General features: G+C 72.4%; 111 protein-coding genes, 1 tRNA gene, 3 rRNA genes and 1 pseudogene (1 of these 116 cut by a window edge). 90 read left to right on the top strand and 26 right to left on the bottom strand.

What is annotated here, in order from left to right; genetic code table 11:
• The 27 genes from argC to Q6348_RS09815 form a co-directional block, all read left to right on the top strand.
• The coding region (gene argC / locus Q6348_RS09685) for an N-acetyl-gamma-glutamyl-phosphate reductase (RefSeq protein WP_304601088.1) at positions 1-905 on the top strand (905 nt) is incomplete at its 5' end.
• Positions 902-2065, top strand: a complete 1164-nt coding sequence (gene argJ, locus Q6348_RS09690; protein WP_304601089.1) for a bifunctional glutamate N-acetyltransferase/amino-acid acetyltransferase ArgJ — start codon at positions 902-904, stop codon at positions 2063-2065. The genes argC and argJ, both read left to right, overlap by 4 nt.
• Before the next feature lie 11 nt (positions 2066-2076).
• Positions 2077-3054 (top strand): acetylglutamate kinase, encoded by a 978-nt coding sequence (argB, locus tag Q6348_RS09695; protein ID WP_304601090.1) that lies wholly within the window; start codon positions 2077-2079, stop codon positions 3052-3054.
• The gene (locus tag Q6348_RS09700) at positions 3051-4289 is read left to right on the top strand and encodes an acetylornithine transaminase (protein WP_304601091.1); all 1239 of its coding nucleotides are present in this window, start codon (positions 3051-3053) and stop codon (positions 4287-4289) included. The genes argB and Q6348_RS09700 overlap by 4 nt, the downstream gene beginning before the upstream one ends.
• Positions 4286-5230: an ornithine carbamoyltransferase gene (gene argF / locus Q6348_RS09705; RefSeq protein ID WP_304601954.1), complete on the top strand. Its 945-nt coding sequence runs from the start codon at positions 4286-4288 to the stop codon at positions 5228-5230. Before Q6348_RS09700 ends, argF begins: the two co-directional genes overlap by 4 nt.
• Positions 5227-5766 carry an arginine repressor gene (locus tag Q6348_RS09710; protein WP_304601092.1) on the top strand — a complete coding sequence of 180 codons (540 nt, stop codon included), beginning with the start codon at positions 5227-5229 and terminating at the stop codon, positions 5764-5766. Before argF ends, Q6348_RS09710 begins: the two co-directional genes overlap by 4 nt.
• On the top strand, positions 5763-7193 hold the full coding sequence (gene argG, locus Q6348_RS09715; RefSeq protein ID WP_304601093.1) for an argininosuccinate synthase: 1431 nt from the start codon (positions 5763-5765) through the stop codon (positions 7191-7193). The genes Q6348_RS09710 and argG overlap by 4 nt, the downstream gene beginning before the upstream one ends.
• Position 7194: 1 nt before the next feature.
• Complete coding sequence (gene argH, locus Q6348_RS09720; protein WP_304601094.1) at positions 7195-8610, top strand: argininosuccinate lyase; 1416 nt, start codon at positions 7195-7197, stop codon at positions 8608-8610.
• A gap of 29 nt (positions 8611-8639) precedes the next feature.
• On the top strand, positions 8640-9209 hold the full coding sequence (locus Q6348_RS09725; RefSeq protein WP_304601095.1) for a uridine kinase family protein: 570 nt from the start codon (positions 8640-8642) through the stop codon (positions 9207-9209).
• Positions 9206-9835 carry a DNA-3-methyladenine glycosylase gene (locus Q6348_RS09730; RefSeq protein WP_304601096.1) on the top strand — a complete coding sequence of 210 codons (630 nt, stop codon included), beginning with the start codon at positions 9206-9208 and terminating at the stop codon, positions 9833-9835. Before Q6348_RS09725 ends, Q6348_RS09730 begins: the two co-directional genes overlap by 4 nt.
• Before the next feature lie 85 nt (positions 9836-9920).
• Positions 9921-11189 carry a tyrosine--tRNA ligase gene (gene tyrS / locus Q6348_RS09735; protein ID WP_304601097.1) on the top strand — a complete coding sequence of 423 codons (1269 nt, stop codon included), beginning with the start codon at positions 9921-9923 and terminating at the stop codon, positions 11187-11189.
• A 596-nt stretch (positions 11190-11785) separates the two neighbouring features.
• Positions 11786-13306: ribosomal RNA gene (locus Q6348_RS09740) — 16S ribosomal RNA — on the top strand.
• Between the two features lie 342 nt (positions 13307-13648).
• Positions 13649-16756 (top strand): 23S ribosomal RNA (locus tag Q6348_RS09745).
• Between the two features lie 73 nt (positions 16757-16829).
• Positions 16830-16946: ribosomal RNA gene (gene rrf, locus Q6348_RS09750) — 5S ribosomal RNA — on the top strand.
• Together the 16S, 23S and 5S rRNA genes form the textbook arrangement of a ribosomal RNA operon.
• A gap of 399 nt (positions 16947-17345) precedes the next feature.
• Entirely contained in the window at positions 17346-17969 is a 624-nt protein-coding gene (locus tag Q6348_RS09755; protein WP_304601098.1) for a tetratricopeptide repeat protein, read from the top strand.
• Positions 17938-18984, top strand: a complete 1047-nt coding sequence (locus tag Q6348_RS09760) for an HAD-IIA family hydrolase (protein ID WP_434062051.1) — start codon at positions 17938-17940, stop codon at positions 18982-18984. Before Q6348_RS09755 ends, Q6348_RS09760 begins: the two co-directional genes overlap by 32 nt.
• A gap of 50 nt (positions 18985-19034) precedes the next feature.
• A complete protein-coding gene (locus tag Q6348_RS09765) occupies positions 19035-19217 on the top strand; it encodes a hypothetical protein (protein WP_304601100.1) in 183 nt (60 codons plus the stop codon).
• Positions 19214-20059 (top strand): TlyA family RNA methyltransferase, encoded by an 846-nt coding sequence (locus Q6348_RS09770; RefSeq protein ID WP_304601101.1) that lies wholly within the window; start codon positions 19214-19216, stop codon positions 20057-20059. Before Q6348_RS09765 ends, Q6348_RS09770 begins: the two co-directional genes overlap by 4 nt.
• Positions 20056-20916 (top strand): NAD kinase, encoded by an 861-nt coding sequence (locus Q6348_RS09775; protein WP_304601102.1) that lies wholly within the window; start codon positions 20056-20058, stop codon positions 20914-20916. The genes Q6348_RS09770 and Q6348_RS09775 overlap by 4 nt, the downstream gene beginning before the upstream one ends.
• Entirely contained in the window at positions 20913-22616 is a 1704-nt protein-coding gene (recN, locus tag Q6348_RS09780; protein WP_304601103.1) for a DNA repair protein RecN, read from the top strand. The genes Q6348_RS09775 and recN overlap by 4 nt, the downstream gene beginning before the upstream one ends.
• 6 nt (positions 22617-22622) lie before the next feature.
• Complete coding sequence (gene steA, locus Q6348_RS09785; RefSeq protein ID WP_304601104.1) at positions 22623-23810, top strand: putative cytokinetic ring protein SteA; 1188 nt, start codon at positions 22623-22625, stop codon at positions 23808-23810.
• Positions 23811-23838: 28 nt separating this feature from the next.
• Positions 23839-24960 (top strand): copper transporter, encoded by a 1122-nt coding sequence (locus Q6348_RS09790; protein ID WP_304601105.1) that lies wholly within the window; start codon positions 23839-23841, stop codon positions 24958-24960.
• Positions 24961-25001: 41 nt separating this feature from the next.
• Positions 25002-25787, top strand: a complete 786-nt coding sequence (locus Q6348_RS09795; RefSeq protein ID WP_350339659.1) for a hypothetical protein — start codon at positions 25002-25004, stop codon at positions 25785-25787.
• Complete coding sequence (murJ, locus tag Q6348_RS09800; RefSeq protein ID WP_304601107.1) at positions 25784-27382, top strand: murein biosynthesis integral membrane protein MurJ; 1599 nt, start codon at positions 25784-25786, stop codon at positions 27380-27382. Before Q6348_RS09795 ends, murJ begins: the two co-directional genes overlap by 4 nt.
• Positions 27383-27451: 69 nt before the next feature.
• Positions 27452-29113 carry a CTP synthase gene (gene pyrG / locus Q6348_RS09805; RefSeq protein ID WP_304601108.1) on the top strand — a complete coding sequence of 554 codons (1662 nt, stop codon included), beginning with the start codon at positions 27452-27454 and terminating at the stop codon, positions 29111-29113.
• Positions 29110-29715 (top strand): NUDIX domain-containing protein, encoded by a 606-nt coding sequence (locus Q6348_RS09810; RefSeq protein WP_304601109.1) that lies wholly within the window; start codon positions 29110-29112, stop codon positions 29713-29715. Before pyrG ends, Q6348_RS09810 begins: the two co-directional genes overlap by 4 nt.
• A gap of 60 nt (positions 29716-29775) precedes the next feature.
• Positions 29776-30717: a GGDEF domain-containing protein gene (locus tag Q6348_RS09815; protein WP_304601110.1), complete on the top strand. Its 942-nt coding sequence runs from the start codon at positions 29776-29778 to the stop codon at positions 30715-30717.
• 8 nt (positions 30718-30725) lie between these two features.
• On the opposite strand, the gene Q6348_RS09820 is transcribed toward Q6348_RS09815, so the two are convergent.
• From Q6348_RS09820 to Q6348_RS09830, 3 genes are read right to left on the bottom strand one after another with little or no spacing between them, the layout of a single operon-like run.
• Entirely contained in the window at positions 30726-31703 is a 978-nt protein-coding gene (locus tag Q6348_RS09820) for a COX15/CtaA family protein (RefSeq protein WP_304601111.1), read from the bottom strand.
• A gap of 15 nt (positions 31704-31718) precedes the next feature.
• Positions 31719-32465: an ABC transporter permease gene (locus tag Q6348_RS09825; RefSeq protein WP_304601112.1), complete on the bottom strand. Its 747-nt coding sequence runs from the start codon at positions 32463-32465 to the stop codon at positions 31719-31721.
• Complete coding sequence (locus Q6348_RS09830; protein ID WP_304601113.1) at positions 32462-33358, bottom strand: ABC transporter ATP-binding protein; 897 nt, start codon at positions 33356-33358, stop codon at positions 32462-32464. The genes Q6348_RS09825 and Q6348_RS09830 overlap by 4 nt, the downstream gene beginning before the upstream one ends.
• 150 nt (positions 33359-33508) lie before the next feature.
• Here Q6348_RS09830 and Q6348_RS09835 point away from each other — a divergent pair, with 150 nt between their 5' ends.
• The 10 genes and pseudogenes from Q6348_RS09835 (at position 33509) to Q6348_RS09875 (ending at position 40882) form a co-directional block, all read left to right on the top strand.
• On the top strand, positions 33509-34252 hold the full coding sequence (locus tag Q6348_RS09835; RefSeq protein WP_304601114.1) for a helix-turn-helix transcriptional regulator: 744 nt from the start codon (positions 33509-33511) through the stop codon (positions 34250-34252).
• Positions 34249-35694: a Fe-S cluster assembly protein SufB gene (sufB, locus tag Q6348_RS09840; RefSeq protein ID WP_304601115.1), complete on the top strand. Its 1446-nt coding sequence runs from the start codon at positions 34249-34251 to the stop codon at positions 35692-35694. Before Q6348_RS09835 ends, sufB begins: the two co-directional genes overlap by 4 nt.
• Before the next feature lie 47 nt (positions 35695-35741).
• Entirely contained in the window at positions 35742-36968 is a 1227-nt protein-coding gene (sufD, locus tag Q6348_RS09845; protein ID WP_304601116.1) for a Fe-S cluster assembly protein SufD, read from the top strand.
• Positions 36965-37288 (top strand): non-heme iron oxygenase ferredoxin subunit, encoded by a 324-nt coding sequence (locus Q6348_RS09850; protein ID WP_304601117.1) that lies wholly within the window; start codon positions 36965-36967, stop codon positions 37286-37288. Before sufD ends, Q6348_RS09850 begins: the two co-directional genes overlap by 4 nt.
• A gap of 29 nt (positions 37289-37317) precedes the next feature.
• Positions 37318-38073, top strand: a complete 756-nt coding sequence (gene sufC, locus Q6348_RS09855; protein WP_304601118.1) for a Fe-S cluster assembly ATPase SufC — start codon at positions 37318-37320, stop codon at positions 38071-38073.
• 33 nt (positions 38074-38106) lie between these two features.
• The gene (locus Q6348_RS09860; RefSeq protein ID WP_304601119.1) at positions 38107-39402 is read left to right on the top strand and encodes a cysteine desulfurase; all 1296 of its coding nucleotides are present in this window, start codon (positions 38107-38109) and stop codon (positions 39400-39402) included.
• Positions 39399-39866, top strand: a complete 468-nt coding sequence (sufU, locus tag Q6348_RS09865; protein WP_304601120.1) for a Fe-S cluster assembly sulfur transfer protein SufU — start codon at positions 39399-39401, stop codon at positions 39864-39866. Before Q6348_RS09860 ends, sufU begins: the two co-directional genes overlap by 4 nt.
• Complete coding sequence (locus Q6348_RS09870) at positions 39863-40177, top strand: metal-sulfur cluster assembly factor (RefSeq protein WP_304601121.1); 315 nt, start codon at positions 39863-39865, stop codon at positions 40175-40177. The genes sufU and Q6348_RS09870 overlap by 4 nt, the downstream gene beginning before the upstream one ends.
• Before the next feature lie 64 nt (positions 40178-40241).
• A pseudogene (locus Q6348_RS15740) lies at positions 40242-40514 on the top strand (type IV toxin-antitoxin system AbiEi family antitoxin); the annotation flags it as partial.
• Positions 40515-40561: 47 nt separating this feature from the next.
• Positions 40562-40882 carry a PDDEXK family nuclease gene (locus Q6348_RS09875; protein WP_304601122.1) on the top strand — a complete coding sequence of 107 codons (321 nt, stop codon included), beginning with the start codon at positions 40562-40564 and terminating at the stop codon, positions 40880-40882.
• A gap of 112 nt (positions 40883-40994) precedes the next feature.
• Here the strand turns inward: Q6348_RS09875 and Q6348_RS09880 are convergent, their stop codons facing one another.
• Genes Q6348_RS09880 through Q6348_RS09890 form a run of 3 tightly spaced genes read right to left on the bottom strand, consistent with a single transcriptional unit; the run spans position 40995 to position 42920 of the window.
• On the bottom strand, positions 40995-41618 hold the full coding sequence (locus tag Q6348_RS09880) for an energy-coupling factor transporter transmembrane component T family protein (RefSeq protein WP_304601123.1): 624 nt from the start codon (positions 41616-41618) through the stop codon (positions 40995-40997).
• On the bottom strand, positions 41615-42310 hold the full coding sequence (locus tag Q6348_RS09885; RefSeq protein WP_304601124.1) for an energy-coupling factor ABC transporter ATP-binding protein: 696 nt from the start codon (positions 42308-42310) through the stop codon (positions 41615-41617). The genes Q6348_RS09880 and Q6348_RS09885 overlap by 4 nt, the downstream gene beginning before the upstream one ends.
• Positions 42311-42341: 31 nt before the next feature.
• Complete coding sequence (locus Q6348_RS09890; RefSeq protein WP_304601125.1) at positions 42342-42920, bottom strand: biotin transporter BioY; 579 nt, start codon at positions 42918-42920, stop codon at positions 42342-42344.
• Between the two features lie 145 nt (positions 42921-43065).
• On the opposite strand from Q6348_RS09890, the gene Q6348_RS09895 reads away from it, so the two are divergent.
• Positions 43066-44664: an ABC-F family ATP-binding cassette domain-containing protein gene (locus tag Q6348_RS09895; RefSeq protein WP_304601126.1), complete on the top strand. Its 1599-nt coding sequence runs from the start codon at positions 43066-43068 to the stop codon at positions 44662-44664.
• A 56-nt stretch (positions 44665-44720) separates the two neighbouring features.
• Positions 44721-44966 carry a helix-turn-helix domain-containing protein gene (locus tag Q6348_RS09900; RefSeq protein WP_304601127.1) on the top strand — a complete coding sequence of 82 codons (246 nt, stop codon included), beginning with the start codon at positions 44721-44723 and terminating at the stop codon, positions 44964-44966.
• A gap of 41 nt (positions 44967-45007) precedes the next feature.
• On the opposite strand, the gene Q6348_RS09905 is transcribed toward Q6348_RS09900, so the two are convergent.
• From Q6348_RS09905 to Q6348_RS09915, 3 genes are read right to left on the bottom strand one after another with little or no spacing between them, the layout of a single operon-like run.
• The gene (locus Q6348_RS09905) at positions 45008-45865 is read right to left on the bottom strand and encodes an SURF1 family cytochrome oxidase biogenesis protein (RefSeq protein ID WP_304601128.1); all 858 of its coding nucleotides are present in this window, start codon (positions 45863-45865) and stop codon (positions 45008-45010) included.
• On the bottom strand, positions 45862-46092 hold the full coding sequence (locus Q6348_RS09910) for a hypothetical protein (RefSeq protein ID WP_304601129.1): 231 nt from the start codon (positions 46090-46092) through the stop codon (positions 45862-45864). The genes Q6348_RS09905 and Q6348_RS09910 overlap by 4 nt, the downstream gene beginning before the upstream one ends.
• Positions 46082-46402, bottom strand: coding sequence for a DUF3099 domain-containing protein (locus Q6348_RS09915; RefSeq protein ID WP_304601130.1), 321 nt, complete (start codon positions 46400-46402; stop codon positions 46082-46084). The genes Q6348_RS09910 and Q6348_RS09915 overlap by 11 nt, the downstream gene beginning before the upstream one ends.
• Positions 46403-46540: 138 nt before the next feature.
• Here Q6348_RS09915 and fabG point away from each other — a divergent pair, with 138 nt between their 5' ends.
• From fabG to Q6348_RS09940, 5 genes are all read left to right on the top strand, one after another.
• On the top strand, positions 46541-47257 hold the full coding sequence (gene fabG, locus Q6348_RS09920) for a 3-oxoacyl-ACP reductase FabG (RefSeq protein ID WP_304601131.1): 717 nt from the start codon (positions 46541-46543) through the stop codon (positions 47255-47257).
• A gap of 75 nt (positions 47258-47332) precedes the next feature.
• Positions 47333-48100 (top strand): enoyl-ACP reductase FabI, encoded by a 768-nt coding sequence (gene fabI, locus Q6348_RS09925; protein WP_304601132.1) that lies wholly within the window; start codon positions 47333-47335, stop codon positions 48098-48100.
• Between the two features lie 7 nt (positions 48101-48107).
• Positions 48108-48638, top strand: coding sequence for a SixA phosphatase family protein (locus Q6348_RS09930; protein ID WP_304601133.1), 531 nt, complete (start codon positions 48108-48110; stop codon positions 48636-48638).
• A gap of 68 nt (positions 48639-48706) precedes the next feature.
• Positions 48707-49948 (top strand): DUF1015 domain-containing protein, encoded by a 1242-nt coding sequence (locus tag Q6348_RS09935; RefSeq protein ID WP_304601134.1) that lies wholly within the window; start codon positions 48707-48709, stop codon positions 49946-49948.
• Between the two features lie 188 nt (positions 49949-50136).
• Positions 50137-50313 (top strand): hypothetical protein, encoded by a 177-nt coding sequence (locus Q6348_RS09940; protein WP_304601135.1) that lies wholly within the window; start codon positions 50137-50139, stop codon positions 50311-50313.
• A gap of 352 nt (positions 50314-50665) precedes the next feature.
• On the opposite strand, the gene glgC is transcribed toward Q6348_RS09940, so the two are convergent.
• Positions 50666-51907: a glucose-1-phosphate adenylyltransferase gene (glgC, locus tag Q6348_RS09945; RefSeq protein ID WP_304601136.1), complete on the bottom strand. Its 1242-nt coding sequence runs from the start codon at positions 51905-51907 to the stop codon at positions 50666-50668.
• 98 nt (positions 51908-52005) lie between these two features.
• Here glgC and glgA point away from each other — a divergent pair, with 98 nt between their 5' ends.
• Positions 52006-53211: a glycogen synthase gene (glgA, locus tag Q6348_RS09950; protein WP_304601137.1), complete on the top strand. Its 1206-nt coding sequence runs from the start codon at positions 52006-52008 to the stop codon at positions 53209-53211.
• On the opposite strand, the gene Q6348_RS09955 is transcribed toward glgA, so the two are convergent.
• Positions 53190-53963 carry an Rv1486c family protein gene (locus Q6348_RS09955; RefSeq protein WP_304601138.1) on the bottom strand — a complete coding sequence of 258 codons (774 nt, stop codon included), beginning with the start codon at positions 53961-53963 and terminating at the stop codon, positions 53190-53192. The genes glgA and Q6348_RS09955 overlap by 22 nt on opposite strands.
• A 61-nt stretch (positions 53964-54024) precedes the next feature.
• On the opposite strand from Q6348_RS09955, the gene Q6348_RS09960 reads away from it, so the two are divergent.
• The 3 genes from Q6348_RS09960 to Q6348_RS09970 all read left to right on the top strand — a co-directional run bounded on the left by Q6348_RS09960 (position 54025) and on the right by Q6348_RS09970 (position 56595).
• Positions 54025-54834, top strand: coding sequence for an ABC transporter ATP-binding protein (locus tag Q6348_RS09960; RefSeq protein ID WP_304601139.1), 810 nt, complete (start codon positions 54025-54027; stop codon positions 54832-54834).
• Positions 54835-54958: 124 nt separating this feature from the next.
• A complete protein-coding gene (locus Q6348_RS09965) occupies positions 54959-55471 on the top strand; it encodes an NfeD family protein (protein WP_304601140.1) in 513 nt (170 codons plus the stop codon).
• Positions 55468-56595: an SPFH domain-containing protein gene (locus Q6348_RS09970; protein WP_304601141.1), complete on the top strand. Its 1128-nt coding sequence runs from the start codon at positions 55468-55470 to the stop codon at positions 56593-56595. Before Q6348_RS09965 ends, Q6348_RS09970 begins: the two co-directional genes overlap by 4 nt.
• An 80-nt stretch (positions 56596-56675) precedes the next feature.
• Here the strand turns inward: Q6348_RS09970 and Q6348_RS09975 are convergent, their stop codons facing one another.
• On the bottom strand, positions 56676-57530 hold the full coding sequence (locus Q6348_RS09975) for an aldo/keto reductase (RefSeq protein ID WP_304601142.1): 855 nt from the start codon (positions 57528-57530) through the stop codon (positions 56676-56678).
• 127 nt (positions 57531-57657) lie between these two features.
• Between Q6348_RS09975 and Q6348_RS09980 the strand changes: the two genes are divergently transcribed.
• The 5 genes from Q6348_RS09980 to Q6348_RS10000 are packed head-to-tail and all read left to right on the top strand — an operon-like array spanning position 57658 to position 63462.
• A complete protein-coding gene (locus Q6348_RS09980) occupies positions 57658-58392 on the top strand; it encodes a TetR/AcrR family transcriptional regulator (RefSeq protein WP_304601143.1) in 735 nt (244 codons plus the stop codon).
• A complete protein-coding gene (locus Q6348_RS09985) occupies positions 58386-60116 on the top strand; it encodes an ABC transporter ATP-binding protein (protein ID WP_304601144.1) in 1731 nt (576 codons plus the stop codon). Before Q6348_RS09980 ends, Q6348_RS09985 begins: the two co-directional genes overlap by 7 nt.
• Complete coding sequence (locus tag Q6348_RS09990; protein WP_304601145.1) at positions 60113-62101, top strand: ABC transporter ATP-binding protein; 1989 nt, start codon at positions 60113-60115, stop codon at positions 62099-62101. Before Q6348_RS09985 ends, Q6348_RS09990 begins: the two co-directional genes overlap by 4 nt.
• A gap of 31 nt (positions 62102-62132) precedes the next feature.
• The gene (locus tag Q6348_RS09995) at positions 62133-62969 is read left to right on the top strand and encodes a TrmH family RNA methyltransferase (protein WP_304601146.1); all 837 of its coding nucleotides are present in this window, start codon (positions 62133-62135) and stop codon (positions 62967-62969) included.
• A gap of 46 nt (positions 62970-63015) precedes the next feature.
• On the top strand, positions 63016-63462 hold the full coding sequence (locus Q6348_RS10000) for a GNAT family N-acetyltransferase (RefSeq protein WP_304601147.1): 447 nt from the start codon (positions 63016-63018) through the stop codon (positions 63460-63462).
• A 13-nt stretch (positions 63463-63475) separates the two neighbouring features.
• Here the strand turns inward: Q6348_RS10000 and Q6348_RS10005 are convergent, their stop codons facing one another.
• Both Q6348_RS10005 and Q6348_RS10010 read right to left on the bottom strand, forming a co-directional pair.
• The gene (locus tag Q6348_RS10005; protein ID WP_304601148.1) at positions 63476-64015 is read right to left on the bottom strand and encodes a YbaK/EbsC family protein; all 540 of its coding nucleotides are present in this window, start codon (positions 64013-64015) and stop codon (positions 63476-63478) included.
• A gap of 57 nt (positions 64016-64072) precedes the next feature.
• Positions 64073-64603 carry a YbhB/YbcL family Raf kinase inhibitor-like protein gene (locus tag Q6348_RS10010; RefSeq protein WP_304601149.1) on the bottom strand — a complete coding sequence of 177 codons (531 nt, stop codon included), beginning with the start codon at positions 64601-64603 and terminating at the stop codon, positions 64073-64075.
• A gap of 193 nt (positions 64604-64796) precedes the next feature.
• On the opposite strand from Q6348_RS10010, the gene imuA' reads away from it, so the two are divergent.
• The 3 genes from imuA' to Q6348_RS10025 are packed head-to-tail and all read left to right on the top strand — an operon-like array spanning position 64797 to position 70679.
• Complete coding sequence (gene imuA' / locus Q6348_RS10015) at positions 64797-65564, top strand: DnaE2-dependent mutagenesis accessory factor ImuA' (protein WP_304601150.1); 768 nt, start codon at positions 64797-64799, stop codon at positions 65562-65564.
• Positions 65561-67183, top strand: a complete 1623-nt coding sequence (locus Q6348_RS10020) for a DNA polymerase Y family protein (RefSeq protein WP_304601151.1) — start codon at positions 65561-65563, stop codon at positions 67181-67183. The genes imuA' and Q6348_RS10020 overlap by 4 nt, the downstream gene beginning before the upstream one ends.
• Positions 67176-70679, top strand: a complete 3504-nt coding sequence (locus tag Q6348_RS10025; protein ID WP_304601152.1) for an error-prone DNA polymerase — start codon at positions 67176-67178, stop codon at positions 70677-70679. The genes Q6348_RS10020 and Q6348_RS10025 overlap by 8 nt, the downstream gene beginning before the upstream one ends.
• 42 nt (positions 70680-70721) lie before the next feature.
• Here Q6348_RS10025 and Q6348_RS10030 read toward each other — a convergent pair whose 3' ends face one another.
• Positions 70722-71963 (bottom strand): AI-2E family transporter, encoded by a 1242-nt coding sequence (locus Q6348_RS10030; protein ID WP_304601153.1) that lies wholly within the window; start codon positions 71961-71963, stop codon positions 70722-70724.
• Between the two features lie 140 nt (positions 71964-72103).
• Between Q6348_RS10030 and Q6348_RS10035 the strand changes: the two genes are divergently transcribed.
• The 6 genes from Q6348_RS10035 to Q6348_RS10060 all read left to right on the top strand — a co-directional run bounded on the left by Q6348_RS10035 (position 72104) and on the right by Q6348_RS10060 (position 76035).
• A tRNA-Leu gene (locus Q6348_RS10035) sits at positions 72104-72187 on the top strand.
• 184 nt (positions 72188-72371) lie between these two features.
• The gene (locus Q6348_RS10040; protein ID WP_304601154.1) at positions 72372-72836 is read left to right on the top strand and encodes a cupin domain-containing protein; all 465 of its coding nucleotides are present in this window, start codon (positions 72372-72374) and stop codon (positions 72834-72836) included.
• A 162-nt stretch (positions 72837-72998) separates the two neighbouring features.
• Positions 72999-73325, top strand: a complete 327-nt coding sequence (locus Q6348_RS10045; protein WP_304601155.1) for a hypothetical protein — start codon at positions 72999-73001, stop codon at positions 73323-73325.
• Between the two features lie 58 nt (positions 73326-73383).
• Complete coding sequence (locus Q6348_RS10050) at positions 73384-74031, top strand: cation efflux transmembrane domain-containing protein (RefSeq protein ID WP_304601156.1); 648 nt, start codon at positions 73384-73386, stop codon at positions 74029-74031.
• Between the two features lie 83 nt (positions 74032-74114).
• Positions 74115-74948 (top strand): undecaprenyl-diphosphate phosphatase, encoded by an 834-nt coding sequence (locus Q6348_RS10055; protein ID WP_304601157.1) that lies wholly within the window; start codon positions 74115-74117, stop codon positions 74946-74948.
• A 583-nt stretch (positions 74949-75531) separates the two neighbouring features.
• Positions 75532-76035 (top strand): FBP domain-containing protein, encoded by a 504-nt coding sequence (locus Q6348_RS10060; RefSeq protein ID WP_304601158.1) that lies wholly within the window; start codon positions 75532-75534, stop codon positions 76033-76035.
• Positions 76036-76076: 41 nt separating this feature from the next.
• Here Q6348_RS10060 and Q6348_RS10065 read toward each other — a convergent pair whose 3' ends face one another.
• Positions 76077-76766 (bottom strand): dienelactone hydrolase family protein, encoded by a 690-nt coding sequence (locus Q6348_RS10065; protein WP_304601159.1) that lies wholly within the window; start codon positions 76764-76766, stop codon positions 76077-76079.
• 268 nt (positions 76767-77034) lie between these two features.
• Here Q6348_RS10065 and Q6348_RS10070 point away from each other — a divergent pair, with 268 nt between their 5' ends.
• From Q6348_RS10070 to Q6348_RS10080, 3 genes are all read left to right on the top strand, one after another.
• Positions 77035-77682 (top strand): alpha/beta fold hydrolase, encoded by a 648-nt coding sequence (locus tag Q6348_RS10070; protein WP_304601955.1) that lies wholly within the window; start codon positions 77035-77037, stop codon positions 77680-77682.
• A gap of 95 nt (positions 77683-77777) precedes the next feature.
• Positions 77778-79907 (top strand): phage holin family protein, encoded by a 2130-nt coding sequence (locus tag Q6348_RS10075; protein ID WP_304601160.1) that lies wholly within the window; start codon positions 77778-77780, stop codon positions 79905-79907.
• Positions 79904-80662 carry an MBL fold metallo-hydrolase gene (locus tag Q6348_RS10080; RefSeq protein WP_304601161.1) on the top strand — a complete coding sequence of 253 codons (759 nt, stop codon included), beginning with the start codon at positions 79904-79906 and terminating at the stop codon, positions 80660-80662. The genes Q6348_RS10075 and Q6348_RS10080 overlap by 4 nt, the downstream gene beginning before the upstream one ends.
• A 14-nt stretch (positions 80663-80676) precedes the next feature.
• On the opposite strand, the gene Q6348_RS10085 is transcribed toward Q6348_RS10080, so the two are convergent.
• Together Q6348_RS10085 and Q6348_RS10090 are read right to left on the bottom strand one after the other, a co-directional pair.
• On the bottom strand, positions 80677-81933 hold the full coding sequence (locus Q6348_RS10085) for a DUF2254 domain-containing protein (RefSeq protein ID WP_304601162.1): 1257 nt from the start codon (positions 81931-81933) through the stop codon (positions 80677-80679).
• A complete protein-coding gene (locus tag Q6348_RS10090) occupies positions 81930-82487 on the bottom strand; it encodes an Lrp/AsnC family transcriptional regulator (protein WP_304601163.1) in 558 nt (185 codons plus the stop codon). Before Q6348_RS10090 ends, Q6348_RS10085 begins: the two co-directional genes overlap by 4 nt.
• Positions 82488-82584: 97 nt before the next feature.
• Here Q6348_RS10090 and ald point away from each other — a divergent pair, with 97 nt between their 5' ends.
• Both ald and Q6348_RS10100 read left to right on the top strand, forming a co-directional pair.
• A complete protein-coding gene (gene ald, locus Q6348_RS10095) occupies positions 82585-83700 on the top strand; it encodes an alanine dehydrogenase (RefSeq protein WP_304601164.1) in 1116 nt (371 codons plus the stop codon).
• 51 nt (positions 83701-83751) lie between these two features.
• A complete protein-coding gene (locus tag Q6348_RS10100) occupies positions 83752-84375 on the top strand; it encodes a GNAT family N-acetyltransferase (protein ID WP_304601165.1) in 624 nt (207 codons plus the stop codon).
• Between the two features lie 2 nt (positions 84376-84377).
• Here the strand turns inward: Q6348_RS10100 and Q6348_RS10105 are convergent, their stop codons facing one another.
• Positions 84378-85148: a fructosamine kinase family protein gene (locus tag Q6348_RS10105; RefSeq protein WP_304601166.1), complete on the bottom strand. Its 771-nt coding sequence runs from the start codon at positions 85146-85148 to the stop codon at positions 84378-84380.
• Positions 85149-85229: 81 nt separating this feature from the next.
• On the opposite strand from Q6348_RS10105, the gene Q6348_RS10110 reads away from it, so the two are divergent.
• Positions 85230-87308: a M3 family metallopeptidase gene (locus Q6348_RS10110; RefSeq protein WP_304601167.1), complete on the top strand. Its 2079-nt coding sequence runs from the start codon at positions 85230-85232 to the stop codon at positions 87306-87308.
• Here Q6348_RS10110 and Q6348_RS10115 read toward each other — a convergent pair.
• Positions 87305-87529: a DUF5703 family protein gene (locus tag Q6348_RS10115; protein ID WP_304601168.1), complete on the bottom strand. Its 225-nt coding sequence runs from the start codon at positions 87527-87529 to the stop codon at positions 87305-87307. The two genes, Q6348_RS10110 and Q6348_RS10115, sit on opposite strands and share 4 nt — an antisense overlap.
• Before the next feature lie 62 nt (positions 87530-87591).
• On the opposite strand from Q6348_RS10115, the gene Q6348_RS10120 reads away from it, so the two are divergent.
• Positions 87592-87888: a primosomal protein gene (locus Q6348_RS10120; protein ID WP_304601169.1), complete on the top strand. Its 297-nt coding sequence runs from the start codon at positions 87592-87594 to the stop codon at positions 87886-87888.
• Between the two features lie 6 nt (positions 87889-87894).
• Here the strand turns inward: Q6348_RS10120 and Q6348_RS10125 are convergent, their stop codons facing one another.
• On the bottom strand, positions 87895-88848 hold the full coding sequence (locus Q6348_RS10125; protein ID WP_304601170.1) for an aldo/keto reductase: 954 nt from the start codon (positions 88846-88848) through the stop codon (positions 87895-87897).
• 80 nt (positions 88849-88928) lie between these two features.
• On the opposite strand from Q6348_RS10125, the gene mshC reads away from it, so the two are divergent.
• Positions 88929-90182 carry a cysteine--1-D-myo-inosityl 2-amino-2-deoxy-alpha-D-glucopyranoside ligase gene (gene mshC / locus Q6348_RS10130; protein WP_304601171.1) on the top strand — a complete coding sequence of 418 codons (1254 nt, stop codon included), beginning with the start codon at positions 88929-88931 and terminating at the stop codon, positions 90180-90182.
• A 40-nt stretch (positions 90183-90222) separates the two neighbouring features.
• Here the strand turns inward: mshC and Q6348_RS10135 are convergent, their stop codons facing one another.
• Positions 90223-91074 (bottom strand): PAC2 family protein, encoded by an 852-nt coding sequence (locus Q6348_RS10135; RefSeq protein WP_304601172.1) that lies wholly within the window; start codon positions 91072-91074, stop codon positions 90223-90225.
• Positions 91075-91146: 72 nt separating this feature from the next.
• On the opposite strand from Q6348_RS10135, the gene Q6348_RS10140 reads away from it, so the two are divergent.
• Positions 91147-91830, top strand: coding sequence for an HAD family hydrolase (locus Q6348_RS10140; RefSeq protein ID WP_304601173.1), 684 nt, complete (start codon positions 91147-91149; stop codon positions 91828-91830).
• Positions 91831-91837: 7 nt separating this feature from the next.
• Here Q6348_RS10140 and Q6348_RS10145 read toward each other — a convergent pair whose 3' ends face one another.
• Positions 91838-92746 carry a RecB family exonuclease gene (locus tag Q6348_RS10145; protein ID WP_304601174.1) on the bottom strand — a complete coding sequence of 303 codons (909 nt, stop codon included), beginning with the start codon at positions 92744-92746 and terminating at the stop codon, positions 91838-91840.
• 48 nt (positions 92747-92794) lie between these two features.
• On the opposite strand from Q6348_RS10145, the gene Q6348_RS10150 reads away from it, so the two are divergent.
• The 11 genes from Q6348_RS10150 (at position 92795) to hisF (ending at position 104017) form a co-directional block, all read left to right on the top strand.
• Positions 92795-93934 carry a site-2 protease family protein gene (locus Q6348_RS10150; protein WP_304601175.1) on the top strand — a complete coding sequence of 380 codons (1140 nt, stop codon included), beginning with the start codon at positions 92795-92797 and terminating at the stop codon, positions 93932-93934.
• Between the two features lie 38 nt (positions 93935-93972).
• Positions 93973-94953 (top strand): tRNA (adenine-N1)-methyltransferase, encoded by a 981-nt coding sequence (locus Q6348_RS10155; RefSeq protein WP_304601176.1) that lies wholly within the window; start codon positions 93973-93975, stop codon positions 94951-94953.
• 83 nt (positions 94954-95036) lie between these two features.
• Complete coding sequence (gene arc, locus Q6348_RS10160) at positions 95037-96731, top strand: proteasome ATPase (RefSeq protein ID WP_304601177.1); 1695 nt, start codon at positions 95037-95039, stop codon at positions 96729-96731.
• A gap of 71 nt (positions 96732-96802) precedes the next feature.
• Positions 96803-98386, top strand: a complete 1584-nt coding sequence (dop, locus tag Q6348_RS10165; RefSeq protein ID WP_304601178.1) for a depupylase/deamidase Dop — start codon at positions 96803-96805, stop codon at positions 98384-98386.
• Between the two features lie 45 nt (positions 98387-98431).
• The gene (locus Q6348_RS10170) at positions 98432-99106 is read left to right on the top strand and encodes a DUF6629 family protein (protein WP_304601179.1); all 675 of its coding nucleotides are present in this window, start codon (positions 98432-98434) and stop codon (positions 99104-99106) included.
• A 70-nt stretch (positions 99107-99176) separates the two neighbouring features.
• On the top strand, positions 99177-99365 hold the full coding sequence (locus Q6348_RS10175; RefSeq protein ID WP_304601180.1) for a ubiquitin-like protein Pup: 189 nt from the start codon (positions 99177-99179) through the stop codon (positions 99363-99365).
• Positions 99366-100181: a proteasome subunit beta gene (prcB, locus tag Q6348_RS10180; protein ID WP_304601181.1), complete on the top strand. Its 816-nt coding sequence runs from the start codon at positions 99366-99368 to the stop codon at positions 100179-100181. It begins immediately after the preceding gene.
• A complete protein-coding gene (gene prcA / locus Q6348_RS10185; protein WP_304601182.1) occupies positions 100178-100876 on the top strand; it encodes a proteasome subunit alpha in 699 nt (232 codons plus the stop codon). Before prcB ends, prcA begins: the two co-directional genes overlap by 4 nt.
• A 2-nt stretch (positions 100877-100878) precedes the next feature.
• Positions 100879-102240 carry a Pup--protein ligase gene (gene pafA / locus Q6348_RS10190; protein ID WP_304601183.1) on the top strand — a complete coding sequence of 454 codons (1362 nt, stop codon included), beginning with the start codon at positions 100879-100881 and terminating at the stop codon, positions 102238-102240.
• Between the two features lie 125 nt (positions 102241-102365).
• Positions 102366-103250 carry an FKBP-type peptidyl-prolyl cis-trans isomerase gene (locus Q6348_RS10195; RefSeq protein WP_304601184.1) on the top strand — a complete coding sequence of 295 codons (885 nt, stop codon included), beginning with the start codon at positions 102366-102368 and terminating at the stop codon, positions 103248-103250.
• Complete coding sequence (gene hisF, locus Q6348_RS10200; protein ID WP_304601185.1) at positions 103247-104017, top strand: imidazole glycerol phosphate synthase subunit HisF; 771 nt, start codon at positions 103247-103249, stop codon at positions 104015-104017. The genes Q6348_RS10195 and hisF overlap by 4 nt, the downstream gene beginning before the upstream one ends.
• A 12-nt stretch (positions 104018-104029) precedes the next feature.
• Here the strand turns inward: hisF and Q6348_RS10205 are convergent, their stop codons facing one another.
• Positions 104030-104683, bottom strand: a complete 654-nt coding sequence (locus Q6348_RS10205; protein ID WP_304601186.1) for a TIGR03085 family metal-binding protein — start codon at positions 104681-104683, stop codon at positions 104030-104032.
• Between the two features lie 193 nt (positions 104684-104876).
• On the opposite strand from Q6348_RS10205, the gene Q6348_RS10210 reads away from it, so the two are divergent.
• Both Q6348_RS10210 and Q6348_RS10215 read left to right on the top strand, forming a co-directional pair.
• A complete protein-coding gene (locus tag Q6348_RS10210; protein WP_304601956.1) occupies positions 104877-106661 on the top strand; it encodes an ABC transporter ATP-binding protein in 1785 nt (594 codons plus the stop codon).
• Positions 106658-108436, top strand: coding sequence for an ABC transporter ATP-binding protein (locus Q6348_RS10215; protein WP_304601187.1), 1779 nt, complete (start codon positions 106658-106660; stop codon positions 108434-108436). Before Q6348_RS10210 ends, Q6348_RS10215 begins: the two co-directional genes overlap by 4 nt.
• A 57-nt stretch (positions 108437-108493) precedes the next feature.
• Here the strand turns inward: Q6348_RS10215 and Q6348_RS10220 are convergent, their stop codons facing one another.
• Both Q6348_RS10220 and Q6348_RS10225 read right to left on the bottom strand, forming a co-directional pair.
• Entirely contained in the window at positions 108494-108952 is a 459-nt protein-coding gene (locus Q6348_RS10220) for an SRPBCC family protein (protein WP_304601188.1), read from the bottom strand.
• Entirely contained in the window at positions 108949-109368 is a 420-nt protein-coding gene (locus Q6348_RS10225; protein WP_304601189.1) for an ArsR/SmtB family transcription factor, read from the bottom strand. The genes Q6348_RS10220 and Q6348_RS10225 overlap by 4 nt, the downstream gene beginning before the upstream one ends.
• Positions 109369-109447: 79 nt before the next feature.
• Here Q6348_RS10225 and hisI point away from each other — a divergent pair, with 79 nt between their 5' ends.
• From hisI to trpB, 6 genes are all read left to right on the top strand, one after another.
• Positions 109448-109801 carry a phosphoribosyl-AMP cyclohydrolase gene (gene hisI / locus Q6348_RS10230; RefSeq protein ID WP_304601190.1) on the top strand — a complete coding sequence of 118 codons (354 nt, stop codon included), beginning with the start codon at positions 109448-109450 and terminating at the stop codon, positions 109799-109801.
• Entirely contained in the window at positions 109798-111339 is a 1542-nt protein-coding gene (locus Q6348_RS10235; protein ID WP_304601191.1) for an anthranilate synthase component I, read from the top strand. Before hisI ends, Q6348_RS10235 begins: the two co-directional genes overlap by 4 nt.
• On the top strand, positions 111336-111911 hold the full coding sequence (locus Q6348_RS10240; RefSeq protein ID WP_304601192.1) for a Trp biosynthesis-associated membrane protein: 576 nt from the start codon (positions 111336-111338) through the stop codon (positions 111909-111911). Before Q6348_RS10235 ends, Q6348_RS10240 begins: the two co-directional genes overlap by 4 nt.
• A gap of 39 nt (positions 111912-111950) precedes the next feature.
• The gene (locus Q6348_RS10245; protein ID WP_304601193.1) at positions 111951-112217 is read left to right on the top strand and encodes an HGxxPAAW family protein; all 267 of its coding nucleotides are present in this window, start codon (positions 111951-111953) and stop codon (positions 112215-112217) included.
• 84 nt (positions 112218-112301) lie between these two features.
• Positions 112302-113114 (top strand): indole-3-glycerol phosphate synthase TrpC, encoded by an 813-nt coding sequence (gene trpC / locus Q6348_RS10250; protein WP_304601194.1) that lies wholly within the window; start codon positions 112302-112304, stop codon positions 113112-113114.
• Between the two features lie 95 nt (positions 113115-113209).
• A protein-coding gene (trpB, locus tag Q6348_RS10255; RefSeq protein WP_304601957.1) for a tryptophan synthase subunit beta crosses the window boundary here: on the top strand, positions 113210-113509 show its start. 903 nt of this gene lie beyond the right edge of the window; 300 of the gene's 1203 nt are visible here — the first part of the coding sequence; the start codon lies at positions 113210-113212; the stop codon falls past the right edge of the window.

Genomic DNA, 113509 nt, shown 5'->3' on the forward strand with positions numbered 1-113509 from the left:
CGCACCTTCGCAGCCTCGCCGACCGCGTGCTGGAGCCGACCGACGCAGCAGTCCTCGCAGGCCACGACGTCGTGGTCCTCGCGCTTCCGCACGGCGCCTCGGGCGGGGTGGCGGCGGCGTTGGGTCCCGACGTCCTGGTGCTGGACTGCGGTGCCGACCACCGGCTGGCCGACGCCGACGCGTGGCGCGCGTACTACGGCTCGGACCATGCGGGGACCTGGCCCTACGGCCTGCCGGAGCTCCTGCTCGCGTCCGGCGGCCGGCAGCGTGATCACCTCGCCCGAGCCACACGCGTCGCGGTGCCCGGCTGCAACGTCACCGCGGTGACGCTGGCGGCCCAGCCCGGCGTGGCCGCCGGGCTCGTCGACCCGACCGCGCTGACCGCGACGCTCGCCGTCGGGTACTCCGGGGCGGGCAAGTCGCTCAAGCCCCACCTCCTGGCCTCCGAGGCGTTCGGGAGCGCGGCTCCGTACGCGGTGGGCGGTAGCCACCGGCACATCCCGGAGATCGAGCAGAACCTGCGCGCGACCGGCGCGGACCAGGTCCGGGTGACTTTCACCCCGGTCCTCGTCCCGATGTCACGTGGCATCCTCGCGACGGTCACCGCGCCGCTGCGCCCGGGGGTCGACGCCGACGCGGTGCGCGCCGCCTGGCGGGACGCCTACGCCGACGAGACGTTCGTCGAGGTGCTGCCGACGGGGCAGTGGCCCACCACCGCGGCCACCGCGGGCGCGAACACGGCCCTGGTCCAGGTGGCCGTCGACGACCGGGCCGGAACAGTGGTCGCGATCGCGGCCCTGGACAACCTGGTCAAGGGCACGGCGGGCGCGGCCGTGCAGTCGATGAACCTCGCCCTGGGCCTGCCAGAGGCCACCGGGCTCGTGACCGAGGGGGTCGCTCCATGAGCGTGACGGCACCGCGCGGCTTCCGCGCCGCTGGCGTGACGGCCGGCCTGAAGGCGTCCGGCCGGCCCGACCTTGCGCTGGTCGTCAACGACGGGCCGGACCACGTCGGCGCGGCCGTGTTCACCAGCAACCGGGTCGTCGGCCATCCGGTCACCTGGTCGCGGCAGGTGGTGACCGACCACGTCGTCCACGCGGTCGTGCTCAACTCCGGTGGCGCGAACGTCTGCACGGGTCCCGAGGGCTTCCTGGACACGCACCGCACGGCCGAGCGGGTCGCAGCGGCCCTGGACGTCTCGGCCGGGGACGTGGTCGTCTGCTCGACCGGGCTGATCGGCGAACGGCTGCCCATCGACAGGCTGCTCGCCGGCGTGGATGTCGCGGCGCGTGCGCTGCGCCCCGACGGCGGCCCCGACGCAGCGACGGCGATCATGACCACCGACACCGTGGCGAAACAGGCGGCCGCGACCCGGGAGGGCTGGAGCGTCGGTGGCATGGCCAAGGGCGCCGGCATGCTCGCGCCCGCGCTGGCGACCATGCTCGTCGTCCTCACCACCGACGCGGTCGTCGACCCCGTCGACGCCGATGCCGCACTGCGGGTCGCGACTCGGGCGACGTTCGACCGGATCGACTCCGACGGGTGCATGTCCACCTCCGACACGGTTGTCCTGCTCGCGTCCGGCGCCTCGGGGATCGCCGCCCCGCGGGCCGCGCTGGCCGACGCGCTGACGCAGACGTGCGCGTCGCTGGCGCGCCAGCTCGTCGCGGACGCCGAGGGGGCCAGCCACGACATCGCCGTGCGGGTGCGCGGTGCGCAGTCCGAGGGCGCCGCGGTCGCGGTGGCGCGCGCGGTGACGCGCTCGAACCTGCTCAAGGCGGCGATCTTCGGCAACGACCCGAACTGGGGTCGGGTGCTGGCCCAGGTGGGTACGGTCCCCGTGGAGGTGGCGGCGTTCGACGCCGACGCGGTGGACGTCACGATCAACGGCGTGATGGTGTGTCGGGCGGGTGGCGTGGGTGAGCCGCGCGAGCTCGTGGACCTCGCCTCGGATCGCGAGGTCCACATCGACGTCGACCTGCACGCGGGGCCCGCCGAGGCCACGGTGTGGACCAACGACCTCACGCACGCGTATGTGCACGAGAACAGCGCGTACTCGACATGACGGACGGACCCATGACAGCTCCCACGCCGACGCCCGACGACGCGCTGTTCAACACCCGCACCGACCTGCGCCCGGAGCAGAAGGCCGAAGTACTCATCGAGGCTCTGCCCTGGCTCCAGGAGTTCGCCGGTGCGCTGCTCGTCGTCAAGTACGGCGGCAACGCGATGGTCGACGACGCGCTCAAGCGGGCCTTCGCCGAGGACATGGTCTTCCTGCGACAGGTCGGCCTGCGGCCTGTGGTGGTGCACGGCGGCGGCCCGCAGATCTCGGCGATGCTCGGTCGCCTGGGCATCGAGTCGGAGTTCCGCGGCGGCCTTCGTGTCACTACCGCGGAGTCGATGGACGTGGTCCGGATGGTGCTGACGGGGCAGGTCTCCCGGGAGCTGGTCGGCCTGCTCAACGCCCACGGCCCCTACGCCGTCGGGTTGTCCGGCGAGGACGGTGGCCTGCTCAAGGCCGAGCGGCGGACCGCGGTCGTGGACGGGCGCCCGGTCGACGTGGGCCACGTGGGGGACGTGGTGGACGTCGACCCCCGCGCCGTGAAGGACCTGCTGGACGCCGGACGCATCCCGGTGGTCTCCACCGTCGCGCCGGACGTCGAGGACCCCACGCAGGTGCTCAACGTCAACGCGGACACCGCGGCCGCGGCGCTCGCCGTCGCCCTGCGGGCCCGCAAGCTCATCATGCTCACCGACGTCGAGGGCCTGTACGGCAGCTGGCCGGACCGTGGCTCGCTGCTGCAGCGGATCCACACCACGGCGCTGGAGCGCATGCTGCCCACGCTGGAGTCCGGGATGGTGCCCAAGATGGAGGCGTGCCTGCGCGCGGTGCGCGGAGGCGTGCCGGCCGCGCACATCGTGGACGGGCGCCAGGCGCACTCGGTCCTGGTCGAGGTCTTCACCACCGAGGGGGTGGGCACGATGGTGCTGCCCGACGACCTCACCGGCTCGATGCCCGTGGTGCGACGGGTGGCGGGGGCGTCGGCGTGAGCGCAGGGGAGCTTGGGGCGGTCACCGCGGGACCGCCCGCGACGTCGGAGCAGTGGACGCGGCGCTACGGCGACGCCCTGATGAACACCTTCGGCACGCCGCGCGGGGTCCTGGTGCGAGGCGAAGGGCCCTACGTCTGGGACGCCGACGGCCGGCGCTATCTCGACCTGCTGGGCGGGATCGCGGTGACGGTCCTCGGGCACGCCCACCCGACCCTGACGGCGGCGGTCTCGGCCCAGCTCGGGACCCTCGGGCACGTGTCGAACTTCTTCGCCACCCCGAACCAGGTCGCTCTGGCGGAGCGCCTGCTCGCGCTCGCCCGCGCGCCGCAGGGCTCACGGGTGTTCTTCACCAACTCCGGCACCGAGGCGGTCGAGGGTCTGGTGAAGATGACCCGGATGACCGGCCGGACCCGGATCCTGGCCCAGGAGGGCGCGTTCCACGGCCGGACGATGGGCGCTCTTGCGCTCACTCACAAACGGGCGTACCGGGAGCCGTTCGAGCCGCTGCCGCCGGGGGTGGAGTTCCTCCCGTTCGGCGACGCCGCCGCCCTCGAGGCCGCGATGGACGACGACGTGGCGGCGATCGTGCTCGAGCTCGTGCAGGGCGAGGCAGGCGTCCGTCCGCTGCCCCCGGGGTTCTGGGCCCTGGCTCGTCGGCTGGCGGACCGGCACGGTGCGCTGCTCGCGCTCGACGAGGTGCAGACCGGGATCGGGCGGACCGGGGAGTGGTTCGCGTTCCAGCACCCCGACCTGGGCGCCGGTGTGCAGCCGGACGTCATGACCCTGGCCAAGGGACTCGGGGCGGGTTTCCCGATCGGTGCCGTGATCGGCTTCGGCGCTGCCGGCTCCTTGCTCGGACCGGGCCAGCACGGCACCACCTTCGGCGGCAACCCGGTCGCGGCGGCCGCCGGTCTGGCCACGCTGGGCGTGATCGAGCGCGACGGTCTTCTGGCACAGGCGCGCGATCTGGGCACCCGGCTCACCCGGGCGCTCGCGCAGCTCCCGGTGGTCTCCGACGTCCGTGGCCGCGGCCTGCTGCTCGGCGCGCAGCTCCGTGCACCGGCCGCCGCGCGGGTCGCCGACCTCGCGATGGAGGCCGGCTACATCGTCAACCCCGTGACTGCGGACACCCTGCGACTGGCCCCGCCGCTGATCCTCACGTGGGACCAGGTGGCCGGGTTCGTCGACCTGCTCGCGGGCCTGACCCCCGCCGACCTCGAGGAGGCACGCTGATGCGCCACCTGCTGCGCGACGACGACCTGAACCCCGACGAGCAGCGCCAGGTGCTCGAGCTCGCCTGGCGGATGAAGGAGGACCGGTTCGGGCGGCACCCGCTGGCCGGGCCCCGCTCGGTCGCGGTGATCTTCGACAAGCCGACCCTGCGGACGCAGCTCTCCTTCACCCTCGGCGTCGTGGAGCTCGGCGGCTACCCGATGGTCGTCGACGGCAACCTGGCGCAGATCGGGGTGCGTGAGTCGATCGCCGACACGGCGCGCGTGCTCGGCCGCCAGGTGGCGGCGATCGTGTGGCGCACGTACGACCAGTCGCGCATCCAGGAGATGGCCGACCGCGCGGGTGTGCCGGTGGTCAACGCCCTGACCGATCAGTTCCACCCCTGCCAGGTACTGGCGGACCTGCTCACCGTGGCCGAGCAGCACGACGGTGTCGACGCGTTGCCGGGCCTCACCCTCGGGTACCTGGGGGACGGCGCCAACAACATGGCGCACTCCTACCTGCTCGGGGCCGCGACCGCCGGCATGCACGTGCGCATCGGCACGCCCGCGGACCGCCAGCCCGATCCGGGGATCCTGGCGGACGCGCGCCGGATCGCCGCGGCCACCGGCGGCTCGGTGCTCGTGACCGATGACCCCGCGGCAGCTGTGGCCGGCGCGGACGTCGTCGCGACCGACACCTGGGTCTCGATGGGGGACAGCCGGGCCGCCGAGGAGGCCGAGGCGCTCTTCGGTCGCTTCCGGCTGGACGCCGCGCGGCTGGCCGGGGCTGCGGAGCACGCGGTCGTGCTGCACTGCCTGCCGGCGTACCGCGGCAAGGAGATCACCGACGAGGTCATCGAAGGTCCGCGCTCCGTCGTCTTCGCCGAGGCGGAGAACAGGCTGCACGCCCAGAAGGCGGTCCTGACCTGGTTGCTGGAGCGCGCGGGGGAGCCGGTATGAGCACGGTCGGTGTCCCCGCCACCAAGGCGGCGCGGCACGCCGCGATCGCCCGGCTGCTCAGCCGCTCGGCGATCCGCTCCCAGGGTGAGCTCGCCGCCGCGCTGGCCGGAGAAGGGCTCAGCGTCACACAGGCGACCCTCTCGCGGGACCTCGTGGAGCTGAGGGCGGTACGAATCCGTGCCTCGGATGGCAGCCTCACGTACGCGGTCCCGGGCGAGGGAGGGGACACCACGCCGCAGGCGGCCGCCGCGCAGGAACAGCTGGTGGCACGGTTGGCGCGCCTGTGCGCGGAGCTCCTCGTGACGGCGGAGGCCTCTGCCAACCTGGTCGTGCTGCGCACCCCGCCGGGGGCGGCGCAGTTCCTCGCCTCGGCGATCGACCACTCGGTGCTCCCCGGCGTGATGGGCACGATCGCGGGCGACGACACCGTGCTCGTGATCAGCGCCGACCCGGACGGCGGCTCGGCGGTGGCCCAACGATTTCTCGATCTCGCGGGAGGCCGCGAGTACGGACGCGACACGAAGGACGAGACGTGAGCAAGGTTCTGACGGAGCTTCCGGTCGGCGAGCGGGTGGGTATCGCGTTCTCGGGCGGGCTGGACACCTCGGTCGCTGTGGCCTGGATGCGGGCCAAGGGCGCCATCCCGTGCACCTACACCGCCGACATCGGCCAGTACGACGAGCCCGAGATCGACGAGGTGCCGGGCCGTGCGATGGAGTACGGCGCGGAGCTGTCGCGAGCCGTCGACTGCAAGGCCGCGCTCGTCGAGGAGGGGCTCGCGGCGCTCGTGTGCGGGGCGTTCCACATCCGCAGCGGTGGGCGCTCGTACTTCAACACCACGCCGCTCGGTCGCGCCGTCACCGGGACCCTCCTGGTCCGTGCGATGCAGGCCGACGGCGTCGACATCTGGGGTGACGGCTCGACGTTCAAGGGCAACGACATCGAACGGTTCTACCGCTACGGACTGCTCGCCAACCCCTCGTTGCGGATCTACAAGCCGTGGCTGGACCGGGAGTTCGTCGCCGAGCTGGGCGGCCGGGCGGAGATGAGCCAGTTCCTGGCCGACCACGGGCTGCCGTACCGGGACTCCGCCGAGAAGGCGTACTCGACCGACGCGAACATCTGGGGCGCGACCCACGAGGCGAAGACGCTCGAGCACCTCGACGTGTCGCTCGAGACGGTCGAGCCGATCATGGGTGTGCGGTTCTGGGACCCGGCGGTCGCCATCGAGACCGAGGACGTGACGATCGCCTTCGAAGCCGGCCGGCCCGTGGCGATCAACGGGGTGCGGTACGGCGACCCGGTGGCGCTCGTGCACGAGGCGAACGCGATCGGGGGCCGGCACGGCCTGGGCATGTCGGACCAGATCGAGAACCGGATCATCGAGGCCAAGTCGCGCGGCATCTACGAGGCGCCCGGCATGGCGCTGCTGTTCGTCGCCTACGAGCGGCTGGTCAACGCGATCCACAACGAGGACACGATCGCCAACTACCACGCCGAGGGGCGCCGGCTCGGCCGCCTGCTCTACGAGGGTCGGTGGCTCGACCCGCAGGCGCTCATGATGCGTGAGTCGATCCAGCGGTGGATCGCCTCGGTCGTCACCGGGGAGGTGACGCTGCGCCTGCGTCGCGGCGAGGACTACACGATCCTGCGCACAGCCGGACCGGCGTTCTCCTACCACCCGGAGAAGCTGTCCATGGAGCGCACGGAGGGGGCGGCCTTCGGTCCGACCGACCGCATCGGCCAGCTCACGATGCGCAACCTCGACATCGCGGACTCGCGCGACAAGCTCGAGATGTACGCGAAGCAGCCGGTGGACCAGGGTCAGGTGCTCGTCGAGCACGGCACCCTCTTCGGTGCGTTGCCCGCAGGGGGCGCGAACGTCATCACGGACAACCCGTCGGTCATCGGCGACGAGGAGAGCGCGTTGGAGAACGCCGCGATGGAAGGTGGGACGGACTGACGTGGCCGGAACACCGTCGGGAGCGCTGTGGGGCGGCCGGTTCGCCGGTGGCCCCGCCGACGCGCTGGCCGAGCTGTCCCGATCGACGCACTTCGACTGGCGTCTGGCCCGCCACGACCTGGCGGGGTCACGGGCGCACGCCCGGGTGCTGCACTCCGCGGGGCTGCTCGACGACGACCAGCTCGCCGGCATGCTCGCGGCGCTCGACGCGCTGGATGCGGACGTCGCCTCGGGTGCCTTCGTGCCCGGGCCCGCGGACGAGGACGTGCACTCCGCGCTCGAACGTGGCCTGATCGAGCGTGCCGGGGCCGACCTCGGGGGACGGCTGCGGGCCGGGCGGTCGCGCAACGACCAGATCGCGACGTTGATCCGGATGTACCTGCGCGACCAGGCCCGGCACCTGGCGGGACGGGTGCTGGACGTCGCCGACGCGCTGGTCGCCCAGGCGGACGCCGCGGGGACGGCGGCGATGCCCGGGCGCACGCACCTGCAGCACGCCCAGCCCGTCCTGCTCGCGCACCACCTGCTCGCGCACGTGTGGCCGTTGCTCCGCGACGTCCGGCGCTGGCGGGACTGGGATCGTCGGGCCGCGGTCTCGCCGTACGGCTCGGGCGCCCTCGCCGGGTCCTCGCTCGGGCTGGACCCGGCCGCCGTGGCCGCCGAGCTCGGCTTCGACGCGCCCGTCGAGAACTCGATCGACGGCACCGCCGCACGCGACGTGGTCGCGGAGTTCGCGTTCGTCGCGGCGATGGTCGGCGTGGACCTGTCTCGGCTCGCCGAGGAGGTGATCCTGTGGGCCACCAAGGAGCTCGGCTTCGTCCGTCTCGACGACGCGTACTCGACCGGCTCGAGCATCATGCCGCAGAAGAAGAACCCGGACGTCGCGGAGCTCGCGCGTGGCAAGGCGGGCCGGATGATCGGGGACCTGACCGGGCTCCTCGCCACGCTCAAGGGGTTGCCGCTGGCCTACAACCGTGACCTCCAGGAGGACAAGGAGCCGGTGTTCGACCAGGTCGACACCCTCGACGTGCTCCTGCCCGCGGTGGCCGGGATGGTCGCCACGCTGAGGTTCGACACGGAACGGATGGCTGACCTGGCCCCCCAGGGCTTCGCCCTGGCCACGGACGTGGCCGAGTGGCTGGTGCGCCAGGGGGTGCCGTTCCGGGTGGCCCACGAGGTCGCCGGGGCCTGCGTCACGGTGTGCGAGCAGCGCGGCATCGAGCTGTGGGACCTGTCTGACGCGGATCTCGCCGCGATCTCGCCGGCGCTCACGCCGCAGGTGCGCGAGGTGCTGAGCGTCGGTGGATCGCTGGCCTCGCGATCGGCGGTGGGGGGGACCGCGCCGGACAGGGTCGCCGAGCAGCTGCGCGCGGCGCGCACGGAGGTCGACCGGCTTCGTGCATGGGCCGGGAGGTGACCTGCAACGGGAGCCGCGGGTCCACGTCCGTGAGTGTGGCGGCCCTCGTGGCCCGGGTGTCGTCCGCGGCACCGATGCTCGGCCCGGTGCGCCTGGTGTGCGTCGACGGCCCTGCGGGCTCCGGCAAGACCACCCTGGCCGCACGGCTCGCGGACGCCCTGAGCGCCCCCGGCTCGCTGCAGGTGGCCGTCGTGCACCTGGACGACCTGTACGAAGGCTGGTCCGGGCTGATCGGGGTCTGGGGCCGGGTCGAGAACCAGCTCCTCGAGCCGCTCGGCCGCGGCGAGCCGGCGCGGTGGCAGCGCTACGACTGGATCGAGGGCAGGTTCGCCGACTGGCACGACCTGCCCGTACCGGACGTCCTGGTGCTTGAGGGCTGCGGTGCCGCGCCGCAGGCAGTCGACGGGCGTGCGGTGCTGCGGCTGTACGTCGAGGCCCCACCGCGGCTCCGGCTCCGCCGCGGTCTCGAGCGGGACGGCGAGGCCATGCGGTCCGAGTGGGTGCACTGGCAGGTGCTCGAGGCCGCCCAGTTCGCCACCGAACGTACGCGCGAGCGCGCCGATGTCGTCGTGGACGGCACGGCGCCGCTGCTGCCGTGAGCGGCACGGGGCCTGCCGGGTCCACACCACCGCGCGCCTGGTTCGCCCGTCCGGCGCTCGACGTCGCGCGCGACCTGCTCGACGCCCGGCTGACGGTCCGCCGGGCCGACGGCACGGTCACCGTACGGCTGACCGAGGTCGAGGCCTATGGCGGTGCCGACGACCCCGGGTCGCACGCCTACCGCGGCCGGACGGCCCGCAACGCCGTGATGTTCGGGCCACCCGGCCACCTGTACGTCTACCGCCATCTCGGACTGCACCACTGCGCCAACGTCGTCACCGGTCCGGTGGGTCGACCGTCAGCCGTGCTGCTCCGGGCCGGAGAGGTGGTCGACGGCGATGCGGCGGCGCGCGCCCGTCGGGTGTCGTCCGGGGTCGTACGACGCGACGTGGACCTGGCCCGGGGGCCCGCTCGCCTCGTCGTCGCGCTCGGCCTCACTGGCGCCGACGACGGGCTCGACCTGCTGGGCGCCGACGTCGGCATCGCGCCGGCCGCGGACCCGCCGGCCGATGTCGCGGTGGGTGGACGGGTCGGCGTCTCCGGGCCCGGAGGCGACCCGGCCCGATTCCCGTGGCGGCTCTGGCTCGCCGGAGACCCCGCGGTGTCCGCCTACCGCCGCGGCTGACGGGACGCGGAGCTCGCGCCACGGACGGTGCAGCGGCGCTCCGGGCCCGCACGGCACACTAGGGCTACCGACGACGAGGGAGCATGTGGTGCACATCCTGGACGAGCTGCGCTGGCGAGGCCTGCTGGCGCAGTCCACCGACGAGGAGGCCCTGCGCGACGCGCTGTCCGCTGGTCCGGTGACCGTCTACTGCGGGTTCGACCCGACCGCTCCGAGCCTTCACCACGGTCACCTCGTGCAGCTGGTGCTCCTGCGGCACCTCCAGCTCGCCGGCCACCGCGTCCTCGGGCTGGTGGGTGGTGCGACCGGGATGATCGGCGACCCGCGGATGTCGGGTGAACGTGTGCTCAACACGAAGGAGACCGTCGGGGAGTGGGTCGAGCGCCTGCGCGCCCAGATCTCCCGCTTCCTGGACTTCGAGGGCGAAAACCCGGCGCGCCTCGTCAACAACCTCGACTGGACCGCGCAGCTGTCGGCGATCGACTTCCTGCGCGACATCGGCAAGCACTACCGGCTCGGCACGATGCTCGCCAAGGACACCGTTGCCCGGCGGCTGGCCAGCGAGGAGGGCATCAGCTTCACGGAGTTCAGCTACCAGATCCTGCAGGGCCTGGACTTCCTGGAGCTCAACCGGCGCTACGGCTGCACGCTCCAGACCGGCGGGAACGACCAGTGGGGCAACCTGCTGTCCGGGGTCGAGCTGATCCGCAAGGCCGAGGGGAGGACCGCTCACGCGCTGACCACGCCCCTGATCACCAAGGCTGACGGCACCAAGTTCGGCAAGACGGAGGGTGGGGCGGTCTGGCTTGCGCCGGACATGATGACGCCATACGCCTTCTACCAGTTCTGGATCAACACCGACGACGCGGACGTGATCGGGTACCTGCGGACCTTCACCTTCCGCTCCCGGGAGCAGATCGCGGAGCTCGAGGAGGCGGTCGCCGACCGGCCCTTCACGCGCGAGGCGCAACGCGCGCTGGCGCACGATGTCACGACGCTCGTGCACGGGCAGGCTGCGACGGACGCCGTCGTCGCGGCAAGCCAGGCACTGTTCGGCAGGGGAGAGCTGGCCGAGCTCGACGCCGGCACGCTCGAGGCGGCGGTCGACGAGCTGCCCAAGGCGGTCGTCGGAACCGACGCACCAGCCGTGGTGGACCTGCTCGCGGAAGCGGGTCTGGTCGCGGGTCGGGGTGCGGGTCGGCGAGCGATCTCGGAGGGCGGTGTGTCGATCAACAACGTGCGGGTCACGGACCCCGACGCCGTGCTCTCGGTGGACCAGCTCCTGCACGGCAGGTGGGCGGTGCTTCGGCGCGGCAAACGGACCCTCGCGGTGGCCGAGCGCCCTAACGGCTGATGGCCCGGGCCTGCTGGCCGGCGTCCGGCTCCTGGAGCCTGGCGCTGCGGACGTCTGCGCAGGTCATGGCCCAGATCTGCTGGTGCGACACGCCCGGGCGTCAGGCGATTTGACGGCCCCCGAGGGCCTGCGTAATGTATCTCCTCGTCGCCCGGACGGGAGGAACGGACAGCAGAGCGGAGCACCGCTCGCCGGCCGGTCCCGGAAGGCGAAAACCCCGGTAGTATCTAGGACGGCGCTGAGGCGCCGCCTAGGTCGCGCCGGAGCCCGGAAGGGCGCTGGAGGATCGCGAAAGCGATTTGACAGGGCAGGACCGGACAGATAAGTTAGAGAGGTTGCCTCGGGAAGGGCCTAGCGGCCCGGATCGATGCGCGTCCGCTCCTTGAGAACTCAACAGCGTGCCAAAGTCGATGCCAATCGTCGACGCAAAGGCGAGTGGCGGGTCATTGACCCGTGACAGACCGGAGCGTCGACTTGGTGGAGACGAAATGACGAACGTCAGTTCAAATCATTTTGATCAACGCCAGATCAACGGCCCTCAGGGGCCATTCTCCAGTCGGTTATCCCCGCGCTTCGGCGAGGGGGACCAACAGACATTCACGGAGAGTTTGATCCTGGCTCAGGACGAACGCTGGCGGCGTGCTTAACACATGCAAGTCGAACGGTGACCTCGGAGCTTGCTCCGGGTGATCAGTGGCGAACGGGTGAGTAACACGTGAGCAACCTGCCCCCGACTCTGGGATAACCCCGAGAAATCGGAGCTAATACCGGATATGAGACGTACAGGCATCTGTTGCGTCTGGAAAGAATTTCGGTTGGGGATGGGCTCGCGGCCTATCAGCTAGTTGGTGGGGTAACGGCCCACCAAGGCGACGACGGGTAGCCGGCCTGAGAGGGCGACCGGCCACACTGGGACTGAGACACGGCCCAGACTCCTACGGGAGGCAGCAGTGGGGAATATTGCACAATGGGCGCAAGCCTGATGCAGCGACGCCGCGTGAGGGATGACGGCCTTCGGGTTGTAAACCTCTTTCAGCAGGGAAGAAGCGAAAGTGACGGTACCTGCAGAAGAAGCGCCGGCTAACTACGTGCCAGCAGCCGCGGTAATACGTAGGGCGCAAGCGTTGTCCGGAATTATTGGGCGTAAAGAGCTCGTAGGCGGTCTGTCGCGTCTGCTGTGAAAACCCGAGGCTCAACCTCGGGCCTGCAGTGGGTACGGGCAGACTAGAGTGCGGTAGGGGAGACTGGAATTCCTGGTGTAGCGGTGGAATGCGCAGATATCAGGAGGAACACCGATGGCGAAGGCAGGTCTCTGGGCCGCAACTGACGCTGAGGAGCGAAAGCGTGGGGAGCGAACAGGATTAGATACCCTGGTAGTCCACGCCGTAAACGTTGGGCACTAGGTGTGGGGCTCATTCCACGAGTTCCGTGCCGCAGCAAACGCATTAAGTGCCCCGCCTGGGGAGTACGGCCGCAAGGCTAAAACTCAAAGGAATTGACGGGGGCCCGCACAAGCGGCGGAGCATGCGGATTAATTCGATGCAACGCGAAGAACCTTACCAAGGCTTGACATATACCGAAAACTCATGGAGACATGGGGTCCTTACGGGCGGTATACAGGTGGTGCATGGTTGTCGTCAGCTCGTGTCGTGAGATGTTGGGTTAAGTCCCGCAACGAGCGCAACCCTCGTCCTATGTTGCCAGCACATCATGGTGGGGACTCATAGGAGACTGCCGGGGTCAACTCGGAGGAAGGTGGGGATGACGTCAAATCATCATGCCCCTTATGTCTTGGGCTTCACGCATGCTACAATGGCCGGTACAAAGGGCTGCGATACCGCAAGGTGGAGCGAATCCCAAAAAGCCGGTCTCAGTTCGGATTGGGGTCTGCAACTCGACCCCATGAAGTCGGAGTCGCTAGTAATCGCAGATCAGCAACGCTGCGGTGAATACGTTCCCGGGCCTTGTACACACCGCCCGTCAAGTCACGAAAGTCGGTAACACCCGAAGCCGGTGGCCCAACCCTTGGGAGGGAGCCGTCGAAGGTGGGACCAGCGATTGGGACTAAGTCGTAACAAGGTAGCCGTACCGGAAGGTGCGGCTGGATCACCTCCTTTCTAAGGAGCATTCTGGCGCCCTCGGGCGTCCAGGGCCTACTACTCGAGCGATCGTCTCGAGGTGGGTAGCTCATGGGTGGAACATCGACCAGTGGCATCACGGGACAGCGTCCCCAGTACCTCCTTCGGGAGCGGAACCTGGACGATGCCCGTGGTGCCGGCACGCTGTTGGGTCCTGAGGGAACGGGCGCTAGCTCACCTCAGGCCGGCCAGAGGCTGGCACGTCGGACCGCCACGAACGGATGAACCGCCTCGTCTTCGAGGTAGGCGCCGGGAGTCGGCGGGACCGCCCGTAGCTTGAGAACTGCACAGTGGACGCGAGCATCTTTTAGTAAGTCTTTGTGGCAAGTTTTGAAGGGCAATCGGTGGATGCCTTGGCACTAGGAGCCGAAGAAGGACGTAGCAGCCTGCGATAAGCCTCGGGGAGTTGGCAAGCGAACCGTGATCCGAGGATGTCCGAATGGGGAAACCCAGCTGGAGTCATGTCCAGTTACCCGCGCCTGAATATATAGGGCGTGTGGAGGGAACGTGGGGAAGTGAAACATCTCAGTACCCACAGGAAGAGATATTCCGCGAGTAGTGGCGAGCGAAAGCGGAAGAGGCCAAACCGTTGATGTGTGATAGCCGGCAGGCGTTGCATCGACGGGGTTGAGGGACCTCTTGGGGAGTTCTGCCGAACTTCCAGGGAGTCAGAAAGTCGCGTCATAGCCGAAGGACATTGAAAGGTCCGGCACAGAGGGTGCCACCCCCGTAGGCGAAATGACACGACCTCCCGAGAGTCATCCCAAGTAGCACGGGGCCCGAGAAATCCCGTGTGAATCTGCAGAGACCACTCTGTAAGCCTAAATACTCCCTAGTGACCGATAGCGGACAAGTACCGTGAGGGAAAGGTGAAAAGTACCCCGGGAGGGGAGTGAAATAGTACCTGAAACCGTTTGCCTACAACCCGTCGGAGCCTCCTTAGCAGGGGTGACGGCGTGCCTTTTGAAGAATGAGCCTGCGAGTTAGTGGTACGTGGCGAGGTTAACCCGTGAGGGGCAGCCGTAGCGAAAGCGAGTCCGAATAGGGCGATACAGTCGCGTGCTCTAGACCCGAAGCGAAGTGATCTAGCCATGGGCAGGTTGAAGCGCGGGTAAGACCGCGTGGAGGACCGCACCCACCTGGGTTGAAAACCGGGGGGATGACCTGTGGTTAGGGGTGAAAGGCCAATCAAACTTCGTGATAGCTGGTTCTCCCCGAAATGCATTTAGGTGCAGCGTCACGTGTTTCTTGCCGGAGGTAGAGCTACTGGATGGCCAATGGGCCCCACAAGGTTACTGACGTCAGCCAAACTCCGAATGCCGGCAAGTGAGAACGTGGCAGTGAGACTGCGGGGGATAAGCTCCGTAGTCGAGAGGGAAACAGCCCAGACCACCAGCTAAGGCCCCTAAGCGTGTGCTAAGTGGAAAAGGATGTGGAGTTGCACAGACAACCAGGAGGTTGGCTTAGAAGCAGCCACCCTTGAAAGAGTGCGTAATAGCTCACTGGTCAAGTGATTCCGCGCCGACAATGTAGCGGGGCTCAAGCACACCGCCGAAGCTGTGGCATTCACACATCAGCCAGGTCTTCGTGATCCAGGCGTGTGGATGGGTAGGGGAGCGTCGTGTGGCGAGTGAAGTCGCGGGGTAACCCAGCGGTGGACGCCACACGAGTGAGAATGCAGGCATGAGTAGCGAAAGACGGGTGAGAAACCCGTCCGCCGAATGACCAAGGGTTCCAGGGCCAGGCTAATCCGCCCTGGGTAAGTCGGGACCTAAGGCGAGGCCGACAGGCGTAGTCGATGGACAACGGGTTGATATTCCCGTACCGGCGAAGAACCGCCCATACCGAATCCGGTGATGCTAAGCGCCCAAAGCTGCGTAGATCCCTTCGGGGACGTCGCAGTGGAGCGCGCGACCCGAACCGGTAGTAGGTAAGCGTATTAACAGGGGTGACGCAGGAAGGTAGTCCAACCGTCGCGATGGTTGACGACGGGCAAGGCTGTAGGGCGAGGTGTAGGTAAATCCGCACCTCATAGAGCCTGAGAGCTGACGCGGACCGCGTATGCGGATAGTGGATGATCCTAAGCTGCCTAGAAAAGCCTCGACGCGAGGTTCAAGCCGCCCGTACCCTAAACCGACTCAGGTGGTCAGGTAGAGAATACCAAGGCGATCGAGAGAATCGTGGTTAAGGAACTCGGCAAAATGCCCCCGTAACTTCGGGAGAAGGGGGGCCTGAGGCGTGAAGGCACTTGCTGCCCGAGCGTTTGAGGGCCGCAGAGACCAGGGAGAAGCGACTGTTTACTAAAAACACAGGTCCGTGCGAAGTTGCAAGACGATGTATACGGACTGACGCCTGCCCGGTGCTGGAAGGTTAAGAGGACGGGTTAGCCCTTACGGGCGAAGCTCAGAATTTAAGCCCCAGTAAACGGCGGTGGTAACTATAACCATCCTAAGGTAGCGAAATTCCTTGTCGGGTAAGTTCCGACCTGCACGAATGGCGTAACGACTTCTCCGCTGTCTCAACCGCGAACTCGGCGAAATTGCATTACGAGTAAAGATGCTCGTTACGCGCAGCAGGACGGAAAGACCCCGGGACCTTTACTATAGCTTGGTATTGGTGTTCGGTACGGTTTGTGTAGGATAGGTGGGAGACTGTGAAGCCGGCACGCCAGTGTCGGTGGAGTCAACGTTGAAATACCACTCTGGTCGTTCTGGATATCTAACCTCGGTCCGTGATCCGGATCAGGGACAGTGCCTGGTGGGTAGTTTAACTGGGGCGGTTGCCTCCCAAAATGTAACGGAGGCGCTCAAAGGTTCCCTCAGCCTGGTTGGCAATCAGGTGGCGAGTGCAAGTGTACAAGGGAGCTTGACTGTGAGACTGACAGGTCGAGCAGGGACGAAAGTCGGAACTAGTGATCCGGCGGTGGCTTGTGGAAGCGCCGTCGCTCAACGGATAAAAGGTACCCCGGGGATAACAGGCTGATCTTGCCCAAGAGTCCATATCGACGGCATGGTTTGGCACCTCGATGTCGGCTCGTCGCATCCTGGGGCTGGAGTAGGTCCCAAGGGTTGGGCTGTTCGCCCATTAAAGCGGTACGCGAGCTGGGTTTAGAACGTCGTGAGACAGTTCGGTCCCTATCCGCTGCGCGCGCAGGAGACTTGAGAAGGGCTGTCCCTAGTACGAGAGGACCGGGACGGACGAACCTCTGGTGTGCCAGTTGTTCCGCCAGGAGCACGGCTGGTTGGCTACGTTCGGGAAGGATAACCGCTGAAAGCATCTAAGCGGGAAGCCTGCTTCAAGATGAGGTCTCCATGGGGCTTGACCCCGAGAGGCTCCCAGCTAGAACACTGGGTTGATAGGCCGGATGTGGAAGTGTGGACCAAAGACACATGAAGCTGACCGGTACTAATAAGCCGATGACTTGACACATACTTACTGTGCTACGCGTCCACTGTGCGGTTCCCGAGATACGGTCGGATACCGATTGACATCTCCATAGAGTTTCGGCGGTCATAGCGAAGGGGAAACGCCCGGCTCCATTCCGAACCCGGAAGCTAAGCCCTTCTGCGCCGATGGTACTGCACTGGGGACGGTGTGGGAGAGTAGGTCGCCGCCGAACATTTTTTCAGAAAGGGCCACCCGTGCGCGGGTGGCCCTTTCTGTTGTCGCAACCGGGCATGGAGGACCGAGCCATGTCGGGGCGCGGCGTCACTGCCGAGCATGAGACGATGACCCGCCGACGGAGAGGTGAGTGGACGTGGCTGCGCACGAGCATCGGTCGAGCGACGGCGGAGGGCAAGAGCGCCGAGGTGGTCGGACGGCGCGCGGATCTGCCGCGCGCGCGGGCGGTAGTGGCCACGGCGCGCCTCGGGGGCAGGATGCGGGTGGATCCCGCGACCCGGGTCCGCGTCGGGACAGTCCGCGCGCCCCGATGATCCCGGACGACGTCGTGCCCCAGGACTTGGATCGTGCTGCCCGGAGTCGGCTGCGAACGTTGTCGCGGGAGAACGCGGACGGCGTGGCACGGCATCTGGTGATGGCGGGGAGGCTGCTGGACAGCGATCCGGAGCTCGCCTATCAGCACGCGCAGGCGGCGGTCCGGCGCGCCGGTCGGGTGGACGTGGTTCGTGAAGCGGCCGGCTTGGCGGCCTACCACACGGGCCGGTATGCAGAGGCGTTACGAGAACTGCGGACGGTGCGGCGGCTGAACGGGTCGAGCGAGCACCTGCCGGTGATGGCGGACTGTGAGCGAGGACTCGGGCGTCCGGATCGCGCGATCGCCCTCGGACGCGACCCCGAGGTCGCCTCGCTCGAGCCGGAGGCGGTCCTGGAGCTGGCCTTGGTCGTCGCCGGCGCGCGGCTCGACCTCGGGGAACCGGAAGGCGCGCTCGTAGCGCTCGACTCGGTGACGCCGACGACGCCCGAGGCGCGCGAGCGACTCCTCGGCGTGCGCGCGGATGCCTTGGAGGCGGCGGGACGCGGCGCGGAGGCGCAGGTCCTGCGAGCTTCCCTTCCCGCGGCCGAGGAGGAGCTCGTGGTCTTCGACGTCGAGGACGACTCCGATGGGGCTGACGTGACACGGGCGCGTCGGGACGGGTCGGAGGGCGGTGATGCCGGTGGGGCCCGGACTTCTGAGCTGTGAGGTCCCGCTCGCGGAGCGCTACGACCTCGCTCTGGTGGACCTCGACGGCGTGGCGTACCGGGGCAGGAAGCCCATCCCGCACGCGGCCGAGGGGCTGAGCGATGCACGTCTGGCCGGCATGGACGTGGTGTTCGTCACGAACAACGCGTCGCGCGAGCCCGAATCGGTGGCGCACCAGCTGACGGAGCTGGAGATCCCCTGCAGCCCACGGGACGTCATGACGGCGGCGCAGGCAGCCGCCACACTGCTGGCTGAGCGGCTCGACCCGGGTTCGCGGGTCCTGGTCGTCGGAGGGCCCGGTCTGCGTACCGCGGTGGGCGCGGTGGGCCTCGTGGTGGTCGACTCCGCCGAGGAGTTGCCGGCCGCTGTCGTGCAGGGCTACTCCGCCGACGTGGGTTGGCGTCAGCTGGCGGAGGCGGCCTACGCCGTCGAGGCGGGGGCGTGGTTCGTGGCGAGCAACCTCGATCGCACGCTTCCCACGGAGCGCGGGTTCGCGCCCGGGAACGGCGCTCTCGTCAGTGCCGTGCAGACCGCCACAGGTGTGGAGCCGGTCAGCGCGGGAAAGCCCGAACCGACCCTGTACCAGCTGGCGGCCAGGCGTCGAGGAGCCAGCAACCCCTTGGTCGTCGGCGACCGCCTGGACACCGACCTCGCGGGAGCTCGAGCGGCCGGCTGGGCGGGCCTGCACGTGCTCACCGGGGTGAGCACTGCCCGTGATGCGGTCCTGGCTCGGCCGGCGGAGCGCCCGTCCTACCTCGGGGCCGACCTGCGGAGCCTGCTCGTCCCTCACGTCGCGCCACACGAGGACGCAGGCTGGTGGGTGTGCGGGGGTGCCGCGGCCCGGGTGGTCGGCGCGCGGCTCGAGCTCGACGAACGATCGGGGTCGTCGCCGGGCGAGCGGCGGGACGAGGTGGACCGGGTTCGGGCAGCGTGCGCGGCCGCCTGGGATGCCAGCGATCATGGTGAGACGCTCGATCCGGACAGCGTGGGCGCCCTGGGCCCTCGGGCGGGTTGAACGTGGGGCTCGACGGGTAGCGTGGGACCGGCACGACCTGGGAGGGGCGCGTGGAGGACGAGGGGCTCGCCGAGCGGACGGCGGACGCAGACGTGGCGCCCGGGCACGGGCTGCTGCCGGAGGTCGCGGACCTCGTCGCAGAGGCTGACCGTGCCCCGCTCCCTGAGCGGGTCGACGTCTTCGAGGCGGTGCACGAAGTGCTGACCCGACGGTTGAGCGAGAAGGACGCGTGACGCGCCTCGACACCGAGCTGGTCCGGCGGGGCCTGGCTCGCTCGCGGCGCCGGGCAGCGGAGCTCGTCGCGGGTGGCCACGTGCGGGTGGCCGGACGGCCGGTGCGCAAACCCGCACACCCCGTAGGTGCCCATGAGCCGCTGAGCGTCGACCAGGACCGGTCGTGGGTGTCGCGCGGCGGCGAGAAGCTCGCCGGCGCGCTGGCCGACCTCACCGCGCTCGGAGAGCCGCTGCCGGTGGCAGGGGCGTGGTGCCTGGACGCGGGAGCGTCGACCGGGGGTTTCACCCAGGTCCTGCTGGCCGAGGGGGCGGCGCACGTCGCCGCGGTGGACGTCGGCCACGGGCAGCTGTCCCCGGACGTCGCGGACGACCCCCGGGTCACCGTGCGCGAGGGAGTGAACGTGCGCGATCTGCGCGCCGAGGACCTCGACGCGACCCCCGCGCTGGTGGTGGCCGACCTCTCGTTCATCTCGCTGCGCCTCGTCCTGCCGGCGCTCGCCGCGGTCACGGCGCGGGGCGGGGAGATGCTCGTGCTGGTCAAGCCGCAGTTCGAGGTCGGTAGGGAGCGACTCGGGGCGGATGGTGTGGTGAGCGACGACGCCCTCCGCGCCGAGGCGGTGCTCGGCGTGGCCCGGGCCGTGCCGGAGCCCTTCGAGGTGACAGCCCTCGTACCGTCCCGGTTGGCGGGACCCTCCGGGAACCGCGAGGTGTTCTGCCGCCTGACCGACCGGGCTGCCGGGGCGTCAGAGGCCGCACTCGACCACGCCGTGGCCGAGGCTGTGGCGGGGCGCCCGGCTCTCGTGGGACGCGACCGACGCAGCACTCCGAGGAGGCTCGCATGACCAGGACGGTTCTCGTCGTGGCGCACCTGCGCCACCCGGACGCGGCGGCCGCGACCGAGATCGCGGCACGGACCCTGTCCGAGGTCGGGATGCGGGCCGTGATGGAGGACGACTTCGAGTACGGCACCGAGCTCGAGGCGGTCCTGGTGCTGGGCGGCGACGGGACGATCCTGCGGGCCGCTGAGCTCGCCCGTGGCACCGGCGCGCCGTTGCTGGGCGTGAACTTCGGGCATGTCGGCTTCCTCGCCGAGACGGGGCGCGAGCAGGTCGACGAGGTCGTGCGGCGAATCGCAGAGCGCGACTACACCGTCGAGGAGCGCGGCACGATCGAGATCACCGTGCACCGCCCGGGGGCGCCGCCCGTGACGGACTGGGCGCTCAACGAGGTCGCCGTCGAGAAGTCCGACCGGACACGGATGGTCGCCGTCGTCGTGGAGGTAGACGGCCGGCCGTTGTCGTCCTTCGGGTGCGACGGGATCGTGATGTCCACCTCCACCGGCTCCACCGCACACGCGTTCTCCGCCGGCGGTCCGGTGGTGTGGCCGGACCTCGACGCGATGGTCCTGGTGCCGATCTCCGCGCACGCACTGTTCGCGCGGCCGCTCGTGGTGGGCCCGCGCTCGGTGCTCGCCGTGGAGATCGTGCGGCGGTCCACCAGCTCGGGCTTGATGTGCTGCGACGGTCAGCGCCGGACGGACCTGCCCGTCGGCAGCAGGGTCGAGGTGCGGCGCGGTCCGGAGCCCGTGCTTCTGGCCCGGCTCAGCCCCGCACCCTTCACCGACCGGTTGGTCTCCCGGTTCTCCCTGCCCGTGGCCGGCTGGAAGGGCTGGTCGGACGAGCCGGGGTCCGTGACGTGATCGAGGAGCTCCGGATCGCCGATCTCGGCGTCATCGAGCAGGCCGAGGTGTCGCTGGCCCCAGGGCTGACGGCGATCACGGGCGAGACCGGTGCCGGCAAGACGATGGTCCTCACCGGCCTGTCCCTCATCCTGGGCGGACGCGCGGACAGCGGCGCCGTGCGCGTGGGCGCCGAACGCGCCCAGGCCGAGGGGCGGTTCCTGGTGGATCCGCACTCGTCCGTGGCCGATCGAGCGCGCGACGCGGGCGCCGAGCTCGACGAGGACGGCGGTCTGGTGGCCGCACGCACTGTCGCCGCTGCCGGCCGCTCCCGCGCCTACCTGGGCGGGCGCGGTGTTCCCGTGACGGTGCTCACCGAGCTCGCCGACGCGTTGGTCACCGTGCACGGCCAGGCCGACCAGGCCAGGCTTCGCTCACCACGGCACCAGCGCGGTGCGCTCGACGCGTTCGCCGGGGCGGACCACGCCGGTGCCGTGGCCCGGTACCGCGAGCTGTGGGCCCAGCGTCAGGCGACGGGCGCCGAGCTCGCCGCGCTCGAGGCCACCGCGGTGGAGCGCGCCAGGGAGGCCGAGCTGCTCCGACTGGGACTGGCCGAGGTGGAGCGGGTCGATCCGCAGCCGGACGAGGACCTCGAGCTGGCGGCCGAGGCCGAACGGCTCGGGCACCTGGAGGACCTTCGGGCTGCCGCGGCGCTGGCCCACGGCGCCCTGGACGAGGTCGGCGACGAACCCGGCGGTGCGTCGGCGATCGCGCTCGTCGAGTCGGCGCGGCGCGCCCTGGACCAGGTCGCTGTGCACGACGAGCAGCTGCGCCGACTCGCCGAGCGCGTGGCCGAGGTGGGCTACCTCGCCGCGGACGTCGCGGCGGACATCGCCGGGTACGCCGACAGCCTGGAGGCGGACCCCGGACGGCTGGACCTGGTCCAGTCGCGCCGCGCGGAGCTGTCCGCGCTCGCCAGGGCGCACGGCGGCACGGTCGCCGACGTGCTGGCCTGGGCGAGCGACGCCGGCCCACGGCTGGTCGAGCTGGACGGCGGGGACGACAGGCGTGCCGAGCTCCTGGCCGCGCTGTCGCGTCTCGACGCCGCGCTGAGCGAGGCGGCGCGACGGCTGACCGAGGACAGGACCGCCGCCGCGGAGCAGCTCTCCGCGGCCGTCACGGCTGAGCTCGCCGGGCTCGCGATGGCCGACGCGTCCTTCACGGTGCTCCTGCACCCGCTCGACGAGCTCGGGCCATGGGGGGGCGAGGACGTCGAGATGCTGCTCGCCGGCCACCCGGGCGCGCCAGCCCGCCCCCTGGGGCAGGGCGCGTCGGGCGGCGAGCTCTCCCGAGTCATGCTGGCCATCGAGGTCGCCCTGGCGACGGCGGAGGATCTCGACCGACCGGCCACCTTCGTGTTCGACGAGGTCGACGCGGGAGTGGGTGGACGGGCGGCCGTGGAGGTCGGCCGTCGGCTCGCCGAGCTGGCGCAGCACGCCCAGGTCGTGGTGGTCACCCACCTCGCCCAGGTCGCGGCGTACGCGGACCACCACGTCGTGGTGACCAAGCCGACCGGGGAGGTCGTCACCGCCTCGGACGTGCACGCCGTGACGGGCCAGGACAGGGTGGCCGAGCTGGCGCGGATGCTGTCCGGGACGGCCTCCTCCACGGCTCTCGAGCACGCCGCTGAGCTCCTTCAGCGCTCTGTCGTGGGACGATGACGGGCAATGAGACGACGTCTGAGAGCGCACGGTCCCGCACCCGAGACCTCCGGCACGGCCGGAGCCGTCCGGGTGGATCCGCGCACCAAGAACCTCACCAAGCGACTGCGCCCTGGTGAGATCGCCGTCATCGACCACCTGGACATCGACCGCGTCTCCGCTGAGGCCCTGGTCGCCTGTCGGCCGTTGGCGGTGCTCAATGCCCAGCGGTCGACGTCGGGTCGTTATCCCAACCTCGGTCCCGGGATCCTGGTCGAGGCCGGGATCACTCTCGTCGACGACCTCGGCCCGGACGTGCTGACGCTCGTCGAGGGTCGGACCGTGCGGGTCGTCGACGGTGCCGTCTACGACGGCGACACCCTGGTCGCCGAGGGCGTGGTGCAGGACACCGAGTCCGTGGCCGCGGCGATGGAGGAGGCCCGGGCCGGCCTCGCCGTGCAGCTGGAGTCCTTCGCCGCCAACACGATGGACTACCTGCGGCGCGAACGTGAGCTGTTGCTCGACGGGGTGGGTGTGCCGGAGGTGCACACCGCGATCGACGGCCGCCAGGTGCTCATCGTGGTCCGCGGCTACCACTACAAGGAGGACCTGGTGGTCCTGCGGCCGTACATCAAGGAGTACCGCCCGGTGCTCATCGGTGTCGACGGTGGCGCGGACGCGATCCTCGAAGCCGGGTGGACCCCGGACATGATCGTCGGGGACATGGACTCGGTGTCCGACCGTGCTCTGACGTGCGGGGCGGAGGTCGTCGTGCACGCGTACCGGGACGGGCGGGCTCCGGGGGTCGAGCGCGTCGAGAAGCTGGGTATCGACCCTGTCGTGTTCCCGGCCACCGGCACCAGCGAGGACGTCGCGATGCTGCTCGCGGACGACAAGGGCGCGGAGCTCATCGTCGCGGTGGGCACGCACGCCACGCTCGTGGAGTTCCTGGACAAGGGACGCGCGGGCATGGCCAGCACCTTCCTCACCCGGCTGCGGGTGGGTGGCAAGCTGATCGACGCCAAGGGTGTCTCACGGCTGTATCGTCAGCGCATCTCGAGCTGGCAGCTGGCATGGCTGGTGGTCGCCGGCCTGCTCGCGCTCGGGGTCGCGCTGGCCTCGACCACCGCCGGACAGACGATGTTCGGCCTCGTCGGTGCCTCGTTCGACGACTTCTGGTCATCGCTCGGCACCCTGTTCGGAGGCGGGGGCTGAGCCCCGTCGTGGATCCGGAGAGCACTGCATGATCGACTTTCGCTACCACCTCGTCTCGCTGATCTCGGTGTTCCTGGCGCTCGCCGTCGGGATCGCCCTGGGTGCCGGGCCGCTGAAGGAGTCCATCGGCAACACGCTGACCGGACAGGTCGACCAGCTGCGCACCGAGAAGGACCAGCTGCGTGCCGAGGCGGACCACCTGTCCAGCAACCTCGCGGACTCGCGGGACGCGATCTCGGCGCTCACCCCGAGCGTGCTGGAGGGGGTCCTGGGGGGCCGCCGGGTGGCCGTCGTCACCCTCGGCGAGGTGGACTCCGCCGTGGTGGACTCCGTCGGCGCGGCTATCCAGCAGGCGGGCGGGGCCGTGACCGCCGTCGCGGACGTCACCGCAGCGTGGACGGACCCGACCCGGACCGCGTTCCGGCAGTCGCTGGCCGGGACGATGATCACCTACCTCGACCCGGCGCCCGCCCAGGATGCCGGCGCGGACGTCGAGCTCGCCGAGGCGCTCGCCCAGGGGCTGAGCAGCACGTCGCCCACCGATCCGAACGCCCTGTCGGAGAACGCCGGCGTGCTGCTCGACCTGCTCACCGGCGACTCGGGGCTGGTCACCGTCACGAGCCCCGTGACCCAGCCGGCAGATGCCGTCGTCGTGCTCGCCGGGCCGATCACGCCGGTCGACGAGGCCGTCCCCACGTTGGCGCCCACCGCGACCCCGAGCGGCTCGGCCTCGCCGCGGCCTACGCCGACCGAGACCGCCTCGCCGACCGACAGCGCCTCGCGCAAGGCCCGGCTGGATGCCTGGGCGGCGATCTCCCAGGCCGTCCAGCGCCGATCCGCGGGAGCGGTGGTCGTGACGGGCGAGGTCGCCGACGACAGCCTGGTACGCACCATCCGCACTGATGACGCGCTGTCGAAGCTCCTGACGACCGTGGACGGGGTGCGCACCCCCCAGGGTCTGCTCGCCGTGCCGCTCGGCCTGGCCGACCGGATCGCGGGCGTCGTCGGCCAGTACGGTGCAGGCCCGCAGGCCACCGCGGCCATGCCGGACCGCACGGCGCTCCCGCCGATCGAGCGCGTGGCTGCCCAGCCCCCGGCCGAGCCCTCCCCGAGCCCGACGGAGAGCGCGGCGTCCACCGGGCAGGGCTGATGGGGCGGCCACGCGTAGCCCCGGCTGCGGTCCTCGCTTGCGTGGCCAGCGCCGGGGTCCGCGCCGGTCTGGAGGCCGCGTGGGGCGGCACGCCGCGGTGGACGAGGACGAACCACCGCGGCGCGCCCATCAGCCTGCTCGAGGGTCCGGCGGTGGGGCTCGGGGTGCTGGCCGGGACGGCTGCGCTGCCCGCGCCGTGGCGCGGTGCCGCCGCTATCGCCGGGGCCGGAGGGTTGGCCTTCGGCCTCGTGGACGACCTCGCCGAGGACTCCGGGCGCGCCCGCAAGGGACTGCGCGGTCACCTGGGTGCGCTCGCGCACGGTGAGCTGACGACCGGCGGCCTGAAGCTGCTCGGCATCGGAGCGGTCAGCACCGTGGCGGCCGCGCTCGCCGTCGGCCGCCCCACCGGCTCGCGCGCGGTGTGGCTCGGCGACGTGCTGACCGGTGGCGCACTCGTGGCGGTCACGGCGAACCTGGTGAACCTGCTCGACCTGCGTCCGGGGCGTGCCCTCAAGGCGGTCTGGCTGGCATCGCTCGCGACGCTGCCGGGGGAGGGAGGCCCGGCGGGCGCCGTCGTCCTGGGCGCCGCGTCGGCCGCGTTGCCCGCGGACCTCGCAGAACGGGACATGCTCGGCGACGGCGGCGCGAACGCCCTGGGCGCCGTGCTGGGCGTGGCCGCCCTGGCGGGGACCGGTCGCGTCGGTCGCGTGGGCCTCCTGGCCGGTGCCGTCGGCCTCACCCTGGCCAGCGAGCGGATCAGCTTCTCCGACGTGATCGCGCGCACCTCCGGGCTGCGGGAGCTGGACGCCTGGGGTCGGCGCGCGTGACGGCGCCCAGGGTCGCCGCGGGCGGGCTTGCCGGCGCCGCCGTCCTGATCGCGGTGGTCACCGTGGCGAGTCGTCTCACGGGCTTCGCGCGATCGCTCGTGCTCGCGGCCGCGGTGGGACCCAACGAGCTCGGCTCGGCCTACACCTCGGCCAACGTCGTGCCGAACGTGCTGTTCGAGGTGGCCGCGGGGGGTGCGCTCGCTGGCGCCGTCGTGCCCCTGCTCGCGGCGCCGCTCGCCCAGGGGATTCGGCGCGACGTCGACCACATCACCTCCGCGCTGCTGGGCTGGACGCTCGTGGTCCTGGTGCCGCTCGGTGGTCTCATGGCTCTCCTGGCCCGGCCCTTGGCCGCCTTCCTCGTGGGGGGTGAGCGCGACTCCATCCTGGTGGCCGCATCGTTCCTGCGGGTCTTCGCGGTCCAGGTGCCGCTCTACGGCATCGCCGTGGTGCTGTTCGGCGTGCTCCAGGCGCACCGTCGCTTCGCCTGGCCGGCCCTGGCGCCCCTGGTGAACAACCTGGTCGTGATCGGCGTCCTCGTGGTCTTCGGGCACATGGTGCCCGGACCCAAGGACGATCCGGCGGCGGTGGCGTCCTCCGCGCTCGACCTGCTGGCGTGGGGCACCACCGCAGGTGTCGCGGCGCTGGCGGCATGCGTCGTGGTTCCGGCCTGGCGCACCGGCCTGCGCGTCCGCCCCACCCTCCGGTTCGGGGGCGTCGGGGCGAGGGCCAGGGTGCTGATGCTCGCGGGCCTCGGGGCTGTGGTGGCCCAGCAGCTCACCGTGCTGGTCACCGTGCTGGTCTCCAACCGGTGGGGTGGGTCCGGGACGTTCCTCATCTGGCAGTTCCTCCAGCAGGTGTATCTCCTGCCCTACGCCGTGCTCGCCTTCCCGCTGATCACGGCGGCATTCCCGAGGCTCGCGGAGCGCGTCGCGGCCGACGACGGCCCGGGCTTCGCGCGACTGGCGTCCGGCACGACCCGCGGCGTCGCCCTCGTCTCGGTGGCCGGTGCCGCCGTCCTGGTGGCCGCCGCTCCCGCTGTGGAGTCCGTGTACGCCGCGATCGCCGACGGTCCCGTCCAGGGCGCCGGCGCCGGGCTGGCCTGGATGGCGCCCGGCCTGATCGGCTTCGCGGTGTCGTTCCACCTCTCACGCACGCTGTACGCGCTGCACCGGGGGCGGTCCGCCGGGATCGCCGTGGGTTCGGGATGGGCGGCGGTCGGCCTGCTCGCGCTGCTGTCAGCCGCCGTGCTGGTCGGGGCTGTGCAGGATCAGGCGCGGACGCTGAGCGTGGTCGGTGCCGCGACCACCGCCGGGATGACGCTCGGTGCCCTGGTCGCCGTGGCCGCGCTGCGTCGCGCGGCCGGCGCGGAGGCGCTCGTCGGCCTGGCACGCACCGCCGGGGTCTCGCTCGCGGGCGGCGCGCTCGGCGCGTGGCTCGGGCGCGTCGTGGCAGCACACGTGCTGGGGGCAGGGGGAGTCCTGCCGGGGGTGCTCGCGGCGATCGCGGGCGGCCTGGTCGCCGTCGGTGTGCTCGCCGTCGGCGTGCTCCTCGCCGATCGCGGCGCGCTCGCCGGGCTGCGATCCGTGCGCGGCTGATCCCGACACGCCGGGAGAGCGGACCCCCGGCACCGGGGCACCGTCCGTCGTCCGGTAGGGTGGAAGCCCGTGGCAGAACGCGCGACTTTCGGCCGGTCGGAGTTCACGACGCGGCACATCTTCGTCACGGGGGGCGTCGCCTCCTCGCTCGGCAAGGGGCTCACGGCCTCGAGCCTCGGGCGGCTCCTGCGATCCCGTGGCCTACGGGTCACGATGCAGAAGCTGGACCCCTACCTCAACGTCGACCCCGGGACGATGAACCCGTTCCAGCACGGCGAGGTCTTCGTCACCGACGACGGTGCCGAGACGGACCTGGACATCGGTCACTACGAGCGGTTCCTCGACGTGCCGCTGACCGCGCAGGCGAACGTGACGACCGGGCAGATCTACTCCTCCGTGATCGCCAAGGAACGGCGCGGGGAGTACCTGGGCGACACCGTGCAGGTCATCCCGCACATCACCGACGAGATCATGACCCGGATGCGCGCCCAGGCAGGCCCGGACGTGGACGTGATCATCACCGAGATCGGCGGGACCGTCGGGGACATCGAGTCCCAGCCGTTCCTCGAGGCGGCCCGCCAGGTGCGCCACGCCGTGGGCCGCGACAACGTGTTCTTCCTGCACGTGTCGCTCGTGCCGTACATCGGCCCGAGCGGCGAGCTGAAGACCAAGCCCACCCAGCACTCGGTCGCGGCGTTGCGCTCGATCGGTATCCAGCCGGACGCGCTCGTGCTGCGCTGCGACCGTGAGGTCCCGGACTCGACGAAGCGCAAGATCGCGCTGTTCACCGACGTCGAGGAGGAGGCCGTGGTCACCGCGGCCGACGCGCCGAGCATCTACGACATCCCGCGGGTGCTGCACCGCGAGGGGCTGGACGCCTACGTCGTGCGTCGCCTCGACCTGCCCTTCCGGGACGTGGACTGGTCGGCGTGGAACAAGGTGACCGACGCGGTGCACCGGCCCAGCCACCAGGTGACCATCGCCCTGGTCGGCAAGTACGTCGACCTGCCCGACGCGTACCTGTCGGTCACCGAAGCCCTGCGTGCAGGAGGCTTCGCCAATGACGCCAAGGTCCAGCTGCGATGGGTGCCGTCCGACACGTGCGCCACCCCGGAGGGTGCCGACCGGGCCCTGTCCGGCGTGGACGGCGTGTGCATCCCCGGCGGCTTCGGGGTGCGAGGCATCGAGGGCAAGATCGGCGCGGCTCGCTGGGCGCGCACCCACCAGGTGCCCACCCTGGGCCTGTGCCTGGGCCTGCAGGTCATGGTGATGGAGTACGCGCGCTCGGTGCTGGGGCTGGCGGGAGCGTCCTCGTCGGAGTTCGACACCGACCCGGAGCACCCCGTGATCGCGACCATGGCCGAGCAGCGCGCCATCGTCGACGGCGCGGGCGACATGGGCGGGACGATGCGGCTCGGGTCGTACGAGGCCGTGCTGACGCCCGGCTCGGTGACGGCCAAGACGTACGGCACCGAGCGGGTCAGTGAGCGCCACCGGCACCGGTACGAGGTCAACAACGCCTACCGGGCGCAGCTCGAGGAGGCCGGCCTGGTGGTGTCCGGCGTGTCGCCGGACTCCTCGCTCGTGGAGTTCGTGGAGCTGCCGCCGGACGTCCACCCGTACTACGTCGGCACGCAGGCGCACCCCGAGTTCCAGAGCCGTCCGACGCGGGCGCACCCGCTGTTCGCCGGCCTGATCGCGGCGGCGTTGGCACGGCAGGCCGAAGCGTGACGTCGCCGCTGGCCGACCGTGCCGCGCGCTACCCCGTCCTCGAGTCGCGGACGCTGGGTTCGGGTCACAAGTTCGGGTTGGACCAGGACGTCGTCGACCTCGGTCCGGGCGGTCGGGTCTCGCGGGAGTACCTCACACATCCCGGATCGGTCGCGGTGCTCGTCCTCGACGAGGACGAGCGGGTGCTCCTCATTCGTCAGTACCGCCATCCGGTGCGCGGCGAGCTGTGGGAGCTGCCCGCCGGGCTTCGCGACGAGCCGGGTGAGCCCGCCGTCCGCACGGCGGCGCGCGAGCTGGCCGAGGAGACCGATCTGAGTGCCGCGCGCTGGTGGCGCCTGGTCGACTTCTACGCCAGTCCGGGATGCTCCGACGAGCAGGTGGAGGTCTTCCTGGCGCGCGACCTGCGCCGCGTTCCCGACGGCGAGCGTCACGAGCGCCGCGCCGAGGAGCTGGGCATCGAGCCGATCTGGGTCCCCCTGGCGGAGGCGGTCACGGCGGTGCGGGAACGCCGGGTCCGCAACCCGGCCGCCGTCGCGGGAATCCTGGCGGTGGCCATGGCCTCGGCGGACGGGTGGCAGGGGCTGGATCCGGTCGAGCCCTGAGCCGGCCGGGCGCTGTGGACGGATGATCTTGCGCCCGCCTCGTCGTCCTACCATGACGGCGTGCATCCGCCAGGCGTCGTCACGGGGGCTCTGCTGCGCGCCGAGACCCGCGGCTGGGCGTTGTCGGGGCTCCTGACCGCGTCCGCTGCGGTCGTGGCGACGCTCGCCGTCACCCCGCTGACGACCGGTTCCCGGACCGACCGGCTGCCCGTCGTCGTCGCCGCGCTCGCGCTCCTGGCCGTTGCGGCAGCTCTCGGGCGACGCTCGACGGCCGCGTTGTGGGGCGTCGTGATGCTCGCGGTCGGGGTGGACGTCTGGATGCTCGCCGGTGCCGCTACCCTGACCGGCGCGATCCTGACGATGAGTGCGTTCACCTACCCCGTGCTCTACGCCGCCTACGCGTTCGAGGGCGCGTGGCTCACGGCCGCGCTCGGGGTCACGGCGGGTGGTTCGGCGGTAGGCCTGGCGCTCTCCGGCGCCGGATGGCACTGGATTCCGTGGTCGGTGGTCGTGGCGGGTTCGGTGGTCGCCGGGTACCTCGTGGGCCGGGTGCTGACCGTGCTGCGGTGGTACGGCACCGTCGACGCGCTCACCGGGGTGCTCACGCGGACGGCCTTCGCGGCGATGGCCGCCTCGGCGATCGCCGGGAGCCGGCGTCGTGGCGCCCCGGCCGTTCTCGTCCTCGTGGACCTTGACGGGTTCAAGGAGGTGAACGACACGCACGGCCACGCGGAAGGCGACCGCGTCCTGGTCGAGGCCGTCGACTCGTGGCGTGCCCGGCTGCGCGGGCAGGACCTGCTCGGTCGCGCCGGTGGCGACGAGTTCCTCATCCTGTTGCCGGACACTGACCTCGACGGGGCGCGGGAGGTCGCCGCCGGCCTGGCCGACGTGAGCCCCATCGCCTTCTCCACCGGGGTCGCGTTGGTCGGCCCGCACGACACCGTCGCGACGTTGCTGCGTCGCGCGGACGCGGCGATGTACGCGGTGAAGCGACGGCGCTGAGGGAGCGCTCAGGCTGCGGCCGCGGCGGGGGCCCCGGGGCGGTCGGGTGCGCCGCTCGGCGCGGGCGTCCGGGGGCGGAGCGCGAGGAGCTGGGCGGTCTGGGCGACCACCATGAGCGAGGCCCCCAGCATGTGCAGGCCGACCAGGGCACCGGGGAGTCCCGTGAGGTACTGCAGGTACCCGATCGCGCCCTGGACCACCGAGATCACCAGCAGGTCCCCGGTGCGGCGCAGGGCCCCGCCCAGCGCCGGATCGCTGCCACCCCGGCGGCGGAGGCGGCGCAGCACGAGCGCGAGGGTCACGAGCACGGCCACGTAGGCCCAGACCGAGAGCGAGTGCACTCGGGCCACGGTGACCGGGTCGAGGGCGTAGCGGGAGGGCCGTGTCGCATCCCCGGAGTGCGGACCGGCGCCGGTGACGACCGTGCCGAGCACGAGCACGGCCGCTGCCAGCGGCACGAGCGCCACGGCGAGGGCTCGCGTGCGCCCCCCCACCGCCCACCGGGGTGGGGTGTCGGGACGTCCGGCGCGCAGGGCCAGAGCGGTGGAGGCGGACACCAGCACCATCGAGATGAGGAAGTGCGAGCCGACCAGGGCGGGGTTGAGCTTGACCAGGACCGTCAGCCCACCGATCACCGCTTGTGCGAGGACGCCGACGAGCGGCACGGTCGCGAGTGCGCGCATCCCGCGGCTGCGCCGCGGGCCTCGCCAGACCACCCACAGTGCGGCGACGGCGAGGACGACGAGTACCCCGGTGATGGTCCGGTTCCCGAACTCGATGTACGGGTGGATCGATGTGGCGGCGTGCGGGATCGGCGTGAACTGACCCGGCTCGCACTCCGGCCAGGTCGAGCAGCCGAGCCCCGATCCGGTGAGACGGACGGCGCCGCCGGTCACGACGATCGTCACCTGACCCACGAGGTTCGCCCACAGCACACGACGGGTCCAGGTCGGCGACGGGTGGAGGATCGAGTGCTGCGCGTTCACGGGGGCCAACCTACGTCACGACCAGCGGAAGGTGCGGGCGACCCCGCTGGTGAGCACCGCCGCCCAGAGCACCAGCACCACGAGCGGGGCCAGCGGGAGGCCGTGGCCCGCGAGGGTTGACCGCAGGGCATCGCCCAGGGCCCCCGACGGGAGCAGCGGAGCGAGCTCGGTGAGCGGTCCGGGCAGGCGGCTCGGTGGGACGACCACGCCACCGCCGACCAGGAGCAGCACCCAGAGCAGGTTGGCAGCTCCCAGGACGGCCTCGGCGCGCATCGTCCCGGCCAGCAGCAGCCCGAGCGCGACGAACGCCCAGGTGCCCAGCGCCAGGGCGAGCACGGCGCCGGGGATGCCGGACGGGCGCCAGCCGAGCAGCATCGCCACCCCGCCGAGCACCACCACCTGCCCGGCCTCGACGACCAGCACTGCGACAACCTTGCCCGCGACGAGCCCGTTGCGCCCCAGCGGCGTCGTGGCGAGCAAGCGCAGCACACCTGCTCGTCGATCGAACGCGGTTGCGATGGCCTGAGACGTCAGCCCGGTGGACATCACCGCCAGCGCGAGCACCCCGGGAGCCACGACCGCCAGGTCGTCTCCGAGGCCGAGTGCGGTGGTCCGGCCGAGGAGGATCAGGACGAGGACCGGGAGCACGAGCGTGATCAGCAGCTGTTCGCCGTTGCGCAGCACGGCGCGCACCTCGAACCATGCCTGGGCACCCACGCGTCGCCACGCGGGTGCGGGCGCGTTGCGTTGGCCGGCGGTCATCGCAGCTCCCGTCCGGTCAGGGCGAGCACCACGTCTTCGAGGCTACGGTGCCCGGCCGCGAGCTCGAGGATCCGGACGTCGCGGTCCCTGGCCCAGCCCGTGACCTGGTGGAGCACGGCAGGGGTCGGGGTTCCCTGCACCTCGAGCAGGCGCGGCGAGGCGACCACCGGCACCCGCAGCAGCGTCTCGAGCTCCGCGCGGAACGGTGTCGGGTCGGTGTCGAGCAGGATCCGAAGCCCGCGGTCGGTCCCGACGAGCTCCTGGGGGGTGCCCGAGGCTCGGACGCGTCCGGCGTCGAGCACCACGACGTGATCGGCGAGCTCGGCGGCCTCGTGCGTGAGATGCGTGGTCAGCAGGATGGTGGCCCCGTCGGCGCGCAGCTCGCGCACGAGGTCGTGCACGGCGAGCCGCGCCTGCGGGTCGAGCCCTGCGGTGGGCTCGTCCAGCAGGACGAGCTCCGGGCGCCCGACCAGTGCCGTCGCCAGGGCGAAGCGCTGTCGCTCACCGCCGGAGAGCCGGCGCACCGGGCGGCGCCACAGGGGGCCGAGCCCGAGGCGGTCGGAGAGCTCGCGCAGATCGCGCGGGTTGGCGTGCATGGCCGCGACGTGGCGGAGCACGTAGCCGGCCGGGGCGGCCAGGGGGAGACCACCGTCCTGGAGCATGACCCCGACCCGGGTGCGCAGCGCCCGGTCCGTCGGCGCGCGACCGAGGACCTCCAGGGTTCCGGAGGTGGGCTGCCGAAGGCCGACGGTGCACTCCACCAAGGTGGTCTTGCCCGCGCCGTTCGGGCCGAGCAGGGCGGTGAGCCGTCCCGTGGGTGCGGTCAGGTTCACGCCGGCGAGCGCCTCGTGCCGCCCGTAGCGCACCACCAGCTTCGAGGCGACCAGGCTCACGGGCCGAGAGTCTAGGCGCCCGGCGCGAGTCCGCGAGTCCGCGAGGCGCGAGACCCCGTGGTGAGGGTGCCCTTCGTTGCGGGGAAGGATTTCAGCAACGAAGATGTTGTCGAATTAGCGAACGGGGTCTGCCCGCCGGACGGAGGTGACATGGATACGCCCGAGATCGACAGCTCGACCCGCGCGCGAATCCTGCACCTCGTGGTCGAGGCAGGTCCCGTCTCCGTGCTCGAGCTGGCGCACGACCTCGACCTGACCCCGGCCGGCGTCCGGCGTCACATCGCGGCCCTCGAGGACGCCGGCCAGGTCGCGGTGCACTCAGGCCGGCCCGCCGGCTCGCAGGGTCGCGGGCGTCCGGCCCGCCGCTACGTCGCGACGCTCTCCGCGCAGGCAGCGCTGGACTGCACCTATGCCGAGCTGGCCGAGCAGGCCCTGGGCTATCTCGCCCAGGTCGCCGGCGAGCAGGCGGTCGAGGAGTTCGCCGAGCGCCGCGCCGCGGACCTGGAGGCGTCCCTGGAGCCCGCCGTGGACGGCGCACCGGGCCTGCGCGACCGCACCGAGCGGCTCGCGTCGGCGCTGTCGACCGAGGGCTACGCCGCCTCCGTGCGGTCGGTTCCCGGCGGGATGGCCGTGCAGCTGTGCCAGGGGCACTGCCCGGTGCGCGACGTCGCCGCCCGGTACCCCGCGCTGTGCGAGGCCGAGACCCGTGCCCTGTCCCGGCTGCTGGGAGTGCACGTCCAGCGGCTGTCCACGCTCGCCTCCGGCGGGCACGTGTGCACCACCCACGTCCCGGTCGCCGCCCTCGGCGTCGGGACATCGCCCAGTCGCGGCGGATCCGCGACTGCCCACCGACCGACAGGTCGCCGCACGGCGGCCGTGGAGGGAGACCGATGAGCGCACCGACCGAGCCGGTGACCACCGCCCAGCCCGCCTCCGACCAGGAGATCATCGCGTCCATCGGCGCGTACGAGTACGGGTGGCACGACTCCGACACCGCGGGCGCCTCGGCGCGGCGCGGACTGGACGAGGAGGTCGTGCGACACATCTCGGCGATGAAGAACGAGCCGGAGTGGATGCTCAAGACGCGTCTGAAGTCCCTCCGGCTGTTCGAGAAGAAGCCCATGCCGCACTGGGGTGCGGACCTGTCCGGGATCGACTTCGACACGATCAAGTACTTCGTGCGCTCGACCGAGAAGCAGGCCGCCACCTGGGACGACCTGCCCGAGGACATCAAGCGCACGTACGACAAGCTCGGCATCCCCGAGGCGGAGAAGCAGCGTCTGGTCGCCGGAGTCGCGGCCCAGTACGAGTCCGAGGTCGTCTACCACCAGATCCGCGAGGACCTGGAGGAGCAGGGCGTCATCTTCCTGGACACCGACACCGGTCTGCGCGAGCACCCCGAGCTGTTCCGGGAGTACTTCGGCACCGTCATCCCGCCGGGCGACAACAAGTTCGCCGCCCTGAACACCTCCGTGTGGTCGGGTGGCTCCTTCATCTACGTTCCGCCAGGTGTGCACGTCGACATCCCGCTGCAGGCCTACTTCCGGATCAACACCGAGAACATGGGCCAGTTCGAGCGGACGCTGATCATCGCCGACGAGGGCTCCTACGTGCACTACGTGGAGGGCTGCACCGCGCCCATCTACTCGAGTGACTCGCTGCACTCGGCGGTCGTGGAGATCATCGTCAAGAAGAACGCCCGCGTCCGGTACACCACCATCCAGAACTGGTCGACCAACGTGTACAACCTGGTCACCAAGCGGGCCACGGCCGCCGAGGGCGCGACGATGGAGTGGGTCGACGGGAACATCGGCTCGAAGGTCACCATGAAGTACCCGGCGATCTACCTCATGGGCGAGCACGCCAAGGGCGAGACCCTGTCGATCGCGTTCTCCGGCGAGGGTCAGCACCAGGACGCCGGCGCGAAGATGGTGCACGCCGCGCCGCACACCTCGAGCTCGATCATCTCCAAGTCGGTCGCGCGTGGCGGGGGCCGGACCTCGTACCGCGGACTGGTCCAGGTCCTCGAGGGTGCCGAGCACTCGGCCTCGAACGTGCTGTGCGACGCCCTCCTGGTGGACCAGATCTCTCGCTCGGACACGTATCCCTACGTGGACGTGCGCGAGGACGACGTGTCCATGGGCCACGAGGCGACGGTCTCGAAGGTCAGCGAGGACCAGCTCTTCTACCTGATGTCCCGCGGCATGCCCGAGACCGAGGCGATGGCGATGATCGTGCGCGGTTTCGTCGAGCCGATCGCGCGCGAGCTGCCGATGGAGTACGCCCTCGAGCTCAACCGCCTCATCGAGCTCCAGATGGAAGGCTCGGTGGGCTGACGCCCGCCCGCCTCGGCCCGACCGACGAGAGAGATCACGAGCAGCAGATGACCACCGAGCTCAGCACGAGCCTGCCGACCGACCACTCCCGAGCCGTCGCGGACGGCGCGCACAGCCACGGCCTGGTGCCGGAGGCGTCCCGCGCCGCACGCCTGACGTCCTTCGACCCCGCCGACTTCCCGGTCCCGACGGGGCGCGAGGAGGAGTGGCGGTTCAGCCCGATGGACCGGCTCGCCCCCCTGTTCGACGCTGCAGGAGAAGGGTTGCGGGAGGGCGGCGTCCAGGTGACCGTCGTCAATCCCCCCGAGGTCGGCGTCGAGATCGTCGGCCGGGACGACCCCCGGCTGGGCTCGGTCGGCCGACCGGGCGACCGGACCGCTGTCACCGCGTGGCACGGCTTCACCGACGCGACCATCGTGACCGTCCCGCCGCAGACCGTGGCGTCGTCCGCGACCAGCGTCCGGGTCGAGGGCCTGGACCGCACGGGCGAGCCCACCGCGGCACACCTCATGGTGCACGCGGGTGAGCTCAGCGAGGCGGTCGTGGTGATCGACCACGTGGGCGCGGCGACACTGACCGAGACGGTCGAGATCCAGGCGGACGACGGCGCGCACCTCACCGTGGTCTCCATCCAGGACTGGGAGCCGGGGTCGGTGCACGCCGCCGCCCACCGGCTCAGCGTGGGCCGGGACGCCACCGTCAAGCACGTCGTGGTGACGTTGGGCGGGGACGTCGTGCGGATCACGCCGGACGCCGGCTTCACCGGCGAGGGCGGCGACGTCCAGGCACTCGGCCTGTACTTCGCGGACGCGGACCAGCACCAGGAGCACCGGCTCTTCATCGACCACAACCAGCCCTCGTGCCGCTCCCGCGTGACCTACAAGGGAGCGCTGCAGGGTGACGGCGCGCGCACCGTGTGGGTCGGGGACGTGCTCATCCAGGCACACGCGGAGGGCACCGACACCTACGAGCTCAACCGCAACCTCGTGCTCACCGACGGTGCCCGGGCCGACTCGGTGCCGAACCTGGAGATCGAGACCGGTGAGATCGAGGGCGCCGGCCACGCGAGCGCGACCGGCCGGTTCGACGACGAGCAGCTCTTCTACCTGATGTCCCGCGGCGTGCACGAGATCGATGCCCGGCGCCTCGTGGTTCGCGGCTTCTTCGCCGAGCTGATCGGCCAGGTGGGTGTGCCCGAGGTCGAGGAGCGTCTGCTGGCCGCGATCGAGGACGAGCTGGCCGCGAGCATGGCAGCCCTGGAGGGCGAGCGATGAGCGCCCAGGAAGCGTGCCGCCTGAGTGACCTGGCGCCCGGAAGTGCACTCCGCGTCGAGCTCCCGGGTGCCGCCGGCACGGTCGAGGTGGCCGTGGTGCGCACCGAGGAGGGCGCTGTGCACGCGGTGTCGGACGTGTGCTCGCACGGCCAGGTCTCGTTGTCCGACGGCGAGGTCGAGGGTGCCACCGTGGAGTGCTGGTTGCACGGGTCGCGGTTCGACCTGCGCACCGGCGAGCCGCTCGCGCTGCCCGCGACCAAGCCTGTCCCCGTCTACCCCGTGACCGTCGACGGCGAGCGTGTGCTCGTCGACGTCGGCTGACCCCGCGACTTCCGCACGAGAGGAACCCGATGTCCACCCTGGAGATCCGCGACCTGCACGTCAGTGTCGAGACCAAGGAGGGCGCCAAGCCCATCCTGCGCGGTGTCGACCTCACCATCGCCTCGGGTCAGACCCACGCGATCATGGGGCCGAACGGCTCCGGCAAGTCCACGCTGGCGTACTCGCTGGCGGGGCACCCCAAGTACCAGATCACTGGCGGCGAGGTCCGGCTGGACGGGCAGGACGTGCTCGCGATGAGCGTCGACGAGCGGGCCCGCGCCGGCATGTTCCTCGCCATGCAGTACCCGGTCGAGGTGCCGGGCGTGAGCGTGTCGAACTTCCTGCGCACCGCCAAGACCGCCCTGGACGGTGAGGCTCCTGCGCTGCGGCACTGGGTCAAGGACGTCAAGACCGCCATGGAGCGGCTGCGCATGGACCCGGCGTTCGCCGACCGGAGCGTGAACGAGGGGTTCTCCGGTGGCGAGAAGAAGCGGCACGAGATCCTGCAGATGGAGCTCCTCAAGCCGAAGATCGCGATCCTCGACGAGACGGACTCCGGCTTGGACGTCGACGCGCTGCGGATCGTCTCCGAGGGCATCAACCGGGTCCGCGAGGGCGGCGAGGTGGGCGTCATGCTCATCACGCACTACACGCGGATCCTGCGCTACGTGCAGCCCGACTTCGTGCACGTGTTCGTCGACGGCCGCATCGCGGAGGAGGGCGGCCCGGAGCTTGCCGAGCAGCTCGAGGCCGAGGGCTACGACCGGTTCCTGGCACCTGCCTGAGCAGCCATCCATCACCACCCACTCGGAGGACACATGACGACGGCGGCCTTGAGCGCCGGTGAGCTCGCGGCGGTCCGTGCGGACTTCCCGCTGCTCGGACGGACGCTGCGTGCCGGCCGCCCCCTGGTCTACCTGGACTCGGCGGCGACCTCGCAGAAGCCCGAGGTGGTCATCGACGCGGAGCTCGAGTTCTACACCCAGCGCAACGCCGCGGTGCACCGAGGCGCGCACCAGCTCGCCGAGGAGGCCACCGAGGCCTACGAGCAGGCCCGCGACGAGGTGGCGACACTGGTCGGGGCAGCCACGGGCGAGATCGTGTGGACGTCGGGGGCGACAGCGGGCCTGAACCTGCTGGCGTACGCGATGTCGAACGCGTCGGCCGGACGTGGCGGGCAGGCCGCCCGCGCCCTGGCGCTCGGGCCCGGTGACGAGGTCGTGGTGACCGAGGCGGAGCACCACGCGAACCTCGTGCCGTGGCAGGAGCTGTGTGCCCGCACGGGCGCGACCCTGCGCTGGATCGGGGTGGGCGACGACGGTCGGCTCCAGCTGGAGCAGCTGGCCGACGTCGTCGGCGCGCGCACCAAGGTGGTCGCCGTCTCCCATGTGTCCAACGTCACCGGGGCGGTCACCGACGTGCCCGCCGTGGTCGCGGTGGCCAGGTCCGTCGGTGCCCTGGTGGTGCTGGACGCATGCCAGAGCGTGCCTCACCTGCCCGTGGACCTGCCGAGCCTGGGCGTCGACGCGGCGGCATTCTCCGGGCACAAGATGCTCGGACCGACCGGGGTCGGGGCGCTGTGGGCCAGGCGCGAGCTGCTCGAGGCCATGCCGCCGGTCACCACCGGCGGATCGATGGTCGAGGTCGTGACCATGGAGAGTGCGACGTACGCCCCGCCGCCGCAGAAGTTCGAGGCCGGCACGCAGATGGTCGCCCAGGCCGTGGGCATGGGAGCCGCCGCGCGCTACCTGCGTGAGCTGGGCATGCCCGCTGTGGCCGAGCACGAGGCAGCGCTGACGCGCGCGCTGCTGGACGTCGTGTCCCGCGTGCCGGGGGTGCGGGTGATCGGTCCCACCGATCCGGCCGACCGACTTGCCGTGGTCTCCTTCGTGGTGGACGGCGTGCACGCGCACGACGTGGGTCAGGTGCTCGACGACCAAGGCGTCGCCGTGCGCGTGGGTCACCACTGCGCACAGCCGCTGCACCGGCGGTTCGGAGTCGCGGCGACCGCACGTGCGTCGGCGTCGGTGTACACCACGCTGGCCGACGTCGAGGCCTTCGGCGAGGCGCTGGCCACCGTGCGGCCGTTCTTCGGATTGGGAGGTGCGGCATGAGCTCCGCGATGGAGCAGCTCTACCAGCAGCTGATCCTCGACCACGCCAAGCATCCGCACGGCAAGGGCCTGGCCGGACCCGGCACCGGGGAGTCCCACCAGGTCAACCCGACGTGCGGCGACGAGGTGACCCTGCGGGTGCATCTCGACGACGGCACCCTCGACGCGGTCTCCTGGGACGGCCAGGGCTGCTCGATCTCGCAGGCGTCCCTGTCGGTCATGGCCGAGCTGGTCGAGGGCAAGCAGGTCGAGCAGGTCGAGCAGCTGGGCGAGACGTTCCGCGCGCTGATGCGTGCCCGGGGCGCCGGGCTGAGCGAGGACCTCGAGGACGAGCTGGGGGACGCGACCGCCTTCACCGGCGTCGCGCAGTACCCGGCCAGGATCAAGTGCGCGCTGCTCGGCTGGGCGGCGCTGCGTGACGCGCTGGCACAGGCCGGCGTGGCGACGAAGGGAGAGCAGGGATGAGCCCCGTCTCGGTGGCCGACGTCGAGGAGGCGATGCGCGACGTCATCGACCCCGAGCTCGGCATCAACGTGGTCGACCTCGGGCTGGTGTACGGCGTCGTGGTCGACCAGAACAACCACGCCGTGATCGACATGACGCTGACCTCGGCGGCGTGTCCGCTGACGGACGTGATCGAGGACCAGTCCGCCGCGGTGCTGGACGGCATCGTGGACGGTTTCCGCATCAACTGGGTGTGGATGCCCCCGTGGGGTCCGGACAAGATCACCGACGACGGCCGCGAACAGCTCCGAGCCCTGGGCTTCAACGTCTAGCCCCCACCCACCCCCCTGGTGGTGATCAAGGAATTCCTGCCCACCCAGAGGTGGTGATCAAGGAATTCGTGCTCGGCCTCGGGTTCCACGGGTCGGGTCGCGGCTACGTGCTTCTCGGCGGCCCTCGTCGGCACGAGCCGGGCTTTGCGCGCCACCGTGGCACGGTGTCACGGCGACCACACCGACGCGCACCGCCACGGATCTCCTGCGCTGGGCGCCGTCCTACATCGGGCTCGCCGTCCTGGACGAATGGGCCCATCGGGGCGTGGTCTCGCCCGACGACGTCCGGAACCTCCTCGCACGCCTGCGTGGTCAGCGCTTCGTCGCCAAGGCCCGCAAACTCGCCGAGCTGTGCGAGCCCGCGACCGAGTCGCACGGCGAGTCGTGGATGCGCCTGCGGATCGTGGACGCCGGGCTCCCGAGGCCAGAGGTCCAGATTCCTGTGGTCCCGGCGGGAGGGAGCTCTACCGGCTCGACGCCGGCTACCCGGAGCTTCGCCTCGGCTTCGAGTACGACGGCGAGGAGTGGCACCGCGGAGCGCAGATCGCCGCCGACGAGGCCCGGCGGGACGATCTGCTGCACCGGTTCGGGTGGACCGTGGTCGCGGCTACCCGGGAGAAGGTGCTCGGCGCGCGCCCGGCCATCGAGCGCGTGGTGGCGGACCTGATCGGGTGGGCGGGCCCCGTCGCGCGGCGCGAGTGGTGACCGCAGACAGCGCACCGGCGGGCTCGAATTCCTTGATCACGGCCTTCGGGTGGGCACGAGTTCCTTGATCAGCCCCTGGGGTGGGCAGGAATTCCTTGATCACCACCAGGGGTTACCGGGGCTGCGGTGGGGGGAGGTTGCGGGCCGTGAGGGCTTCGGCGGTGGTCTGGGCGCGACCCACCGCGCGGATGGCCAGGGGGACCAGGAGGGCTCGGGGGCTGCGGTCCAGGCCGCGCGCGCGGGCGGCGTCGCGGGTCTCGCCGGCCATGGTGACCAGGGCGGGCATCGTGCGCAGCATGAGCGAGATGGCCAGCGCGACGGCCTCCGGGTCGACCCCGACGCGGCGCAGCGGTCGCAGCGCGCGCACGGCCGCGTCCAGCAGCGCGTCGGCCCGGGTGGTCACCGTGACGACCGTCGCGGCGAGCACCAGGCTCACGAGGTCCGCCGCGAGCTCGACGCCCACCGGCCAGCCGCGGCGCCAGGTCTGGTAGCCGCCCACCAGCGCGGCCGTGACCAGGACCGGCGCCAGCCCGCGCAGGGTGGACCGCCACGGCAGTCGCGCGACCACCGCGAGGACGACGGTGACGACGAGCACGCCGAGGGCGGACCACGGCCCGCGCAGCACCACGAGACCGACCCCGAGCAGGGCCAGCCCACCGAGCCGCACCCCCAGCGGGGAGCGGTGCACGATGGTCGCCCCCGGCCGGTAGAGGCCTGCCGGATCGAGCCAGCTCACCGGACCGCCATCAGTGCGACGTAGGCGTCGACGGTCGAGCCGGCCGGCCCGTCGTGCAGGACCCGGCCCTCGTGCACGAGGAGGACGCGGTCGGCCCGACGGGCGGCGTCCAGGTCGTGGGTCACCAGGAGGACCTGCGCGTCGACCTCGTCGAGCAGGGCATCCACGACGCGCCGCCAGCGCAGGTCCAGGAGGGTGGTCGGTTCATCGCACACCAGCACCCGGGGTTCGGTGGCGAGGACCCCGGCGAGCGCCAGCAGCTGCTTCTGGCCGCCGGAGAGGGCGTGCACCGGCGTCGTCGCCCGGTCGCCCAGGCCGATGCGCTCCAGCCACGCCCGCGCGGCGTCCTCACGCTCACGCCGCCTCGGGATGCTGCGCCGCAGGGACAGGGCCACGTCCTCCACCGCGGTCGGCATCACGAGCTGCGCGTCCGGGTCGGTGAAGACGAACCCGACCCGGGCCCTGACCTCGGGCCCGTGCTCGGCGACGTCGAGCCCGAGTGTGCGCACGCGCCCCGTGGTGGGTGGGCGCAGGCCGTTGACCAGCCGGGCGAGGGTGGACTTGCCGGAGCCGTTGGCGCCGATCACGGCGACCCGGCGCTCGGAGAGCGTCACGGTGGTCGGGTGCAGCAGCACCCGGGTGGTGCCGTCCGCAGCCGACACCGTGACGCCCGCACGCTCGAGCTCGATCACGCGTGCCCCGACCGTCTGCCCACCGCCGGCCTCAGGACCGTACGAGGTCCGGGTAGGCGCGGTGCACCGCGCCGGCGACGATCACGACGACGACGGCCTTGATGGCATCGAACGGCACGTAGGCGGCGTTGATCGCGAGCGCCTCCGGCAGGCCGACCCCGATGCGCAGCGCGAGCACCGGCACGCCGATCGCGTACACCACCAGGGTCGCGGCGGTCACCGCGAGCACCAGGCGGACCAGGTGTGCCGTCCATCGCCGGGACCCGCGGTGGGTGACCGCGCCGGCGACCCACGCCGCGATCGGGAAGGCGAGGAGGTAGCCGATCGACGGCCGGCCGAAGGTTGCCAGACCGCCGACGCCCTCGGCGAAGACGGGAAGCCCCGCGAAGCCGACGAGAAGGTAGAGCAGCACCGCGAACGCGCCTCGCCGAGCGCCCAGGACGGCACCCACGAGAAGCACCCCGAAGGTCTGCAGCGTGATGGGCACCCCGGCGCTGCCCACCGGGATCGCCAGCAGGGAGCACACCGCCACGAGAGCGGCGCCGGTGCCCACCAGGGCGATGTCGGTCGCGGCCGCGTGGCGGGCGGCAGGTGTCGCGTCGTCGGTCACAGGTCCTCCGGGGCGGGAATCGGCTGGCCGGGTGGGGCCCGGGCATGGCAGCCTCGTCGGGTCCCCGTGAGGCTAGCCGGTCGTAGGATGAGCGTCGCCTGTGCCGGGCGACAGTACGCCAGCGCGCCGCTCGGAGGAAACCTCAGTGATCAGTGCCCACGACGTGGAGCTGCGGGTCGGGGCCCGTGTCCTGCTGCAGCCCACCAGCTTCCGGGTCGCCCCGGGCGACCGGATCGGTCTAGTGGGACGCAACGGCGCGGGCAAGACGACGCTGACCAAGGCTCTGGCAGGCGAGGGCCAGCTCACCGCCGGTCGCATCACCCGGTCCGGCGACGTCGGGTACCTGCCGCAGGACCCGCGCACGGGCGACCTGTCCCAGCGGGCGCTGGACCGGATCTTCTCGGTGCGCGGTCTGGACGACCTGGTGCGCCGGATGCGTGACACCGAAGGCCAGATGGCGTCCGCGGACGACGCGACGCGGGACCAGGCGCTGGAGCGCTACCCCAAGCTCGAGGCCCGCTTCACCGCGGCGGGCGGCTATGCCGCGGAGAGCGAGGCCGCCCGGATCGCCGCGAACCTCGGGCTTCCCGAGCGTGTCCTGGAGCAGCCGCTCGCCACGCTGTCCGGGGGGCAGCGTCGCCGGGTGGAGCTGGCCCGCATCCTGTTCTCGGGAGCGCAGACCCTCCTGCTGGACGAGCCGACGAACCACCTGGACGCCGACTCGATCGTCTGGCTGAGGGACTTCCTGTCGGTCTACCCCGGTGGCCTGCTGGTGATCAGCCACGACGTCGACCTCGTGCGCACCGTGGTCAACAAGGTGTTCCACCTGGACGCCAACCGTTCCGAGCTGGACCAGTACAACCTGGGCTGGGACGCCTACCTCGCTCAGCGGGAGGCCGACGAGCGCCGGCGCAAGCGCGAGCGCGCGAACGCGGAGAAGAAGGCGGCGGCCCTGCTCGCCCAGGCCGACCGGATGCGCGCCAAGGCGACCAAGGCCGTCGCTGCGCAGAACATGGCCCGGCGCGCCGAGCGACTGCTCTCGGGCCTGGAGGACCAGCGCGCCGCGGACAAGGTCGCCCACCTTCGCTTCCCCGAGCCGGCGCCGTGCGGGCGCACGCCCCTGACCGCGACCGGCCTGAGCAAGTCCTACGGCTCGCTCGAGGTCTTCACCGACGTGGACCTCGCGGTGGACCGTGGTTCGCGGGTCGTCGTGCTGGGGCTGAACGGTGCGGGCAAGACCACCCTGCTGCGGCTGCTCGCCGGTGTCGAGGAACCCGACACCGGGACCGTGCAGCCCGGTCACGGCCTCAAGCTCGGCTACTACGCCCAGGAGCACGAGACGCTGGACACGACGATGACGGTGGTGGAGAACCTGCGCCACGCCGCCCCCGACCTGACCGACACGCAGGTGCGTTCCGTGCTGGGCTCGTTCCTGTTCTCCGGTGACGACGCGGACAAGCCCACGGCTGTGCTGTCCGGTGGGGAGAAGACCCGCCTGGCGCTCGCGGTGCTCGTGGTCTCGGCGGCGAACGTGCTGCTGCTCGACGAGCCCACCAACAACCTGGACCCGGCGAGCCGTGCCGAGGTTCTCGGCGCCCTGCACCGCTACACGGGGGCCGTGGTCATGGTCACCCACGACGAGGGCGCGGTCGAGGCGCTCGCACCGCAACGAGTGGTGCTCCTGCCTGATGGGGACGAAGATCTATGGAACGACGACTACGCGGATCTCGTCTCCCTGGCGTGACCCGCGTGGTCTCCAGGGTCGTGGCCCTGGGACACCTCAGGCCAGGAGGAAACCAGATGAGCTCGAAGCTCCCGAAGGGATCCCGCATCACCGGCGAGAATCGCAGTGACCTGGCGGGCACGTTGATCGAGCGGTACCGGCGCGGGGAGTCGATCCGGTCGATCGCCGACGACATCGGCCGGTCCTACGGGTTCGTGCACGGCCTCCTCGCGGAGTCGGGCGTCGCGATGCGCAGCCGTGGGGGCGCCACGCGGGGGAAGGCAGCTGAGGAGCGGCGCGCGGCGCTGCGCAACCAGGGCTGAGGTCGCGGCCCCGCCTACTCGGCCCGGACGCGGGGGACAGGTCAGGGCAGGTCGCGCCGCGGGGTCGACGTCGCCCTGCGCATCGCCGCCTCCTGGGCGTCCAGCAGGGCGTCCTCCTCCTGCTCGGCCGTGGGGTGGCGCCGACGCGGCGGTCGGCGGGGTCCGGACGCCGAGCCCTCCCGCCTGATCAGGACGACGGCGCCGACGAGCGCGCCGCTCGCGAACACCCACCACTGGAACGCGTAGGACAGGTGCGGGCCGAGGTCGGTGCTCGGCAGGGCGAGAGAGCCCAGCCCTGCGGGCGGCGCCCCGTCCTCGGTCACGGCCTGCGCATACCCGTGCACGGCGGGCCCGCTCCACGGCTGTGCGGCCGTGGAGCGGGCCGCTGCGACGTCGATCGCCTGGACCTGGCCGGCGGGCGCCTGGCGTTCCGTCGGCTGCTCCGCCACCCTGAGCCGTGCCACGAGGTCGACCTGGCCCGTGGGTGGCTGGGGTACGGAGGGAACGCGCGCGGCGTCCCCGGTCGCCGGCAGGAAGCCGCGGTCGACCAGCACGACGGTGCCCGCCAGAGCGCCGTCCTGCACCAGGAACGGTGCGAGGACGTGGTAGCCACTCGTCCCGTTCACCGGTCGGTTGCGCAGGAGCACCGTGGCGTGGGGGAGATAGTGGCCCGTTGCCGCCACGGGGTGCCACTCCTCGGGGGCCGAGACCGTCGCGTCGCCGCCGACCCCCTGCCCGATCGGCACGGGTGCGGCGTCGTAGTTGGCCTGGACCACCGCCACCGCGGCACTGCGCGCCACGTACCGGTGCCACTGCCACAGCCCGAGCAGGACGCAGGCCGCGGAGACCAGGGTGGCCACCGCGAACGTGGCGATCGCCCGTCGGGCGCGTTCACTCACCCGTCCGCCTCGGTCAGCTCGCCCACGGTGACGGTGTCCCGCCAGAACTGCCGCGTCTCGAGGTGGCGTTCGAGGTGCGGGCGGTGGTCGTCGCACGCGAGCCACACCTTGCGGCGCTCGGGGGCGTGGATGCGCGGGTTGTTCCACCGCACGGCCCACACGGCCGGGGCCCGGCAGCCCTTGGCGCTGCAGACCAGTCCCTCGGCGTGCTGGGAATCAGTGCTCACCGTCGTCCTCGTCCTTCCCCGCCTCGATGTGTCGCGGTTCGACGAAGGTACCTGCCTCCTCCCCGCGCGTGCGCCCGGCGTTGGCGAGCACCACCGCGACGTAGGGCAGGACGACCGCGCCGGCCACCAGGACCCACCGGAACCACCCGTCTACCAGGACGGCGCCGATGAAGCACACCACCCGGATCCCCATCTGGATGAGGTAGCGCCGGGTGCGCCGGCTCAGGTCGTCGCTGAGCGGCTCGCGCGCACTCGTGATCCGGGGGACGTCTGACGTCCCCCGGCCGCGGGCCCGTCCCGGTCGTCGCACCGCGTCAGGCTAGCTCCGGCGCCGCTGCGCCGCCGGTCCGAGGAACCGGGGGCGCTTCCCGTCCGCCGTCCGCCGTGGGCCTCGGGGTACGGTGCGGCGGTGCCCGGCGAGTGCCGGGCCGGAGAGGAAGGCGCCGCCATGGAACCGACGAGCCAGCGCAGCGTGCTGATCACCGGGGGAAGCCGGGGCATCGGCCGCGCGATCGCGGAGCGCTTCGTCGCTGCGGGCGACCGGGTGGTCGCACTGCACCGTACGGGCGATGTCCCCGACGGGGTGGTCTCGGTCATCGGGGACGTCACGGACGCCGCCTCGGTCGATGCCGCGTTCAGCGCTGCCGAGGAGCTGCACGGGCCGGTCGAGGTGCTCGTCGCGAACGCCGGGATCACGCGCGACCAGCTGGTGATGAGGATGACGGACGAGGACTTCGACGCTGTCGTCGACGTCAACCTCACCGGTGCGTTCCGGTGTGCGCGCCGTGCCGTGACACCGATGCTGCGGATGCGCCGTGGCCGGATCGTCCTGATCTCCTCGGTCGTCGGGTTGTTCGGCGGTCAGGGCCAGGTGAACTATGCGGCCTCCAAGGCGGGGCTCGTCGGGATGGCCCGGTCCCTCGCGCGCGAGCTGGGCGCCCGCGGGATCACGGCGAACGTCGTGGCACCGGGCTTCATCGAGACCGACATGACGGCAGCGCTACCACCCGAACGCGTGGCCGCCTACCGGGCCCAGGTGCCGGCCGGACGCTTCGGCAGCCCCGAGGAGGTCGCGGAGGCGGTGGCCTTCCTCGCGTCGCCCGGCGCGGGTTACGTGAACGGTGCCGTGATCCCCGTCGACGGTGGGCTGGGCATGGGGCACTGAGACGGGGCTCGGCTCGCGCGGCGTACGCGGGTACCGTCTCAGGTGCGACCCCTGAACCAGGCGAAAGGACACGACGTGGCTCTGCTCGACGGGAAGAGGGTGCTGGTGACCGGCGTCCTCACGGAGGGCTCGATCGCCTTCCACGTGGCCCGGCTCGCCCAGCTCGAGGGCGCCGAGGTGGTGCTGTCCTCGTTCGGGCGGCAGGCCCGGCTCACCGCCGCGATCGCCAAGCGGCTTCCCCGGCAGGCCCCCGTGGTCCAGCTGGACGTGACGGACGAGGCCGACCTGGCGGCGCTGACCGAGCGGCTGGGTGAGCACGTCGACCACCTCGACGGGGTGGTGCACTCGATCGGCTTCGCCCCGCAGTCCGTGATGGGAGGCAACTTCCTGGCCGGTGGGTGGGACGACGTGGCGACGGCCCTGCACGTGTCGGCCTACTCGTTGAAGTCCCTCGCGGTGGCGGCCCGCCCGATGCTGGGCGCGGGCGGCTCGGTGGTGGGCCTGACGTTCGATGCGTCGTTCGCCTGGCCGGTGTACGACTGGATGGGGGTGGCCAAGGCCGCGTTCGAGTCCACCGCGCGGTACCTGGCGCGCGACCTGGGACCCGAGGGGATCCGCGTGAACCTCGTGTCGGCCGGCCCGATCCGGACGACGGCGGCCAAGTCGATCCCCGGGTTCGAGGCGATGGAGGGGGCCTGGCCGCACCGCGCTCCGCTCGGCTGGGACGTCTCCGACCCGGTACCCACGGCACGTGCTGTGGTGGCCCTGCTGTCCGACTGGTTCCCGGCGACGACCGCCGAGATCGTGCACGTCGACGGCGGCGTGCACGCGATGGGTCAGTGAGCCGCTGATGACCACGCCCCGTCCCGGCGGCCGCCGACTGGTGCTCCTGCGGCACGCCAAGGCCGAGCCGGCCGGAGGGGTCTCGGACGAGCTGCGGCCGCTCGCGGTGACCGGACGGCGCCAGTGCGTCGGCGTCGGCCAGCGACTGGCCACCTCGGGGCTGGTGCCCGAGCAGGTCCTGGTCTCGTCTGCGGTCCGGACCCGCCAGACCTGGGACCTGGTCCGCCAGGCCCTGGGCGACATACCCGAGCCGGAGCTCGTGGTGACCGACGAGCTCTACGACGCGGGCCCGCGCGACGTCATGGCGCTGGTGCGGCGGACCGACGAGCGGGTCGCGACAGTGCTGGTCGTCGGGCACGAACCCACCATGTCGGTCGCCGCCACGCTGCTGGCCGACCCGACTCCACCGGTGGGGGACCTCCGAGAGCTGCACGCGGGCCTGCCCACGGCGGGTTTCGCCGTGCTGGAGGTGCAGGAGTGGGTGGGGGTCGACCGGTCGGCGCTGCGGCTGCTCGAGGTGGTCCGGTCGCCGCACTGATCGCAGCGCCCCTTTCGAGGACCGGGACACCGGTACCCGGTGGTGCGGGGCCGTGGCAGAGTGCCGCCGTGGCAACCCTGCGACCCTTCCGTGCCCTGCGCCCGCCCCGTGAGCTGGTCGAGGCGGTGGCGGCCCCGCCCTACGACGTCGTCGACACCGCCGAGGCCGCCGCGCTGGCGGCCGGCAACCCGGACAGCTTCCTGCACGTCTCCCGTCCGGAGATCGACCTGCCGGACGGCGACCCGCACTCGGACGCCGCCTACGCGCAGGCGCGAGCCGCGCTCACGGACGCGGCGCGGCGGGGCGTGCTGGTCGAGCGGCCGGACGCTCTGTTGGTGTATCGCCAGGAGATGACCATCGAGCTCGGTGGCCGGTCGGTGGTCGCCGCGCAGACCGGCGTGGTCGGTTGTGTGTCCGCTGCGGACTACCGTGCGGGCCGGATCGCCACCCACGAGTTCACGCGGCCGGACAAGGAGGACGATCGCACGCGCCACATCGCCGTGCTGGGTGCGCACGACGAACCGGTCATGCTGATGTACCGGTCCGACCAGGCCGGGGCGGCGGCGGTCGCCGAGGTGATCCAGGGTGTCACCCGCGCGGAGCCGGAGTACGCGTTCTCCGCGGACGGGGTCCGGCACACCCTGTGGGAGGTGACCGACGCGGAGGTCGTGGCACGCGTCGTGGACGCGGTCGCGTCCATCGACACGCTGTACGTCGCCGACGGGCACCACCGGTGTGCGGCAGCGGCACGGGTCGCCGAGGAGTCCGAGGCGCCCGAGGCGGCGTTCTTCCCGGCAACCGTCCTGGCCGCCGACCAGCTCACCGTGCTCGCCTACCACCGGGTGGTCGCGGACCGGGCCGGCCTGAGCGTGCCGGAGCTGCTCGGTGCCCTCGAAGAGGCGTTCACGGTGGAGGCCGTCGACACGGCTCCCGACCCGGCCCGGCACCAGGTCGGTGTCTACACCGACGGGCACTGGTTCCTGCTCACGGCCCGCGACGGCGTCGTGGACGAGTCGGACCCGATCGCGAGGCTGGACGTCGCGGTGCTCGCCGAGCGTGTCCTCGGGCCGGTGCTGGGAATCACGGACCAGCGGACCGACGCCCGCATCACGTTCGTCGGCGGCATCCGCGGGACGGGAGAGCTCGAGCGTCGCGTCGACGCGCTGGCCGACGGCGTGGCCTTCGCCCTGCCGGCGACGTCGACGGCCGACGTCATGGACGTCGCGGACCTCGGCGAGGTCATGCCTCCCAAGTCCACGTGGTTCGAGCCGAAGCTGCGTTCGGGTCTGTTCGTCCACCCGTTCGCCTGAGAGGGCGTCGGCTGTCGACCAGTCCGGCAGCGCGGTGCGAGCTCGGTAGCGGGGCGTGATCCTGTGATCCGCTGAGTCGCAGCCGGGCGGCCCTCGACGAGGAGCGCGCCCCGCGCCGCCGCATCCGTTGCCGATGAGCCGGGCCTCCACAGACCAACGTGGAACATCCGGCGCGAATGCCGTGCCGGATGTTCCACGGTCTCGTCCGCGCGAGATCGGCCTGGTCCATCTGGACAAGAGCCGCCCATCACCCGTCCCGACCCACCTGTTCGGCCGCCGTCGGCTACCTCAGTGCCGCCCAGGAGCTCGAGCTGGCGCGAGCCGTGGTTCTGGCCTACGACCTCGAGCTCCCCCTGCTCGACTGAGATCCACCGCCGCCCGGGACGCATGCCCCGGCATCTCCCGGTGAGCCACTGACCGGGCCGCCATGCCATCGGGGCCGTGAGCTGGCGGGCGACGTCGGCGATGGTGGGACGGCGGCTGACGCGGCGAAGGGGGTCGGCGGCCCGGCTCGGCTCCACGCTGCGGACGCCTCCGCACGGGTCGGGGTCTGAGCACCGCTTCGCCGCATGGGCCGCCGAGCACCGTCGGGGGAGCGCGTCCGACCGCGCATCGGCTACCGGATGTCGCGCCGCACCGCCGAGCCTCGATCGCGTCGAGGGCCGCCCGGAGGCCTGGCTCAGCGGATCGCCGTGCCGCGGTCCTCAGCTGTCGAACTCAGCTGTCGATCACGGTGCCCTTCGGGACTACCGTGACGCCGGCGTCGGTGACCGTGAACCCGCGGGCCAGGTCGTGCTCGTGGTCCAGCCCGACGCGTGCGCGCTCGCGCACGACGACGTTCTTGTCGAGGATCGCGCGGTGCACCTGGGCGTGCCTGCCCACCTCGGTGCTGTCCAGCAGCACCGAGTCGCTCACCGAGGACCAGGAGTGCAGGTACACGTGCGGGGACAGCACCGACCCGGTCACCGTGGCTCCCGAGACCAGCACGCCGGGAGACACCACGGAGTCTGCCGCGTGGCCCAGCCGGCCAGGGCCGGCGTGCACGAACTTCGCCGGCGGCAGGTTCTGGTAGCCGCTGAACAGCGGCCAGGCGGAGTTGTACAGGTTGAACACCGGGTTGACCGAGATGAGGTCCATGTTCGCCTCGTAGTAGGCGTCCAGGGTCCCGACGTCACGCCAGTAGTCTCGATCCCGGTCGGCCGAGCCTGCGACGTCGTTCTGCACGAAGTCGTAGACGCCCGCCTCGCCGCGCTCGACGAACCACGGGACGATGTCGCCGCCCATGTCGTGGCGTGACGTGGGGTTGTCGGCGTCCTTGGTGACGGCCTCGATGAGGGCGTCGGCGTCCGCGACGTAGTTGCCCATCGAGGCGAGGATCTCGCCGGGGGAGTCCGCGAGCCCCACCGGGTCGCTCGGCTTCTCGAGGAAGGCGGCGATCCGGCGCGGGTCGTCCGGCCGGGTCTCGATGACGCCGAACTGGTCGGCCATCCCGATCGGTTGGCGGATGCCGGCGACGGTGAAGCGGGCACCCGACTCCACGTGCGACGCGACCATCTGGGAGAAGTCCATCCGGTACACGTGGTCCGCGCCGACCACGACGACGATGTCGGGCTTCTCGTCGGTGATGGTGTTCAGGCACTGGTAGATCGCGTCCGCGCTGCCGAGGTACCAGTGCTTGCCGACCCGCTGCTGTGCCGGGACGGGCGCGACGTAGTTCCCGAGCAGCGGGGACATCCGCCAGGTCTTGGCGATGTGCCGGTCCAGGCTGTGCGACTTGTACTGCGTCAGCACCACGATCTGCAGGTAGCGCGAGTTGACCAGGTTCGACAGGGCGAAGTCGATCAGGCGGTACATCCCGCCGAACGGCACGGCGGGTTTCGCGCGGTCCGCCGTGAGGGGCATCAGTCGCTTCCCCTCACCACCGGCGAGGACGATCGTCAGGACCCGCGGCGCTGCCATGGGCTCACCCTAGGGCGCGGCGCGGTCCGCTGCCAGGATCGCGCACGACGTGCGTCGTCCGCGGGTCCCGGCGGCCCGGGCACGGCTAGGGTGAGAACGTGCGCGTCGACCTCCTCACCCGCGAGTACCCGCCCCATGTGTACGGCGGGGCCGGGGTGCACGTCGCGGAGCTGTCCGCGGTCCTGCGGCGGCACCTCGACGTGCGGGTCCGGTGCTTCGACGGCCCGCGGGACGTCGAGGGCGTCACCGGTTACGACGTCCCGGCCGAGCTGGCCGGGGCGAACCCCGCCCTCGCCACGCTGGGCGTGGACCTGCAGATCGCCGAGGACGTGGCCGGCGCCGACCTCGTGCACTCGCACACCTGGTACGCGAACATGGCGGGCCACCTGGCGAGCCTGCTGCACGACGTGCCGCACGTGGTCAGCGCGCACAGCCTGGAGCCGTTGCGACCGTGGAAGGCGGAGCAGCTCGGCGGCGGCTACCGGGTCTCGTCGTGGGCGGAGCGCACCGCCTACGAGGGGGCGGCGCGGGTCATCGCGGTGAGCGCCGGCATGCGGGCGGACATCCTGCGCAGCTACCCGAGCCTCGACCCGGACGACGTCGTCGTGGTGCACAACGGCATCGACCTGGCGGGCTGGCGCCGTCCCCAGGGCGAGGCGGAGGTCGCCGCCGCACGGGCCAGCGTCCAGGCCCGAGGGGTCGACCCCGATCGGCCGTCGGTGGTGTTCGTGGGCCGCATCACCCGCCAGAAGGGGTTGCCCTACCTGCTGCGCGCCGCCGAGCGGCTCCCCGCGGACGTCCAGCTGGTGCTGTGCGCGGGCGCCCCGGACACGCCGGAGATCATGGACGAGGTCAGCGGCCTCGTCGCGGACCTGCGGACGAAGCGGGACGGCGTCGTGTGGATCACGCAGATGCTGCCCCGTCGCGAGGTCGTGGCCCTGCTGTCCACCGGCACGGTGTTCGCGTGCCCGTCGGTCTACGAGCCGCTCGGGATCGTCAACCTCGAGGCGATGGCCTGCGGGCTGCCGGTCGTCGGTACCGCGACGGGCGGCATCCCCGAGGTGGTCGACGACGGTGTGACGGGCACCCTGGTTCCGATCGATCAGGTCGAGGACGGCACGGGCACGCCCGTGAACCCAGAGGAGTTCGTCGCGGACCTCGCCGACGCCCTGACCCGGGTCGCAGCGGACCCGCGGCGCGCCGCCGAGATGGGCGTCGCCGCCCGGCGGCGGGTGGAGGACCATTTCGCCTGGGAGGCGATCGCCGAGCGCACCGTCGAGGTCTACCGGTCCGTGCTGGGCTGACTCGCGGCGAGCGTCGCGGCCGCGACGGCGCGGCGTGCGGCACGACCCACCTCGCGCAGTGCGGTGGCACGCTGGTCGGCCTGCCAGACGTTGACGGCACCGCCCTCGTCGCTCGTGGCGAGCTCCACGATCATCTGGAGCCGGGCCGCTTCGAGCAGGGTGCTCAGGCACCGCTGGTCGACCGGCGGGAGGTCGGTGAGTCCTGGCGCCGAGCGCAGCTGGGCGAGAGCCTCAGCGGCCTCGGGTCGCCACCGCGCGACGTCCAGGTCGTCCAGGGCGGTCACGGCCTGTCGGAGCGTGGCGCGCAGGTCGGCCTGGGCCTCACCGAGCGTGCCGAACGCGCCGACCAGCGACCGGCGCCCGCTCGGCAGGGCTCGCAGGCGCCAGGTGACCAGATGTCCCTGGTCCCCGAGGGAGCCGAACTCCTCGATCTCGGGCACCACCGCCCAGCCTCCGTCCTCGCCCAGCGCGAGGACGCACTCCCCGGCGTCTGCCGCGAGGGCGGCGACGTCCGGGGGCACGCCGAGGTCCCCGGGGACGGGCAGGACGGCCGCGACCTCACGCAGCTCGCCCAGCCCGGTGAGCAGCTGGTCCAGTCCGGTCGGCTGCGGGGTGAGGCCCTCGACCACGTGCGGCTCGTCGTCCCCCTGGATGGCGGCCATGGCGTGGCGCGCCTGGCTTCGGGTCCGCGGCGGCTGAGCGAGCCAGAGCGCGAGGAGCACCGAGCGCGGCAGGGGTCGGTGCGTCTCCACGGTTCCAACCTACGGCCTGGCGCGTCCGCGGCGGTCGCCGGCGCAGGTAGGGTCGAGCGCCATGAGCACCACGACCGCCGATCCCTCCAGCGGGGTGCTGGAGCTGACCGACGTGACGCTGCGGCGCGGCCGCACCACCATCCTCGACCAGGTGTCCTGGCGGATCGCCGAGGGCGAGCGCTGGGTGGTGCTGGGACGCAACGGGGCGGGCAAGACGACGCTGCTGCAGATCGCTGCGGGCCGGATGCACCCGACCACCGGGACCGCCGACGTGCTGGGTGAGCGGCTGGGCCGGGTGGACGTCTTCGAGCTGCGCCAGCGGGTCGGCGTGGCCTCGGCCGCGGTTGCCGACCGGATCTCCGCGAGCGAGAAGGTGCTCGACGTCGTCCTCACCGCGGCGTACGGCATGACGGCGCACTGGCGGGAGGCGTACGAGGCGCTGGACCACGAGCGCGCGCGGGCACTGCTGGCGGCGTTCGACGTCGAGCGGTTCGCCGACCGCACCTACGGAACGTTGTCGGAGGGGGAGCGCAAGCGCGTTCAGATCGCGCGCGCCCTGATGGCGGACCCCGAGCTCCTGCTGCTGGACGAGCCTGCCGCGGGCCTGGACCTCGGCGGTCGCGAGGAGCTGGTCGCGGCACTGGCCGAGCTCGCCGGGCACCCGGCCTCGCCTGTCCTGGTGCTCGTGACCCACCACGTGGAGGAGATCCCCCCGGGCTTCACGCACCTGCTGCTGCTGCGGGATGGGCGCGTCCATGCTGCAGGTCCCGTGCAGGACGTCCTGACCGGCCGACACCTGAGCGAGGCGTTCGGTGTCGACCTCGTGGTGGACCGGCACGGCGACCGCTGGTCGGCTCGCGCCGCCGGATAGCCGCCGGATAGCCGCCGGATAGCCGCCGGATGGCCGACGGCGCGGCACGCACCGGCCGGAAGTCCGGGGCGGGCGCTTCGTGCGCCGCTACGATCGACAGGGTCGTTCGGCGACGAGGAGTGCGATGGGGCCGCAGGTCGAGATCCACTGGGCGTGGTGGCTCGTGGCAGCCATCGTGCTGGCCGTGATCGAGGTCTTCACGCTCGATCTCGTGCTGCTGATGTTCGCCGTGGGCGCCGTCGCCGCGCTGATCGTCAGCCTGTTCCACGTCGGGATCATCGTCCAGGTGCTGACCTTCGCCGGGACGTCGATCGTCATGCTCCTGGTGCTGCGGCCCTACCTGCTGCGCAACCTGCGGCGTCGCACCCCACTGGTCGAGACCAACACCGCCGCGCACGTCGGCCGTCAGGCGATCACGGTCACCGAGGTGACCGACCGGGACGGGCGGGTCAAGCTCGCCGGTGAGGTCTGGTCGGCGCGTGCACGCCCCGGGGTGGTGCTGCCCGAGGACCAGGAGGTCGTCGTGCTGGGGATCGACGGGGCGACCGCGATCGTCGGACCGCTCGACGACAGCCCGACGACCGGCCCCACCCACTCACCCGACGTCGACCCGACCCGGCCGGAGGAGCCTCGATGACCATCGACAGCCCGTCGATCAGCGCCAACCAGCTGATCCTCTACCTCGTCCTGGGCCTGGTGGCGATCTTCGTGATCGTCGCCCTGGTGCGCGCGGTGCGCATCGTCCCGCAGGCCGAGTCCTACATCGTCGAGCGGCTCGGCCGGTACTCCCGGACGATGGACGCCGGCCTGCACGTGCTGGTGCCGTTCGTCGACCAGATCCGCCGCAAGGTGGACCTGCGCGAACAGGTCGTCTCCTTCCCGCCCCAGCCGGTGATCACGTCAGACAACCTGGTGGTGAGCATCGACACGGTCGTGTACTACCAGGTCACCGATCCCAAGTCCGCGGTGTACGAGATCGCGAACTTCGTGGTCGGTATCGAACAGCTCACCGTGACCACGCTGCGCAACGTCGTCGGCTCGATGGACCTGGAGCAGACGCTGACGAGCCGCGACCAGATCAACGGGCAGCTGCGCGGTGTCCTCGACGAGGCCACCGGGCGCTGGGGCGTACGCGTCAACCGCGTCGAGCTCAAGGCGATCGACCCGCCGGCCAGCGTGCAGGGTGCGATGGAGCAGCAGATGCGCGCCGAGCGGGACCGGCGTGCCGCGATCCTCACGGCCGAGGGCGTCAAGCAGTCCCAGATCCTCACCGCCGAAGGTGAGAAGCAGTCCGCGATCCTGCGGGCCGAGGGGGCCGCCCAGGCAGCGATCCTGCGGGCCGAGGGCGAGGCCCGAGCCATCCTCCAGGTGTTCGACGCCATCCACCGCGGCGACGCCGACCCGAAGCTGCTGGCCTACCAGTACCTGCAGATGCTCCCGGAGATCGCGCGGACCGAGTCGAACAAGGTCTGGTTCGTGCCCACCGAGTTCACGGCGGCGCTCAAGTCCATCGCGCACGGCTTCGGCGGTGGCGGCCCGGGCGAGGACGTCCCGGTCTCGAGCCGACCGCCGGGGACGTCACCGGTGGACTCCTCGGAGCTGCCGTCGGCACTGGCCGACCCGGCCGAGGCGCTCGCCGAGGCGCGCCGCGAGTCCGCGGCCGCGACCGAGGACGCGAACCGGTCCGACGCGATCCACCCGCACCGTGGCGCAGGGTCGGTCGTGGACCAGCAGCCGATCCCGCCGGCGCCCGAGCAGTGATGCGACCCTGACGTGCCCCCGTCGTGACGAGCGGTTGGCCGGCGCCTCGGTGACCCGCCGGCCACTGAGGCGCCCGGCCCTCAGGACGGGATGTAGTCGAAGACGTCCGGGTTGGGGCCGGTGCGGCCGTCCTCGCCGCGGTCGAGCCCCGAGATGGCCGACACGTCGTCGTCCTTGAGCTGCACACCCAGCGCCCCGAGGTTCTCCTCCATGCGAGCACGGTGGGTGGTCTTCGGGAACACGATGTCGCCTCGCTGGAGGTGCCAGGCGAGGACGACCTGCGACGGCGTGGCGCCGATCCGCTCGGCGATCCGGGTGACCGTCGGGTCGTCCAGCACCGAGCCCTTGGCGATGGGGGACCACGCCTCCACGACGGCGCCGTGCCGGTGCGTGGCGGCGCGCGCCTCCTCGTTGGTCAGGTAGGGGTGCACCTCGATCTGGTTGACCGCGGGCGCCACCCCGGTCTCGGCGACGATCCGGTCCAGGTGCGCCGGCTGGAAGTTGGACACCCCGACGGTGCGGGCGCGGCCGTCGGCGAGGAGCTCGGTCAGGACCCGCCAGGTGGACACGAAGTCGCCGTCGTACTGCGTGGGCAACGGCCAGTGGATGAGGAACAGGTCGACGTAGTCGCTGCCCAGCGCCTCGAGCGTCCTGTCGAACGCGCGCCGCGCGTCATCGGGGCGATGGAAGCCGTTGTTGAGCTTGCTCGTGATCCACACGTCGCTGCGGTCCAGCCCGGAGGAGGCGACGGCGCGCCCGACGCCCTCCTCGTTGCCGTACATCTGGGCGGTGTCGATGTGCCGGTAGCCGACCTCGAGGGCCTCCGCCACGACGTCGGCGGTCTGCGGCGGGGGCACCTGGAACACGCCGAACCCGAGCTGCGGGATGGACGCGGAGTCGGACAGTCGAACAAGGGGTACCTGTGGTGCGTTCATGTCTCCACCCTGGCCCCATCGGGTCGATGCGTCCTGGTGGTTCGCGTGCGCGAGCGGCCGTGTTCGCCCTGAGAGAACGCGTCGCACTAATGAGTGAGCACTCACTCCGTTGTGCTACCGTCATCCCATGACCTCGACCGAGTCGCCTCCCGCCGAGTCGACGGGCTCGCGAACCCGGCTCAGCCCCGAGGACCGGCGCGCCGCGATCCTCGACGCCACCGTCCCCCTGCTCGTCCAGCACGGTGTGGCGCTCACGACCCGCCAGATCGCGGATGCCGCAGGCGTGGCCGAAGGCACCCTGTTCCGGGTGTTCGACGACAAGCGTGCGCTCGTCGTAGCGGCCATCGCGCACGCTCTGGACCCGCTCCCCGTCGTCGCGGCGATCCGCGGCGTCGACGCCCGACGGGCCCTCGATGCCGTGCTGTACGACGTCGTGGACGTCGTGCGCAGTCGCAGCGAGGGGATTCGCGGCGTGATGAGCGTCGCGCACGAGCTGCGCCGGTCCGCGGGCGAGCAGTCCGCCGACGGCATGCCGCACTCGCCGTTCGACCACGAGGACCCGGCGGTCCGTGCCGACCTCGAGCGGCCCGGCAGCCTGGTGCACGCCGCGCACCAGCTGCGCAGCAAGGCCGGCCGCGCGCCGCAGACGATCGTCGCCGCCGTGGCCGACGTGCTCGGCGGTCACCGGCAGGAATTGCGTCGCGACCCTGCCGTGTGCGCCCGCATCCTGTTCTCGATCGTCACGTCGTCCTTCCACGACCCGCTCGGACCCGCCGACCAGCTCAGCACGCGCGAGATCGTGGAGGTCTTCCTCGACGGCATGCGCGCCCGCCCCGACACCTCCCCGGAGAACCCATGCTGATGCGTCTGCTGCGCAGTCACCTGCGCCCGTACGCCCGACCGCTGGCCCTAGTGCTGGTCCTCCAGCTCGCCCAGGCGATCGCCAACCTGTTCCTGCCCAGCCTCAACGCCGACATCATCGACAAGGGCGTGCTCACCGGGGACACGGGCTACATCGTCCGGATCGGCGGCGTCATGCTGGCGGTCACGCTCGGCCAGGTGGTGGCCACGATGGTGGCGGTCTACTTCGGTGCCAAGGTCGCCATGTCCCTGGGCCGTGACCTGCGCGACCACATCTTCAGCGCGGTGCAGACCTTCTCCTCCCAGGAGCTGGGCCGGTTCGGCGCCCCGTCGCTGATCACCCGGACCACCAATGACGTGCAGCAGGTCCAGATGGTCGTGCTGCTCGCCCTGACCCTGCTGGTCGCAGCCCCCGTGATGGCCATCGGCGGCGTCATCATGGCGCTACGTGAGGACGTCCAGCTGTCCGGGCTGCTGCTCGTCGCGGTCCCGGTGCTGCTGGTGTTCGTGGCCTTCGTGATCAGCCGGATGCGTCCGCTGTTCCGCTCCCTGCAGCTCAAGATCGACGCGATCAACCGGATCATGCGTGAGCAGATCACCGGTATCCGGGTGATCCGCGCGTTCGTCCGTGACACCCACGAGCGCGAGCGGTTCGACATCGCCAACACCGACCTGCGCAGTGTGGGCATCGCCGTCGGCCGGCTGATGGCGCTGATGTTCCCGGCGGTCCTGCTGGTGATGAACCTCACCAGCGTCGGAGTGCTGTGGTTCGGAGGCCACCGGATCGAGACGGGCGGCATGCAGGTGGGTGCGCTGACCGCGTTCCTGTCCTACATCATGCAGATCCTCATGGCCGTGCTGATGTCCACCATGATGTTCATGATCGTGCCGCGCGCCGAGGTCAGCGCGGAGCGCATCAGCGCCGTGCTCGACACCGAACCGACCGTGCTGCCTCCGCTGCGTCCGATCACCGAGCTCAACGGTCGTGGCCACCTCGAGCTGCGCGGCGTGAGCTTCGGCTACCCAGGCGCGGACGAGGACGTGCTGCACGACATCTCGCTGGTCGCCGAGCCCGGCCGGACGACCGCCATCATCGGATCCACGGGCGCCGGCAAGACGACGCTCCTGAACCTGGTCCCACGGCTCTTCGACGTCACCGGGGGGCAGGTGCTGGTGGACGGGGTCGACGTGCGCGACCTGGCCCCGGACACCCTGTGGACCCGGATCGGCCTGGTGCCGCAGAAGCCTTTCCTGTTCAGCGGCACGGTGGCGAGCAACCTCCGCTACGGCGACGCCGAGGCGAGCGACGAGGACCTGTGGCACGCCCTCGAGATCGCCCAGGCGGCGCGTTTCGTGCGGGAGATGGGCGGCCTCGAGGCCTCGATCGCCCAGGGCGGCACCAACGTCTCAGGGGGGCAGCGCCAGCGACTGGCGATCGCCAGGGCGCTCGTCCGCAAGCCCGAGATCTATCTCTTCGACGACTCGTTCTCCGCACTGGACTATGCGACCGACGCCGCGCTGCGGCGCGCCCTGGTGCCCGAGACGCGCGAGTCGACGGTGCTCGTCGTCGCGCAGCGCGTGAGCACCATCCGGCACGCCGAACGCATCATCGTCCTCGAGGACGGGCGCGTGGTCGGCACCGGCACGCACGACGAGCTGATGGCGGACAACGAGACCTATCGCGAGATCGTGCTGTCCCAGGTCACCGAGAGCGAGGCGGCATGAGCGCGCAGCGTCCCGCCCCGGCGGCATCCGGCGGTCCGCGCCGCGGCCCCCTGGGCCACGGCCCGATGGGCGGGCTCGGGCAGCCCGCCGCCAAGGCGATGAACTTCGGTCCGTCGTTGCGACGCCTGCTCGGCGAGCTCCGCCCGGAGCGCCTGGTGATCGTCGCAGTCCTGGTCCTCACCGCCACGAGCGTCGCCCTCAACGTCGTCGGCCCACGCATCCTCGGGCACGCGACGAACCTCATCGTCGAGGGCGTGGTCGGCACCATGCTGGTCCAGCAGGGCATGCCCGTGGGCATGTCGCAGGCCCAGGTGGAGCAGACCCTTCGCGACCACGGTCAGGGCAAGGTCGCCGACCTGATCTCGACCATGCATGTCACCGTCGGCCAGGGCATCGACTTCCACGCGCTGGCGATGGTCCTGCTGGGCGTCCTCGCCCTGTATGCCGGGGCCTCGCTGTTCGGGTACGTGCAGGGCTGGCTGACCACCGGGCTGGTCCAGCGCACGGTGTACCGGCTGCGCCGGCGGGTCGAGAAGAAGCTGGGCGACCTGCCGTTGTCCTACTTCGACAAGCAGTCCAAGGGCGAGGTGCTCTCGCGCGTCACCAACGACATCGACAACCTCGCCCAGACCATGCAGCAGTCGCTGAGCCAGCTCGTCCAAGCCGTCCTGACGCTGGTCGGCGTGCTGGCGATGATGTTCTGGATCTCCTGGATCCTCGCACTGATCGCGGTGGTCACCATCCCGCTGTCGGCCTTCGTGACGATGCAGATCGCCAAGCGGTCCCAGCCGCAGTTCGTCGAGCAGTGGCGGTCCACCGGGACGCTCAACGCGCACGTCGAGGAGATGTACACCGGCCACGCGCTCGTCAAGGTCTTCGGTCGGCAGCAGGCGGCGCAGGAGACGTTCGCGGTCGAGAACGAGTCGCTCTACCAGGCGTCGTTCAAGGCCCAGTTCATCTCCGGGCTGATCCAGCCGTCGATGATGTTCATCTCGAACCTCAACTACGTGGCGATCGCAGTGGTCGGCGGCCTGCGCGTCGCCTCGGGTGCGATCACGATCGGGGACGTGCAGGCGTTCATCCAGTACTCGCGCCAGTTCACCCAGCCGATCACCCAGGTCGCCGCGATGATGAACCTGCTGCAGTCCGGTGTCGCCTCGGCCGAGCGGGTCTTCGAGCTGCTGGACGAGGCCGAGCAGAGTCCCGAGCCGGCCGACCCGGCCGGCGTCCCCGCGGTGCGCGGGCGGGTCGCGTTCGAGGACGTGTCCTTCCGGTACGTCGAGGACGCCCCACTCATCGAGCACCTGTCGATCGTCGCCGAGCCCGGGCAGACCGTGGCGATCGTCGGACCGACCGGGGCCGGCAAGACCACCCTGGTCAACCTCATCATGCGGTTCTACGACGTCGACTCCGGCCGGATCACGCTCGACGGTGTGGACACCCGCACCATGGACCGGGAGGACCTGCGCTCGCGCATCGGCATGGTGCTGCAGGACACCTGGCTGTTCGGCGGCACCATCGCCGACAACATCGCCTACGGCAAGGTCGAGGCGACCCAGGAGGAGGTCGTGGCAGCGGCCGAGACCGCCTACGTCGACCGGTTCGTGCACCACCTGCCCGACGGGTACGACACCGTCATCGACGAGGAGGGCTCGAACGTCTCTGCCGGTCAGAAGCAGCTCATCACGATCGCGCGGGCCTTCCTGGCCGACCCCGCGATCCTTATCCTCGACGAGGCGACCAGCTCCGTGGACACCCGCACCGAGGTGCTCGTCCAGGAGGCGATGAACGCGCTGCGGGCGGGGCGGACCTCGTTCGTCATCGCCCACCGGCTGTCCACCATCCGTGACGCCGACGTCATCCTGGTGATGGAGCACGGGCAGATCGTCGAGCAGGGCAACCACGAGGCGCTGCTGGCGGCCGACGGCGCCTATGCCCGGTTGTACCGCTCGCAGTTCGAGGAGGCCGCCGCGCCGGTCGAGTGACGTCGCGGCGGGGCCGGGCCGCGACGGCAGAATGCTCGTCGTGCCCGTGATCCCGATCGACGACCCGGCCGACGACAGGCTGATCGACTACACCTCCCTCACCGACGTCGCGCTGCGCCGCCGGCTGGAGCCCGAACGCGGGCTCTACATGGCGGAGTCCTCGACCGTTCTGGGCCGCGCCCTGGCGGCCGGGCACCGGCCGCGGTCGGTGCTGTGCTCGCCCCGCTGGCTGCCCGACGTCGAGGCGATGCTCGCCGACCCGCCGGACCGGGCCGAGGTGCCGGTGTACGTCGCGGAGACCGAGGTGCTCGAGGCGATCACCGGCTTCCACGTGCACCGCGGCGCGCTCGCCGCCATGCAGCGCCCCGAGCTGCCCCGCGTCGCGGACCTGCTGCGGGCCGGGCCCGGCGGGACGCCGGTGCGTCGGGTCGCGGTGCTCGAGGACATCGTGGACCACACCAACGTCGGCGCGATCATGCGGTCTGCCGCGGCACTGGGCGTCGACGCCGTCCTGGTCACGCCGCGGTGCGCGGACCCGCTGTACCGGCGGGCGGTGCGGGTGAGCATGGGCACGGTCTTCCAGGTGCCGTGGACCCGCATCGACCCGTGGCCCGGCGGCGTCGGCCTGCTCCGCTCACTGGGTTTCGTGGTCGCCGCGCTGGCGCTGTCCGACGATGCGACGAGCCTGGACGACCTCGCCGCGGACCTGCCGCCGCGCCTCGCGCTGGTGCTGGGTGCGGAGGGGGACGGGCTCAAGCCCGCGACCGTCGCCGCGGCGGACCTGGTGGTGCGGATCCCGATGTCCGGGGCAGTGGACTCGCTCAACGTCGCGGCGGCGTCGGCCGTGGCCTTCTGGGCCACGCGCTAGCGTGCCCTCCGTGCCTTCCCCTGTTCCGTCGCTGAGCGTGGTGCCCGTGACCGATCCGGCGGCGGCCGAGCTGGTCGCGGAGTACTTCGCGTTCCGGGCTCGCGGCTGGCCCGACGCGACGACCCGCTACCGGCCCACCCAGCCCGACGCCGCCGCATTCGCGCCTCCGGGCGGGGCTTTCCTGCTGGTCCGGGACGAAGGGGGCCCCGCTGGGTGCGGTGGCGTGAGGCTGCTCACTCCTGGGCGCGCGGAGGTCAAGCACCTGTACCTGCGGGAGCGGGTCCGCGGTCGGGGATGGGGCAGGCTCCTCCTCGCCGCGCTCGAGGAGCACGCGGCGCACCTGGGAGCCCGCGAGGTGGTGCTGGACACCCATGCGTCGCTGGGGCCGGCGCAGGGGCTCTACCGGTCCAGCGGGTACCGGGAGATCGCGGCGTACAACGACAACCCGAACGCGACGCACTGGTTCGGCAAGGCCCTTCCGGCGGACGCCTGACCGCGCGGGTCGATCAGGCGCCCAGGCCCTCGACGGCCTCGACGCCGAATGCCCTGAGGTCGCGTCCGGGGAGCAGGATCTTGGACCGTCGCACGCCGCTGCCGACGATCACCGGGGCGTCGTCGGCGAGCACGTCCGCGTCGGCCAGGACGCGCCAGCCCGCGGGCAGGCCGACCGGGGTGATCCCGCCGTACTCCATGCCGGAGAGCTCGACCGCGCGCTCGGTGGGCAGGAAGGTCGCCTTGCGGACGTCCAGGAGCCGGCGCACGACGGTGTTGACCTCGGCGCGGGTCGTGGCCCTGACGACACACGCGGCCAGGCGTTCCTCTCCGGCACGCCGACCCACGACGAGGACGCAGTTGGCCGACGCGTGCAGGTCCAGCCCGTAGGCCTCGGTCAGAGCCGCCGTGTCGGCCAGGTCCGGGTCGATCTCCGCGACGCGGACCCGGGTTGCGGTGAGCGGGTCGCGGGCGGCGAGGTCGCGCACCGCGGCGAGGGTCGGCGCGGCGAGCAGGTCGGGACGGTCCAGGGCCGGCGTGGTGACGAGTTCCATGGCGCCATCCTGGCGGGTGGGGCCGCGGCGGTTCGCGTCGGCGTGCGGGCCGCCGCGTCAGTGCTGGTACGTGGGTGCGATCGTGGCGCGCGCGAGCGTGTGGAACAGCGCGTTGAACGCCACCGCCGTGGGCGTCGCGTCCGCGTCGACACCCAGGTGCTCGACGTCCAGGGCGTGTACCGCGAACACGTACCGGTGCACGTGGTCGCCGGCCGGCGGGGCGGCCCCCATGTACCCGACCAGGCCCGCGTCGTTGCGCACCTGGAACGCGCCGTCGGGCAGCCCGCTGGCGTCCGCGGCTCCGGCCCCGCTGTCCAGGGACGTCACGTGGGCGGGCAGGTCGACGGCCGTCCAGTGCCAGAAGCCCGCCGGGGTGGGGGCGTCCGGGTCGAAGCAGCTCACCACGAAGCTGCGGGTGCCCTCGGGGAAGCCGGTCCAGGAGAGCTGGGGGGAGGTGCTGCCCCCCTCGGCGGTGAACGGCGCGTCCATCGGGGCGCCGTCGGAGACGTCCGCGCTGGTCACCTCGAAGGTGGGCACAGCCGGCAGCTGGGAGTAGGGCTCGGGTGCGATCGGTCGCGTGAGATCCACGGTGTACCTCCTCGGCCACATTCTGGCGGCGGTGCGGGTCGGGCGCACGGGGGAGAGGGCGCCGTGGCCTGCCGGTTGACATCCGTGTCCGTCGGGCATGAGATACTCGAACAGGTGTTCGAGGGGCTGCGATCTGTCGTCGACGGCGACATCGGAGCGCGAGCGGTGCGGGTGCGGCGGCATGGAGGCAGCGATGGGTGCGGTGACGGGCTCGGCGCACCCCGGCGGCCGTGCCGTGGCGGGTCGCGCCGCGGTCGCCCAGGCGGTGCTCGCCCGGGCGGAGGAGCGTACCGGTACCCGGCGCCAGCCGTGGGGCAGCGGGACCGTGGTGCAGCAGCGCGAGGTCCGTTCGCTGCCCGTGGACCCCGCACTGGACGGGTTGCTGCCTCGCGGGCTGGAGCGCGGCGCCACGGTGACCGTGGCGGGCTCTACCTCGCTGCTGCTCGCGATGCTGGCGCAGGCCTCGGCCGAGGGGGCCTGGGTCGCGGTCGTCGGCCTGCCGTCGGTCGGCCTGCTCGCCGCGCACCAGACCGGGTTGTCGTTGGAGCGGCTGGTCCTGGTGCCCGACGCAGGTCCGGACGGACCGCGGGTGCTGGCGGCGCTGGCGGACGGCGTCGACGCCGTGGTCGCCGGGGACGTCGCCCTCACCGACGCCGACCGCCGCCGGCTCAGCGCACGGGCCCGCGAGCGGTCCACCGTGCTGGTGACCACCCGGCCGTGGCCCGGCGCCTCCGTGGTGCTCACCGTCGAGAGCTCCCGCTGGTCGGGCGTCGGGCGCGGCGAGGGGCTGCTGCGGGAGCGTGTGCTCACGGTCAGCAGCGACGGGCGAGGGGCTGCCGGTCTGCGTCGGCGTACCGAGATCACGCTGCCGGTCGGTGCCGGCGGGGCCACCCACCGCGCAGCCGTCGCCCGGGTCGGCGAGGGCCGTGGCACGTCGCTGCTGGGGAGGCGGGCAGGATGACCACGACTCTGGCCGAGTCCGTCGCGCAACCCGCCCACCGGCCGCGCCGCACGGCAGCGCTGTGGGTGCCCGACTGGCCGGTGCTGGCGGCGATGGCCACCGAGCAGGTACCTGCCCACCTGCCGGCGGCGGTGCACGACGGACGACAGGTGCTCGCGGCCTCGGCCCCGGCGCGCCGGTCCGGGGTACGTCGGGGAATGCGGCGTCGGGCCGCCCAGCAGTGCTGCCCCGAGCTGGTGCTGCTCCCGGCTGACCCGGGCCGGGACGTCCGGGAGTTCGAGCAGGTCGTCCTCGCCGCGGAGACCGTGGTCGCCGGTCTGGAGGTGGTGCGTCCGGGGCTGCTGCTGCTGCCTGCCGCCGGCGCGGGCCGCTACCACGGCTCGGAGCGGACACTGGCCGAGCGGCTGGTGGATGCGGTCGCCACCGCGGGGCACGAGGCCAGCGTGGGCCTTGCCGACGGTGTGGGCGCGGCGGTGCTGGCCGCCAGGGCGCACGCGATGGTGGCTGCCGGGGCGACGGCGCAGTTCCTCGCCGGCCGGTCGGTGGCCGAGCTCCGGTACGTGACGACCGCAGCGGAGGTGGCGGACCTGGTGGACCTCCTGGTCCGCCTCGGGGTGCGCACGCTCGGTGACCTCGCCCTGCTGCCCAGGGCGGACGTACTTGCCAGGTTCGGCCCGTGGGGCGAGTGGGCGCACCGGGTCGCCTCCGGTCAGGACGACCGCCCGACCGCGCTGCGTCGGCCCGAGCGGGACATGGCGGTGTCCACCGAGCTCGACCCACCGGTGGAGCGGCTCGAGCAGACCGCGTTCGTCGCCCGCCGGCTGGCCGAGGAGCTGCACGCCGCGATGGTGACCGCCGGGGTGGGGTGCGGCAGGGTGCAGATCGCCGCCGCCACCACCGAAGGAGCCGAGCTGGTGCGCACCTGGCGCACCGACACGGCGCTCGGCGGCCTGTCGGTACCTCGGCTGACGGACCGGGTGCGCTGGCAGCTCGACGGCTGGCTGACGGCGCAGCGCACGCGGCGCAGCGGCGCGCAGGACCCGGCGCCGGGACCGCTGACCCGCCTCGCACTACGCGCCGAGGAGGTGGTCGCGGTCGGCTCGGAGCAGGGCCGGCTGTGGGGGCAGTCCGCCGGTGCGGACCTGCGGGCCCAGCGCGCCGTGCACCGCGTCCAGGGGCTGCTGGGGACCGAGGCGGTGCTGTCCGCCCGGGTCCAGGGCGGTCGTGAGGTACGCGACCAGGTGCACCTGGTGCCGTGGGGCGAGGACCGGCCCGCGGAGCGTCGCGTCGACGCCCCGTGGCCCGGCCGGCTCCCATCCCCGGCGCCCGCCACCGTGCCGGTCGAGCCGGTGGCGATCCAGCTGTGCGGCACCGACGGACGCCGCGTCGAGGTGGACCCCCGGCTCCGGATGAGCGCCGATCCGGCCGTGATCTGGTGGCCGGACGGCACCTCGCAGAGCTCGGTGACGGGCTGGGCCGGACCGTGGCCCGTGGTGCAGCGCTGGTGGTCCGGCACGGGGCATCACGCCGTGTACCTGCAGGTCACGGTGGACGACGGTCGTGCGGTGCTGCTCGCACTGCGCGACGGGGTGTGGACGCTCGAGGCGCACTATGACTGAGGTCCCGCGCTACGCGGAGCTGCACGCACACTCCGCATTCAGCTTCCTCGACGGCGCCAGCCAACCGGAGGATCTCGCGACCGAGGCAGCCCGGCTCGGGCTGAGCGCCATGGCTCTGACCGACCACGACGGGCTGTACGGCGTGGTGCGGTTCGCGCAGGCCGCGCGGGACGTGGGCCTGCCCACCGTGTTCGGGGCGGAGCTGCACCTGGCCACCGCCGAGGGCGTGCTGGACGAGCCCACCGGTACTCCCGACCCCCTCGCGACCCATCTGCTGGTGCTGGCCCGCGGGCCGGACGGCTACCGCGCGCTGTCCTCGGCGATCGCCGAGGGGCACCTGGCCACCGGCACCAAGGGCATGGCGCGCTACCGGCTCGAGGAGCTGGCGGCCGCGGCGGAGGGCCAGTGGCTCGTCCTGACCGGCTGCCGCAAGGGGGCGGTCCGCCAGGCGCTGGAGGGGACCGGCAGCAGGCGCCGGTCCCGGCGGGCCGGGCTGGATCTCGACGCGGGCCGCGTCGAGCTGGACCGGCTGGTCGCGCTGTTCGGGGCAGAGAACGTGGCTGTGGAGATCACCGACACCGCCGACCCGCGTGACCCGGAGCGCAACGACGCCCTGGCTGACCTCGCGTCGAGGGCACGCCTGCCCCTCGTGGCGACCACCGGCGCCCACCACGCGAGTCCCGTGGAGGCGGACCTGGCCGCCGCGCTCGCGGCCGTGCGGGCCCGGTCCAGCCTGGAGGAGGTCGACGGTTGGCTGCCCGGTGGCACCGGCCGGCACCTGCGGTCCGCGCAGGAGATGCTGGACCGCCACCGTCGGCACCCGCAGGCGGTGGCCACTGCGGCCGCCCTGGCCGACGAGTGCGCGTTCGACCTGTCCCTGGTCGCCCCGAGCCTGCCGCCGTACCCGGTGCCGCCCGGGCACGACGAGGCGAGCTGGTTGCGCGAGCTGGTGCGTCGTGGAGGTGAGGAACGCTACGGGCCGCCCGAGGCCGAGCGGGTCCCGGGAGCCTGGGCCCAGCTCGCCCACGAGCTCGACATCATCGAGCTGCTCGGCTTCCCGGGGTACTTCCTCATCGTGCGGGACCTGACCGACTTCTGCCGGCGGCGCGGGATCCTGTGCCAGGGACGTGGGTCGGCGGCGAACTCGGCGGTCTGCTACGCGCTGGGCGTCACGGCCGTGGACGCCGTCCGGCACGGCCTGCTCTTCGAACGGTTCCTGGCCCCGGAGCGGGACGGCCCCCCGGACATCGACGTCGACATCGAGTCCGGCCGGCGTGAGGAGGTCATCCAGTACGTCTACGAGCGCTTCGGGCGTCGGCACGCCGCACAGGTGGCCAACGTGATCTCCTACCGGCCGCGGTCCGCGGTCCGCGACGCCGCCCGGGCACTCGGCTACGACGTGGGCCAGCAGGACGCCTGGAGCAAGTCCGTCGAGCGGTGGGGGTCGCTCAAGGGGCCCGAGCCGGCGAGCTCGTGGTGGACCATGCACCGGTCCGGACCGGTCGCGCCTGCCGCGATCGGCCTGGGCTCCGGCCCGGACGCTGACCAGGCCGTGGGACGGCCGGTCGGGCGCAGCGAGTCGACCTGGACGCCGACGCTGGGGCGTCGCGGGTCCCGGGACGAGGTGCCTGGCACCGCCACCGCCGACGGGCACGACGTGGTCCCGACGCACCGACCGCCAGCGGCCACCGAGGAGGGGTTCATCCCCGCCGACGTCGTCGACCTGGCCGAACGGTTCCTGCGACTGCCCCGCCACCTGGGCATCCACTCCGGTGGCATGGTGATGTGCGACCGTCCGGTCATCGAGGTCTGCCCGGTCGAGTGGGCGCGCATGCCCGGCCGCACGGTGCTGCAGTGGGACAAGGAGGACTGCGCGGACGCCGGCCTGGTGAAGTTCGACCTGCTGGGCCTGGGCATGCTGTCCGCGCTGCGCATCGCATTCGAGCTGATCGCCCGGCACGAGGGGGTCCAGCTCAGTCTGCACACCCTGCCTCAGGAGGTCCCGGCGGTCTACGACCTGCTGTGTGCCGCGGACACCGTCGGCGTGTTCCAGGTGGAGTCCCGCGCCCAGATGGCGACCCTGCCCCGGCTCCGGCCGCGGGAGTTCTACGACATCGTCATCGAGGTCGCTCTGATCCGTCCCGGTCCGATCCAGGGCGGTTCGGTGCACCCCTACATCGACAGGGTCCGGGGCCGGCAACCGGTCACCTACGCCCACCCGCTCCTGGAGAGGTCGCTGGCGAAGACCAAGGGCGTGCCCCTGTTCCAGGAGCAGCTCATGCAGATGGCGATCGACGTGGCGGGCTTCACCGGCTCGGAGGCGGACCAGCTGCGTCGGGCGATGGGGTCCAAGCGGTCCATGGAACGCATGGAGGCGTTGCGGGCCCGGCTGATGAGCGGCATGGCCGAGCGCGGCGTCCCACCGGACGTCCGCGAGGAGATCTACGACAAGCTCAAGGCGTTCGCCGACTTCGGGTTCCCCGAGTCGCACGCATACTCGTTCGCCTACCTCGTCTACGCCAGCGCGTGGCTGAAGATGCACCACCCCGCGGCGTTCTACGCGGGACTGCTAGCCGCGCAGCCGATGGGCTTCTACTCGCCGCAGTCGCTGGTCGCCGACGCGCGCCGGCACGGGGTGACGGTGCTGCGACCCGACGTGCAGGCCTCCGACGTGCTGGCCGGTCTGGAGCGGGTGCAGCCCGGCGGCGACGACGGGCGGTGGTCGGCGCCGCCGGACCTGCCACCGGGGGCCGAGGTCCGCCCCGGGCAGGTAGCGCTCGCGGTGGACCGCGCGCTCGCGGTCCGGATGGGCCTGGCCGGTGTGCGAGGGGTGGGGGAGCAGGTCGCGACGACGCTCGTGACCGAGCGCACCGAGCACGGACCGTTCGCGCACCTGCGGGACCTGGTGCGGCGGGTGCGGCTGACCACGGCCCAGCTCGAGGCCTTGGCCACGGCGGGGGCGCTGGGCTGCTTCGGGGTGGACCGGCGCGAGGGTCTGTGGGCCGCGGGGGCGCTCGCCCAGGAGGGACCGGACACCCTGCCTGGCGTGTCGGTCGGGGTCGACGCGCCCACGCTTCCCGGCATGGACGAGGTCGAGACGGCAATGGCCGACGTGTGGGCCACCGGGGTCTCGGTGGACTCCTACCCGACGCAGTACGTCCGCGAGGGTCTGGACGCCGCCGGGGTGCTCCGGGTCGCCGACGCCCACCGGCACGAACCGGGCCGGCGGGTCGCGGTAGCCGGCGTGGTCACGCACCGCCAGCGGCCGGGCACCGCCGGTGGGGTCACGTTCCTGTCCCTGGAGGACGAGACCGGGCTGCTCAACGTCATCTGCAGCGCCGGCGTGTGGCAGCGGTTCCGCACCACGGCCCGGACGTCAGCCGCGCTCGTCGTCCGCGGTGTCCTGGAGCGCGCCGACGGGGCGACCAACGTGGTGGCCGAGCACATGTCGCCACTGTCGCTGCGGGTGCCCTCCCGGTCCCGCGACTTCCACTGAGCCCTCTCCACGGAGCCGACGTCCCGCCCGCCGGGCGCTGGCTCAGGCCTGCTCGCCGTCCCGCTCCTCGCCCGCCGGATGCTCCGTGGGGCCGACCAGCTCCTCGAGCGCTGCCATGTCGGTCGGCGGGTCGACGGTGCGCAGCCGGGAGAACACCGTCCACGCGACCGCGACCAGGGGGACCGCGACGACCGCCCCGAGGATTCCCGCGACCAGCGTCCCTGCGGTGACGGACAGCGCGACGACCACCGGGTGCAACGACACCTGCTTGCCCATCACCAAGGGCTGCAGCACATGGCCCTCGAACTGCCCGATCAGGGCGATCACGACACCAACGAGCAGTGCGTTGACCAGACCGTTCGCGGCCAGGGCCACGATCATCGCGATGACCATCGCCAGCGGCGCACCGATCAGCGGGATGAACGCCCCGATGAACACCAGCACCGCAAGGGGAGCCGCGAGCGGGACCCCGAGGATGAGCAGCCCGATGGCCGCCAGGACCGCGTCCGAGGCGGCCACGATGAACGTGCCGCGGGTGTAGCCGGAGAAGGTGTACCAGGCGACCCCGCCGCCGATGTACCACGACGGCCGGAACCGCTCAGGGAGCTGGTTGAGGAACCACGCCCACATCTCCGCGCCGCGGGTCAGGAAGAACGCCGTGAAGAACGTCGCGAGCGCCAGGGTCGTGAACACCTCGGCAACCGAGCCTGCGCTGCTCAGGGCGGTGCTGGCGACTGCGCTGGAGTTGTTCTGCACCCACTGCTGGGCCTGGTCCAGCCAGCTCTGCACGCTGGCATTGGTGATCTTCAGGTGCAGCCGGGAGTTCTCCAGGAAGGTCAGGATCGTGGTGATGCCCTGGCTGAACTGGCGGACGAGCTTGTCCCACTGCCCGGCGACGGAGAACCCGATGTAGGTGAACATCCCGGCGATCACGGCGAAAGCGAGGATGATCGACGCCGCCGTCGCCAGCCCGCGTGGTATGAACCGGTTCAGCGCGTTGACCACGGGACGCAGCACCGAGGTGAAGACCAGCGACAGGAACACTGCGATGAACAGCAGCAGGACCTTCGTGGTCGCGAAGAACACCAGCGACACGGCGGCGACGACCACGATCAGCCGCCAGGACCACGCGGCTGCGGCGCGCAGCCAGAGCGGCGCGATCTCCACGGGCTCGTTGTGTCGGCGCGACCCCGCCACTCGTCCGACCACGCGGCTTCCCCCGGGCAGCTGAGCGCCCGCGGTGCGCGGGCGCTCAGTGGCGCCGGACTCGTCGCGATCGCTCACTGCCGACCTCCTCGGCGCAGGGGTGACGGCCCTGCGTGGCTGCCAGTCTGCCGCAGGGTGCCGCGTCATGAGGGGCAACCACTCCGTGCTATCTTGGCTGCCGCGCTCGGCGCCCCTCGTGGGGGAGCCGGGTCCACCTCGTCCGGGTGGCGGAATGGCAGACGCGCTAGCTTGAGGTGCTAGTGCCCGTATAGGGCGTGGGGGTTCAAGTCCCCCTCCGGACACTCGTTGAGACAGCGAGCCGACGGGCCGTGACCAGCAGAGATGCGGGTCGCGGCCCGTCGTGCTCGATGCTCAGTCCGCCGGCGTGCGGGCGGAGCGTGCACCGGCGCGTCACCGCCTCGTGCCTGAGCAGCCCGAGGTCGCACGGCACGTGCTCGCTCGGCCGCGCGGGGCTACGGTCGAAGCATGACCATCGAAGACGTCGGTCCACACCCCCAGGCGTTCGACCTGGAGTCCGAGACACGCGCGAACCGGAGCTACCGCACCGTTGCCTGGAGTGGTCGGTACCTGCAGGTCACCCTCATGTCGATCCCGGTCGGTGGCGACATCGGCCTGGAGGCGCACCCGGAGACAGACCAGTTCATCCGGCTCGACGGTGGCCGTGGTCGGGTGCAGATGGGGCCCGCCGAGGATGAGCTGACCTTCGACCGAGAGGTCACGGACGGTTGGTGCGTCGTCGTGCCGGCGGGGAGCTGGCACAACATCACCAACGTCGGCGACGAACCGCTGCAGGTCTACACCGTCTATGCGCCGCAGCACCACAAGCCGGGCAAGGTGCAGGAGACCAAGGCGATGGCTGACGACGACACGGACGACGAGCCTGCGTCGTGGTCCGTGCAACCGCAGCCTGTCGCTGATCGGCACGCGTGAGCTGAGCCGCCCTGGCGGCACCGGCTCGACGACGGCGGTCGCTCTGCCGTCCGGGCTCTCGGTCGTGCGCGTCGCGCAAGGGGTCTGCGGCGGACCTGTGAGGGTCATGGCTCTCGGCGTTCGGCCGGGTAGCGTCGGTCCCGGTCGACCACGGGGGCGACGATGAACAGGCGAGCGCACGGCGCGGCAGGTCTGCTGATCGCTGCGGCCGCGTCCCTGCCTGCGGCCTGCGCGAGCCAAGGGGACCTGGAGATCGACAACGTCAGCGGCGAGAGCGGCGTGCACGTCGACACGGGTGACGAGCAGGTGGACGTCCCGGCGGCCGGCGGTGTGACCCTCCTCGACTACGGCTGCACCCCCGGTGACGTCACGGTCAGGTTCGCGTCCGGGGACGAGGTGGTGCTCCGCGGGCCGGTGTGCCCCGACCAGCGGATCGTGATCCGGCACGGGACGGCGACGCTGCACCCGGCCTCCTCCGGCGGTCCGTGACGAGGCGGGGCCGTCGGCGCGCGACGACGGGGCGTCCCGGGAGGTTAGGGTTCCGGGCGTGGACCCCGCCGACGCGCCCGAGGAACGACCCGCCACCCGGACCCAGGTCGAGCACCTGCGCCGGGTCGTGCTGACCGTCGCCGGCCTGAACGCCGGCTACTTCGTCGTGGAGTTCGCCGTCGCGCTGGTCGCGGGCTCGGTCGCCCTGCTGGCCGACAGCGTCGACTTCCTCGAGGACACCTCGGTCAACCTGCTGATCGCGATGGCCCTCAGCTGGTCGCTCGCGCGCCGCGCCTGGATGGGCAAGGCGATGGCGGTGATCATCCTCGGTCCCGCGGTGGTGGCCGGGGTCGAGGCCATCCAGCGCTTCGGGGACCCGACCGCACCGCGGGTGGTACCGCTCGTGCTCGCCTCCCTCGGGGCGATCGCCGTGAACGGCACGTGTGCGTGGCTGCTCACATCGGTGCGTCAGCACGGTGGGTCGCTCAGCCGCGCTGCCTTCCTCTCGGCCCGCAACGACGTCCTGGTGAACCTCGCGATCATCGCGATGGGATTCGTGACCCTGTGGACCGGGTCCGGCTGGCCGGACCTCGTGCTGGGCTGCTTCATCATCCTGCTGGCCTTCCGCGCCGCCTGGGAGGTCTGGGAGGTCAGCGAGGAGGAGAGGCTCGCCGCCAAGGCGCTCGCCGGCGAGGTCATCGACTGACCCCGCCCGTGCGGGGGCGCGGTACGGTGTCCCGCCGCTAGTCTCGCGGCGCGCGCAGCCCGCACCGCTCGAGAGGTGACCCGATGGACATGCTTCAGGCCCTGCTGCTGGGCATCGTCGAGGGAGTGACGGAGTTCCTCCCGGTGTCCAGCACGGGGCACCTGACGATCGTCGAAGAGCTGTTGGGGATGAAGGTCGACGACGCGGGCGTGACCGCCTTCACGGCGATCATCCAGGTCGGCGCGATCATCGCGGTGGTCGGTTACTTCGCGCGGGACATCGTCGCCCTCGTCCGTGCCTGGGCGGTGGGTCTGGGCAACCGGGAGCAGCGCGGCGTGGACTACCGGCTCGCGTGGTTCGTCATCATCGGCTCGATCCCGGTGGGGATCGTCGGCTTCCTGGCCAGGGACGTCATCTCCGGCGGTCTGCGCAACCTGTGGGTGGTCGTCGCCGCCCTGGTCCTGTGGTCCATCCCGATGGTGCTCGCCGAGCGGGTCGGGCGGCGGATCCGCCCCCTGGAACAGGTGACGATCCGCGACGCCGTGGTGATCGGCCTGGTGCAGTGCCTCGCGCTGATCCCCGGCGTGTCACGCTCCGGTGCCACGATCAGCGCCGGTCTGTTCCTGGACATCGACCGGGTCGCGGCCACGCGCATCTCGTTCTACCTGTCCATCCCCGCCCTGGTCGCCGCCGGTGGGTACGAGGCAGCGACCCAGGCGAGCGCCATCAGCGCCTCGGTCGGGTGGGGGCCGACGATGCTGGCGATGCTCGTGAGCCTCGTCGTGGCGTGGGTGTCGATCGCCTGGCTGCTGCGCCTGGTCGCACACCACTCGATCGTGGTGTTCGTCTGGTACCGCGTGGCGCTCGCCGCCGTGGTGGCCGGGCTCCTGGCGGCCGGGGTCATCGCCGCGGCCTGAACGGCGCGGTGCAGCCAACCGGCCGCCGCAGTGGCGTGTCGGTGCCGGCGCGTAGCGGCGCCGAGCCGTCGTGGGAGCTCGAGTCGGGGAACCCCGCGCGTTCGTCGGACGAGGCAGGTCCCTGGGGTCCGGCTGAGCGCTCCCGGTGAGGAGCGAGCAGGCGTCCTCGTGCCGTTGGACGTGCTCGTGGGCGGACGCACCGGCGGATCTGGCGGGCTACGGGCCAGGTGCCGGTACCGTGGGCAGCCCCGCGGGACCGAGGTCGCGCGGGCGATCCGGAGATCGACGTGAGGAGCATGCGGATGCCTGGGGCGGCCGCGGTCTGCGAGGTGGCCGTCATGGCCTGCTCGGGTGACCCCGCTCGTCTCCGCGACCCGCGCTGACGCCCGCACCGCTCTGTGACGGCCGCGCTGCCGCGGCAGCACACGGATCTGGGCCTTCTCGTGGCCCCCGACGACGTCGTGCTGCCGGACCGCACAGCGCGAGTCTCTGCCCATCGCCGGCCGCCGCGCCGGCCCCGAGTGGCGGTGCGCCTGCCCCCCCGGGGTAGCCGTCGGCGACCTCACCCGACCGGAAGCAGACCATGGACCCACTGACCGAGACCCAGCTCCGCACCTCGTTCGTCAACGCCTCCCGCCGTGAAGCGGCGAAGGCGACCCTGCCCGACCTGTCCGCCTGTCGATGGGACGACCTCGACTACCTCGGCTGGCGCGACCGCAAGGCGCCGCTGCTCGCCTACGCCGTGATCCCCGTCGCCGGGGAGCCCGTGGGAATCCTGCTGCGGTCGAGCGACGCGGCACGTTCGCCCCGCAAGGCCCTGTGCGCATGGTGCGAGGACGTGGTCGCCACCGATGACGTGTCGCTGTACGTCGCTCGCCGCGGTGGTGCCCCCGGGCGCCGCGGCGACAGCATCGGCACGCTGATCTGCACGCAGTTCCTGTGCTCCCGCAACGTGCGGCGTGTGCCGTCCCGGGCGGAGGCGGGGACGGGTTCGCAGGCTGACCGCGAGCTCATCGTGCGGCGCAGGATCGCGGGCCTGCGTGAACGCGCTGCCCGGTTCGCAGGCGAGGTCCGGCGCACCTGCTGAGTGCCGCGAGGACGGGCGACGGCTCGTGCCGTCGCCCGTCCTCAGCGCGCGAGGTGCTCGCGCAGGAACGCTGTCGTCTGCTGCCATGCCGCCGCCGACGCCTCGGCGTGATAGTTGACGAAGTCGGGGTTGTCGAAGGCGTGGTCGGCGCCCTCGTGCAGCTCCACCCTCGCGCCGTTCGCCTCCACGGCCTCCGTGATCCGTGCCACCTTCTCCGGGTCGAGGTAGCCGTCGGCGGTACCGAAGTGGAAGAGCGCCGGCGCGGTCAGCTGCGGAGCGAGGTGCAGGAGGTCCGGCAGGGCCGAGCCGTAGTAGGCGACCAGCGCGTCCGGCGCGTCGACCGCTGCGACGTTGAACGCCATCCCGCCGCCGAAGCAGAACCCCAGCAGCCCGGCCCGACCGATCACCGACGGGCGCTCCCGCAGCGCGCGTAGCGCGGCAACGGTGTCCGTGACCCCCGTCTCCCAGTCGAAACGGGACGCCAGGTCCATGCCCTGGCCGAGCATCTCCGGTCCATTGGGCACCGAGGTCACCCCGAGCCGCCAGAAGAGATGGGGCACGAGGACCACGTACCCGAGGTCGGCGAGGTCCGCAGCACGCTGCCGGATGTAGGGACTGACCCCGAAGATCTCCTGGACCAGCACCACGCCGGGCCCTTCGGCGCCCTCCGGGAGCCACAGGTCTGCGGGCATCCGGCCGTCAGTCAGGGGGATGGTCACACGCTCGCTCATGCGGTGAGTATCTCGGTCGTGGCGTGGGATCTCCATCGGACCACGCCAAGGGGACCGAGTGCCTCCGCGCCGGCGTTCGTCCGGCGGCGCATCCCGTGCGCCCGGGTCGCGCCGCGGCCCGTTTCGTGTTCTCCTAAGGGCGCCTGCACGGGCGCCATGATCGTCCGCCCAGCAAGAAGGCGGCGGGAATGGCTCATCCTCGCCGCGCGTTGGGCCGATCGGGGGAAGGCGCAGCGTTCGACCCCAGAGAGGCACGACCATCATCCCCATCGTCTTCGTCCACGGGACCCGGACCTCGGCAGCGATCTGGGACCCCCAGGTCGAGGCCCTCGCGGCGGCAGGCCACGGAACGCACGCGATCGACCTGCCCGGCCACGGCAGCCGTGTCGCCGAGCGCTTCACCCTCGAGGGCGCCCTGCAGGCGATCGACGCCGCCGTGGAAGCCCAGCCGGTGCCGCCGCTGCTCGTCGGGTTGTCCCTGGGCGGCTACACGTCCCTGGCCTACGCGGCGCTCTACCAGGAGAAGCTTGCGGGCGTCGTGCTCTCCGGCTGCTCCACGGAGATCGCGGGGAAGCCGCTGCGGCTCTACCGCCGCTGGAGCACCCGGATCGCCGACACGTTCCGCCCCGGTGGCACCTGGCACGTGGTCGCGGACATGCTGCACGCGATGCACGGCTACTCTGCGCTGGCGGACCTACGACGGCTCCTGGTGCCCGTGTGGCTCGTCAACGGTCGCCGCGACCCGCTGCGGTGGGGTGAGCGCCGGATGGTGGCTGCGCATCCGCTGGCCCGCCTCCACGTGGTCGACCGCGCCGGGCACGACGTGAACAGCCACGCACCGACGGCCTACACGCGCATCCTCCTCGACGCCCTGGCCGAGCTCACCCCGGCTGAGGTCCGCTCGCTGGCCGGTTGAGCGCACCGGTCGGGTGATGCACCACCCGGCCGCTCGGCACGTCCCGCGCCGCAGCGCGGGGATACCGTGGTGCCGAGCCCCCGGGGAGGACGACCGTGCGGCGGACCCTTCTGGCGCGAGACGTGCGCGACGCGGTCCTCGGGGCGTGCGCGACGGCAGCCGGGTTGCTGCTGGCCTCCAGGGTGGTGGCCGGGCTGCACGTGGAGCACTGGTGGTCGACGCTGGCGGTCGCGCTCCTCGTCGGTGCGCTGGACACGGCGCTGCGCCCGATCCTGCGACCAGCCGCGATGCGCCTGGGTGTCCCGGGCGCGATGGTGCTCGGCGTCCTCGGTCAGCTCGTTGGCGTGCACGTGTCGCTGATCCTCGTCCCGGGTGTGGACGTCTCGAGCTGGGCCGCGAGTGCGGCGACGCTCGGCGTGGTCGCGCTCGTGCTCGTCGTCGTCCGATGGCTGCTGGGGGCGGACGACCGGGACTACCTGGTCGCTGACCTGCTGCGTCGCGCCCGGCCGGCCGGTGGACCGTCCGAGGGGCGACGCCCCGGCCTGGTCGTGGTGCAGATCGACGGCCTGGGCTACCCGACCCTGCGGCATGCGATCGCGTCGGGCGACGCCCCGACCCTGGCAGGGTGGTTGCGACGCGGCAGCCATCGCGCCGAGCGGTGGTGGTCCCGCGTGCCCTCGACGACGCCGGCCGCCCAGGCGGGGCTGTTGCACGGGACGAACGACGGGATCCCCGCGTTCCGCTGGTACGACAAGGCCGCCGGCCGGCTCGTGGTGACCAACCACCCCACCGACGCGGCCCTGGTCGAGAAGCGGCTCTCGGACGGCCGCGGCCTGCTCGCGGGTGGCGGCGCCGCCGTGTCGACGATGTTCAGCGGCGACGCCGACACGTCCCTCATGGTGATGAGCAAGGCCGGAGGTGGGGGTGGTCTCGGTCCGGGTGGGGCGTACCTGCGCTTCTTCGCGCGCCCGTTCGTGCTCGCCAGGGCCCTCATGCTGACGGTCGGCGAGATCCTCAAGGAGGTCGGCCAGTCGCGTCGTCAGCGGAGTCGCCGGGTATGGCCCCGGGTCCCCCGACGTGGCGCCTACGTGCTGCTCCGCGCCGTGACCAACGTGCTGCTGCGCGACCTCAACGTGGCACTGGTGGCCGAGCAGATGGCCCGAGGGGCCCCCGTGGTGTTCGTGGACCTGGTGGACTACGACGAGATCGCGCACCACAGTGGCGTGGCGCGGCGAGAGGCTCTCGACGCGCTGGCCGGCGTCGACGCGGCGATCGGCACGCTCGAGCGGTTCGCCGAGCGGTGTCCGCGCGAGTACCAGTTCGTCGTGCTCTCCGACCACGGGCAGAGCCAAGGACCGACGTTCGCCCAGCTCGCGGGCCGCTCGCTGGAGGACCTGGTCGCCGAGCTCATCGGCGTGGATGGTGGTCAGCTCGTCAGCGCGACCGGCGAGGAGGAGGTGTGGGGCCCGCTGGCGACCTTCCTCACGGACGTCCCCGGGGGCTCGAGCACGCGCTGGGCGGCCGGTGCGCGCCACCCGGAGCGGCTGGGCAGGAACCGCCGGGGCGACGGCCACCGGGCGGCGCGGGACGCCGCGCCCGGCGACGGCGCCGTGGTCGCGGCGTCGGGCAACGTGGGACTCGTCTGGTTCCCGGCGATGCCCGGCAGGGTCCCTGTGGAGGCCCTGGCCGAGCGGTTCCCCGCGCTGGTGCCCGGGCTCCTCGAGCGCCCCGAGGTTGGCTTTCTCGTCGTCGACAGTGCTCGAGGGCCGCTCGCCGTCGGACCGCACGGCGTGCACGTGCTGCGCGACGGCGAGGTGCGAGGTGCCGACCCCCTGGTGGCGTTCGGACCATGGGCCGCCGCGGACCTGCTGCGTGTGTGCAGCATGCCCGAGTCGCCCGACGTCCTCGTGCACTCCGCCTATGACGAGCAGGCGGGGGAGGTCTACGCGTTCGAGGAGCTCGTGGGGTCGCACGGCGGCCTGGGCGGCGACCAGAACCACGCCGTCCTGCTGCACCCGTCGGTGTGGCAGATCGACCCCGACCTGCTCGACGGGTCGGGTGGTGACGAGGCCGTGCTGCGCGGCGCGGACGTCGTGTTCCGGCAGCTCGTGGCCTGGACGCGGCGCGCGGGGATCCGGGCCGAGCCGGGGGAGTCCGGGGCAGCGGGGCAGTCCCCGCGGCGGGGCCCCGCCCGCGCCAGGGACGACGTGGAGGGCGCCGGGTGAGACTGACGTGGTGGGGTCACTCCTCGGTGCTGCTCGAGGCGGACGGGGTGGCAGTGGTCGCAGACCCCGTGCTGCGCAGCCGCGCCGGGTTGCTGCGGCACGTCAGTCCACCGCCCGACCGCGCGTGGCAACGTCCCGACGCCGTCCTCATCTCCCACCTGCACCACGACCACTGCGACCTGCCGAGCCTGCGTGGCCTGGGCGCCCCCCTCGTGCTCGTGCCGCCGGGGTCTGGTTCCTGGCTGCGCGGGCGCGGGATCCAGGGGGTGCGCGAGCTCGCCCCCGGCGACTCCGCCCGCATCGGTCCCGGCGTTCGGGTGACCGCCGTGCCCGCCGTGCACAGCGGGCGTCGCGAACCGTGGGGGCCGGAGGCCATCGCGACCGGGCACCTGCTCGAGGGGCCCCGGACGACGAGCTGGCTGGCCGGCGACACGGCCCTGTTCGAGGGCATGCGCGAACTGCCCGCGATCGCGTCGCGGAACCACATCGACCTCGCCGTGGTCCCGGTGTGGGGGTGGGGGCCGAACCTGGGACCAGGCCACCTGGACCCCCACCAGGCGGCTGAGGCCGTGGCGCGGGCTCGGGCCGAGCACGCCGTGGCCGTGCACTGGGGGAGCCTTCACCCGGCCGGGATGCGGCGCGCGATGCGGCACCACCTGCGCACCCCGGGGGACCGGTTCGTGGCCGCGGTGCGCACCGTGGCGCCGACGACCACGGTGCACGCCCTGAACCCGGGCGAGACGCTGCGGATCTGATCGGGCCGCCGTCGTCACGCGCCGTTCTGGGCAACCTCGTTCATCACGCGCTGCACCGCGCTGCTGCGCCGCGGTCCCACCCGTGCGGCGAGCCGACCCAGCGCGCGGCGCAGGGCGGCGGCGCTCTGCGGGTCGGTGCCGAACGCCGAGATCTCGGTCCAGGCCAGGTCGAGCAGGCCGTCCCACCCCGGGGCCGGACGGGTGACCAGCGTCCGCCCGTCCCGGACCACGGCGCGGGCCCCCAGGCGGCGGCCGGCGGCGTCCCCGAGCACCTGCCCGAGATGGTCGATGGCCTGGCTGGCCGTGGTCGGGTCGTTCACCCCCGGGGACAGGGCACGGACCGCGATGTCGACCAGGAGCCGGATCGGGAAGGCCGGGTCGGCGTCGACGGTGCGCTCGTCACCCACCTGGAGGGTGCCGCGGATCGCCTCGGCGACCGGCTCGTCGGGATCGACCGGCTCGCCCGTGCTGAGCCGGGTGAGGATCGCGATCGCCTCGCGGGACGGCAGGAAGGCACCGATCGGCAGCGTGAGAGCGATGTGCAGGTCGTGCTCCTGGGCGATCCGTACGAGCGCGTCGACGTCGACGTCGAGCAGGTGGCCGTGGCCGGACTCTCGCCACACGACGCCGGCCGCCGGCAGCCCGGCCCAGTCCACGGTGGCCTGCTCGGGCATCATCGTCGGCACGAGGTCCGGATCCTCGGTGGCGGGATCGGGGTAGGTGCGCGCGAGCACGGTGCGCGCGTCGTGGGTCAGCCGCGCCATGGTTCGCCCGGGGCGCAGCATCGCGGTGAGTCGGTCCAGCAGCCCGATGAAGAGCAGGACGGTGGCCGTCGCCCCGGCCATCGCCACCGTGGTGGCGACCGTGGCGACGCCGGGGTGCTCCTTGTTCACGGCGAGCATGACGAGGATCGCGTAGATGAAGGTGCCCAGCGCACCGCCGAGGCTGAGCCGCAGGAGGCGCTCGCGCCGCAGCTGCTCGACGAGTCGCGGCGCGTAGGTGGTGGCACCGAACTGGAGAGCGAGCGTCGCGATGGTCAGCACGAAACCGGCCAGGCTCAGGGTGCTGCCACCGATCGCAGGCAGGATGCGCTGCGCGACGTCCACCGTCGTGACGCGCGGCAGGGGACCCACCCAGCTGGGCAACGTCGCCGTGAGTGCGGCCAGGCTCGCGCCTGCCAGCACCGCCACGACGGGGATGCCCAGGAGCGAGCGGAACCAGCGTGCGACGACCGCTCGGAACCGCCAGGGCAGCGGCCCTGCCGGGTTCATCGCTGCTCCTGATCGCCTTGTCGCCGCCCTGGTGCAAGGGTCGCCGGGCGTGCGCCGGGCAGGTGCTCGAAGATCAGGCTGGTCTCCGTGTGGGAGATCTCCGGGCGCGCGGAGAGCTGGTCGACCACGAACGTCCGCAGGGTCTCGGTGTCGCGGGCCGCCACCCGGACCAGGAAGTCGTCGCTGCCCGCCACGAAGTAGACGTCCAGCACCTCGGGCCTGGCGGCGAGCTCGTGACCCAGCTGGGACATGGCGGCGCGTGCGGTGCCTTGCACCCGGACGGCGATCATCACCTGGAGCTGCTGCCCCAGCGCTGCCGGATCGATGTCGGCGTGGAAGCCGCGGATCACGCCGGCCTCGCGCAGTGCCCGGACGCGCGCCAAGCACGTCGACGGCGCGACGCCCACCAGGTCGGCGAGCGCGTTGTTGGCGATCCGGGCGTCCGCGCGCAGCACGCGCAGGATCGCCCGGTCGGTCGCGTCGAGCGCGGGTCGCCGAACTTTCTTCGACGGTAAGGACCGTGTCAGGGCGGGAGACGAAGAAGTGATAGCCACATCTCGACCCTAGTCGAAGGATCTGCGGCAGCAACCCACCGGAAACGCATCATCACTCAAACTTGTGGAGTCGGCCACACCATGAGCGGAGATCACGATGCAGATCGGGATTCCTACCGAGCGCAAGATTCACGAGTACCGGGTGGCGGTCACACCCGCGGGCGTCCATCAGCTCGCAGCGGCCGGTCACGACGTGCTCGTGGAAGCGGGTGCGGGTGCCGGTTCGGCGATCACGGATGACGACTACCGTGCCGCGGGCGCGACGGTCGTCCCTACCGCCGAGGACGTCTGGGCGGCCGAGATGATCTGCAAGGTCAAGGAGCCCATCGCCTCGGAGTACGGCTACCTGCGGCGTGACCAGGTCCTGTTCACCTACCTGCACCTCGCCGCCGACCGTGCCTGCACCGACGCGCTGCTGGGTGCCGGGACGACCGCGATCGCCTACGAGACGGTGCAGCTCGACGACGGCTCGCTGCCGCTGCTCGCGCCGATGAGTGAGGTCGCCGGTCGCCTCTCGATGCAGGTCGGGGCCTACCACCTGATGCGTTCCCAGGGCGGCCGCGGGCTGCTCCCGGGCGGCGTCCCTGGCGTCGCTCCGGCGAAGGTCGTGGTGCTGGGCGGCGGTGTGGCAGGCCACCATGCGATCGAGGTGGCTGTCGGGATGCGCGCAGACGTGACAGTGCTGGACGTCTCGTTGCCGCGGTTGCGCGAGCTCGACGCGCTGTGGGGTGGTCGGGTGCGCACGCTGGCGTCGACCCCTTACGCGATCGAGGCCGCGGTGCTCGAGGCCGACCTCGTGATCGGTGCGGTGCTGGTGACCGGCGCGCGGGCGCCGAAGCTGGTGAGCAACGAGCTGGTGTCGCGGATGAAGCCGGGTTCGGTGCTCGTCGACATCGCCGTGGACCAGGGCGGCTGCTTCGCCGACACCCGACCCACGACGCACGCCGAGCCCACCTTCGAGGTGCACGGCTCGGTGTTCTACTGCGTGGCGAACATGCCCGGCGCGGTTCCCGCGACGTCCACGGCGGCGCTGACCAACGCGACGCTGCCGTACCTGACCCGGCTGGCCGACGCGGGTTGGCAGTCGGCGCTCGCGCAGGACGAGGCGCTCCGCCACGGCTTGACCACCCACCACGGCGCCCTGCTCAACGCTGCGGTCGCGCAGGCCCACGGGTACGCCCTCACCGACCCGGCCGCCCTGCTCGTCGGCTGAGCCGGGCGATCCGGCGACCCCGGACCGCCCCGACGTCCTAGGGTCGCCTCCGTGGAACCTGTCGAGCTCACCGACGGGGTCGTGCGGCTGAGCGTGCCGACCGCTGCGCACGTCGACGCGATCACCGTGGCCTGCCAAGACCCGCAGATCCAGGCGTGGACCACCGTGCCGAGCCCGTACGAGCGCGAGCACGCGGAGGGCTTCGTCCAGGGGTGGGGCGTCCGCGGGTGGGCCGAGGACCGCCATGCCACCTGGGGGATCTGGGAGACCGGGGTTCTGCGCGGCATGGTCGGGCTCGCGATGCACCCGCCCGGCTCGGCGGAGATCGGCTACTGGATGGCGCCCGAGGGCCGAGGCAGGGGTGTGCTGCACCGGGCCGTCCTGCTCGTGCTCGGCTGGGCGTTCGACGACCCCTGCGGGCCTCGGCTCGAGCAGGTCGAGTGGCACGCGTTCGCCGGCAACTGGCCCTCGTGGCGCGTGGCGTGGCGGGTGGGGTTCCGGTTCGAGGCCGCCGTGCGACTCGGAGCCGACCAGCGCGGCGAGCGGCGGGGCGACTGGGGCGCGACCCTGCTGCGGGACGATCCACGCGAGCCCGTGGCGCCGTGGCCCGCCACCGCCATCGCCGCCCCGACACCGCCGGACGGCCCCGTGCACGCCGTGCCGGACCGCGCGTAGCGCTACCCGTACCGGCGCACGAGCTCGGCCAGCTGAGCGCCGTACCCGCCGCCGAACAGCACCGCGTGCATGCCCACCGGGTACACCTGGTGCAGGCCCACCAGGTCACGCCACCCGTCGGGCAGGTCGGCGGCCTCCTGGTAGCTGTCGAGCACCCGGCTCAGGTGCGGCAGGCCGAAGAGCATGAGCATCGCCAGGTCGGTGACCGGGTGCCCCCCGTGCGCGGCAGGGTCGATGAGCACCGCGCCGCGATCGGTCCACATCACGTTGCCCGACCACAGGTCGCCGTGCAGCCTCGCGGGTGCCAGCCCGTCGTCGAAGTCCCCGGACCGCAACCGGTCGGCGAGCCGGTCGAGGTCGGACCTCAGGGCGTGCGGCAGCGCGCCACGCTGGGCCAGCAGGTCGCGCACCTGCTCCACCCGGCGGTCGGCCTGGAACGCCCCCCAGGTCTCGCGGTCGTCGGCGAGCAGCGGCAGAGGCTCGTCCAGCGGGCCGAAGAACCCGTCGCCCTCCCAGCCGTCCGGTGGGGCACCGAACGCGTCCGCGCCGGCCGCGTGCGTCGCGGCGAGCGACCGTCCGAGCTCCTCGGCCGCGGTGGCGTCGGGTGCGGCGGGGGAGAGCCGCTCGAGCTCGAGCGCATCCTCGGCCACTGCCAGTACTCCGACCACCGCCGCGCCGCCCGGCGCGGCGGCCAGCCACCGGAGGCCGGCGGCCTCGCAGGCGAAGAACCCGCGCGGGGCGTCGGGCCGGTGCTTGCGGAACGTGGCTGCCATCGCCCCAGTCCATCACGGCGTGCGCGTCCAGGTCGGCCCGCGCCCGCGCGACACGTCGGCGCGGGCTGGGAGGATGGCGTCATGCCTGTCTCCCTGGACCCCACGAACCCGTTCGCCACCCCGTCGACCCTCCCGTACCGGTTGCCCGACTTCGCCGCGATCCGCGAGGAGCACTACCTGCCGGCGTTCGAGGCCGGCATGGCGGAGCAGCGCGCCGAGTTCGAGCAGGTCCTCACCGACCCGGCGGAGCCGGACGAGGAGAACACCCTGCTCGCGCTCGAACGGACCGGACGCCTGCTGGACCGGGTGTCCAGCGCGTTCTGGAACGTCGTGGGGTCGGACTCGACCCCGGGCCTCGAGGCGATCGAGGAGCAGATCGCCCCACGCCTCTCGGAGCACTACGACCTGCTCTACCTCGACCGTCGGCTGTTCGACCGGCTCGAGGCGCTGGCCGCCCGCGTCGGTGCGGGCGAGGTCGACCTGCCCGACGACGCCGCACACCTCCTGGAGCACCTGCGCCGCGACCTCGTGCGGGCGGGAGCCGCGCTGCCCACCGAGAAGCAGGAGCAGGTCACCCGGATCAACGCACGCATCGCCGCGCTGGAGGCAACGTTCAGCCGCACGCTGCTCGCCGAGTCCAACGACAGTGCGGTCCTGGTCACCGACCCGGCAGAGCTGGCGGGCCTGGCCGACGCGGAGCGTGCCGCCGCCCGGGAGGCGGCGGCGGACCGCGGCATGGACGGGTGGCTGCTCGAGCTGTCCCTGTTCAGCACCCAGCCGCAGCTGGTCACGCTGGCCAACCGCGAGGTGCGTCGTCGCCTGCACCAGGCCTCCCTCGCGCGCGGCTCACGCGGTGGCGAGCACGACACCCGCGCGACGTTGCTCGAGCTCGTCCGGCTGCGCGCAGAGCGTGCCCGCCTGCTCGGTTACGAGCACCACGCCGCGTACGTGGCCGAGGACGGCACCGCCAAGACCGCGGCCGCGGTGCACGCGATGCTCGCTCCGCTGGCTCCGGCCGCCGCCGCGAACGCGAGGCTCGAGGCCGTGGACCTCCAGCGGGCCCTCCAGGCCGACGAGCCGGACGCCACCCTCGAGGGCTGGGACTGGCCGCGCTACGCGGAGCGCGTACGCAACGAACGCTACGCGCTCGACGACGCGGCGCTGCGTCCCTACCTGGAGCTCGAGCGGGTGGTCCACGAGGGTGTGTTCCGCGCGGCGCACGAGCTGTACGGCCTGGACTTCACCGAGCGCACCGACCTGGTCGGGTACCACCCGCAGGTCCGCGTCTTCGAGGTGAGCGATGAGCACGGCCACCCGGTCGGGCTCTTCCTCGGGGACTACTACACCCGCGCGTCCAAGCAGGGTGGCGCCTGGATGAACTCCCTGGTCGACCAGAGCCGGCTGTTCGACGAGCTGCCGGTGGTGGTGAACAACCTCAACATCCCCAAGCCGCCGGACGGCGAGCCCACCTTGCTGACCTGGGACTTCGTCATCACGCTGTTCCACGAGTTCGGCCATGCCCTGCACGGGCTGCTGTCCGACGTCCGCCTGCCGTCCCAGTCCGGGACGGACGTGCCGCGCGACGTGGTCGAGTTCCCGTCCCAGGTGAACGAGATGTGGGCCTGGGAGCCGGAGATCCTGCGGCACTACGCGGTGCACCACGTCACCGGTGAGCCGATGCCCGCGGAGCTGGTCGACACCCTGCGTGCCTCGCGCCGGTTCAACGAGGGGTTCGCCACGACGGAGTACCTCGGGGCTGCCCTGCTCGATCAGGCCTGGCACCGGCTTGCGCCCGAGGACGTGCCCGACGACGTCGCGGCGGTCGAGCCGTTCGAGCGGTCGGCACTGGCCGCGGTCGGTATCGACGTGCCGGCCGTCGCTCCGCGGTACCGGTCGGCGTACTTCAAGCACGTCTTCGGAGGTGGCTACGCGGCCGCCTACTACTCCTACCTGTGGTCGGAGGTGCTCGACGCGGACACGGTGGAGTGGTTCGCGGAGAACGGCGGCCTGCGCCGGGACAACGGCGAGAGGTTCCGTTCCGCCCTGCTGTCCCGCGGCGGATCAGCGGACATGATGGACCTGTTCCGCGGCCTCCGCGGTCGTGACCCCGAGGTCGGTCCGTTGCTGGCGCGGCGCGGGCTGTCGCCCGTGAGCGTCTAGATCGTCCGGCGTACCCGGATGATCTTCCTGCGCAGCCACACCTTGCGCGCCCCGCCGGAGTAGGTCCGGGAGCGGGCGAGCTCCCAGCGTCCGTACTCGGCCTCGTCGGTGAGCAGTCGGCTCGCGTCCGACCTGCTGGTCTGCCGATCGAGCGTGAGCACGCGGTACTCGTACTGAGCACCGCGTGCCCGCCATCCGTCCGGTTCGAGCCCCTCCGTCATCGCAGGCTCCCTCCCTCGGGTTCGTGGTGTCATTGTCCACCGCGCGGCGATACGGTCTGACCATGACCGTAGACCCGCGCGCCGCGCTCGACCGACTGCTCGCAGCGCTCGAAGCGCACTACCACGCCGTGTCGACGCGGCGGGCGGACGACGACCCCAAGGTCGACGACGCCTACGACGTTCTCGCCGACGCCTTCGAGGTCTACGACGACGCCCTGGTCCGCGTCTACAGCGAGACGCTGCCGTTCTACCTCGCCGATGACGACGACGCCGAGGACGACGAGGACGAGGACGAGGACGAGGAGGACGCCGACGACGACCTCGACCCGCTCGACGGCGTGGAGATCGAGGACGACTGAGGTCTCTCAGCGTCGCTCGGGGTACCCCAGAGCGGGCGCGCTGACCTCGTCCAACGCGGCGAGGATCTCCGCGGGGAGCGCCGCGCGCGACGCCAGCACAGGGGCGAGCTGGGCCGGAGTGCGCGCGCCGACCACCGCGGACGCGACCCCCTGCGCCAGCACCCACGCCAGCGCCACCTCGAGCGGCTCGATGTCCAGCCCGGCAGCGGCGGTCACCACGGCGTCCACGACCGGGGCCGTGTCGGTCCCGAGGTAGGGCGCCACGAACCCTGCCAGGTGCGCAGAGGCCGCCCGGGAGTCGGCGGGGACGCTGCGCCGGTACTTGCCCGTCAGGACCCCGCGACCCAACGGCGACCAGGCGAGGACTCCGGCGCCGACCTCGGCGGCGGCCGCGAGCAGCTCACGTTCGACGCCGCGCTCCAGCAGCGAGTACTCGACCTGCACGGCGGCGAGCCGGTGCGGGGCGAGGAGATCGGCGACCCGTACCGTCCGCCAAGCCGGGTGGTTGGCCAGCGCGACGTAGCGGGCCCGCCCCGAGACGAGCACGTGCTCCAACGTCGCGGCGACCTCGTCGCACGGCGTTGCGGGGTCGGGTTGCTGCACGCAGAACACGTCGACGTGGTCGGTGCGCAGCCGGGCGAGCGACGCGTCCAGAGAGTCCAGCAGGGCGCGTCGCGAGCTGTCCACCCGCGCGCCACCCGCGGTCTGCCGCACGCCGCCCTTGGTGCACAGCACGACGTCCTCGCGATCCACGACGTCCCCGAGCAAGGTGCCCACCACGAGCTCCGCTGCGCCGTCGCCGTAGGACGCGGCGGTGTCCACCAGGGTGCCTCCGGCGTCGACGAAGCTGCGCAGCAGCTCCGCGGCGGTATGGGCGTCGGTGTCGCGGCCCCAGGTCAGCGTCCCGAGGCCGACGGAGGAGACCCGCAGCCCGGTCGCACCGAGCACTCGTTCGTCCATGACCGCGAGGCTACGCGAGCGCGAGCCCGCTCCGTGCCGTCGGCCGCGCCCAGCCTCGTCGTGCCCACTAGGCTGCCGCCGTGCAGACCTGGCCCGCGCCCTCCGTCCCTCAGATCCCAGGCCGAGGCCCCGAGGTCCGGGTCCGGGGTCTGGACGGTGTCCTGGTCCCGGCGGCTACCGGCGACGTTGCCGGGCTCTACGTGTGCGGGATCACGCCCTACGACGCCACTCACCTGGGCCACGCGGCCACGGCCGTCGCGTTCGACCTGCTGCACCGGGCGTGGCTCGACCAGGGACTCACGGTGAAGTACGTCTCGAACGTCACGGACGTCGACGACCCGCTGCTGGAACGGGCCACCGCGCTCGGCGTCGACTGGACCGAGCTCGCCGCCGAGCAGACCGCGCTGTACGCGCAGGACATGGCGGCGCTCGCGGTGCTCCCCCCGGACGTCTACCTCGGCGCCGTCGAGGCGATCGGGCTCATCGTGGATGCCGTGACCCGCCTCCTCGATCGCGGACTGGCCTATCGGGTTCCCCTCGAGGAGGGTGCGGGCGGAGACCGCCCGGACCTCGGGGACGTGTACGCGGACTCCCACGCCCAAGGGGTGCAGGACCTGGCCCGCATGGAGACGGCGGCGGCTGTGACGCTGTTCGCCGAGCGTGGCGGCGACCCGGACCGGGCCGGCAAGCGGCACCCGCTCGACCCGGCGCTGTGGCGCCGGGAACGTCCGGGCGAGCCCGCCTGGGACGGTGGCGTGCTCGGCTCCGGGAGGCCCGGCTGGCACATCGAGTGCACCGCCATCGCCGAACGGGCCCTCGGGGGCGCGTTCGACGTGCAGGGCGGCGGAAGCGACCTCTGCTTCCCGCATCACGCGATGAGCACCGCGCACGCCAGGGCCCTGGGTGGCCAGGGCGCCCGGGTCCAGCTGCACGCCGGCATGGTCGGCCTGGCCGGGGAGAAGATGAGCAAGTCCCTCGGCAACCTCGTCCTGGTCTCGGCGCTGCGGGAGCGTGGCGTCGACCCGATGGCGGTCCGCCTGGCGATCCTCGCCCACCACTACCGCGAGGACTGGGAGTGGTCCGACGAGGTCCTCGCGACCGCGACCCGGCGGCTCGAGCGGTGGCGTGCGGCGGTGTCCGGCAACGGGGGACCGGGCGCGTCCGAGGCGTTGGCCGAGATCCGCTCGGCGCTCGCCGACGACCTCGACGCCCCCCGCGCGCTGGCCGCCGTGGACAGCTGGGCCGATGCGAGCCTGACCCTCGGCGGTGACGACGAGGGCGCGCCGGGGGTGGTCTCCCGCGCGGTCGACGCGCTGCTCGGCGTCCGGCTCTGACCGGCTCCGCGACGCGCCCGTGTCCGGGCGCGGTGCCGGGTCAGCTCCCCGGCTTGTCCCGGCGCCGCAGGTACCGCTCGAACTCCCGCGCGATCGCCTCGCCGCTGGCCTCGGGCAGGTCGACGGTGTCCTTGGCCTCCTCGAGCTGAGCCACGTACTCGGCGATCTCGCTGTCCTCGGCGGCCAGCTCGTCGACGCCGTTCTGCCACGCCTCGGCGTCCTCGTGCAGCTCGCCCATGTCGATCGTCTCGCCCAGCAGCTCCTCGGTCCGGGTCAGCAGGGCGAGGGTCGCCTTGGGCGACGGAGGGTGGGCCACGTAGTGCGGGACCGCTGCCCACATCGACACGGTGCGCAGGCCGCGCCGGCTCGCCTCGTGGGTCAGCACGCCCACGATGCCGGTCGGCCCCTCGTAGCTGCTGCGCTCCAGGTCGAGCTCGGCCCGCACGCCGCGATCGTCGCTCGTGGCGGTCACCGGGATCGGCCGGGTGTGCGGGACGTCTGCGAGCAGGGCGCCGAGCGTCACGACCGTGGTCACCCCCAGGCGTTCGGCGGCATCCAGCAGCTCGTCGCAGAACCGGCGCCAGCGCATGGAGGGTTCGATCCCGTGCACGAGCACCACGGGCCCGGCGTCCGACGGCCGCTCCGCGACGGAGAGCGTCGTGGTCGGCCACGTGATCTCCCGGGTACCGTCGGCGCCGAGTCCCACCTGCGGGCGGTTGACCTGGAAGTCGTGGTACTCCTCCGGGTCCAGCTCCTCGACCTGCTCGGCGTGCCACGCCTGGTGCAGGTGCACGACCGCCTGAGAGGCAGCGGACCCGGCGTCGTTCCAGCCCTCGAAGGCGGCGATCATCACCGGGCCGCGGAGGGCGTCGGGCGGCTGGGGCGCAGTCATGCCGTCCAGCGTAGGCGGTGCGGGCTCGTGTGCAGAGGCGGGCCACGGTGGGGCGCTTCGTAGACTGGCCCGATGACCGACGCGCCGCTCCCGGCCGCCGTGCTGTGGGACATGGACGGCACCCTCGTGGACACCGAGCCGCTGTGGTTCGCGGCCGAGGCGGCGCTGGCCCGCCACCACGGTGTGGCGTGGGACGCCTCGCTGTCGCGGCAGCTCGTGGGCATGCCGCTGGAGCGCTACGCACAGATCCTCGTCGGTCGCGGTGTGGACCTGGTGGTCGACGACGTCGTGGACCGGCTGGTCGACTCGGTCGCGCAGGGCCTGGTGCGGGAGGTCACCTGGCAGCCGGGGGTGCTGGGCCTGCTGGCCGAGCTCGCGGAGTCCCGGGTGCCGTGCGCGCTCGTGACCATGTCCTACCGGCGGCTCGCCGACGCCGTCGTCGCGCAGGCGCCGCCGGGTACCTTCCGCGTCGTGGTGACCGGTGACGACGTGCAGCACGGCAAGCCGCACCCCGAGGCGTACCTGCGGGCCGCGGCCGAGCTCGGCGTCGATCCGACCCGCTGCCTGGCGATCGAGGACTCACCGCCCGGGATCGGCGCGGCGCTGGCCTCGGGTGCCCGGACGTTGGCGGTGCAGAACGTGGTGCCGGTGGAGCGCCGGGAGGGCCTGAGCCGAGTGCCGACCCTGGCGGGTGTCGGCCTGACGGACCTCGTCCAGATCCTGGCGGGCGACGACCTGGACCTGCTCGTCGACTGACGAGCGCCTACCCGTGCGCCGCCGGCTCGGGCCGCACCCCGATGGCACGCTCGACGGCCGCGGGGTCCAGTGCGGGCGGGGTGCCGCCGAACACCGGGCACAACGACTGGTGGGCGCACCAGTCGCACAACGCGGAGGCGCGCGGCCGGAACTCGCCACGCCGCGCGGCCTCCCTGATGCTGCGCCAGATCGCCGTGACCAGGCGCTCCGTGGCGTCCAGCTCGCGTCGGTCGGGCGCGTGCCGTAGCACCACGCCGTCGCCGAGGTACACGAGCTGCAGCAGGGCGGGCATGCGACCGCGCAGCCGATCCAGGAGGAGGGCGTAGAACCGCATCTGGAACATCGCCCCGTTCTCGAACCCTTCGCGCGGCGACCGGCCCGTCTTGTAGTCAACCACCCGCATCGCACCGTCGGGAGCGACGTCGAGCCGGTCGACGATGCCGCGCATCTCCCACCCGTCCTCGGTGGTCAGCCGCACCGTGAGCTCGCGCTCGGCGGGCTCGAGGCGGTTCGGGTCCTCCAAGGTGAAGTAGGTGTCCAGGAGCGCCGCCGCGGCAGCCAGCCAGCCCTCCTCGCCGGACTCGTCGAGCACGTCGCGCGCCCGAGGATCCGCCTCGACCAGCTCCGACCACGCGGGCGCGAGCAGCTCGACCGCCACGGCGGGCGTGCGCCCGCCCGCCGGCCGGTCGAAGAGTCGTTCGAGGACGGCATGGACCAAGGTCCCGCGCAGCGCTGCGGGGCTCGGCGGCTCAGGGACCCGGTCCACCACGCGCAGCCGGAACAGCAGGGGACACCGCTGGAAGTCCGAGGCTCGCGACGGCGAGATCCCGGGCCGCCGCGGCGCGTCGTCGGCCGCCGCGGCACGGACGGGCGGGGCGGCGTCGGACGATCGGGCTGCGGTGTCGGTCGGTTCCACGTCTGCGAGGGTACGGCCTGCCACCGACGCGGCCCGTAGGGTGGCCCGGTGAGCGAACCGTCCCCGCAGCGCGGGTGGGCCCAGCGCGGGTGGGTCGTCGGGCACGCCTGGGGCAGCCCGGTCGTGCTGTCACCGGGCTGGCTGGTCGCGGCGGTCGTGCTCACCGCCCTGCTGCTGCCCTTCGCGCAGCAGCTCGCCCCGGCGTCCGGGCCCGGGGTGGTGTGGCTGCTCGCCCTGTCTGCGGTGCTCCTGCTGTTCGTCTCCACCTTCCTGCACGAGCTCGCGCACGCGGGGGCCGCGCGCCGGTACGGGATGCCGGTCCACCGCATCGCCCTGACCCTGCTCGGGGGTCACACCGAGCTGGGCGAGCGCGCCCCCGGTCCGGCCGCCTCCGCCGTCGTGGCCGTCGTCGGGCCGCTGACCAACCTCGCGCTGGGCGCGGTGGCGTGGGTCGTGTGGCGGGTCGGCCCCGACCGTGGTCCGGTCTCGGCGCTGATCCTCGCGCTGGCCGTCACCAACGGGTTCGTCGCCGTGCTGAATCTGCTGCCCGGTCTGCCCCTGGACGGCGGCCGGGTCCTCGAGGCCGCGGTGTGGGGGGCCACGGGCCGCCGGGGCACCGGCACGCGGGTGGCGGGGTGGGTGGGTCGCGCGGTCGCCGCGGGGATCGGGCTGTGGTCCCTGCTGCCCGCTCTCGCCGGCCGGCCGGACGTGACCAGGCTTCTGTGGGGCGGCCTCATCGCGGTGTTCATCTGGACCGGGGCGAGCCAGGCCATCCGGGGGGCTGCGCTCGAGGAGGCGCTGGACCGGTTGACGGTCGCGCGGCTGGCGACGCCCGTCGTGCTGCTGCCCGCGGACCGGACCGTCGCCGACGCCGGTGCGTCGACCCCGCCGGGGCACGGCGTCGTGGTGCTCGGTCCGCTCGGCCAGCCGGTGGGCTACCTCGACTCGGCGGCCGTCGCGTCGGTGCCCGAGCACCTGCGCGCTGGGACGCCGTTGAGCGCCGTGGTCGGACCGTTGCCTCCGGAGGCGCGGGTGCAGCTCGGCCTGGCGGGCCGCGAGGCCGTCGAGGCCGTGCGGGTGGCCGCGGCACGATCCCCGGTGATGGCGGTCGTCGCGGCCGACGGGTCGGTCGTCGGCCTGCTCCGCGCGACCGACGTCGTGCGTGCGCTGCGGAGCGCCGGCGCGTGAGTTGGAGCACCGACCGCGGAGCGGCAGACTCGGGAGACGTGAACCCACCCACCGGTGCCGACCAGCGGCGCGGCCCGTTCCGCGCAGGTGAGCGCGTGCAGCTGACCGACCCCAAGGGCCGGCTGCACACGATCACGCTGGCCCCGGACGCCAGCTTCCACACCCATCGCGGCTACTTCCGGCACTCGGCGCTGATCGGGGCCAGCGAGGGCAGCGTGGTGACGAGCTCGGGCGGCGTGTCGTACCTGGCCCTGCGCCCGCTGCTCAGCGACTACGTCATGTCCATGCCGCGCGGCGCCCAGGTGGTGTACCCCAAGGACGCCGGCCAGGTCGTGACGATGGGGGACATCTACCCCGGGGCGCGGGTCGTCGAGGCGGGGGTGGGCTCCGGGGCGCTCAGCATGAGCCTGCTGCGCGCCGTCGGTGACGGGGGCGCGCTGCACTCGGTCGAGCGCCGCGGTGAGTTCGCCGCCATCGCACGGGCCAACGTCGAGGCGTTCTTCGGCGGCCCGCACCCGGCGTGGCGGCTGACCGTCGGTGACCTGGCCACGGTGCTCGCGCAGGAGCCGGCCGCGTCCGTCGACCGGGTCGTGCTGGACATGCTCGCCCCGTGGGAGAACGTCGACGCGGTGGCGCACGCCTTGGCGCCCGGCGGGGTGCTCACCTGCTATGTCGCGACCACGACGCAGCTGTCCCGCCTCACCGAGGACCTGCGGGCGGACGGCCGCTTCACCGAGCCGTCGGCGTGGGAGTCGATGGTCCGAACGTGGCACCTCGAGGGCCTGGCGGTCCGGCCCGACCACCGGATGATCGCGCACACCGGCTTCCTGCTCACGACGCGCCGGATGGCCGACGGTGTCGAAGCCCCCGAGCGTGTGCGTCGCCCCGCCAAGGGCGCCTACCCGGCGGGCGAGTGGACGCCGGAGGACCTCGGTGAGCGCGAGGTCTCGCCCAAGAAGGTCCGCCGTGTCAAGCGCGACCTGGGTGCGTCCGACCCGGTGGATCCGGCCAGCGACTGAGACGAACGGGCGCGTCCGCCCACCGGGTTGCGCCTCGACCGCACGTGCGACCTATCGTGGAGTGACCTGCAGCGGGAGGCACCATGACGCACACACCGGACCAGCGCGAGCCGGACCGCGAGGGCGCCGCCCGCCCCTGGCAGGGCGGCCCGCGCGACCTCGCCCGACAGGCCGGGGACTCCGCCCGGCAGGCCGCGGCCCTGGCGGCGAAGAACGAGCGACTCGCCGAGGCGCTCCGCGCGGCGCGTGACCGCATCGTCGAGCTGCAGCACCAGATCGACGAGCTGGGCAAGCCGCCGGCCACCTTCGCCACGTTCCTCGCCGCGCGCGAGGGGAACACCGCCGTCGTCGTGCAGTCCGGACGCAAGCTGCACGTCCAGGTCGGTCCGGGTGTCGAGCTGTCGTCGCTGCGGCCCGGTCAGGAGGTCCGGCTCAACGAGGCCATGGTGATCGTCGAGGCCGGCGCCTACGAGCAGGTCGGAGAGATCGTCACCGTCAAGGAGCTCCTCGACACCGACCGCGCGCTGGTCGTCGGCCGCGGCGACGAGGAGCGTGTCGTGCGGCTCGCCGGGCAGCTGACCGGCGCCACGGTCCGGGTCGGCGACGCCCTGACGGTGGACTCGCGCTCAGGGTTCGTCTTCGAGCTGATCCCGCGGTCCGAGGTCGAGGAGCTGGTCCTCGAAGAGGTCCCGGACATCGCCTACGAGGACATCGGTGGCCTGGGGGCGCAGATCGAGGAGATCCGCGACGCGGTCGAGCTGCCGTTCGCCCACCCCGAGCTGTTCCGTGAGCACGGCCTGCGACCGCCCAAGGGCGTGCTCCTCTACGGGCCACCCGGCTGCGGCAAGACGCTGATCGCCAAGGCCGTGGCGCACTCACTCGCCGAGACCCGGGGACGCAACGCCGACGGGGGCCCGGGCACGTCGTACTTCCTCAACGTCAAGGGCCCCGAGCTGCTCAACAAGTACGTGGGGGAGACCGAGCGGCACATCCGCCTGATCTTCGCCCGTGCCAGGGAGAAGGCCTCGCAGGGCTCACCCGTCGTGGTGTTCTTCGACGAGATGGAGTCCCTGTTCCGTACTCGCGGGACCGGGATCTCCTCGGACGTGGAGACCACGATCGTGCCCCAGCTGCTCGCGGAGATCGACGGCGTCGAGCGGCTGGACAACGTGATCGTCATCGGCGCCTCCAACCGCGAGGACATGATCGACCCGGCCATCCTGCGGCCCGGGAGGCTGGACGTGAAGATCAAGATCGAGCGGCCGGACGCCGAGGCGGCCAAGGAGATCTTCGCCAAGTACCTGACCGCAGACCTGCCGTTGCACGACGACGACCTGGCCGAGCACGGCCGGGACCCGGTGGCGACGGTCGGCGCGATGGTCGAGCGCACCGTGGAGCGGATGTACGACGAGTCCAGCGACAACGAGTTCCTCGAGGTCACGTACGCCTCGGGCGACAAGGAGGTGCTGTACTTCAAGGACTTCGCGTCGGGGGCGATGATCCAGAACGTCGTCGACCGGGCCAAGAAGGCCGCGATCAAGGACTTCCTGTCCACAGGTAGCCGGGGCATCCGTGTCGATCACCTGCTGACCGCGTGCGTCGACGAGTTCCGGGAGAACGAGGACCTGCCCAACACCACCAACCCGGACGACTGGGCGCGCATCTCCGGCAAGAAGGGCGAGCGCATCGTGTTCATCCGCACGATCGTGCAGGGCAAGGTGGGCAAGGAGAGCCGGCGGACGATCGAGACGGTCAACCCGACCGGTCAGTACCTGTAGGACCCGGCCGCGTCGTGCCCGGCCGGGACCGTGCGGCGGTCCTGCGGCCCGGGGATGACTAGCCTGACGTGGTGAGTGTGCGTCGGGTGATGGGCATCGAGACCGAGTACGGCGTCCTGCAGCCCGGACGGCCGCAGGCGAACCCGATGGTGCTGTCCAGCCACGTCGTCAGCGTGTATGCCGCGGTGCACGCGCGGTCCCGCGCGCGTTGGGACTATGCGGACGAGGACCCGCTGGCCGACGCACGCGGCTTCCGGCTCGCGCGCGCCGCTGCGCATCCGTCGATGGTCACCGACGACCCGGAGCGGCCCGCGCCGTCCGGGGACGAGGAGACCTTGGGCGCGTCGGCCATGGAGCGGCCCACGGTCGAGGAGTACGACGACCCGGGCGCCGCCACGTCGATCCTGTCCAACGGCGCGCGGCTGTACGTCGACCACGCGCACCCCGAGTACTCCTCGCCGGAGGTGACCACGCCCCTGGACGCCGTGGTGTGGGACAAGGCCGGCGAGCGGGTGATGCTGGCCGCAGCGCGCGCGTGCGCCGACAGCCCCGCGCTGCCGGACGTCGTGCTGTACAAGAACAACGTCGACGGCAAGGGCGCGTCCTACGGCACCCACGAGAACTACCTGGTCGACCGCGCTCTGCCGTTCCCGGTGCTCGCGGCCCAGCTGATGCCCTTCCTGGCCACGCGTCAGGTGTTCGCCGGCGCCGGACGGGTCGGGCTGGGCCCCAACGGCCAGCGTCCCGGCTTCCAGATCTCCCAGCGCGCGGACTACATCGAGGCGGAGGTCGGCCTGGAGACCACGTTGCGCCGCCCGATCGTCAACACGCGGGACGAGCCGCACGCCGACCGCGCCAGGTGGCGTCGCCTGCACCTGATCCTGGGTGACGCCACGATGCTCGAGGTGGCCACCTGGCTGCGGGTCGGGACCACCTCCCTGGTGCTGTCCGTGCTGGAGCAGGCGGGTCCGGAGGGCGTCCCCGAGCTCGCGGCGCTCGCCCTGGAGGACCCGGTCGACGCGGTGCACCGGATCAGCCACGACCCTGGGCTGACCGCGCGCGTGGAGCTGGTGGACGGGCGCCGGCTGACCGCGCTGGAGATCCAGCAGGAGGTCCTCGCCGTCGTGCGGGGCCGCCTGTCCGACCCCGAGGCCGACGAGGTCCTGGACAGGTGGGCCTCGGTGCTGGACCGGCTCGGTCGCGATCCGGGGCTCTGTGCCCGAGAGGTCGAGTGGGTGGCCAAGCTGCGGCTCCTCGAGGGCATGGCGCGCCGCGATCACCTGGCCTGGGACAACCCGCGGCTCGCCGCGATGGACTTCCAGTGGTCCGACGTGCGTCCGGAACGGGGCCTGTACCACCGCCTCGTCGCGGCCGGTGCCGTCGAGCGGCTCACGACCGATGCGCAGGTCGAGCGGGCCGTGCACGAGCCCCCGGCGGACACCCGCGCCTACTTCCGCGGCACCGTCGTGCGACGGTTCGCCGATGCGGTCCGGGCCGCGAGCTGGGACTCGGTCGTGCTCGACGTGCCGAGCTCGCCCACGTTGCAGCGGATCCCGCTGCGCGACCCGTGGCGCGGTACGCAGGCGCACGTGGGAGAGCTGCTGCGGTCCTGCCCCGACGCCGAGGCCCTGGTCGCCCGGCTGGTGCCGCGCTGACCGTGCGGATGCGGCCCCCTCGCCGACACCCCTAGCGTCGCGGGCATGTGCTTCTCAGCGCCCGCCGACCTCGTCGCCGGCATCGTGATCGCCGGTGTCGGCGTCGACACCCTGCGGCACGTGCGGCACCACCGCGAGGCCGCCCTCGCCGGTCTGCCCGTGCTGTTCGGGGTGCATCAGCTCATGGAGGTGCCGGTGTGGCTGGGCCTGGACGGTTACGCGGGTGTCGCGCACGGGTTCGCCGTCGCGTACCTGCTGGTCGCGTTCGGGGTGGTTCCGTGGGTGGTGCCGCTGGCCATCGCACGGCTGGAGCCGGAGCCCGGTCGGGCGCGGTTCATGGCCGCGACGGTCGTGCTGGGTGCGGCCGTGGCGGTGGCTCTGCTGGTGCCGACGCTCACGCGGGGTGTGTCCACGGCGGACGGCGGCGCCTTCGTGGACTACCGCACCCACCTCGTGCTCGCGGGGCCGCTGACGGTCGCGTACGTCGTGGCGACGTGCGGAGCGTTGCTGGCGTCCTCCGACCGGGTGGTGGTCTGGTACGGAGTGGCCAACCTGGTGGCCGTGGTGGCTCTCGCCGTGCTGCTGACGTCGGGCGTGGTGTCGCTGTGGTGCGTGTGGGCGGCGGTGACGAGCATCGCGATCGCGGTCCACCTGCGGCGCCTGCACCGGGCCCACGCCGGCGGGCGGCCCGCGACGCGCACGGGGACACCGCACGCCTAGGATCGGGACAGGGACGGGCGACCGGCCCGGTGCGCCGGTGCCCCCGGTCCACCCTCGAGAGGAGGCCACCATGGCGACCGAGCAGCAGCGCCCACGGCGCGACGACCACGAGCCCGACGACGCCGCCACCCCACCGCCGGCACCGCAGGCGCAGCAGCAGGACTCCGAGGTGGACGACCTGCTCGACGAGATCGACGACGTCCTGGAGTCCAACGCCGAGTCGTTCGTGCGCGGGTTCGTCCAGAAGGGCGGCGAGTGAGTGCCTGATCTCCCCGGCCGGCTGCCGGCGTCCTTCACCACGCCCGGGAACGCCTCGTTCGTCGACTTCCTGGCGAGCCACGACCCGTCGCTGCTGCCCGCGGGTCGCGGTCTGCCCCCCGGCGAGCTGCCGGCGAGCCCGCACGGCACCACGATCGTGGCGCTGCGGCACGCCGGCGGTGTGGTGATGGCCGGTGACCGCCGGGCGACGGCCGGATCGATGATCGCCTCCCGCCAGATCGAGAAGGTTCACCCGGCCGACCACTACTCGGCCATCGGCATCGCGGGGACCGCCGGACTCGCGCTGGAGCTGGTCCGGCTCTTCCAGCTCGAGCTCGAGCACTACGAGAAGATCGAGGGCGCCGTGCTGTCGCTCGACGGCAAGGCCAACCGGCTGGCCACGATGGTGCGCGGCGGTCTCGGCCTGGCGATGCAGGGGCTGGCCGTGCTGCCCCTCTTCGGGGGGTACGACGCCGACCGGGGCGCGGGGCGGATCTTCTCCTACGACGTGACCGGCGGCCGCTACGAGGAGTCCGACCACCACGCGGTCGGCTCGGGCTCGGTGTTCGCGCGAGGTTCGCTCAAGAAGCTGTGGCGGCCCCGGCTGCCGGAGGGCGACGCGATCGAGGTCGCGGTGCACGCCCTGGTCGACGCCGCCGACGACGACTCGGCGACGGGAGGGCCGGATCTCGTGCGGCGGATCTGGCCGACGGTCGCCGTGGTGGACATGGACGGCTACCGGGCCGTGGGTCCCGACGAGCTGGCCGACGTCGTCGCGCGGGTGGACGCGGCCAGGCGGGAGGATGAGCAGCGATGAGCATGCCGTTCTACGTCTCGCCCGAGCAGCTGATGAAGGACCGGGCGGACTACGCGCGCAAGGGCATCGCCCGGGGCCGGTCGGTCGTGGTGGTCGGCTACGACGAGGGGATCGCGTTCGCCACCGAGAACCCGTCGGCCGCGCTGCACAAGATCTCCGAGATCTACGACCGGATCGCGTTCGCCGCGGTGGGCAAGTACAACGAGTTCGAGAACCTCAGGGTCGCCGGTATCCGCTACGCGGACCTGCGCGGCTACTCCTACGACCGGTCCGACGTCAGCGCGCGGGCCCTCGCCAACGCCTACGCCCAGACACTGGGCACGGTGTTCACCACCGAGTCCAAGCCGCTGGAGGTCGAGCTTGCCGTGGCCGAGGTCGGCGCGACGCCGGACGCGGACCAGATCTACCGCCTGTCCTACGACGGATCGGTGAGCGACGAGCGCCGCTTCGTGGTCATGGGGGGCCAGGCCGACCAGCTCACCGCGCGGATGGAGGACGGCTGGCGCGCGGGCATGGACCTGGGCGGTGCGGTGAGCCTCGCGGTGGCCGCCCTGGGCAGCCACGGTGAGGACGAGCCCCGGCGGATCGAGCCGGGCCAGCTCGAGGTCGCCGTGCTGGACCGGACGCGACCCCGCCGGGCCTTCCGCCGGCTGCGCACCGACGCGGTCGCCGATCTCCTCGCCGCAGGGGCCTGAGGGTGGACCGCCGGATCTTCGGGCTGGAGACCGAGTACGGCGTCACCTGTGCCGTACCGACCGGTCGGGGGCTCTCCGCCGACGAGGTCGCCCGGTACCTGTTCCGCAAGGTCGTCGCATGGGGACGGTCGTCCAACGTGTTCCTGCGCAACGGCTCCCGGCTGTACCTGGACGTCGGTTCGCACCCGGAGTACGCCACCGCGGAGTGCGACTCGATCCGGCAGCTGATAGCGCACGACCGGGGCGGCGAGCTGGTCCTGGAAGGTCTGGTCGCGGATGCGCAGCAGCGTCTGGCCAACGAGGGCGTCCCCGGCACGATCCACCTGTTCAAGAACAACACCGACTCGGCGGGCAACTCCTACGGCTGCCACGAGAACTACCTGGTGCGACGCAAGGGCGACTTCAGCCGGATCGCAGACGTGCTCGTGCCGTTCCTCATCACCCGGCAGGTGCTGACCGGCGCGGGCAAGGTGCTGCCGACCCCGCGGGGCGCGGTCTACACGTTGTCCCAACGGGCCGACCACATCTGGGAGTCGGTCTCCAGCGCGACCACCCGCTCCCGGCCGATCATCAACACGCGCGACGAGCCGCACGCCGACGCGGAGCAGTACCGCCGCCTGCACGTCATCGTCGGCGACTCCTCGATGGCGGAGCCCACCACGATGCTCAAGGTCGGCGCGACCGACCTCATGCTCCGGATGGTCGAGGCGGGCCTGCCCATGCGGGACCTCGCGCTGGAGAACCCGATGCGGGCGATCCGCGAGATCAGCCACGACCTGACCGGGACGGTCCCGGTGGGGCTCGCGACCGGGAGGACGGCCTCGGCCCTGGACATCCAGGACGAGCTGTACCGGCGTGCGAAGGACTTCGCGGACGCCGAGCTGGACACCACCGGGGAGGTCGGGCGCGTGCTGGAGCTGTGGGAGCGAGGCCTCGCGGCGGTGCGCTCGGGCGACCTGACCGCCGTGGAGCGCGAGCTCGACTGGGTGATCAAGCTGCGGCTCGTGCAGCGGTACCAGGCCAAGCACCAGATCTCCCTGGACGACCCGCGGATCGCCCGGCTCGACCTCGCCTACCACGACATCTCGCGCACCGAGGGCCTGTACCACCTGCTCGCCCAGCGCGGCCTGGTGGACCGCGTGATCAGCGATGTGGAGGCCTTCGAGGCGACCGCCACCCCTCCGCAGACCACGCGGGCGAAGCTGCGCGGGGACTTCGTGCGCCGTGCGCAGGAGGCGCGACGGGACTACACGGTCGACTGGGTGCACCTCAAGCTCAACGACCAGGCCCAGCGCACCGTGCTGTGCAAGGACCCGTTCGCGAACGTCGACGAGCGGGTGGACCGCCTGCTCGAGTCGATGTGAGGACTCCGTGAGGACCCCGTGCGCCGTCCCTGCCCGGTGGCCGGGGGTCGGCGATCACGCACTACAGTGACTCGGCCGGCCCCGTACGCGGGCACGGCCGGAGGGACCACCCGGGGAGGCGACAGGTGCGGCGACGGCTGACGGCCGCGCTGGCCGCCGTGGTGATCGTCGGCGGCCTGGCGAGCGGATGCAGCGCGCCTGGCAACCCGACCCCCAGCGTGGAGGTGGCGGGCGAGCCGGGGAAGGCGCCGGAGCTGCACTTCACGACGCCGCTCGACGTGCCCCGTCAGCGGGTCCGGGTGCTGGCGCCCGGGGACGGGCCGGAGCTCGCCGACGGCCACCCCGTGCTGCTGGACTTCTACGCGGAGTCCGCACAGGACGGCTCCGTGATCGCTGAGACGTACTCCGGCGAGCCCCGTGCCTACACCATGTCGCCGGACTCCCTGGGTCCCGACCTGTACAACGCCCTGCACGGTCGGCACGTGGGTGCGCGGATCCTCCAGGAGGCCCCGGGCCGCGAGGGGTATCCCGCGACCGTGGCGGTCTACGACATCCTGCCGACCCGGGCCAGCGGCGAGACGGTGTCGCCTCGGCGGGGCCTGCCCACGGTGACGCGTGGCCCGAACGGCAAGCCCACCGTGTCGGTACCTGACGCCGACCCACCGACCGACGTGGTCGCCCAGCCCCTGATCAGGGGTGACGGCCCGCAGGTCGAACCGGGTCAGGTCATCACCGTGCAGTACGTCGGGGTGACCTGGTCGGACGGCAAGGTGTTCGACTCGACGTGGGCCGACGGGAAGCTGCCGGCCGACTTCCCGATCGGGGTTGGCTCGCTGCCCAAGGGCTGGGACGAGGGTCTCCTCGAGCAGACCGTGGGCTCCCAGGTCCTCCTCGTCCTGCCGCCCGGTGCCGGTTTCGCCGGGACCGAGAAGGACCTGTCCGACCAGACCGTCGTCTTCGTGGTCGACATCCTCGCCGCGCGCGGCGGGATCGAGGGAGGTACGTCGTGACCGTGGCCGTACGCGTCATCCCGTGCCTGGACGTGGACGCCGGCAGGGTCGTCAAGGGCGTGAAGTTCGCCGACCTGCGCGATGCCGGCGACCCCGTCGAGCTCGCACGGCGCTACGACGCCGAGGGCGCGGACGAGGTGACCTTCCTGGACGTGTCGGCCTCGTCGGGCAACCGTGAGACCACGTACGACGTCGTGCGCCGCACCGCGGAGGAGGTCTTCGTCCCGCTGACGGTGGGCGGTGGCGTGCGTTCGGCCGAGGACGTCGACCGGCTGCTGCGGGCCGGCGCGGACAAGGTGGGCGTGAACACCGCCGCGATCGCCCGGCCCGAGCTGGTGGCCGAGATCGCCGAACGGTTCGGCAGCCAGGTGCTGGTCCTGTCGGTCGACGCCCGGCGGGTCGTGGACGGACCGCCCACCCCGTCGGGCTACGAGGTGACCACGCACGGAGGTCGGCAGGGGACCGGCATCGACGCCGTGGCGTGGGCGAAGCGGGCCGTCGAGCTGGGCGCGGGCGAGGTGCTGCTGAACTCGATGGACGCCGACGGCACGACCGCCGGGTTCGACCTCGAGATGCTCGCCGACGTGCGGCGCGAGATCGCGGTCCCGCTCATCGCGAGCGGTGGTGCCGGGACGCCGGAGCACTTCGTGGCAGCGGCTCAGGCCGGTGCGGACGCGCTGCTCGCGGCGAGCGTGTTCCATTTCGGGGTGCTGACCGTGGGCCAGGTCAAGGCCGCGCTGCGGGCTGCGGGCGTCGTGGTGCGCTGAGGCCGGCGACCCTCACACGCGGCGCACGTCAGCCTGCATCTGCGCCACGGCCGGCGGGGCGCCCTCGAGCGTGACGTCCGCCGCCGACGTTCGCCCGTAGGCGTGCAGCACGAGCTCGCCGACGGAGCCGCGCAGGACCAGGTCGGCGTCCGGGTCGACGGGCCGACGGCCGACCCGGGCGGTGCGCCCCGGCGCAGCCAGCACGAGGCCGTGCGTGCGCAGCCAGTCGCGGTACAGCAGCCGTGCCGACCGCGTCAGGGCGCGCCACAGCGCGTCCTCCTGCGCCGCCGGGAGCGTCCTGGCCGGGACCGGGCCGGCCCCGCGCCGGACGTCTTCGGCATGTACGAAGAGCTCGACGTGCTGGACCAGGTCCCCGGCCCAGCGCAGCGGTGACCACGCGGGCGGACCCTGGCGCACCTGGGTCACGAGCGCTGCGAAGCCGGCGGGGTCGGTGGCTGCGTCCCCGGTCTTGAGGGTGAGTCGTGACGTGCGAGCCGTGAGTGGGGGTAGGGCGATCCCCGCGGCTGCCAGCGGCGAACGCTCGCGCAGCACGACGTGCGCGGCCAGGTGCTCGGCTCGCCAGCCCTCGCACAGGGTGGGCGTCCCGGGACCGGCAGCGGCCAAGGCGTCGGCGAGGACGGCTCGCTCGGAGCGGTGCCAGCTCATGGGCCCATGCTGGCACGCCCGTGGCGCCGCGGCCCGTGCAGGCCCGTCCTGTCGAATCGATCCATCCCGGCTCTGCCCTGGCGCCTACGATGTCCGGGCGACGTGCGGCCCGGCCCGGGGATGCGTCGCCCCAACGACCGCGACGGGAGAGCCCGTGACCCAGGAACGCACCCACACCCTGCCGGGTGGGCGGATGCGGCGCGGCGCCCTGCTGCTGTGGCGCGGGGCCGCCGCGCACCCCCGCACGTACGTGCTGGCCGTGCTGACCTCGGCGCTGTTCGGTGGCATGACCGTGGCGGTCAGCCAGGTGCTCGGAGCGGTGACCGACCGCGTGGTCGTACCGGCGATCTCGGGCGACATCGAGGCGGGGGCCTCGCTGTGGCTCGCCGGGCTGGTCGTGCTCGCCGTCGCCGTCGCCCTGGCCCTCGGGGTCGCGGGACGGCGGATCTTCGCCGGGATCGGCTACGCGGACATCGGTGCGGACCACCGGCACGGGGTCACCCGGCAGTACCTCAGACTGCCGATGTCCTGGCACCGCCGGCACCCGACAGGGCAGCTCCTCGCGAACGCGAGCAGCGACGTCGAGGCCGCCACGGGTGTGTTCAACCCCCTCCCGTTCGCGCTCGGCGTCGTCGTGATGATCCTCGTCGCGACGGTGGCGCTGCTGCGCACCGACGTCTGGCTCGCGCTGACTGCCCTGGCGGTGCTTCCGCTGGCCGTGCTGGCGAACCTCGTCTACCAGCGGCGCATGTCGCCTGTGGCGACCCGGGCCCAGCAGCTGCGCGCGGAGGTCGCCGACGTCGCGCACGAGAGCTTCGACGCGGCGCTCCTGGTGAAGTCCCTGGGCACCGCGGACGCCGAGGAGGCGCGGTTCGCCTCCGTCGCGACCGACCTGCGGGACGCCAACGTCCGGGTCGGCCAGGTGCGCGCGGTCTTCGACCCGGTGATCGAGCTGCTCCCCAGCGCGGGAACGCTGGCGGTGCTCCTGGTCGGGGCGGCGCGGCTGAGCACCGGTGCTGTGCAGACGGGTGACGTGGTCGCTGCCGCGTACCTGCTCACGTTGATGGCGGTCCCGGTGCGCGCCTTCGGGTGGGTCCTGGGGGAGCTGCCCCGCGCGCTCGTGGGGCATGACCGGATCGCCCGGGTCCTGGACGCCCGCGCCGAGCAGGTGCCCGGCACCGTGGAGCTGCCACGGCGGTCCCGAGGCCTGCGGGTGCAGGTGCGCGGCGTCGACGTGGTCGTGCACGACGCGTCCGGTCCGCACCGGCTGCTGCGCGGCGTCGACCTCGACCTCCCGGCCGGGCGCGTGGTCGCGCTGGTGGGGCCGACCGGCTCGGGCAAGACCACGCTGGCGGGCCTGCTGTGCCGGTTGCAGGACCCGAGTGCGGGTCGCGTGGAGCTGGACGGGACGGACCTCGTGCACGTCCGCCCCACGGACCTGACGGGCCAGGTCGCTCTCGTGTCGCAGTCCACGTTCGTGTTCGAGGACACCGTGCGCGCCAACGTCACGCTCGCGGACGACGGCGAGCCCGGAGCCCCGGATGACGAGGCCGTGTGGGAGGCGCTCAGGCTCGCGCAGGTCGACGAGGTGGTCCGCGCCCTGCCGGGCGGCCTGGAGGCCATGCTCGGTGAGCGCGGCGCCAACCTGTCCGGTGGTCAGCGGCAGCGGCTGGCCATCGCCCGGGCCGTGGTGCGACGACCCCGGCTCCTGATCCTGGACGACGCCACGTCCGCCGTCGACCCGCAGGTCGAGCGCCGCATCCTCGCCGGGTTGCGGCAACGCGACCAGGACGGGCCCACGGTGCTCATGGTCGCCTACCGGATGTCCTCGGTGGTGCTCGCGGACCAGGTGGTGCACCTGGACGGCGGCCGGGTGGTGGACCGCGGGACGCACGCCGAGCTGCTGGCCCGCGATCCCGGGTACCGCGAGCTGGCCACCGCCTACGAGGCCGACAGCGCCAGGAGGGCCGGCCGATGAGCGTGCGGCTGGACGCGCAGGACAGGCGCGGCGCGCTGCTCGTCCTGCGGCGCGGTCTCCAGGTCTCGCCGGAGCTCGTGCAGGGCGGAGTGGTCACGCTGCTGCTGGCCGTGGCGGCCGCGGCCGGGCGGGTCGTGGTGCCGCTCGCGGTCCAGCAGACGGTGGACACCGTGATCCTGGCCACGGGGGCGGTCCCGGGGGACCGGCTGGGCCTGCTGGTAGGTGCAGCAGCGGTCGGCCTGGTCGTCACCGGGGTCTGCACGGCCCTGGTCAACGTGCGGCTGTTCCGGTCCAGCGAGGCGGGCCTGGCACGGCTCCGGGTGACCGCCTTCCGGCGCGTGCACGACCTGTCCGCGCTCACCCAGGGCACCGAACGGCGAGGCAGCCTCGTGTCCCGGGTGACCACGGACGTCGACACCATCTCCCAGTTCGTGCAGTGGGGTGGGATCCAGCTGCTCGTGTCGGTGCTCCAGCTGCTCGCTGCGACCGTGCTGATGGCCGTCTGGTCGTGGCAGCTGACGGTGCTGGTCTGGGTGGCGTTCCTGCCGCTCCTGCTCGTGGTGCGTCCCGCGCAGCGGCGGGTCTCGGCCGCCTACGCCCGGGTGCGGCTGGCGATGGGTGCGATGCTCGGGGCGATCTCCGAGGCCGTCGTCGGGGCGGAGACGGTGCGGGCCTACGGCGTGGCGGGACGTACGCAGCGGCGCATCGACGCCTCGATCCGGCACACACGCGACGCGCAGGTCGGCGCGCAGACGCGGGTGGCCACGGTGTTCTCGGCCGGGGTCCTGGTGGCCAACGCGGTGCTGGCAGTGGTCGTGGTGGCGGGGACGCTGCTGGGCGTGGCCGGCTCGCTCACGGCGGGCCGGCTGCTGGGCTTCCTGTTCCTGGTCCAGCTGTTCACCGGACCCGTGCAGATGGCGACCGAGATCCTCAACGAGCTGCAGAACGCCCTCGCGGGTTGGCGCCGCGTGCTCGGGGTCATCGACACCGAGGTGGACGTGGCCGACCCGGAGCACGGCGGGCGCGCCAGCGTGCGGGGCGCGGCCCGAGTCGACCTCGAGGGTGTGGAGTTCGCGTACCCGGACGGGCCGACCGTGCTGCACGACGTGTCGCTGCACGTGCCCGCGACGTCGCGGGTCGCCGTGGTGGGGGCCACCGGCTCGGGCAAGACCACGATGGCCAAGCTCGTCGCTCGCCTGGTGGATCCCGCGCGCGGCCGGGTGCTGCTGGACGGCGTGGATCTGCGTGACCTCAGCCTTGCCACGCTCCGCGAGCGCGTGGTCCTCGTGCCGCAGGAGGGGTTCCTGTTCGACGGGACGGTGGCAGAGAACGTGCTCTACGGCGCGCGGGGCGGTGCGGTGGCCGACGTCGCCGCGGTCTTCGCCGAGCTCGGCCTGGCCGACTGGCTCGCATCGATGCCTGACGGGCTTCAGACCCAGGTCGGTCAGCGAGGAGAGCGGCTCTCGGCGGGGGAGCGCCAGCTCGTCTCGCTCGCGCGCGCCCACCTGGCCGGCGCGGACCTGCTCGTCCTCGACGAGGCGACCAGCGCCGTGGACCCGGCCACCGAGGTCCGGATCGCCGTCGCCCTCGAGGAGCTCACCGCCGGACGGACCACCCTGACCATCGCCCACCGCCTCTCCACCGCTGAGGCCGCCGACCTCGTCGTCGTGGTCGCCGACGGCCGCGTCGTGCAGGTGGGTCCGCACCACGAGCTGCTCGCCCAGGACGGCCCCTACGCCGCGATGCACGACGCCTGGCTCGCCCAGACCCGCTGAGCCGGTGCCCCCCGCGACCCGAACACGACCTGAGCCTCGTCCGGCGTCGTAGCCGCGTCAGGCGGCCAGGGCGGCGCCGAGCGTCCCGAGCAGCTGCTCGGTTCCCTCGCGGCGCAGGCCCGGTTCCTCGTGGCCGTCGTAGAAGGCGCCGTGCTCGGTGAAGACCAGGCGGGTGCCGGAGCCCTCGTCGTGCAGCTCGATCGTGGTCAGCGACGTGGAGAGCTTCACGCCGGCCACGTACAGGTCGTACGCGTAGACGATCCGCGAGCGCTCGACGATCTCGAAGTAGCGGGACTCGAAGCGGTGGCTCGTCCCGTCGAGCACGGCCTCGCTCACTTCGCGCCCGCCGACCCGGAAGTCCACGGTGCGCTCGGTGGTCGCCGCGTCGGGTGCACCGAACCAGGCGGCCTTGGCCTCGGGGTCCGCGAACGCTGCCCAGACCCGGGCGACGGCTGCCGGGTAGCTCCGCTCGAGGACGAAGGTGTCGTGACGGACGGAGTGGGTGGGTGCGGTCATGGCTGGGTCCTCTCGTCGGTCCGGCGCGGAGGCGCGGCGGGTTCGGGTGGGGTGGGTTCGGGTCGGGCGGGTTCAGGTGCGGTGGGTCCGGGATCGGTGGCGGCGAGCCAGTCGCCCAGGCGGTCGAGGCGGCGTTCGGCTTCCAGTCGTCGGTCCGTGATCCAGCGCTCGGCCAGGTCCATGCCGCCACCGCCGAGTCGGCACACCCGGGTACGCCCGCGCTTGCGGGAGCGGACCATCCCACTGCGCTCCAGGACGGCAAGGTGCTGGGTCACGGTAGGAAGCGCCATGCCCAGCGGTGCCGCGAGCTCGCTGACCGAGGCGGGCCCACGGGTCAACTGGTCGACTATCGCGCGGCGCGACGGGTCGGCCAGCGCGTGGAAGGCCAGGTCCAGGGGGCTCGAATGCTTAGGCACATGCCTAAATATTGACTCGTTCCGTCCCGTGTCAACCCCAGCGACCTCGTGGCGGCGCCCTGCGTGGCAGGATCGTCCGGTGACTCTCGACCCCTCCGTGGCCACCCGCCTCAAGCGCGACGACGCCGGCTTGGTCTGCGCCGTGGTGCAGCAGCACGACTCCGGCGAGGTCCTCATGGTCGGCTGGATGGACGACGAGGCGCTGCACCGCACCCTGACGACCGGCCGCGTGACCTTCTGGAGCCGGTCGCGGCAGGAGTACTGGCGCAAGGGCGACACCTCTGGGCACGTCCAGCACGTGAAGTCGGTCCAGCTGGACTGCGACGGCGACGCCGTGCTCGTCGAGGTGGACCAGGTGGGCGCCGCGTGCCACACGGGCGCCCGGACCTGCTTCGACGCCGGTGGTGACCTCGGCGCGGTGGTCGGACCATGACGCCCGCGGTCCCGCGGCCCCTTCCCTGGGGCGCGACCTGGCCGTCGCTGCCCGAGTTCCGCGAGCTGGCCACCGACCGCCGCGTCGTCCCGGTGGTCCGTCGGCTGCTGGCCGACGAGGTCACGCCCGTCGGGCTGTACCGCACGCTCGCACAGGGCCGGCCCGGCACGTTCATCCTCGAGTCCGCCGAGGTCGACGGCACGTGGGCACGGTGGTCGTTCGTCGGCGTCGCCTCGCGCGCCACGCTCTCGGTCGCCGACGGGCGCCCGCACTGGTCAGGCGACGTCCCGGTGGGAGTGCCACGCGACGGGGACGTGCTCGACGTCCTGGCCGGCACGCTCGAGGCGCTGCGCACGCCCGCCCTGGCCGGCCTGCCCCCGCTGACCGGCGGCCTGGTGGGCACGCTCGGCTGGGACATCGTGCGGCACTGGGAGCCCACCCTGCCCGCCACGGCACCGGACGAGCTCGGCGTGCCCGAGCTGGTGCTGTGCCTGGCCGGCGACCTCGCGGCCGTGGACCATGTGGACGGATCCGTGTGGCTGATCGCCAACGCGATCAACGCGGACGCCACCGACGAGCGTGTCGACCAGGCATGGGCCGACGCCGTCCGCCGGCTGGACGCCATGCAGGACGGCCTGTCCCGGCACGAGGCCGCCGTCCCGGGCGTGGTCGTCGACGTCCCCGAGCCCGAGCTGGAGTTCCGGTCGACCCGCGAGGAGTACGAGGCGTCGGTCCGCGCGGGCAAGGTGGCGATCCGCGACGGCGAGGTGTTCCAGGTCGTGCTGTCCCAGCGTGTGGACCTGGACTGCCCGGCCGACCCCCTGGACGTCTACCGCGTGCTGCGCACCCTCAACCCCAGCCCCTACATGTACTACCTGCACCTGTCCGACCCCGACGGCCGGGACCTCGCCGTCGTGGGCTCGAGCCCCGAGACGCTGGTCCGTGTCGAGGACGGCCGGGTGCTGACCTACCCGATTGCCGGGTCGCGGCCCCGGGGCGCGGGACCGGAGCAGGACGCGGAGCTCGCGGAGGAGCTGCTCGCGGACCCCAAGGAGCGCGCCGAGCACGTGATGCTCGTCGACCTGTCGCGCAACGACCTGGTCAAGGTGTGCGAGCCGACGTCCGTGGAGGTGGTCGAGTTCATGGCGGTGCGGCGGTTCAGCCACATCATGCACCTGTGCTCGACCGTGGTCGGCCGGCTACGGCCAGACGCGACAGCGCTCGACGCGCTCGAGGCGACCTTCCCGGCCGGCACGCTCTCCGGCGCGCCCAAACCGCGCGCGATCGCGCTGATCGACGAGCTCGAACCTGCGCGCCGCGGGATCTACGGTGGGACGGTCGGGTACTTCGACTTCGCCGGGGACATGGACATGGCCATCGCGATCCGCACCGCGATGATCCGCGACGGGCGAGCGAGCGTGCAGGCCGGAGCGGGCATCGTCGCGGACTCCGTGCCCGCCGCCGAGTGGGCCGAGGCCCGCAACAAGGCGGCGGCCGCGGTCCGCGCCGTGCAGCTCGCCGCGCGGTTGAGCCCGTGAGCCGCCGCACCAGCGTCCTGGCGCTGCTCGCAGTCGCCGTGGCGATCCTGGCCACGACGGCCCCGGCGTGGATGCGAGGCCGGACCTCCAGCGCCGTCGAAGCCGTGGTCCCCGTCGTGGCGGCCGGTGGGGAGGCGGCGCCCGGGGTCGCGGCCGGGGGCCTCGTGGTGGTGGCGGCCGCCCTCGCCCTGGCGCTCGCGCGACGCGCCGGTGTCGTGGTCGCGGCGGTGGTCGCCGGGCTCGCATCGGTGCTCGTGGTGGTCTCGGCCGTGTCCGCTCCGGCTCGCGCGCACACCGTGCTGTCCTCCGCGGCACGCGCCCAGGTGGGGGTCGGTCGGGTGGACGGGGTTGTGGTCACCGCCTGGCCGTGGGTCGCCGCCGCGCTGGGCGCGCTCGGTGTCGCACTCGCGGTCGTGGTCGTGGTGGTGTCCCGACGGTGGCGCGGCCCTTCGGCGCGGCACGACTCCGGTGCGGTGGCGGGCAGCGCGGTCGCCGCACCCCCAGAGCCGGGCGGGACCGTCGACCCGGGCTCGGCCTGGGACGCCCTCAGCCGCGGAGAAGACCCGACCTGAACCGGCTATCCTCGCCACACCCGAGGCAACGGAGGAACGATGACCGAGACCAGCGGCGAACGCGCACACCTGCCGCCCAAGCCGCCGCACGCGAACCACGGCAGCACGCCGGCCGCCTGGGTGACCGTGACCGTGGTGATGCTGGGCGGGCTGGTCGCGGCGCTCGCGGTCGCGTTCTCCCTCGTGTGGCTGTTCTGGGTCGGGCTGGGCGTGATCGTGCTCGGCGTCGTGGTCGGCAGGATTCTGCGGATGCTCGGTCTGGGGCAGCCTGCGAACCCGGTCGACGGCGCCGGCCCGGGGGCCTGAGTCTCGCCGATCGGGCACGTCCGGGGTCCTACGCCGGGCCGCCTACGATGTCCACAGGTCGGCTGGAGCAGGGAGGTGAGCCGGATGACGGTGCTCGACGAGATCGTGGCCGGGGTCCGCGCGGACCTGGCCCGGCGCGAGGAGGCGACGCCGCTGCCTGAGCTGAAGGTGCGCGCGGCTCGCGTACCGGAGGCGAAGGATGCGCTGTCCTGGCTGCACGACGACGCTGCCGTGGGGGTGATCGCCGAGGTCAAGCGCTCCAGCCCCAGCAAGGGGGCCCTCGCGCCCATCCTGGACCCGGCGGCGCTCGCGGCGCAGTACGCCGCGGGCGGCGCCTCGGCCATCTCCGTGCTGACCGAGGGGCGTCGGTTCGGCGGCTCCCTGGACGACCTGGACGCGGTACGCGCCGCGGTGGACGTCCCCGTGCTGCGCAAGGACTTCGTCGTCACGCCGTACCAGGTCTGGGAGTCCCGGGCCCACGGCGCGGACATCGTCCTGCTGATCGTGGCGGCGCTCGAGCAGACCGTGCTCACGTCGCTGGTGGAGCGGGTGCACTCGCTCGGCATGACGGCGCTGGTCGAGGTCCACGACGCCGAGGAGCTGTCCCGCGCCGTGGACGCCGGTGCTCGTTGCCTCGGGGTGAACGCCCGCAACCTCAAGACGCTCGAGGTGGACCGGACCACGTTCGCGCGGCTCGCCCCGCTCGTCCCGCCCGGCATCGTGCGCGTGGCGGAGTCCGGCGTGCGGGGTCCGCACGACGTGATGGACCACGCGCGGTCGGGTGCCGATGCCGTGCTGGTCGGCGAGTCGTTGGTGACGGGCAAGGACCCCCGCATCGCCGTGGCGGACCTGGTGGCCGCCGGGGCGCACCCTTCGCTCCGTGCGGTGCGCCAGTGACGGGGCACGTGCCGCCGCGCGGGGGTTCCGCCGCCTCCCAGGGACTGCACCGGGCGGTCGCCGCCCTGGGCGAGCGCGGCCCGCTCGCGGAGCAGATGGGGCCCTACTTCGGCGAGTTCGGCGGGCGGTTCGTGCCGGAGGCGCTCGTCGCCGCGCTGGACGAGCTGGACACGGCGTACCACAAGGCGTTGGCCGATCCGGCCTTCGGTGCGGAGCTCGAGCGCTTGCACCGCACCTACACCGGGCGCCCGAGCCCGCTGACGGAGGTGCCGCGCTTCGCCGAGCACGTGGGCGGGCGGGCCCGTGTGTTCCTCAAGCGTGAGGACCTCAACCACACCGGGTCCCACAAGATCAACAACGTGCTGGGTCAGGCGCTGCTCGTCAAGCGGATGGGC

The sequence above is a fragment of the Actinotalea lenta genome (assembly GCF_030586465.1).
GTDB lineage: Bacteria > Actinomycetota > Actinomycetes > Actinomycetales > Cellulomonadaceae > Actinotalea > Actinotalea lenta.

What these genes read in the sequence shown, in the direction of transcription:
- steA (WP_304601104.1), top strand. Translation starts at nt 22,623, where the DNA reads ATGAGACGACGTCTGAGAGCGCACGGTCCCGCACCCGAGACCTCCGGC.
- Q6348_RS10040 (WP_304601154.1), top strand. Translation starts at nt 72,372, where the DNA reads ATGACCATCGAAGACGTCGGTCCACACCCCCAGGCGTTCGACCTGGAG.
- prcA (WP_304601182.1), top strand. Translation starts at nt 100,178, where the DNA reads ATGAGCATGCCGTTCTACGTCTCGCCCGAGCAGCTGATGAAGGACCGG.
- Q6348_RS10215 (WP_304601187.1), top strand. Translation starts at nt 106,658, where the DNA reads ATGAGCGTGCGGCTGGACGCGCAGGACAGGCGCGGCGCGCTGCTCGTC.
- Q6348_RS10045 (WP_304601155.1), top strand. Translation starts at nt 72,999, where the DNA reads ATGAACAGGCGAGCGCACGGCGCGGCAGGTCTGCTGATCGCTGCGGCC.
- sufU (WP_304601120.1), top strand. Translation starts at nt 39,399, where the DNA reads ATGAGCTCCGCGATGGAGCAGCTCTACCAGCAGCTGATCCTCGACCAC.
- Q6348_RS10175 (WP_304601180.1), top strand. Translation starts at nt 99,177, where the DNA reads ATGGCGACCGAGCAGCAGCGCCCACGGCGCGACGACCACGAGCCCGAC.
- argJ (WP_304601089.1), top strand. Translation starts at nt 902, where the DNA reads ATGAGCGTGACGGCACCGCGCGGCTTCCGCGCCGCTGGCGTGACGGCC.
- Q6348_RS09985 (WP_304601144.1), top strand. Translation starts at nt 58,386, where the DNA reads ATGCTGATGCGTCTGCTGCGCAGTCACCTGCGCCCGTACGCCCGACCG.
- Q6348_RS10060 (WP_304601158.1), top strand. Translation starts at nt 75,532, where the DNA reads ATGGACCCACTGACCGAGACCCAGCTCCGCACCTCGTTCGTCAACGCC.
- Q6348_RS10170 (WP_304601179.1), top strand. Translation starts at nt 98,432, where the DNA reads ATGTGCTTCTCAGCGCCCGCCGACCTCGTCGCCGGCATCGTGATCGCC.
- Q6348_RS10055 (WP_304601157.1), top strand. Translation starts at nt 74,115, where the DNA reads ATGGACATGCTTCAGGCCCTGCTGCTGGGCATCGTCGAGGGAGTGACG.
- argB (WP_304601090.1), top strand. Translation starts at nt 2,077, where the DNA reads ATGACAGCTCCCACGCCGACGCCCGACGACGCGCTGTTCAACACCCGC.
- Q6348_RS10110 (WP_304601167.1), top strand. Translation starts at nt 85,230, where the DNA reads ATGCCTGTCTCCCTGGACCCCACGAACCCGTTCGCCACCCCGTCGACC.
- Q6348_RS09835 (WP_304601114.1), top strand. Translation starts at nt 33,509, where the DNA reads ATGGATACGCCCGAGATCGACAGCTCGACCCGCGCGCGAATCCTGCAC.
- Q6348_RS10220 (WP_304601188.1), bottom strand. Translation starts at nt 108,952, where the DNA reads ATGACCGCACCCACCCACTCCGTCCGTCACGACACCTTCGTCCTCGAG.
- Q6348_RS10245 (WP_304601193.1), top strand. Translation starts at nt 111,951, where the DNA reads ATGACCGAGACCAGCGGCGAACGCGCACACCTGCCGCCCAAGCCGCCG.
- Q6348_RS10205 (WP_304601186.1), bottom strand. Translation starts at nt 104,683, where the DNA reads ATGAGCTGGCACCGCTCCGAGCGAGCCGTCCTCGCCGACGCCTTGGCC.
- Q6348_RS09850 (WP_304601117.1), top strand. Translation starts at nt 36,965, where the DNA reads ATGAGCGCCCAGGAAGCGTGCCGCCTGAGTGACCTGGCGCCCGGAAGT.
- Q6348_RS09975 (WP_304601142.1), bottom strand. Translation starts at nt 57,530, where the DNA reads ATGAACGCACCACAGGTACCCCTTGTTCGACTGTCCGACTCCGCGTCC.
- Q6348_RS09995 (WP_304601146.1), top strand. Translation starts at nt 62,133, where the DNA reads ATGCTCGTCGTGCCCGTGATCCCGATCGACGACCCGGCCGACGACAGG.
- Q6348_RS10115 (WP_304601168.1), bottom strand. Translation starts at nt 87,529, where the DNA reads ATGACGGAGGGGCTCGAACCGGACGGATGGCGGGCACGCGGTGCTCAG.
- Q6348_RS09775 (WP_304601102.1), top strand. Translation starts at nt 20,056, where the DNA reads ATGACCAGGACGGTTCTCGTCGTGGCGCACCTGCGCCACCCGGACGCG.
- Q6348_RS10025 (WP_304601152.1), top strand. Translation starts at nt 67,176, where the DNA reads ATGACTGAGGTCCCGCGCTACGCGGAGCTGCACGCACACTCCGCATTC.
- Q6348_RS10140 (WP_304601173.1), top strand. Translation starts at nt 91,147, where the DNA reads ATGACCGACGCGCCGCTCCCGGCCGCCGTGCTGTGGGACATGGACGGC.
- glgC (WP_304601136.1), bottom strand. Translation starts at nt 51,907, where the DNA reads ATGGCAGCGCCGCGGGTCCTGACGATCGTCCTCGCCGGTGGTGAGGGG.
- sufC (WP_304601118.1), top strand. Translation starts at nt 37,318, where the DNA reads ATGTCCACCCTGGAGATCCGCGACCTGCACGTCAGTGTCGAGACCAAG.
- Q6348_RS10210 (WP_304601956.1), top strand. Translation starts at nt 104,877, where the DNA reads ATGCGGCGCGGCGCCCTGCTGCTGTGGCGCGGGGCCGCCGCGCACCCC.
- Q6348_RS10085 (WP_304601162.1), bottom strand. Translation starts at nt 81,933, where the DNA reads ATGAACCCGGCAGGGCCGCTGCCCTGGCGGTTCCGAGCGGTCGTCGCA.
- Q6348_RS09710 (WP_304601092.1), top strand. Translation starts at nt 5,227, where the DNA reads ATGAGCACGGTCGGTGTCCCCGCCACCAAGGCGGCGCGGCACGCCGCG.
- Q6348_RS10105 (WP_304601166.1), bottom strand. Translation starts at nt 85,148, where the DNA reads ATGGCAGCCACGTTCCGCAAGCACCGGCCCGACGCCCCGCGCGGGTTC.
- Q6348_RS09825 (WP_304601112.1), bottom strand. Translation starts at nt 32,465, where the DNA reads ATGACCGCCGGCCAACGCAACGCGCCCGCACCCGCGTGGCGACGCGTG.
- Q6348_RS09940 (WP_304601135.1), top strand. Translation starts at nt 50,137, where the DNA reads ATGTTCCACGGTCTCGTCCGCGCGAGATCGGCCTGGTCCATCTGGACA.
- Q6348_RS10120 (WP_304601169.1), top strand. Translation starts at nt 87,592, where the DNA reads ATGACCGTAGACCCGCGCGCCGCGCTCGACCGACTGCTCGCAGCGCTC.
- Q6348_RS10005 (WP_304601148.1), bottom strand. Translation starts at nt 64,015, where the DNA reads ATGGAACTCGTCACCACGCCGGCCCTGGACCGTCCCGACCTGCTCGCC.
- Q6348_RS09860 (WP_304601119.1), top strand. Translation starts at nt 38,107, where the DNA reads ATGACGACGGCGGCCTTGAGCGCCGGTGAGCTCGCGGCGGTCCGTGCG.
- Q6348_RS09980 (WP_304601143.1), top strand. Translation starts at nt 57,658, where the DNA reads ATGACCTCGACCGAGTCGCCTCCCGCCGAGTCGACGGGCTCGCGAACC.
- Q6348_RS09790 (WP_304601105.1), top strand. Translation starts at nt 23,839, where the DNA reads ATGATCGACTTTCGCTACCACCTCGTCTCGCTGATCTCGGTGTTCCTG.
- sufB (WP_304601115.1), top strand. Translation starts at nt 34,249, where the DNA reads ATGAGCGCACCGACCGAGCCGGTGACCACCGCCCAGCCCGCCTCCGAC.
- Q6348_RS10125 (WP_304601170.1), bottom strand. Translation starts at nt 88,848, where the DNA reads ATGGACGAACGAGTGCTCGGTGCGACCGGGCTGCGGGTCTCCTCCGTC.
- sufD (WP_304601116.1), top strand. Translation starts at nt 35,742, where the DNA reads ATGACCACCGAGCTCAGCACGAGCCTGCCGACCGACCACTCCCGAGCC.
- ald (WP_304601164.1), top strand. Translation starts at nt 82,585, where the DNA reads ATGCAGATCGGGATTCCTACCGAGCGCAAGATTCACGAGTACCGGGTG.
- Q6348_RS09970 (WP_304601141.1), top strand. Translation starts at nt 55,468, where the DNA reads ATGACCATCGACAGCCCGTCGATCAGCGCCAACCAGCTGATCCTCTAC.
- trpC (WP_304601194.1), top strand. Translation starts at nt 112,302, where the DNA reads ATGACGGTGCTCGACGAGATCGTGGCCGGGGTCCGCGCGGACCTGGCC.
- Q6348_RS09965 (WP_304601140.1), top strand. Translation starts at nt 54,959, where the DNA reads ATGGGGCCGCAGGTCGAGATCCACTGGGCGTGGTGGCTCGTGGCAGCC.
- Q6348_RS10135 (WP_304601172.1), bottom strand. Translation starts at nt 91,074, where the DNA reads ATGACTGCGCCCCAGCCGCCCGACGCCCTCCGCGGCCCGGTGATGATC.
- Q6348_RS10065 (WP_304601159.1), bottom strand. Translation starts at nt 76,766, where the DNA reads ATGAGCGAGCGTGTGACCATCCCCCTGACTGACGGCCGGATGCCCGCA.
- arc (WP_304601177.1), top strand. Translation starts at nt 95,037, where the DNA reads ATGACGCACACACCGGACCAGCGCGAGCCGGACCGCGAGGGCGCCGCC.
- Q6348_RS10020 (WP_304601151.1), top strand. Translation starts at nt 65,561, where the DNA reads ATGACCACGACTCTGGCCGAGTCCGTCGCGCAACCCGCCCACCGGCCG.
- fabG (WP_304601131.1), top strand. Translation starts at nt 46,541, where the DNA reads ATGGAACCGACGAGCCAGCGCAGCGTGCTGATCACCGGGGGAAGCCGG.
- Q6348_RS09900 (WP_304601127.1), top strand. Translation starts at nt 44,721, where the DNA reads ATGAGCTCGAAGCTCCCGAAGGGATCCCGCATCACCGGCGAGAATCGC.
- Q6348_RS10235 (WP_304601191.1), top strand. Translation starts at nt 109,798, where the DNA reads ATGACGCCCGCGGTCCCGCGGCCCCTTCCCTGGGGCGCGACCTGGCCG.
- Q6348_RS09930 (WP_304601133.1), top strand. Translation starts at nt 48,108, where the DNA reads ATGACCACGCCCCGTCCCGGCGGCCGCCGACTGGTGCTCCTGCGGCAC.
- Q6348_RS09760 (WP_434062051.1), top strand. Translation starts at nt 17,938, where the DNA reads ATGCCGGTGGGGCCCGGACTTCTGAGCTGTGAGGTCCCGCTCGCGGAG.
- imuA' (WP_304601150.1), top strand. Translation starts at nt 64,797, where the DNA reads ATGGGTGCGGTGACGGGCTCGGCGCACCCCGGCGGCCGTGCCGTGGCG.
- Q6348_RS09990 (WP_304601145.1), top strand. Translation starts at nt 60,113, where the DNA reads ATGAGCGCGCAGCGTCCCGCCCCGGCGGCATCCGGCGGTCCGCGCCGC.
- Q6348_RS09870 (WP_304601121.1), top strand. Translation starts at nt 39,863, where the DNA reads ATGAGCCCCGTCTCGGTGGCCGACGTCGAGGAGGCGATGCGCGACGTC.
- Q6348_RS09960 (WP_304601139.1), top strand. Translation starts at nt 54,025, where the DNA reads ATGAGCACCACGACCGCCGATCCCTCCAGCGGGGTGCTGGAGCTGACC.